Source organism: Roseateles sp. L2-2, from assembly GCF_050613215.1.
GTDB lineage: Bacteria > Pseudomonadota > Gammaproteobacteria > Burkholderiales > Burkholderiaceae_C > Roseateles > Roseateles noduli.
Genome location: NZ_CP192509.1, coordinates 4278194 through 4392054, shown reverse-complemented (window position 1 = coordinate 4392054; position 113861 = coordinate 4278194). Strand labels below are relative to the sequence as shown.

Here is a 113861-nt window from a genome sequence, read left to right as displayed (position 1 = left end):
ACCTCTGCGAATTCCGTGCCAGCGCGCGCAGCGCCGTCAGCGGCTGGTTGACTTCATGCGACAAGCCCGCCGACATCTGCCCCAGTACCGCCAGTTTGCTGGTCTGCAGCAGCTCGCCTTCGGCCTGCCGACGCTGCGCGATCTGGTCGAGCAGTTCCTCGTTGGTCTGGCGGAGTTCCGCCGTGCGTTCGTCGACGATCAGCTCCAGCTGCGCATGCGCGTTCTGCAGTTCCGTCTTCGCGTGGAAGAGCTGCCGCAGCGCGCGCCGCCGCGACGCGAGGTAGAGCAGCAGCATCCCGATCGCCGCGCCGAAGGCCGCGCCGCTCCACGCGGCCAGCCGTGCCTGTCGTCGCACTTCCGACAGGTCCGACAGGGCGAGCAGGCGCACGCCCAGCGGCAGCAGCTGCCGCTCCTGCGCGAGCAGCGTCGTGCTGGCCGGCGCCGGTGCGCGCACCAGCAGGCTGTTGTAGGCCTCCAGCGCGCCGGGCAGGCCCAGGTCCGGCCCGATCCGCGGGTAGCGCGCGCTGGCCTGCAGCCGGTCGCGTTCCGACGCGTCGGCGCGGTTGAGCACCGCGTAGCGCCAGTCCTCCACCGAACTCATGATCACCACGCCCTGGTCGTCCGAGACCAGGATGCGCTCCCCCTGCGAGCGCAGCCCGAGGTCCACCCAGGTCGACTCCAGCGGCGCCAGGTTGAGCTTCACGACGATCACGCCCTGCAGCTGCTGGTTGCGCCGCAGCGGGTGCAGCAGGAAGAAGTTGGTCGAGCCGCTCAGCCCCGCCTGCCCGGCGTCGGAGGCGAAGAAGTGGTGGCGGTCCTGCTCGATCGCCTGCTGCAGCCGCAGCGGCGGCGTCAGCGGCTCGCTCGAGGCCAGCACGCGGCCTTCCGGATCGGCCACGAAGATCTGCGTCGTCCCCGCCCGCACGTTGACCCGCGCCAGCAGCAGGCTCGCCGCCTTGCGCTGGGCCTCGTCGTCGGGATGCTCGATCAGCCGCGTCACCTCGCCGTCGATGGCCAGCAGGCTGGGCAGGTAGGCGTGGCGGCCCAGTTCGGTCTGCAGGTTGGACGCGTAAAGCTCCAGCCGCTCCGTCGCCAGCGCACTCAACTGGTCCAGACTCGCCCGTTCGCTGAAGCGGTGGCCCAGCAGCAGGCCCAGCAGCATCAGCACGCCGGTCAGGTACAGGTAGAAGGTCGGCCGGCCGAGGAAATACGCCAGCCGCTGGCGGGCCGATGTCGGGGCGAAGGAGGAGGAAGCGACCGAGGGCATGGGGGACGAAAAATCGACGTCCAGTGTGCCCAACTTGGCGCACGCCTTGCACCCGGCGCGACGGCTTTTTTGTGACTGGCGAGGAATCGCCCGGCTGGCTAGGCGGTTTGTGCGGATTTCCGCACCTTGTTGCGTCGCCGAGACTGGGAACACAACGTCGACTGGCGCGCACCGATGTCGCCTTGTCGGTGAATACCCTTGAAACGCGGCGCTTGGCACGGGGGTTGCACCCCGAAGCGCCGTCACGCGGTGCGAGCCGCGTCCAACTACATGCTGGGGCCTTATGGAGATACTTTTTCAGCAGATCATCAACGGCCTGGTGCTGGGGAGCATGTATGCCCTCGTCGCACTGGGTTACACGATGGTCTACGGCATCATCAACCTCATCAACTTCGCGCACGGCGACGTGCTGATGGTGGGGGCGCTCGTGAGCTGGACCGTGGTCACGGCGCTCGCGTCGCTGGGCCTGCCCGGCTGGGTGCTGATGCTGGCCGCGCTGGTGTGCGCCATCCTGGTCTGCACGCTGCTGAACTACACGATCGAGAAGATCGCCTACCGGCCGCTGCGCAGCGCGCCCAGACTGGCGCCGCTGATCACCGCCATGGGCATGTCGCTGCTGCTGCAGACGCTGGCCATGATCATCTGGAAGCCGAACCCCAAGCCCTTCCCGCAGCTGCTGCCGGCTGATCCCATCCACCTCGGCGGCGCCGTGATCACGGTGACGCAGATCGTGATCCTGGTGACCACCGTCGTGATCCTGGGCGGCCTGCTGTTCCTGGTGAACCACACCAAGATGGGCCGCGCGATGCGCGCCACCGCGGAGAACCCGCGCGTGGCCTCGCTGATGGGCGTGAAGCCCGATGCGGTGATCTCGCTGACCTTCATCATCGGCGCCGCGCTGGCCGCGGTGGCCGGCCTGATGTGGGCCGCCAACTACGGCACCGCGCAGCACACCATGGGCGTGCTGCCGGGCCTGAAGGCCTTCACCGCCGCGGTGGTGGGCGGCATCGGCAACCTGGCCGGCGCGATGGTCGGCGGGGTGCTGCTGGGGCTGATCGAAGCCATCGGCGCCGGCTACCTCGGCGACTGGACCGGCGGCGTGCTGGGCAGCCATTACTCCGACATCTTCGCCTTCATCGCGCTGATCCTGGTGCTGACCCTGCGGCCTTCCGGCCTGCTGGGCGAACGCGTCGCCGACCGCGCCTGAGGAGCCGTCCATGTTCCAGACCAAATCCTCCAAGCTGATCACCTTCCTGATCGCCGGCGTGCTGCTGCTGGTGCTGCCGCTGTTCACGCAGCAGTTCGGCAACGGCCCGGTCCGCATCATCGACCTGGCCCTGCTGTACGTGCTGCTGGCCCTGGGCCTGAACATCGTGGTGGGCTACGCCGGCCTGCTCGACCTGGGCTACGTCGCGTTCTACGCGGTGGGCGCCTATCTCTTCGCGATGCTCAACAGTCCGCACCTGTCGGAGAACTTCGAGCACATCGCCGCGGCCTTCCCCAACGGGCTGCACCTGCCGCTGCTGCTGGCGATCGCGCTGGCGGCGCTGCTGGCAGGCCTGTTCGGCGTGCTGCTGGGCGCCCCGACGCTCAAGCTGCGCGGCGACTACCTGGCCATCGTGACGCTGGGCTTCGGCGAGATCATCCGGGTGTTCCTGAACAACATGGAATATCCGCTGAACATCACCAACGGCCCGCGCGGCATCGGCCAGATCGACGGCGTGCACTTCCTGGGCTTCGAGTTCAGCCAGAACCACGACATCCTGGGCTTCACCATCAACTCGGTGTCGATGTACTACTACCTGTTCCTGGCGCTGGTGGTGGGCTCGGTGCTGGTCTGCTACCGGCTGGAGAACTCCCGCATCGGCCGCGCCTGGATGGCCATCCGCGAGGACGAGATCGCCGCCAAGGCCATGGGCATCAACACCCGCAACATGAAGCTGCTGGCCTTCGGCATGGGCGCGACCTTCGGCGGCGTGGCGGGTTCGATGTTCGGCGCGTTCCAGGGCTTCGTCTCGCCGGAATCGTTCAGCCTGCAGGAGTCGATCATGATCGTCGCCATGGTGGTGCTGGGCGGCATCGGCCACATCCCGGGCGTGATCCTGGGCGCGCTGCTGCTGGCCGCGCTGCCGGAAGTGCTGCGCTACGTCGCCGGCCCGCTGCAGCAGATGACCGACGGCCGCCTGGACGCGTCCATCCTGCGTCAGCTGCTGGTGGCGCTCGCCATGATCGTGATCATGCTGATGCGTCCGCGCGGCCTGTGGCCCTCGCCCGAGCACGGCAAGTCCCGGCCCCTGCCGCCCGGAGCGCAGCCGCCTGCCAATGCCGGCAACGCCATCAATGCCTGAGCCGGGCCAGGAGCAAGAACCAATGACTGAAACCGTACTGAAAGTGGCCGGCGCCTCCAAGCGCTTCGGCGGTCTGCAGGCGCTGTCGGATGTGGGCATCGAGATCAAGAAGGGCCAGGTCTACGGCCTGATCGGCCCCAACGGCGCCGGCAAGACGACCTTCTTCAACGTGATCACCGGGCTGTACGTGCCCGACGGCGGCACCTTCGAGCTGGGCGGCCAGGCCTACAAGCCGCAGGCGGTGCACCAGGTCGCCAAGACCGGCATCGCGCGGACCTTCCAGAACATCCGGCTGTTCGCCGACATGACCGCGCTGGAGAACGTGATGGTCGGGCGCCATGTGCGCACGCACTCGGGCCTGATCGGCGCGGTGCTGCGCACGCCCGGCTTCAAGAAGGAAGAGGCCGAGATCACCGCTCGTGCCCGCGAGCTGCTGGACTACGTCGGCATCGGCCGGCACGCCGACTTCAAGGCGCGCACGCTGTCCTACGGCGACCAGCGCCGCCTGGAGATCGCCCGCGCCCTGGCCACCGATCCCAAGCTGATCGCGCTGGACGAGCCCGCCGCGGGCATGAACGCGACCGAGAAGGTCGTGCTGCGCGAGCTGATCGACCGCATCCGCAACGACGGCCGCACCATCCTGCTGATCGAGCACGACGTGAAGCTGGTGATGGGCCTGTGCGACCACGTGTCGGTGCTGGACTACGGCAAGCTCATCGCCTCCGGCACGCCGGCGGAAGTGCAGCGCAACCCGAAGGTGATCGAGGCCTACCTCGGCGCCCACGCGGCTGAAGCCGTCCACGCGGCCCCCTGATCCCGACCCATGGAAATCGAAAAGATGGCAGACAACATCCTCCTCCAGGTCGAGGGCCTCAAGGTCGCGTACGGCGGGATCCAGGCGGTCAAGGGCGTGGACTTCGACGTGCGCCAGGGCGAGCTCGTCTCGCTGATCGGCGCCAACGGCGCGGGCAAGACCACCACGCTCAAGGCGATCACCGGGCTGCAGCCGCTGGGCGTCGGCGACGTGAAGTTCATGGGCCGCTCCATCAAGGGCCAGGGCGCCTGGGACCTGGCCAAGCAGGGCCTGGTGATGGTCCCGGAAGGTCGCGGCACGTTCACGCGCATGACGATCACCGAGAACCTGCAGATGGGCGCGTTCATCCGCAAGGACAAGGAGATCGAGGCCGACATCGAGAAGGTCTTCGGCCTGTTCCCGCGGCTCAAGGAGCGTCGCAACCAGCTGGCCGGCACGATGTCCGGCGGCGAGCAGCAGATGCTGGCCATGGGCCGCGCGCTGATGGCCAAACCCAAGCTGCTGCTGCTGGACGAGCCGTCGATGGGCCTGTCGCCGATCATGGTCGACAAGATCTTCGAGGTCGTGAACGACATCCACCAGCAGGGCGTGACCGTGCTGCTGGTCGAGCAGAACGCCAGCCGCGCGCTGGAACTGGCCAACCGCGGCTACGTGATGGAGTCGGGCGCGATCACCATGCAGGGCGACGGCAGGACGCTGCTGAACGACCCGAAGGTGCGCGCGGCCTACCTCGGCGAATAAGCCGGGCGACCAGCCACGTGCATGACGACGAGGGGCCCGCGAGGGCCCCTTGTGCCTTTCAGGGCGCTACAGGGGCGCTACAGGGGCGCTACACAGATGCTACGGGGCGTTCAGGGCTCTCCGGGACGGTCCCGGGGCACCATCGCCAGGTAGTCGTCGATCCGGCCGCCGTCCAGCGGCTTGACCATCACGCGCAGCTCGTTGATGCGCTGGCCCATCGCGAGTCCGTCGCGGCGGCGGACCTCGGTGAAGCCCTGGCGTTCCCAGAAGCGCTCCGCGCGCGGGTTGCCGACGACCACGCCCAGGCGCACCCACAGCGCGCCGTTGCGCTGCATCCAGCCTTCCAGCTCCGCGTAGATCTCGCGCGCGGCGGTGGAGCCGTGCAGCGAGGTCGCCACGATGAACAGGCCGACCAGCCAGACCCGGGGCGCCATCAGGTCCGAGACCAGCGAGGCCATCGCGACCAGTTCGCCGGAGTCGTCGACGTAGCCCAGCAACCGTTTGGCGGTGAAGCTCCAGCCCTCGGGGGGCAGGTCGCGGATCTCTTCGCGGGCTTCGTCGGGGCGGGGCGGGGCGCCGGTCACCTGCTCGAAGTACAGCGGATTGCGTTCGTAGAACCGTTGGAGCAGGTCCTCATCGCTGGCCTGGAGTTCGAACACACGGACATGAGGCAGCGACAAGGAGGGCGGGGGGGGCATCGGCATCGGCGGGGTCCACGCGCCGGCGCGTCGAGGCGCCGGCCATCGGAAAGATCACCGAGCGTACCAAACGGAGCAGGTAGCGGTACCCCGCGTCTGACTTCCCCCGAAGGTGGGGGGCGGGTCTTGCGCCGCGGTCGCCCGACCCCCTGTCAACGGGAGTGACGGGGGTGGGGCGACCGCGTTTCAGGAGGCTACCGAAGTAGCCGGAGGTGTCACTGGCGGATGAAGGCCAGCAGGTCCGCGTTGACTCGGTCCTTGTGGGTATCGGTCAGGCCGTGCGGCGCGCCCGCGTAGACCTTCAGCACCGAGCCCTTGATCAGCTTGGCCGAGGCGCGACCCGCGGCGTCGATCGGCACGATCTGGTCGTCGTCGCCGTGGATGATCAGCGTGGGCTTGTCGAACTTCTTCAGGTCTTCGGTGAAGTCGGTTTCGGAGAACGCCTTGATCGAGTCGTAGGTGTTCTTGTGGCCGCCTTGCATGCCCTGGAACCACCAGTTGTCGATCAGGCCCTGCGAGACCTTCGCGCCCGGACGGTTGAAGCCGTAGAACGGACCGGCGGGGATGTCCTTGTAGAGCTGCGAACGGTTGTCGAGCTGCGCCTTGCGGATGCCGTCGAAGACCGCGATGGGCAGGCCGCCGGGGTTCTTGTCGGACTTGACCATGATGGGCGGGACGGCGGAGATCAGCACCGCCTTGGCCACGCGCGAGGTGCCGTGGCGGCCGATGTAGCGGGCGACTTCGCCGCCGCCGGTGGAGAAGCCGACCAGCACGGCGTTCTTCAGGTTCAGCGTCTCGATGACCGTGGCCAGGTCGTCGGCGTAGTGGTCCATGTCGTTGCCGTCCCACGGCTGGCTGGAGCGGCCGTGACCGCGGCGGTCATGGGCGATGACGCGGTAGCCCTGGTCGGCCAGGAAGATCATCTGCGATTCCCAGCTGTCGGAGTTCAGCGGCCAGCCGTGGCTGAAGACGATGGGCTGGCCGTTCTTCGGACCCCAGTCCTTGTAGTACAGCTGCACGCCGTCCTTGGTCGTGATGTAGGAGCCCGAGGGTTGCGCGCTGACGATGGGCGCCGGCGCGGGCTTGGCATCGGCGGCGAAGGCCGGGGTGGCGACTGCGCCGGCGACGGCGACGGCCAGCGTCGAGAGGACCAGCAGTTGACGACGCGATTGACGGGCGAGGGTGGCGATGGCGTTCATGGTGGGCTCCTTCGGGTGGTGGGTGAAAGCGGGTTGCAGAAAGCGGATCGGAGAAAGCGGGCTTGGTGGTGGGTGAGCGGATGTCGTGGATTCGAATTGCTTGCTAATTGTTTGTGTGCGAAGTATTTGGGGCAAAGAAAGGGAAAGTCATGCGAATTCGTCGATGGGGTGCTCAGCCGGCCTTGCGGGCCATGCGTTCGCGCAGCACGAGCAGGCGATCGCGGAGTTCGATCAGTTCGGACAGGTCCGAGTCCGACGCGTCCACGATGCACTGCGGCAGATGCGTGGAGCGCTTGCGCAGCGCGCGGCCGGTGGTGGTCAGCGTGATCAGCACCTGGCGTTCGTCCTGCGGCGAGCGGTCCCGGCTGACCAGGCCCGCGGTTTCCAGGCGCTTGAGCAGCGGGGTCACGGTGGGGGAGTCGAGGAACACGCGTTCCGCGATCTCGCCGACCGTCAGGCCGTCGCGTTCCCAGAGCACCAGCATCACGAGGTACTGGGGGTAGGTCAGCTCCAGGTCCTTCAGCAGTTCGCGGTAGACCTTGTTCAGCCCCAGCATCGTCGAGTAGATCGCGAAGCAGAGCTGTTGATCGATCTCCAGCGGCGGGCAGACGGCGTTGGCGCTGGCGTCGGTGCCGGTCGCCTTCTGCTGCTTGGGGGTGGTGGTGCGTGCCATGGGGTGAACTTTAATTAGTGTGCGAATGAATTGCAAGCGAAATTGTTGGCCAGGACGGCGGGAGGGACTTGGCCGCGGCGCCGGATGCCGGCGTTGAGTGAGTGCTAGATCGCGCGCGGACGCTCTTGCCGATCCGGTAACGGTCCATTGCCCATGCGCGGCGTTCCGTCGGAAAGGACGGGTGGCAATACTGGCCGTCCCGTTTGTCTTCCCGTGAGTCTCCAGATTGAAGAACGTCCACCCGTACGGCGACAGCCCGCTGTTCCAACCCCTCGTCCTCGGCGATCTGCGGTTGCAAAACCGGATCGTCATGTCCCCGATGTCTCGCAACCGGGCTCGCGCCGACGACCTGCCCACCGCGCTGATGGCGACCTACTACGCGCAGCGCGCGAGCGCCGGATTGATCATCTCCGAATCGGCGCAGGTGTCGCCGCAGGGGAAGGGCTACAGGAACTCGCCCGGCATCTACGCCGCCGACCAGGTGGCGGCCTGGAAGACCGTGGTGGACGGCGTGCACGCCGCCGGCGGCGTCATGTTCCTGCAGCTGTGGCATGCGGGTCGGAGCTCGCATCCGGATCTGCAGCCGGACGGCGGTATGCCGGTCGGACCGTCAGCGATACGACCGGCGGTGGAGGTCTTCACCGACGCCGGATTGAAGGCCGCGCCGACGCCGCGGGCCCTTGAACTGAGGGAGATCCCCGTCGTCATCGAGCAATACCGGCAGGCCGCGCGCAACGCATTGGCCGCAGGTTTCGACGGCGTCGAGATCCATGCCGGCAACGGCTTCCTGCTGGACCAGTTCCTGCGGGACGGCGCCAACCGGCGCCAGGACGCCTACGGCGGGAGCATCGCGAACCGGACGCGGCTGCTGCTGGAGATCGTCTCGGCGGTGGGCACGATCTGGCCCTCGCACCGTGTCGGCGTCCGGGTCTCGCCGGCGGCGACCTACGGAGATATTGTCGACAGCGATCCGGGCGCGCTCTACGGCCACCTGGTGCGTGAACTCAACCGCTTCCAGCTGGCCTATCTGCACATCACCGAGGGCGAACTGCTGTCGACCCGCGAGTCGCCCGGCATGGACTTCAGCGCACTGCGCGAGGCGTTCGACGGTGTCGTGATCTCCAACAACTGCTACGGGTTCCAGGATGCGGAGGAGGTCGTCCGATCGGGCGCCGTCGGGATGGTGTCCTTCGGTCGTCCGTACATCGCCAATCCCGATCTGGTCGAGCGCTTCCGTCGCGGGGCTGCGCTCAGCGATTTCGATCCATCCACCTTGCATGACGGCGGCGCCCGAGGCTACACGGACTACCCGCCGATCGATCAACCGCACACCGTTTCCCCGCAAATCGACATGGCCGACAACGGCTGAAGAGGCATCACGATGACGAACACGACACACGCATCTCTCCTGGTTTCGCTCTTCGACTACAAGGTCTGGGCCAACGCGGAAATGGGCAAGGCCTTGCGCAAGGTCAACGACGGAGCCGCCGATGGGCAATGGCTGGGCGCGATCCGGACGATGAATCACATGCTGGTCGTCGACCGCATCTTTGCCGCGCATCTGACGGGCGAGGCCCACGGCTATGCGGCGGCCAACACGACGGACACGCCGGCGCTGGAAGCGCTGCTGGCTGCCGTCAAGGAAACGGACGCCTGGTACGTCCGGTACGTCGCCGGCCTGCAGCCGGAGCAGCTGTCGGAAGCCATCCATTTCACGTTCACCGATGGTCAGGCCGGGCGGATGACGCGCGAGGAGATGCTCCTGCACGTCATCACGCATGCGACCTACCACCGCGGCGCCATCGGTCGCATGCTGGTGGAAGCGGGTGGCGGCTCCCCGCCGGACACGCTGACGCGCTTCCTGCATATCGCGGAGCCGGAGCGGCGCGTGCTGCCGTCGGCGTGAGCTCAGTCGTCGCGCAGGTGCGCGATGGCGAGGTCGATGAAGGCGCGGACCTTGTTGGACGCGCGTCGACCCTGCAGGTGCAGCGCATGCACCGGCATGCGCGGCGGTGAGAAGGTCTCCAGCACCTCCACGAGGCTGCCGGCGGCCAACTGCTCGCGCACGACTTCGTCCAGCACCCGCGTCAGTCCGAAGCCCGCAACAGCCGCCTGGATGGCGTGTTCCGTGCTGCTGGTGGCCAGACGCGGCTGGACGGGCGCGGCGATCGGCTCCGCACCATCGGTGAACTTCCATTCGCTGCCTGATTCGACGCTCAACGCGGCGATCAGGCAGTGGTCGATGAGTTCATCCGGATGACGCGGCACGCCCGCCCGGGCGAGGTAGTCCGGCGCGGCGCAGACGACGCGCCGGACCGTGGTCAGCGGGACGGCGTGGTACGAGGAATCGGGCAGCTCGCCGATGCGGATCGCGACGTCGATGCCCTCGCTGATCAGATTCACCGGGCGGTCCACGTAGCGGCATTCGATCTCGGTCTCCGGATTGCGTTCGAGGTAGGCGCGCACGACCGGTCCCAGGCGCATGCGCCCGAAGAGGGAGGAGGCCGTGATCACCAGCTTGCCGCGCACCGCGCCGTGCGAGCCGGTGGCCGACTGCTCGATGTCGCGCAACTCGTTGAGGACGCGCTGGCAGTCGAGCGCGTAGCGTTCGCCCACCTCGGTGACCTGCACGACGCGCGTCGTGCGCACCAGCAGGCGCACCTGCAGCGCGGCTTCGAGTTCGCTGACGGCGCGCGTCGCGACGGGGGCCGAGACCCCCATCCGGCGCGCGGCCGCGGCGAAGCCCTTCTCCTGCACGACGGCCACGAACATGGCCATGGCGTTGAGCTTGTCCATGTGCTTGCAGGCGCGACCGGCGCGCCGATTACTTGGCGGGCAGGTAGTCGAAGCCGCCCTTGGACGTGACGAAGAAGAGGCACTCCGTCTGCGAAATGCACTTCGTGACGTGGCGCTCGCCGCCCTTCTGGTACCAGTAGGACCCGGCCGGCAGCGGACGCTCCGGCGCACCGGCGGTGGGCTCGTTGACGACGACGCCCGCGATCACGACGCCGTAGTAGGAGTCCGTGTGCGTGTGCACGCCGCTGGCCGTGCCGCCGGCCATGCGGATGTAGTTGCTGTGGGCGCCGCCGGCCGGGTCGCCCCAGCCGTTGGCGATCGTCAGGCCTTCCTTGTTCTGATAGAACTTCAGCTCGGTGACGGGGACGACTTTGGTGGCGTCGGCATAGGGGTCCGGAGACGGTCCGGCCGCGATGGCGAGGGTGGAGACGGTAGCGAGGATCACCGTGGACATCGTGATCCGTTGAAGATGTTTGACCAGGGACATGATGGTTGCTTTCAAGTGGCAGGGGCGGCACCGGGAGGTGCGGTTCTCCAGCGTTGGAGCCCTGTCGAAATGGTCGACCATCAACACCGCCGTCACAATCGCGGCGGCGGGTAAGGCACTTTTACCGAAGCCGAAACAATAGAGATCGAGAGGGGAGCCGGTGATGAACGACGGGGATGGGACACCACGCGAGGAGGCGGGCACTGGGTCAGGCGCGACCGTCCGCAAACCGAAGGGGAGGGCGCGCGCTGTCTACGTGCCCGTGCTCGCGGGAGCGATCTATGGATTGCTGATGCGTCTGGCGTTCGGCGGTCTGTCGTTCGTGTCGCCGTGGCTGAATTTCTCGTCGGACACCGCCTTCGTGATGAGCACCGGCTTCGTGCTGATGACGCCGGTGGTGCTGGGCGCGATCACCGTGTACGTGATGCGGGCCGCGCCTGGCCGTCGGGGTCCGACCTGGATGGAGGCGGCCTTCGTGCCGTGGGGCGCGGCGGCGCTGATGATGGTCGGCGCCCTCCTGACGCTGCTGGAAGGCGGCATCTGCGTCGTGCTCCTGTCGCCGGTGTTCCTCGTCCTGGCGTCGGTCGGCGGCCTGCTGATGAACCTGGTCCTGAAGACGACGCGGGTGGGCAGACTGCAGGCCGGCGCGCTGGCGACGCTGCCGCTGCTGTTCACCGTGGTGGAAGGGCCGTTGACCGTCGAGCAGTGGCAGCGCATCGATCGTTCCGTGGTGGTCGAAGCGGCCCCGGCGCGCGTGTGGTCGGAGATCGTCGCGGCGCGGGACATCCGACGCGAGGAATTCCCGCGCACCTGGATCCACCTCATCGGGGTGCCGCGACCCGTCGAGGGCGTCAACCATGCGACGCCGCAAGGCGAGGTCCGCGAATCGCGCTGGGAGCGCGGCGTCCATTTCCTCGGCCGGGTCACGGAGCGCGTCGAAGGGCGGAGGATCGCCTGGCGCTACGAGTTCTCGCCGGATTCCTTCCCGCTCGGCACGATGGACGACCACGTCGTCATCGGCGGACGCTACTTCGATCTCGGCGAAACGCGGTTCACGCTGACGCCCGTCGATGCGACGCACACGCGTCTGGACATCGAGGCCCACTACCGCGTCACATCGAGCATCAACGTCTATGCCGTGCCGGTCGCCGATTTCCTGGGGCACGACTTCGTCGACGGACTGTTGACGCTGTACAAGCGTCGGAGCGAGACCTGACCCCGGCGGAGATATCGCAAGGCCGGTGAGTCGCACCGACAGCTTCCAGACAGCTAACCCGCCCCGGGATCGCGGAAGATCCGCCGCGTTTCGTAGCGGGGAGTGAGGGAATGACTCGAAGGAACGGCATGTGGCGCTTCGCCGCGGGCGTGTTGGGTGTTGTCGCGAGCGCCGGCGCGTTCGCGATGGACTGCACGAAGGCGGCGACGCCGGTGGAGCGACTGGTGTGCGCGTCGCCGCGGCTGCAGGCTCTGGACCTGCGGCTCAACGACGCGTTCCGCGTGGCGGCCGTGGTGGCGACCGATGCGACTGCCCTGCGCGACGAGCAGCGGCGCTGGCTCGCCACGCGCGACGCCTGTGGCGACGAGGTCTGCGTGGCCGCGGCCTACGGCGAGCGCGTCGCGGTGCTGGCCGGGCGCGTCCCGGTGCGCGACGTCTGGTTGCGGACCATGCCCGCGCAGTTCCGCGACGGCTGGCAGTTCTACGGGCTGGGGCCGGAGGCCTCACCCTTTGCGCCGGGCGAGCCGGTCTGGGTGGTCAACCCGGCCACGGTGCGTGATGGCTCGCCGCGCGCGCTGAGCCGGCAGTTTTTCGACATCGCCACGGACGGACAGAATCGCAAGCCCTTCCAGGCCAAGGCCGGGACGAAGGTCCGGGTCTACGGCTTCTACCGGGGTCAGGTGATGACGGGGCAGGTGGTCGCCAACGAGGGGCAGCGATTGACAGTCTCGGTGGCTGGCTCGCGCTGGACCTTGGCGCGCACGCCGAAGAGCCTGACCGCGACGACCCGCGTCCACTACCCGACGATCGATGGGCGTGCCACCTACGACGACGCGTTCGGAAAATCGTTCTCCGGTGACTCTTGCCAAACCTTCGATCATGTTACCGAGGTGAGGATCCCGGATCGGGCAGCGACGCCGCCGGCCTGGATCGCCTCCCTGGATGAGCGCGTTCACCCGGACGTCGAGAGCCTCTGCCGGGATCCTGACCTCCGGTTCAAGTACGACGACTACTTCGGGCCGGACTCCGGCTTCTCCTGGGGCGACGACGGCGCGCAGGTCTTGTCCGATGGGAGCGCCTTGCTCATGAGTTCGTCCGGTGAGCAGGTCCATGTGTTGCGCATCCGGGCCGACGGCAGCGTGCCTCAGAGCGAGTCGTCGCGCATCAAGATCGTGCCCTGGGAACGGCTTGATCGGCTCCGGGCAGCGGCGCTCAAAGGCTGTCGGGTCAAGGAGGAGGCGCAAGACCGTCCCGACGACTTCTCCTTCACGAAGTGCCTGGTCGAGGCCGTCGAGAAAGGACTTTGAGTTGAACGACCGATCACCGCTCCGGCGTCACGACGATCATTCGGGCTTCTTCGTGCAGAAGAACTCCCACACCGACTTCGGCTTGCCGTAGCGGCTCAGCGAGCGCTTGTCGAGGTGCTCGATGTCGAAGCACGCGGCGAGCACGTCCTCGATCTTTTCGCGGGTGAAGAACTGCTTGGCGACGCCGTCGACGACTGTCAGTGTCCATGAGGACGCGTCGTCCGGCGCGCCGTAATGCCAGTCGTCTTCGGCGTTGACGCAGCCGATCAGCCGGCCGCCCGGCCCGAGCACGCGGGCGATCTCGCACAGCGCACGCTGCGTGTCGTCGTGGTCGAAGTAATGCAGCGAGAGCTGCGCGACAGCCAGGTCGAATTCGCCGTCGGCCAGCATGGGCATCGCGCGGACGTCGGCCAGCACATGCCTGGCCGCCGGCGACTGCCGCCGGCACCTCGCCAGCGCCTCGGCGGAGATGTCGATGCCGGTGACGTCGACGCCCAGCTCCAGGAGCGCAGCAGTCTCCCAGCCGTCGCCGCAGCCGATGTCCAACGCGCGGCGCACGCCGGGCAGGCGATGCTGCCAGCCGCTCAGCCAGGCCTCATCCTGGCTCAAGGGCTGGGCGGCGTAGCGGCGGTCCCAGACGTCCGAGGCGGCCTCGGACGCTTCGTTCGGCTCATCGGATGCAGGCAGATCTGGGGGCAGGGCATTCATGCAGAGCAGCCTACCTCGCCCCCGATCTTCCCGCCGTGCGTCGCCCCACCTTCGCCCGATACAGGCGACAGGACGACGCACGGTTTCCCGCCAAGCGAAGGTCAGAACTCCTTCGTCAGGCTCACGTAGACCGTACGGCGCTGACCGTACTGCGGCGCGCCGACGCCGATGCCCGAGCCGTCACGCAGCTGGTAGCCCTTGTCGAAGAGGTTGAGCACCGACAGGCGCGCCTCCACCGGACCGCCGCCGCCGAGGTCGAACTTCTTGCTCACGTCCGCGTTGACGCTGGTGTACGAGGGCAGGTGCGTGGTGTTGGCGAAGCCGTTGCGCAGGCCGCTGCCGAACAGCGCGCTCGCGCCGACCGCGTAGCCGTCGTCCAGCCGCACGTTGACGCCGGCCGAGGCGCTCAGCTTCTGCTCGTGGTCCAGGTGCACCCAGTGGTTGGCGATGAAGTCGAGCTCGTCCTGCTCGAAGTTGAACTGGCCCGTCTCGACCTGCTGCGCGCGGGCGTGCGTGGTGCCGAGGTTGGCGTACGCGGACCAGGTCTTCTCCTTGTAGCTCGCCGACAGGTCGACGCCGTAGATGCGACCCTTGGCGTAGTTGAAGGCCGAATAGATCAGCGCGTTGCCGAACTGGCCCTCGTCCTGCAGATGCTGCACCGCGCGGTAGTAGCCGTCGATGCCCAGCGTCAGCTTGGGCGTGACCTGCCAGGCGGCACCGGCGTCGTAGTAGTTGGAGCGCTCGGAGCGCACCGCCGTGTCCGCGTCCGTCGGCAGTGCGTTGGTCGTGCCGGCGAAGGCCGCCACCGAGGTGGTGTCGATCTTCTCGGTCGGCGGCGGCGTGAAGTAGCGCGCGTAGCCCGCATGCAGGCGCACCGTCGGCGCCGCGTCCCAGACCAGACCGATGCGCGGGCTCAGCTGGTGTTCCTTCGTGACGGTGTCGACCTCGTCGTAACGCGCGCCGTAGTTCAGCGTCAGCGTGCGGTCCAGCTTCCATTCGTCCTGCAGGTAGGCGCCCCACAGGTGGCCGCTCAGGCGGCCGCCGTCGGCGATGTTGACGGGCACGCCGCTGGTCTGGTTGCCGTCGTCGTCGGCCGGGAACACCAGCGCGTTGTTGATCGTGCTGGCGTGCTCGCGCTGCGCGAAGAGACCGGTGCGGAGGGTGTGTGCGCTGTCCAGGCGGTAGCTGGCATCGGCCTGCACGCCGTTGGCCTCGTTGCGGCGCAGGATGTTGGCCGCGACGCCCAGGTACTGCAGGTCGCCGGTGGTGTCCGGCGAGTAGTGGACGTCGGTGTAGCGGTGGAACAGCGAGACCTGGTAGTCGATGTCCTTGCCGATCACGCTCTGGTAGCTGACGACGGCGAAGCGGTTGCGCTCGCGCTGGTGCGCGTCCAGCGTGCTGGAGTCCTTGTCGGGCGTGCCGTCGAGGGTGAAGGCGGTCGACTGCCCCGGCGAGTTCGGGATCTGGAAGCGGTTGTCGGTGACGCCGGCCATCGCGGTGATGCGGCTGTCGTCGTCGAGCAGGTAGGACACCAGCCCGAAGCCCTTGCCCTGGTGCGTGCGGTCGTGCAGCGCGTCGCGCGAGGCGGTCGGGTTCTCGATGCCCAGGTCGTTGCCGAGGAAGGAACCGCTGAACTCGTAGCTCAGCCGACCCTGCGTGCCGTGCACCGACAGGTCGAGCTCGCGCGAGCGCTGCGTGCCCAGCGTGATGCCGGCGCTGCCGGCGAAGGGCTTGTCATCGTCGCCCACGCCTTTGGTGGTGATGTCCACGATGCCGGCGGTCCGGTAGCCGTATTGCGCGGGAAGCGCGCCGGTCAGCAGGCTGATGCTGTCGGCGAAGCGCGTCTCCAGCGTCTGGCCGAAGCCGCTGATGGCCTCCGGGATGACGACGCCGTTGATGCGGTACTGCAGGTTGGCGTGGTCGCCGCGCACGTGCAGGCCGCCGTAGGAGTCCTGCACGACGCCCGGCGTCTGCAGCAGCACCTGGTTCAGCGGGGTGTCGTCGCCTTGCGGCAGACGGGCGATGTCGTTCTTGTCGAACTTGTAGATCGTGCTGCCGGTGTCGGGCGACAAGCCGTTGCGCGCCGCGTCGAGGCGGCTGCGCGCGCCCTGGACCTGGACGGTGGGCAGCGCGGCGCCGCCGGCGGCGGTCGGGGCTTCAACGGTGCTGGTCGCAGCAGGTGCCGACGAGGCGGCCGTGTCATCGGCGCGCGCCGGCAGCGCGAGCAGCAGCGGATAGGCGAGCGACAGGGACAGCGCGAGCACGCGCAGGGGAGGGTGGGTCATGGTGGATCTCTGGCAATCTGAATTCGGTCGAGCGCGGGCCGGCCGATGAGGCCGGGTGGTCGTTGCCCGGCCGCCGGAAGCTTCAGGAACTGGGGCGTTCGAAGCGTTCAGGCGCGGCCGGTCGGCGCTGCGGTGAGGAGGTCGGGTTCAGATCGCCAGGGGCGGGCCGCGGCTGCGCGGCGGCGGCGCGGGCAGCGAGCGCGTGACGCGCTCGATGACGGCCGCCTGGACGTGGACGGCTTCGGCCAGCGCGAGTACCGGCGCCTCGGCACGGGCCGAGGCGGCGAGGTCGTCGAAGGCCAGGCAGACCTCGCAGAGCTGATCGGCGGACAGGTCGTCCGGATCGGCGTGGGCGACGTCGTCGCGCCCGGCCTGCACCGAGGCGGTCGCCGTGGCGGTCGCAGGCCCATGCCCCCGCGCACCGGTCAGATGACCGATGCCATGCCACACCGCGCCCTGCTGCGATAGCAGCATGAACAGCGGGAGCAGCAAGTGCAGGAGGTGCTTGCGCATGGCGCGGGATTATGAAGGTCGGAAAGCTCCGGGCCGAACGTCAGGCTGTCGCGAAGCTGTCGTGAGGCTGAGGGCGGGCCGCCACTCAAGCGCGGATTCCCGCCACTCGCCGCAAGCGGCCGGAAAGCGGGGCGATGGCTGGCCACACTGGCTGCTCGTCGTCCGACCCTGGAGCGTTCCCATGAAGATCCCCGTCGCCGCCTGGTTCCGCGAGAACCGCAGCTTCCTCCTGTTTCTCGCCGGTTTCCTGTTCTTCCGCACCGCGATCGCGGACTGGAATCCGGTCCCCAGCGGCTCGATGCGGCCGACCATCCTCGAAGGCGACGTCGTCTTCGTCGAGCGCGTCGCCTACGACTGGAAGCTGCCGCTGACCGACATCTCGCTGCGCCGCGTCGGCGAGCCGCAGCGGGGCGACGTCGTCACCTTCGGCTCGCCGCGCGACGGCACGCGGCTGATCAAGCGCATCGTCGCGGTGCCCGGCGACACCGTCGAGCTGCGCGCCGACCGGCTGATCCTCAACGGCCAGCCGGCGGACTACGCGCCGGTGGAGGAGGTCGCCGAGGCGCTCGCGCCCGGCGTCGAGGTGCGCGGCGTGCGCGCGGTCGAGCAGTGGGGCGGTCAGCGCCGCATCGTGCAGTTCCTGCCCGAGGTGCGCGCGCGGCGCGATTTCGGCCCGATCGTCGTGCCGGCCGACCAGTTCTTCATGATGGGCGACAACCGGGACAACAGCGAGGACTCGCGCTTCATCGGCCTGGTGCCGCGGCGGCTGATCATCGGACAGGCGCATCGCGTGCTGGTCTCGGCCGATATCACCGCGCGCTGGGCGCCGCGCTGGGACCGCTTCGCGGCGCCGCTGCGCTGACCAGGCACGGATCGCATTGACCCGTCGCGCGCAAGGTCTCTCGGGCGCCGCAGAGAATGGTCCGTCAATCCTGCCTTCACAACATCCAGACGGAACTTTCATGACGGACCTGTCCAGCTTCCCCATCACGAAGAAGTGGCCCGCGCAGCATCCCGAGCGCCTGCAGCTGTACTCGCTGCCGACGCCCAACGGCGTGAAGGTGTCGATCGCGCTTGAGGAACTGGGTCTGGCCTACGAGCCGCACCTGGTCAGCTTCCAGACCGACGACCAGCTCACGCCCGAGTTCCTGTCGCTGAACCCGAACAACAAGATCCCCGCGATCATCGATCCGGACGGCCCCGGCGGCCAGCCGCTGCCGCTGTTCGAGTCGGGCGCGATCCTGGTCTACCTTGCGGAGAAGACCAGCAAGCTGATCCCGCAAGACCCGGCACGTCGCTACGAGACGCTGCAGTGGGTGATGTTCCAGATGGGCGGCATCGGGCCGATGTTCGGCCAGGTCGGGTTCTTCCACAAGTTCGCCGGGAAGGACTTCGAGGACAAGCGTCCTCGCGATCGTTATCTCAACGAGTCCAAGCGGTTGCTGGGCGTGCTCGAACAGCGCCTGACCGGCCGCGGCTGGATCATGGGCGATGAATACACGATCGCTGATATCGCGATCTGGCCGTGGGTCAACAACCTGGTCGGGTTCTACGGCGCGGGCGATCTGGTCGGCTTCAGCGAGTTCAAGAATGTGCAGCGCGTGCTGGAAGCGTTCCTGGCGCGCGATGCGGTCAAGCGCGGATTGAATATTCCGGCGCGTCCGGCGGCCTGACCAACAGGGCCGCGGTACTTCCACCGCTGCTGGCCCTCACCCCCGCCCTCTCCCGCAAGCGGGAGAGGGAGTCCGACCGGTTCTGCTCGGAGCACCGGCGCGTCGTTCCACCTCTCCCGCGTGCGGGAGACGAAGCCACACGGAGTCCGCGTTATACCGACTCCCTCTCCCGCACTGCGGGAGAGGGCAGGGGTGAGGGCCAGCGGCCTCGCTCAGTAATGCGGTGGCAGCTCGTCGCGCAGCCCGCCGGTGCCATCACCGCGGCCTTCGGGCACCTGCCGGCGCAGCTGCATGACCTCGCGCACCAGCGCGTCGATCTGCTCCTGCTGCTTCGCGACCTGCGCGTTCAGATGATCGACGAGGTCCTCGGCGAAGCTGGCCTTGATCTCCAACTCCGTGACGCGGGCCTCGAGGACGCGAACCTCCTCGACAGGGCCACCGTTGCCCGCGACCTCGCTCATTGCGCCGCCTTCGCCGCCGGCTGCGACATCAGCTCCGAGATCACCGACACCGGCGCGTTCCCGTAGCTCAGGAACTGCTCGTTGAAGTCTTTCAGCTTGAAGTCCTTGCCCAGCGCCTGCTTGCGCTGCTCGCGCAGTTCCATGATGTCGCTGTAGCCGCTGAAGTAGCTCGTCAGCTGCACCGAGGTCAGCTGCACCCGACGCCACTTCTCGCGTGCCTCGCGCTCGGTCTGGAAGGCTTGTCGCTGCAGCAGGTCCAGCGCCTGCGCCTCGGTCATCCCCAGCACGTGCACGTTGTAGTCCAGGATCGTGTTGGTGACGCTGCGCAGGTTCCACTTGCCCCACATCAGCCACATCTCCGGCGCGTTCCCGCCGTAGCCCGACTCCAGCATCATCCGCTCGCCGTAGACCGCCCAGCCCTCGACCATTGCGCCGTTGCCGAACAGCGTCTTCACCAGCGACGGCGACTTGTTCGCGTGCACCAGCTGCGTGTAGTGGCCCGGCACCGCCTCGTGGATGTTGAGGATCTGCAGGATCCAGCGGTTGTACTCGCGCAGCGAGCTCTCCGCCTGCTCCGGGGTCAGGTCGTCCAGCGGCGTGACGTTGTAGTACGTGCGGTCCTGCGGCCGGTACGGGCCAGGCGCCTCGATGCCGGCGCCGGCCACGCCGCGCTGGTAGACCGGCGTCTCGCGCACGATCAGCGGCTTGCTCGCGTCCTGCGTCAGCAGGTCGTGGTCGGTGATCCAGCGCTCCAGCTGCGGGATCTGCGCGCGGATCTCCTTGACGAAGTCCTCGCGCTTCACATGCTGCTCGCTCAGCTTGCCGATCACCGCGCCGATGCGGGCGAAGCGGTCCTCCGGCTTGGGCGCGTCGCCCATGGTCTGCGTCCACAGCTGGTCGGAGATCTGCGCCATCTGCGTCAGCAGCGCCTCGCGCGCCTTCAGCGCGCGCTGGTACATCTGCTCGGCCGAATGCACCGACTGGATGTCGTAGCCGAACTTCTGCTCGTACAGCGCCTTGCCCAGCCGGAAGCTGCGCGCCTTGCCGCTGGCCTTGCCGTCGGCCAGGAGCTTCGTGAGATGCGCGCGGTAGCCCTCGACGGCCGCCTTCGCGCCCGCGATCCGATCGGCGAGCTGCTTGCGCTCGGCCGCGGTCAGCGACGCCGCGTCCGGACCCTGCGCGGCTTTGGCCACTTCGTCCAGCACGCTCAGCACGCCCGGCGCCTGGTCGATCGCCAGCTGCGTGTGCTCCAGCGTCGGCTGCCTCAGCAGCGCCGCGCCGGCGCGGTAGTACGCCGGCACCAGCGCCAGCCGCGCCGAGATCGTTTTCAGCCGCACGGGCAGCGGCGCGTAGTCCGTCGCGAGGATGTAGTCGATCGGGCCGGCGATGTTGAGGAAGGACGGATTCCACTCGTACTCGCGCAGCTCGGTCAGCTGGAAACGGTCGCTGCGCAGCTTGTTGAGCAGTTGGCCGAGGTCGGTCCGCGAGGCCGCGCTCAGCGTCTTCGCATCCACGGCCTCGAAGCGCTTGAGCCAGTCGTTCGCGAAAGTCAGCGAGCGGGCGCGCATCGCGCGGTCCGGCGCCGGCAGCTCCGCGGCGAATTCATAGCGGCCCGCACCGATGGCGGCATCCGGGTCCAGGCGCCAGAGCGCCTCGATGTAGTCGTTGGCCAGGCGCTGGAAGCGGGTGTCGGCGTCGACGTTCTGGTCGGGATCGAGCTTGATGACGCCGCGCGTCGGCTTGGGGGTATCGCTGGCGGGGGCGGCGAAGGCCGTGCCGGCGGACAGCGCGCCGACGGTGGTCAGCGCGGCCACGGCCAGCGCCGACAGGGTGAGGTGGGTGAGGCGGGTGGGGCGATTCGTCATGGGGCGCGAGCATAACTTTGGCGGCCCCGCCGCGACACCCGTGCCGAAAGCAAAGAAGGTGTCGAGGCAATGAAAAGGGCGCCGGTCGATGCGAACGGCGCCCTGGTGTGTCGATGCCGTTTCCGGCGTCAGGTCGAGGTCACGTCAGCAACCACCGGCTGACATGGAAGGTCAGCCAGGACGCCACGTAAGCGAGCACGAACAGGTAGGTCAACATGACCGCCGGGATCTTATAGCCGCCGGTCTCGCGCTTGACGGCCGCGATCGTCGACAGGCACTGCGGCGCGAACACGAACCACGCCAGCAGCGAGAACGCCGTCGGCAGGCCCCAGGTCGAGGCGATCAGCGGCGTCAGCGCCTGCGCGGCCTCGTCGCCGGTGGCCGACAGCGAGTACACCGTGCCCAGCGCGCTGACCGCGATCTCGCGCGCGGCCATGCCCGGCACCAGCGCCAGGCTGATCTGCCAGTTGAAGCCGATCGGCTCGAAGATCGTCGCCAGCCCGCGGCCCAGGTAGCCCGCGAAGCTGTACTCGATCGCCGGGCCGGTCGCGCCTTCGGGCGCGCCGGGGAAGGTCGACAGCACCCACAGCAGCAGCGTCAGCGCCAGGATGATCCCGCCCACGCGCTTGATGAAGATCTCCGCGCGCTGCAGCAGCCCGATCGCGACGTTGCGCGCATGCGGCCAGTGGTAGCTGGGCAGCTCCATCATCAGCGGACGCACCTGGCGGCCCGCGTTCGTGAAGCGCTTCAAGACCCAGGCCACCGCCATCGCCGCGATGATCCCGGCGAAGTACAGGACGAACAGCACCAGCCCCTGCAGCTCGATCCCGCCCCACAGCTCGCGCTGCGGGATGAAGGCGCCGATCAGCAACGCATACACCGGCAGCCGCGCCGAGCAGGTCATCAGCGGCGCGATCAGGATGGTGACGAGGCGGTCGCGCGGGCTCGCGATCGAGCGCGTCGCCATGATCCCCGGGATCGCGCAGGCGAAGCTCGACAGCAGCGGGATGAAGCTGCGACCCGACAGGCCCACCGAGCCCATCAGCCGGTCCAGCAGGAAGGCCGCGCGCGGCAGGTAGCCGGACTCCTCCAGCAGCAGGATGAAGAAGAACAGGATCAGGATCTGCGGCAGGAACACCAGCACCCCGCCCACGCCTGCGATCAGGCCGTCCACGACCAGGCTGCGCAGATGGCCCTCGGGCAGCAGCGCGCCGGCCTGCTCGCCCAGCCAGCCCGTGCCGGCCTCGATCCAGCCCATCGGCGCCTCGGCCCACGCGAACACCGCCTGGAACAGGAAGAACAGCAGCACCGCCAGGAGGATCGGTCCCAGCACCGGATGCAGCACGAAGCGGTCGACCTTGTCGCTGGGCAGGGCGCCCTGCAGCGTGTCGAGGCCGAGCTCCTTCAGGATGTGGCCGATGCGCGCGGTGTCCTCGCCTTCGGCGGCGATGGCCTCGGTGCGCCAGCGATCCGGCTCGTCCAGCAGCGCGCGCAGGTCGTCGATGCCTTCGCCGTCGGTGGCCACCGTGCGGATCACCGGCACGCCCAGCAGCGTGCTCAGCTTCTGCGTGTCGACGTTGATGCCGCGACGCTGCGCCAGGTCGGCCATGTTCAGCGCCACGACGCAGGGCAGGCCCTGACGCTGCACCGACAGGAACAGCCGCAGGTTGCGGCGCAGGTTGGTCGCGTCCAGCACGCACACGATCAGGTCGGGGCGCTTCTCGCCCTGCGCGCGTCCGGCCAGCACGTCCACGGTCACGCGCTCGTCCGGCGAGCGCGGATACAGCGAATACGTCCCCGGCAGGTCCAGCACGCGCAGCAGCTTGCCCGCGGCGGTCTTGAGGCGGCCTTCCTTGCGCTCGACGGTCACGCCGGCGTAGTTGGCGACCTTCTGGCGGCTGCCGGTCAGGCGGTTGAACAGGGCGGTCTTTCCGCAGTTCGGATTGCCGACCAGCGCCAGCAGCGGCCCGGCGGGATGGATGTGGACGACGGACTCACGCATGGGCGGCTCCCGTCAGGCCGGAGCCGTCGAGCTCCACGCATTCGGCTTCTGCGCGACGCAGTGCGAAGGTCGACTGCCCGATGCGCACCACCAGCGGATCGGCGCCGGGCATGGCGCGGGCGAGCACGGCGACGTGTTCGCCCGCGACGAAGCCGAGTTCCTCCAGCATCTGTTTCCATTCCGGCGCATGCGCCGGTGCCTGCAGCGCCTTGACGCGGTGCGCCTGACCGATGACGGCCTGCGCGAGGGTGGGGACGGGAAGAACGGCGCTCATGTCGTAGGGATCTCGGGAGGAGCCTGCGGGCTTGCGAAGCGAAAGATTCTAAATGATAGTGATTCTCAACTTCCTCCGCAGAACCGAGGTGACGGTTCGGTGAACCCGAGTGCGGACTGCAATTCGCCCAACGAGGAAGTCCCTCGAAAGGGGGCGACGTCAGCGAGTGGGTGTGGGGCCGGAGTGATGCTGGGGGTTCGCGGACGCGATGCCCCCTGCGTCGCGGAGAGCCCGCGCTTGGCAGAACGGAGTGGGGCGGTCCAGGCACGGGACCTGCTAGTCGATAGCGGCATTCGCCACCCCGCGCAACCGCCCGGACTAGTGAGCCGCCTCCTGTTCTGACGACCTCGCAAACGTTTAGCGTTTACCTTGACGTGGCTTACACTCGCGCCTTCTTAGAATGCTCGGCTGCTCCTCACCCTTCGCATCGAGACTGCAAATGATGAAGTCCTTCCTGTCGTTCTCCCCCCTCGCGGCTGGTCTGGCCCTGGCCCTGACGGCTGGCGCGGCCGCTGCGCAGACCACCCCGGCGGTGATCTTCGACATGGGCGGCAAGTTCGACAAGTCGTTCAACGAGGCCGCGTACCGCGGCGTCGAGCAGTGGAAGAAGGACACGGGCGGCAAGTATCTCGAGTTTGAGATCAGCAACGAGACCCAGCGCGTGCAGGCGATCCGCCGCATGGCCGAGCGCGGCGCGAGCCCCATCATCTCGGTGGGCTTCGCCCAGGCCTCGGCGCTGAACCAGGTGGCCAAGGACTTCCCCAAGACCAAGTTCGTCATCATCGACGAGAAGGTTAACCAGCCCAACGTGCAGTCGGTGCTGTTCAAGGAGCAGGAAGGCAGCTTCCTCGTCGGCGCGCTGGCCGCGCTGACCAGCAAGACCGGCAAGGTCGGCTTCGTGGGCGGCATGGACATTCCGCTGATCCGCAAGTTCGAATGCGGCTATGAGCAGGGCGCCAAGGCGGCCAATCCGAAGGCGGAAGTCTTCAAGAACATGACCGGCACGACCGCCTCGGCCTGGAACGATCCGACCCGCGGCGGCGAGCTGGCCAAGGCCCAGTTCGCCAAGGGCGTGGACGTGGTCTTCGCCGCGGCCGGCGGCACCGGCGTGGGCGTCTACCAGGCGGCCAAGGACGCCGGCAAGCTGGCCATCGGCGTCGACAGCAACCAGAACCACCTGCAGCCCGGCACCATGCTGAGCTCCATGGTCAAGCGCGTGGACGTCGCCGTCTACAACGTGCTCAAGGAATGGAAGCCCGGCATCAGCGTGCTGGGCCTGAAGGAAGGCGGCGTCGAGTACGCCGTCGACGCGAACAACGCCAAGCTGATCGCTCCCGCGATCAAGACGAAGCTGGATGCGTACAAGGCCGACATCATCGCCGGCAAGATCAAGGTCGCGGACTACATGGCGGACAACGCCTGCAAGAACTGACCCCTCGCGAGCGAGCGTTCCTGACATGACACAGTCCCCACGCGGCGCCGCCGCGCCCGCGGTCCGTCTGTGCGAGATCTCCAAGCGCTTCGGCGCGGTGCAGGCCAACCGGTCGGTGAGCCTGGCCGTCGAGCGCGGCACGGTGCACGGCCTGGTCGGCGAGAACGGCGCCGGCAAGAGCACGCTGATGGCCATCCTCTACGGCTACTACCACGCCGACGAGGGCCACATCGAGGTCGACGGCCAGCGCGTGACCATCGCCAACTCGCAGCAGGCCATCGCGCTGGGCATCGGCATGGTGCACCAGCACTTCATGCTGGTGGACACGCTGTCCGCGCTGGACAACGTGATGCTGGGCGCGGAGCCGGCCTTCTTCCTCTCCCGCGCGAAGCGCCAGGTGCGTCAGGAGCTGGAGGCGCTGATGCGCGACACCGGCCTGACGGTGCGCCTGGACGCGACCGTCGCCGACCTGCCGGTCGGGGAGATGCAGCGCCTGGAGATCCTGAAGGCGCTGTACCGCGGCGCGAAGATCCTGATCCTGGACGAGCCGACCGCGGTGCTGACGCCGCAGGAGACCGACCAGCTGTTCGAGGTCCTGCGCCGCCTGCGCGAGCGCGGCACCACCATCCTGCTGATCACGCACAAGCTGCGCGAGGTGATGGCCTTGTGCGACGCCGTGACCGTGATGCGCGCGGGCGCCGTGATCAAGACCTGCGCGATCGGCGAGACCAGTCCCGAGGACCTGGCCGAGAGCATGGTCGGCCGCAAGGTCAACCTGGGCCGCGACGACGCCGCCGTGAAGTCGTCGTCCGACGCGCCGGTGCTGAAGGCCGAAGGCCTGACCGTCGCCGGCGACAGCGGCTCCGGCGTGCACCTGCTGAGCAACGCGACGCTCGCGCTGCGTCCGGGCGAGATTGTCGGCGTGGCCGGCGTCTCCGGCAACGGCCAGAGCGAGCTGCTGGAAGTGCTGGCCGGCATGCGCGCGCCGGACGCCGGCACGCTGCACGTCGCGGGTCGCGACTTCCGTCCGACCTCATGGATGGATCCGCGCACGGCGCGTGAGCTCAAGCTCGCGCACGTCCCGGAGGACCGCCACGCGCTCGGCATGGTGCTGGACTTCCCCGCGTGGGAGACGGCCGCGCTCGGTTATCACGAGCAGGACGCCTACCGCGCCGGCCCGATGGGCCTGGGCATGAACCAGCGCCACCTGCGCGCGCAGACCGCGGAGATGATGGAGCGCTTCGACGTCCGTCCGCGCAACGCGGAGCTGGGCTCGTCCAAGTTCTCCGGCGGCAACCAGCAGAAGCTGATCCTGGCGCGCGAGATCGGCCAGAGCCCCGCGGTGCTGCTGGTCGGCCAGCCCACGCGCGGCGTCGACATCGGCGCCATCGAATTCATCCACAACCAGCTGCGCCGCCTGCGCGACGCCGGCTGCGCCATCCTGGTCGTGTCCAGCGAGCTCGACGAGATCCTGGCGCTGGCCGATCGCGTCATCGTCATGAACGCCGGCCGCATCACCGGGGAACTCGCCATCGACGAGTGCTCCGAGAAGAACCTGGGCCTGCTGATGTCAGCCTCCCCGAATCACGAGAAGACCGCCGCCGCGGCGACCACCCCATGAGCAGCCAAGCCCTGCAGATGCCGCGCTGGATGGACCTGGTCCTCCTGCCGCTGTGGAACCTGCTGATCGCGCTGGCGGTGGCCGGCGGCGTGGTGCTGCTGATCGGCGCCAGCCCGATGCAGGCGCTGACGGTGCTGCTCGAAGGCGCGCTCGGCAGCGCGCGCGGCCTCGGCTACACGCTCTACTACACGACCACCTTCATCTTCACCGGACTCGCGGTCGCGGTCGCCTTCCACGGCGGCCTCTTCAACATCGGCGGGGAAGGGCAGGCGACGCTGGGCGGCATCGGCGTCGGGCTGGTCTCGCTGTGGCTGGGTTCCAAGCTGCCCGGCTTCGTGATGATCCCGCTGGCGATCGTCGCGGCCGCCGTCTTCGGCATGGTCTGGGCCGCGGTGCCCGGCTACCTGCAGGCCTGGCGCGGCAGTCACGTGGTCATCACGACCATCATGTTCAACTTCCTCGCGGCCAGCCTCAACGGCTACCTGCTCGTGAACTGGCTGCGTCCCAACGGCTCGATGTCGGTCGAGAGCGACGCCTTCGCCGACTCGGCGCGCATGCCGGCGGTCCATGAGCTGCTGGCGAAGTTCGGCGTCGAATGGCCGTCCTCGCCGCTGAACCTGTCCATCCTGCTGGCCGTCGCGGCCTGCGTCTTCGTCTGGTGGTTCCTGTGGAAGAGCCGCGCCGGCTACGTGCTGCGCGCGGTCGGCTCCAACCCGGGCGCCGCCCACTACGCCGGCATCAAGCCGCGCTGGCAGGTGCTGGCCGCCATGGGCCTGTCGGGCGCGCTGGCCGGCCTGGTCGGCGTCAACGAGATCGCCGGCGTGCAGGGCAAGCTGACGCTGGACTTCGTCGCCGGCGCCGGTTTCACCGGCATCGCCGTGGCGCTGATGGGCCGCAACCATCCGGTCGGCATCGTGCTGGCCTCGCTGCTGTTCGGCACGCTCTACCAGGGCGGCGTCGAGGTCTCCTTCGAGGTCCCCGGCTTCAGCCGCGAGATGGTCGTGACCGTGCAGGGTCTGATCGTGCTGTTCGCCGGCGCGATGGCGATGGTCAGCGCGCCCCTGTTCGCGAAACTCTACGGCGCGTTCGCGCGCAAGCAGCGCGCGGCGCAGGGGAAGTCCCATGGATGAGGTCCTGATCGGCTCCGTGCTGGCGTCGACGCTGCGCGTCACCACGCCGCTGCTGTTCGCCGCGCTCGCGGGCCTGCTGTCGGAGCGCTCCGGCGTGGTCGACATCGGCCTGGAAGGCAAGATGCTCTCCGCCGCCTTCGCCGCGGCGGCGGTGGCCAGCGTGTCGCACTCGACCACGCTGGGCCTGCTGGCCGCGATCGGCGTGGCCATCGCGATGTCCATGATCCACGGCTTCGCGACGGTCACGCACCGCGGCGACCAGGTCGTCTCCGGCGTCGCGCTGAACATGGTGGCCGCCGGCCTGACGGTGGTGCTGGGCATCGCCTGGTTCGCGCAGGGCGGCCAGACGCCGCCCATCGCCGCCGAGCAGCGCATCACCGGCCTGCTGCCGCAGTGGGCCGAACCCACGCCCGGCAGCTGGATGGCCTCGGTCATCGGCCACGGCCTGCTGAGCCACAACGCGCTGGTCTACCTGGCTTTCCTGCTGGTCGTCGTGGTGTGGTTCTTCCTGGAGCGCACGCGCCCCGGCCTGCGCCTGCGCGCGGTCGGCGAGAACCCGGCGATGGTCGACGCCGCCGGCGTGTCGGTGCCGCGGCTGCGCTACACCGCGCTGGCGCTCAACGGCATCCTGTGCGGCCTGGGCGGCGCCTACCTGACGCTGGCGCAGAACGCTTCCTTCTCTCCCAACATGACCGCCGGCCGCGGCTTCATCGCGCTGGCCGCGATGATCTTCGGCAAGTGGAAGCCGGTGCCCACGCTGTGCGCCTGCCTGCTGTTCGGCTTCCTGGACGCCGTCGCGATCCGCCTGCAGGGCGTGTCGCTGCCGGGCATCGGCGAGGTGCCGGTGCAGCTCATCCAGGCGCTGCCCTACATCCTGACGGTGGTGCTGCTGGCGGGCTTCATCGGCCAGGCGATCGCGCCCAAGGCGCTGAGCAAGCCCTACGTGAAGGAGCGCTGAGCATGAGCACCGGTTCCTCCCAGGCCCAAGCCCTGATCGCGTCGATACCGCTGCCTGTCGATGTCATCGATCGCCTGCTGAAGGCGGCGCTCGACGCCCGCCAGCATTCGCATGCGCCGTATTCGAAGTACTTCGTCGGCGCCGCGGTGCTCGACGAGCACGGCCGCATCCACGCCGGCTGCAACATCGAGAACGCCGCCTACCCGCAAGGCTGGTGCGCGGAGACCAACGCCCTCGGCCACATGATCATGGGCGGCGGACGCGTGGCGCGCGCGGTGATGGTCGCCGGCGCGGGCTCGGAAATCATCACCCCCTGCGGCGGCTGCCGCCAGAAGCTGCGCGAGTTCGCGCGGCCTGAAGACCTGATCGTGATCGCGGGCGACGCCTCCGGCGTGCGCGCGCACTGGACCCTGGAGCAACTGCTGCCCGCCAGCTTCGGTCCGGATCACCTGAAACCCTGAACGTCGACATCCGCGTCGACACCCCCATCGACATTGACGTGGCCGCCGTGGCCGCGACAGGAGAACCAACATGTCCATCCCTCTGCAAGGCGCCGAGCTCGACGCCGCCATCACCGCCAGCATCGCCACGCTGAAGTCGACCTTCGGCGAGCAGGGTCCTGAAGTGGCCGTGGTGCTCGGTTCCGGCTGGTCCGGCGCCGTCGACCAGCTGCAGGACGTGCAGCATCTGCCGTACGCGCAGCTGCCCGCCTTCCCGCAGCCGAAGGTCGAAGGCCACGTGGCCGAGATCGCCGTGGGCCGTGTCGGCCAGCAACGCGTGGCGATGCTGCGCGGCCGTGCCCACACCTACGAGAGCGGCGACTGCACCGGCATGGCCGGCGCGATCCGCAGCCTGAAGGCCTGGGGCGTGAAGGTGCTGGTGCTGACGAACGCGTCGGGCAGCCTGCGCTCGCACCAGCCGCCGGGCAGCCTGATGCTGATCTCGGACCACATCAACGCGCCGCAGCGCTCGCCGCTGACGGGCCTGCCGGGCAGCGACCGCTTCTGCGACATGAGCGTCGCCTACGACGCCGAGCTGCGCCAGCAGGGCTTCAAGATCGCCCGCGAGCACAACATGGTGCTGACCGAAGGCGTGTACGTGTGGGCCGTCGGTCCGCACTTCGAGACGCCGGCGGAGATCCGCATGTTCGCGGCCTGGGGCGCGGACGCGGTCGGCATGAGCACCGTGCCGGAGACCATCCTGGCGCGCCATGCGGGCCTGCGCGTGGCCGGTCTGGCGCTGATCACCAACATGGCCGCGGGCATGTCCGACGAGGCGCTGACGCACGCGCTGACGCTGCAGCAGGCCAAGGTCTCGGGCGACCGCGCCGCCGCCTACCTGGGCCAGTACTTGGCCTCGCTGGCGACGCTGGAATCGCTGAAGGCCTGATCGTCGGCCGGTGCAAGATCGGGGCCATGCCCCCCGGTCGGCCGGTTGCCCGATGGATCGATCGCCGGAACCGGCGGGCTGTTGTGCGGACTGACCGTTCGGTCGTCCATGGATGAGCAGTAGGGAGTAGTCGATGAAGTCGGAGATGATGAAGTCGGAGATGAGTCTGGAACAAGCGGCGCGTCTGGCGCTGCAATGCCTGGACCTGACGAGCCTGAACGACGGCGACACCGCCGCCGACATCGAGGCGCTGTGCCAGCGCGCGATCGGCGCGCCGGAGCGGGGCCATGTGGCCGCCGTGTGCGTGTGGCCGAAGTTCGTCGCGCAGGCGCGCGCCGCGCTGCCCAAGGACATCCGCGTCGCCGCGGTGGCCAACTTCCCCGACGGCAGCCTGGATCTGCCGCGCGTGCTGGCCGAGATCGAGGTGATCGCGCAGGCCGGCGCGCAGGAGGTGGACGTCGTGCTGCCGTACCGCGCGCTGATGGCGGGCCAGTCGACGGAAGTCGGCGAGTTCCTGTCCGAAGTCCGGCACGCGACGCGGCCGCTGACGCTGAAGGTGATCATCGAATCGGGCGAACTCGGCTCGACCGCGCGCATCGCCGAGGCCACGCGCCAGGCGCTGATGGCGGGGGCGGACTTCGTCAAGACGAGCACGGGCAAGACCAAGGTGTCGGCGACGCCGGAAGCCGCCGCGACCATGCTGCGCGAGATCGCCGTCAGCGGCCTGGGCAACGCGGGCTTCAAGGCCTCGGGCGGCATCCGCTCGGTGGTCGACGCGCGCGCCTACCTGCAGCTGGCGACCGAGGCGCTGGGCGCCGCCGCGCTGACGCCGCAACGCCTGCGCTTCGGCGCGAGCGGGTTGCTGGGCGACATCGAGGCGGTGCTGGCCGGACAGGACAGCGCGGCCGTCAGCGCCGCGTACTGAAGCAGTGAAGCAGCGCTGAAGACGTACTGATTCAGCGCTCGACGAGCGCTCGACAAGCGCAAGCCGCGACGACCCGCCTTGATGGACGAGGGGCGGGCGCATAACGACAACATACCGAAGGGACGCGGCCATCATGCTGGCTCAGGAAATCATTCGCACCAAGCGCGAGGGGCACGCATTGGACGAGGCCCAGATCGGGCACTTCGTGCGCGGGCTGGTGGACGGCAGCTGGAGCGAGGGCCAGGTCGCGGCGCTCGGCATGGCGGTGTTCCTGCGGGGCATGGGGCGCGACGAGGCGGTGGCGCTGACGCGCGCCATGATGAACAGCGGCCGCGTGCTGAGCTGGCCGGACATGCCGGGCCCGGTGCTGGACAAGCATTCGAGCGGCGGCGTCGGCGACAAGCTGAGTCTCATGATCGCGCCGCTGGTGGCGGCCTGCGGCGGCTACGTGCCGATGATCGCGGGACGCGGGCTCGGACACACCGGCGGGACCGTCGACAAGCTCGAAGCGATCCCCGGCTACACGACGACCCCGGCGCCGGCGGACTTCGACCGCATCGTGCGCACGCTGGGCTGCGCCATCATCGGCCAGACCAGCGATCTGGCGCCGGCGGACAAGCGCTTCTACGCGGTGCGCGACATCACCGCGACGGTGGAGAGCGTGCCGCTGATCACCGCGAGCATCCTGTCCAAGAAGCTCGCCGCCGGGCTGCAGGGCCTGGCGATGGACATCAAGTGCGGCAACGGCGCGTTCGCGGCCACGCCGGCATTCGGACGCGAGCTCGCGCAGAGCATCGTGGACGTGGCCGGCGGCGCGGGCCTGCGCACGCGGGCGCTGATCACCGACATGAACCAGGTGCTGGGCCAGGAGGTCGGCAACGCGCTGGAAGTGCGCGGCGCCATCGACTACCTGACCGGCCGCCAGCCGCGCGAGGCCCGCACCCATGAACTCACGCTGGCGCTGTGCGCCGAGATGCTGGTGCTGGGCGGGATCGCGCCCGACACCGCGTCGGCGCGGGTGAAGCTGCAGGCCGCGCTGGACAGCGGCGCGGCGGCGGAACGTTTCGCGATGATGGTCGCCGCGCTCGGCGGGCCCGCGGACCTGCTGGAAAAGCCCGAGGCGCACCTGGCCGCCGCGCCGGTCGTCCGTCCGATCCCGGCGCCGCGCGCAGGCCGCCTCGTCGGCATGAACACGCGCGACCTCGGACTCGTCATCGTCGAGCTCGGCGGCGGCCGCCGCCTGCCTGGCGACGCACTCGACATGCGCGTCGGCCTGGACCGCTTCGCGCAGCTCGGCGAGGTCGTGGCCGCCGGCGATCCGATCGCGTTCGTCCATGCCGCCGATGAAGCCTCGGCCGACCGCGCCATCGCGCAGGTGCTCGCCGCCATCACCATCGGCGACACCCCGTCCTGGACGCCGACACCGCTCGTCATGGCCGAACTCGGTTGATTCTTCTCATCGACCACCTCGGTCGTGGACTCCCTCTCCCGCACTGCGGGAGAGGGTAGGGGTGAGGGCCAGCGGCCGCCGAACACTCGCCACCGCCACACGTCCTGCCGAGACCCCGGCCCTCACCCCCGCCCTCTCCCGCGGTGCGGGAGAGGGAGTTCCACCGAGCGCGGTCGGTAGAATCCTCGCCCTCGATTCCTGATTCCCGACATGTCCGATTCCATCGACTCCAACGACTCGCCCGACCTGCCCGATCCGGTAGCGGGCGAGGGCGCCAACCATCCGAAGGCCCGCATCCGCAGCTTCGTCGTGCGCGCCGGTCGCATGGGCACCGGACAGATCAAGGCGCTCGCGGAGCTCGGACCGACCTTCGTGCTGCCGTTCAAGCCCGAGGCGATGGACTACGCGGCGACCTTCGGGCGCCAGGCGCCCGTCGTCTTCGAGATCGGCTTCGGCATGGGCGGTCCGACCGCCCAGATCGCCCAGACGCTGCCGGACGTCGATTTCATCGGCTGCGAAGTGCACGAGCCCGGCGTCGGCGCGCTGCTCAAGCTGATCGGCGAGCAGGACATCCCCAACATCCGCATCTTCCAGCACGACGCCGTCGAGGTCCTGGACGCGATGATCCCCAAGGGCTCGTTGGCCGGCGTGCACATCTACTTCCCCGATCCCTGGCACAAGAAGCGCCACAACAAGCGCCGGCTGGTGCAGCCGCCGTTCGTGGCCAAGCTGGTGCAACACCTGGCGCCGGGCGGCTACCTGCACCTGGCCACCGATTGGGAACCCTATGCCCAGCAGATGCTCGAAGTGCTGGCCGCTGATCCGGATCTGACCAACACCTCGACGCGCGCCGACGGCTACGCCGACAAGCCCGAGTACCGCCCGCTCACCAAGTTCGAGCACCGCGGCCTGAAACTCGGCCACGGCGTCTGGGACCTGGTGTTCAAGCGCAAGGCCTGACCCGCTCCGCCGCCAACCCGCCGCCGACCCGTGTCCCGGGTTCGCGGTTCCTTGCGTCGTGTTCCGCCCGACTGGGCGCGAACCCGCGTGACAAAGGTCAGGCACGGTCGGACCTGCAAGGCCTTTCAGGGATCGCCAAAAGGTCGCGCTGGTAGAGTTCCTTCCTATGTCCGAATCCAATTCCCTCGCCGGTCGCCACGTCCTCCTGGGCCTGTCCGGCGGCATCGCCTGCTACAAGATCGCCGAGCTGACGCGGCTGTTCGTGAAGGCCGGCGCCACGGTGCAGGTCATCATGACGGAGGCCGCGGAGGCCTTCATCACGCCGGTGACGATGCAGGCGCTGTCCAACCGGCCGGTCTTCACCAGCCAGTGGGATGCGCGCCCCGACAACAACATGGCGCACATCAACCTGACGCGCGAGGCCGATGTGATGGTGGTCGCGCCCGCCAGCGCGGACTTCATCGCCAAGCTGGCGCAAGGCCGCGCGGACGATCTGCTGTCGTTGACCGCTCTGGCCCGTCCGGCGCACAAGTGCGCGCTGCTGCTGGCCCCTGCGATGAACCGCGAGATGTGGGCGCATCCGGCCACGCAGCGCAACCTGGCGCAGGTGCAGGCGGACGGCGCGCTGGTGATGGGCGTCGGTTCCGGCGACCAGGCCTGCGGCGAGGTCGGCGACGGCCGCATGCTGGAGCCGATGCAGCTGCTGGAGCACGTGGTCTCGCATTTCCAGCCCAAGGTGCTGGCCGGACGCAAGCTGCTGATCACGGCCGGACCGACCTACGAGGCGATCGATCCGGTGCGCGGCATCACGAACCGCTCCAGCGGCAAGATGGGTTTCGCCGTCGCGCGCGCGGCCGCCGAGGCGGGTGCCGAGGTGACTTTGGTGGCCGGTCCGGTGCACCTGCCGACGCCGTTGGGCGTGACGCGCATCGACGTGCAGAGCGCGCGCGAGATGCTGGACGCGGTGCTGCCGCGCGCGGCGACGCACCAGGTGTTCGTGGCGACGGCGGCGGTGGCGGACTGGCGGCCGGCGCAGACGGCCGAGCACAAGATCAAGAAGAACGCCAAGGCCGGTGAGGCGATCGCGCCCGCGCTGGATCTGGCGGAGAACCCCGACATCCTGGCGACGGTCGCCGCGTTGCCGCATCCGCCGCTGTGCGTGGGCTTCGCGGCGGAGAGCCAGGACCTGATCAAGCATGCGCGCGAGAAGCGCCAGCGCAAGAACGTGCCGCTGATCGTGGCCAACATCGGCCCGGCGGCCTTCGGGCAGGAAGACAACGCGCTGACGCTGGTCGACGCCCGCGGCGAGCGCGAGCTGTCGCGCGCCGACAAGCTGACGCTGGCGCGCGAGCTGGTGCGCGAGATCGCGCAGCGGCTGACGACCTACGGCGTCTGAGCCCGAGGTCGATCTTCAGACCTTCCGATTTCCGATTCGACTGTTTCTTCGACTGATTCCATGACCACCATCGATCTGAAGGTGCTCGACCGCCGCATGGCCGAGCAGCTCCCCGCCTACGCGACGTCCGGCAGCGCCGGCCTGGACCTGCGCGCCTGCCTGGACGAGGCGATCACGCTGTCGCCCGGCGACACGGTGCTGGTGCCCACGGGCCTGGCGATCCACATCGGCGACGCGGGCCTGGCCGCCATGATCCTGCCGCGCTCGGGCCTGGGTCACAAGCACGGCGTGGTGCTGGGCAACCTGGTCGGCCTGATCGACTCGGACTACCAGGGTCAGCTGATGGTCAGCGTCTGGAACCGCGGCAAGGACGTGTTCACGATCCAGCCGATGGAGCGCATCGCGCAGATGGTGATCGTGCCGGTGGTGCAGCCGACCTTCCGCGTCGTCGACGATTTCGACGCCTCTTCGCGCGGCGAGGGCGGGTTCGGTTCGACCGGCAAGGCCTGATGTCCGGGTGCCGATCTGCTGGTGAACCGACGCGCTCGACTTGAGGGTGTCGCACTGTTGATCGGCTAGCCCGCGGCCGTGGTTCCGCGCGGATCCGCCAGTGTCAAACGGGCGCCGGCTGCGCAGACTGCTCGACTTTCGTTGCTCGAAAGGCGAAGCAGATGACGATATCGGACGCGGACGACAGGGCCGGACGCCGACCGACAGGGCGCGTGGCGACACGGGTCTGGCGACTCTCGGAGCTGGTGCGGCTGCTGGGCGGCAGCCTGCGCGGCAAGGACCGCGACGTGCGCGGCATCGCGGCACTTGAGGGGGCGGCGGCGGAGGAACTGTCATTCCTGGTGTCGCCCAAGCACCTGCCGGAACTCGCGACCTGCCGGTCCGCCGCCTTGATCGTGCCGCCGGCGTGCGCCGACGATGCGGCTGCACCGGGGCGCAGCCTGATCCTGACGCCGGATCCCTATCTCTACTTTGCGCGGGCGGCCTCGCTGATGTATCCGTCGGCACCGGCGCGCGGCGGCGTGGATCCGCGTGCGGTGATCGGGATCGACGGCGTGATCGCCGCCTCGACGGAGGTCCGCGCGCTGGCTTGCATCGGCGACCGCGTGACGATCGGCGAGCGCTGCGTGATCCATGCCGGCGTGGTGATCGGCGATGACGTCCACATCGGGGACGATTCGGTGCTGCATCCGCGCGTCGTGGTGCACGACGGCTGCGTGATCGGTCGGCGGGTGACGATCTACAGCGGCGCCGTGATCGGCGCGGACGGCTTCGGCATGGCCTGGAACGGGGGCGAAGGCAAGGACGCCGGCCACTGGTGCCGCATCCCGCAACGCGGGGGTGTGCTCATCGGCGACGATGCCGAGATCGGCGCGAACACGGCGATCGATCGCGGCACGCTCACGGACACGGTGATCGGGCGCGACGTGCGCATCGACAACCTGGTGCAGATCGCGCACAACGTGCGCATCGGCGATCACACGGCGATCGCAGGCTGCACGGGCATCGCGGGCAGCACGCGGATAGGCGCGCGCTGCCTGATCGGCGGCGCGGCGATGGTGGTCGGGCACATCTCGATCGCGGACGGCACGACGATAGGCGGCGGCACGCGGGTCTCCAAGAGCGTGCGCGAGCCGGGGCACTACACGTCCTACTTCCCGTTCTCCACCTTCGACGACTGGCGATCGAACGCCGCCCACCTGCGGCAGCTCGACAGGATCGTCGGCAGGGTCAAGGACGTGGAGGCGGCCGTGAAGGCCTTGGGGGAGTCGCAAGCGCCGCCGTCGGACGTCTGACGGACGCTTGTCTGCCGCCTTGATGCGGGGGGCGGGCGAAGCGCTGGTTTCGAGCGCTTCGCCGACCGGTCAGTCCCCGTGCCCGTGACCTTCCTCGACGCCCGCGGCTGCCGCATCCACCGGCGCGCTCGCATTCACCCCGTCGAAGAAGAACGGCTTGCGCGGCTTCTTCGCCGGCCAGACCTCGTTCATCGACGGGATGTCGAAGACGCGGCCACCCTGCATGACCTGGCTGATCCTGTCGCTCTGGCGGATGTCCTTGAGCACGTCGCCGTCGAGGATCACCAGGTCGGCGAGCTTGCCCGCTTCCAATGAGCCGATGTCCTTGTCCAGACCGAGGTAGCGCGCCGGGTTGAGCGTCGCGGTGCGGATGGCCTCCAGCGAGGTCATCCCGCCCATGCCCATCATCCACAGCTCCCAATGCGCCCCCAGGCCCTCGCGCTGGCCGTGCGCGCCGATGTTCACCGACACGCCCGCGCGTTGCAGCTCGGTCGCGGTCTTGGCGACCTGGATGACGTTGAAGTCCTCCTCCGGCGCCGTCTCGCGGCGCACGCTGCGCGGCTCCAGCACGGCCTTGGGCACGAACTTGCTGAGGATCGGGTGGCGCCACACCTCCGTGCGCGCGTACCAGTAGTGCTCGCCGTCCAGGCCGCCGTAGGCGACGTTCAGCGTCGGCGTGTAGCCGACCTGCGTCTGCGGCCACAGCTGCTTGACGTCGTCGTAGACCTTGGCGACCGGCAGCGCGTGCTCCACGCCGGTGTGGCCGTCGACCACCATCGACATGTTGAGCTGGAACAGCGAGCCGCCTTCCGGCACGACCATCATCCCGGTCTCGCGCGCCGCTTCGAGCACCTGCTGACGCTGGTCGCGACGCGGCTGGTTGTAGCTCTTCACGCTGATCGCGCCGGCCGACTTCAGCCGTTTCAGATGCGTCTGCGCGTCCTCGAGGCTGTTGATGACCGCGGAGAAATCGGCCTTCGCGCCGTACAGCACCGTGCCGGTCGAGAAGATGCGCGGCCCGACCACCCGGCCCGTGCGCTGCATCTCCGACTGCGTGTAGATGTCGCTGGTGCGGTTGGACGGGTCGTGCAGCGTCGTCAGGCCGAAGGCCAGCGAGGCGTAGTTGATCCAGCTCTGCTGCGGGACGATCTCGCTCTCGGCCATGGTGCCGTGCCAGTGCGCGTCGATCAGGCCCGGGATGATCGTCTTGCCGGCCGCCTGGATGGTTTCCGTGCCCGCGGGGATCGCCACCGACGCGCGCGGCCCGATCGCCGCGATGCGGTCGCCGTCGACCAGGATCGCGCCGTCCTCAATGACTTCATCGGGCTTGCTCGCGTTCATCGTCACGATGCGCGCGCCGACGATCGCGATGCGGCCCTTGGGCTTGTCGGCGGTCAGCGTCAGCTTGATGGGCGCGCCGCGCTCCGCCGGCTTGAAGCCCGGCTGCAGCGCCTGCGCCAGCGGCACGGTGAACAGCTCGTTGCCCAGCGCGTAGTGCAGCGCATACGGCTGCGACTTGCCGTCGCCCGACCACTGCAGGTCGTCGCCCGCATTGACGTCGAGCTTCTTCACCGGCATCGCCTCGGCCTTCGGGCCGACGGTCTGCAGCTTGCCGGCGGGAGCGAGCGGCGTGACGTAGGTGTGGAAGCGTTCGGTGAAGCCCAGCCACTGGCCGTCCGGCGACACGGTGAAGCGGGTCGCGAATTCGCTCTTGGCGACGGCGAACTCGCTGCGCTCGACGAGGTTCAGCCGGACCAGTTGGTGATTCGAATCGACCTCGCCCGTCGTCTGCTTGCGCGTGACGAAGAGGGTGTCGTTGTCGGCGCCGAACTGGGGCGTCTCGCCGTCCTTGGTGACGCGGCGCGGCTGGCCCTTGCCGTCGACCGCGGCGACGTAGACGCCGGGTTCCAGGCTGTTCCAGGGCGACGTCAGGAAGCCGCCCTTGGCCTTCTGGTACGCGACGGTTTTGCCGTCCGGCGAGAACGCCGGCGACAGGTACTTGCCCGGCTCGGGCGTGACGACGGTGTCGCGGCCGCCGGCGAGGTCGAGCACGCGCACGCGGCCCTGGTCGGCGTCGTTCCAGCTCACGTAGACGAGCTGCTTGCCGTCGCGCGAGAAGGCCGGGAAGTATTCGAAGCGTTCCGTCTGCGACGTGAGGCGGCGGGCTTCGCCGACCGGCTGGCCGTCGCGCAGCTCGCTCGCATAGAGGTAGCCGGCGGAGGAGAACACCACGCGCTTGCCGTCCGGCGAGACCTTCACCCAGCGCAGCATCTTGGACTCGAAGGTGGCGGGCGCGACCTCATGCGCGAAGCGCAGCGCGGGCGTGATCTGGCGCTCGTCCTTCACGTGGAAGGGGATCTCGGCGGCGCTGGACTTGAAGGGATCGATGCGCCACAGCTTGCCCTGCGCCCACGCGACCACCTGCTTGGAATCGGGCATCCACGCGATGCCGGGGTACACGCCGTGGACGGACCAGGACTCCTGCAGGTCGCGTTCCATGCCGGTCCAGGCGGGGAACTCGCGGCCGGTCTTCAGGTCCTTGAGGAAGAGGGTGGTGCGGCTGCCCGACGCGTCGCGCAGACGGCGGATGAAGGCGAGGTACTTGCCGTCGGGGGAGGGCGTCGGGCGGATCGCGCCGCCGGGGCCGGTGACGAAGGGCTCGTTGGTGCCGTCGGTCAGGTCCTGGCGGTAGATGCGGAAGATCTCGCCGGTGCTGTCCTTGTTGTATTCGAACTGGCGGCCCGGCGTGCTGTCCTGCGAGTAGTAGAGGAATTTGCCGTCGGGCGAGAGCGCGGGTTCGCCGAGGTCCTTCTGCCAGTTCGGCTTCTCGTTGAGCTGCTGGCCCTTGCCGCCGTCGACGTGATAGAGCCAGATCTCGCCGCTGCCCAGCGAGCGGGTGCCGGTGAAGTGCTTGCGGGCGGCGATGTACTTGCCGCTCGGATGCCAGACGGGGTTGTTGAGCAGGCGGAAGTCTTCGGTCGAGATCGCGCGGGCGTTGGAGCCGTCGGCGTTCATGACCCAGATGTTGTCGCCGCCGCCGGCGTCGGAGACGAAGGCGATCTGTTTGCCGTCGGGCGAGAAGCGGGGCTGCATCTCCCAGGCGATCGAATGCGTGAGCGCCTTGGCTTCGCCGCCACCGACGGGCATCACGTAGAGGTCGCCGAGCAGGTCGAAGACGATCTGCTTGCCGTCGGGGCTGACGTCGACGGACATCCAGGTGCCGGTGCGCACGTCCAGCTGGGCGATCTTCTTCTCGCCGGGGGGCTGGTTGACGTTCCACTTCGCGGCGGGGGCCGAGGCGGCCGCAGCGGGCGAGGGCGTCGCCGCAGGGGCTTCAGGCGCGTCAGCGGCGAAGGCGGCGGCCTGCAGCGCGAGGCCGAAAGCGATCACGCCCGCGCGGGCGGGCGTGACAGTGAAGCCGTTGAAACCGGTCGTCAGCGCGGACTGCTTCGTGAGCATCTTGTTCGTCATGGGGCACCCTGGGATGAAGAGTGCCGGCAGCATAGAGGCCGCCTACGCGCAAACCCGACCGGGTTTGCGAGGGCATGACGAATGGCAGTGCGCTGAGCGCGCCGACGGGCTTCCCGTGCGGCGTCATCCATTCGTTCGTCGTCATCCACCCGTTTGAGAAAGCGCCCTACGATGCGCCGCTTCGTCCCCTGCCATTGAATCGATGCGATTGAGAAGGTCCTCCCTGGCAGCGCGCTCCGCTGCACTGCTCGGCGTGTTGCTCGCCGCCGCCATGGGGCTGGCGTCCGCGTCTGCCTCCCGCCAGCCGCTGCCGACGGAGGAACCGACGGCACCTGGGACCGGTGCATTCCTCGATCCGGAGGGTCATTGGGTGGCGGAGGTGTCCAGTCGCGCCATGGCCGTCTGGATCACGGACGTTTCCGGAGCGGACCGCTGGAGCAGCGAAGTCCATCTGCCCGGAGGAGGTCGGATCCTCTGGTCGTTCTGGGCGGCGCAGCGCCGTGCGCTGATCGTGGTTGCGCAGGATCAGTCCACCCCGCGGGTGTTCTCGGTGGATCCGGCAACGTCTCAGGCGACTGAACTGACCCGGGGCGGCGATCGCCTCGTGATGAGCCTCGCCAGCCCGGTGAACGGGTACAGATTTTCGCGCTTCCGAATCCGGCGGGAGGGGCAGGCCCTGGATCTGACGCCTGAGGGCGAGTTCGTTCCTGTCGCGGACGCGCAGGACCTCTGCTCAGGCGGCGCTTGCGGTGGGAACTCGCTCCGGTTCATCCAACGCGGACAAGAGCAGCGCTACGGATCCGGTCCTCCGGGCGTCGAGAACCTGTTGGTCGTCAATGCCGCGGACAGGAGGCAGGGTACGGCACTGATGTCGGTCGCGTCAGAAGGGCGGGCGTTCTTCCTCTCCTCGGTCGAACGGGATCGGCTCGGGCTCCTCAGCGTCTCGCTGGCGACGGGCAAGACGGAGACGCTCGCTGAAGGGGAGTCCGACATCCTGTCCGTCGTCCTCCACTCGACGACGCTCATGCCGGAGTTCGTGGAATTCGACGACCGTTCCCGCGTTGTGAAGGCGCTCTCCGACGAAGGCCGACGGCACCTCGCGGCACTCCGCCGACTGGGGCATTCGGAACCGAGGATCGTGGACCGCGCGCCTGGCGACCGATACTGGCTGGTGGCCTTTCCGGACGCGCCCTACACGGCGCGGCTGATGATCTATGACGCGTCGCAACAGCGCCTGCGCGCGATCCGGCCGGTCGGGACTCGCTATCGGGGCAGCGTGACCTGGACGACGTCTCGCGACGTGGTCCGCTCGGTGGGCGGCATCGAGGTGCCTTTCCTGGTCTTCACGCCGCTGTCCTGCGGGGATCGGACATGTCCGCTGGTGGTGCGATTGCACGGCGGCCCCGCCGTGAGGGATTCGGGCGAGGTCTCCCCGGAGGATCAGACCCTGCTGGGGGCAGGTTTTGCGCTCCTGCACATCAACTACCGCGGCTCGCGCGGATTCGGCAAGCAGTATGAATTGCTGGATCGGAAGCAATGGTTCGGAGCCATCGAAGAGGATGTGGCCAGGAGCCTCGAGAAGGCCCTGCGGCTGCCCGGCCTGGATGGCGACCGCGTCGCCTTCACCGGGACGAGCTTCAGCGCGTTCCTGGCGCTGAATCTGCTCGGCAAGGCGCATTCGGCGAGATGCGCCGTGGTGGACTCCGGCTTCTATGACCTTCCCGAGTTCGTGCGGACGTCGATCGCCAAGACGCAGGGGAACACCGACCTGATCGAGCGTGCGGGAGATCCCCGGATCGACGCCGAGCGGCAGGCGATGGAGGCGGCCTCGCCGATCGGACGGAGCCTTGCCTTCGCAAAGACGCCAATCCTCCTGTTTCACGGCGCGAAGGACACGACGGTCGACGTCTCTCAGGCACGCGCGTTCGCCGCGCGCCTCCAGGCGCACGCCAACCCGCTCACGTATGTGGAGCTCGCGGACGAAGGCCACGGGCTGACGGGCGCACGGCAGGTGGTGATCGACAAGACGACGACGTTCCTGGCGGCGTGTCTGCGTCCGGCGCAGGGCCTCAGTTCATCTCGTCCGAGGAGATCGAGCGAGGCTCCGGATTCGCCTCGGTGACCGCCTGGAGCAGCGTCCTGAGCCTCGGAGGCCTCAGAGCTTGACGGTGGTGACGCGTCCGGCCATCACCGGGGCGCCGTGCTTCTGGTCGGGCGCCGCGTTGCGGATCACCTCGTACTGGCCCACGCGAAGATTCTTGAACTCGAATCGCCCGGCGGCATCGCAGACCGCCCCACGGACGGAGCCGTCGGCGTCGCTGATCAAGACGATCTGTTCACCGGGCGCGGCGTTGCCCTGCACGGTGCCTGTCTGATCAGCGGCCAGAGCGGACAGGCCCGTGGCGGTAAGCGCCGCGGCGATGACGGCGGGACGGAGGATCTTCAAGAGTTTCATGGCGAGGCAATGCTTGGTCGAATATGACGCCGGCCATCGAGCGGTGAGGCGGCGCGAGGATTGATGTCCAGCGTAGCAGTCCCGCCGAAGCGGATCTGATCGTCATGCTGTCATGCCCAGCGGCCGGTGTGCCCGAAGATTCAGATGATTGGTCGATACTGACTTCTCTGTCGTGTCCCTCGGCCTTCCTTTGTCGACCATGTCCACGAGTCCCAAGAACCGCCGATCAAGTGCAGTCCTGCCGCCGGGCATCGTCCCGCACCCCCGCTATGGCTCGCTCCCCATCGCCTCCATGGTGACGATCCCGGAGGCGGAGATTCGATTGGGCTTCTGGGGCCTCGGGAACGCGGTCATCTTTGCTGAGACGGTGCTCGTTGCGGACACAAGCAAGCAGAACTACGCAATCTTCCCGCGTCGCTTCTACGTGGACATCCTGCGGGATTGCCGGGAATGCGGGCGACCGTTCCTGTTCTTCGCGCAGGAGCAAAGGCACTGGTTCGAGGAACTGCAGTTTTATGTCGATGCGGATTGCGTCCATTGCGTCGAGTGCCGCGCTCGGAAGCATGACGCCAAGGCGCAGCTTGCTCGTTTCTCAGCAGCGATGAAGGCGCCGAATTTGAGTCGGAAAGATCTGATGACCTTGATCGACGACGCTGCGGATCTCCTGCAAGCCGGCGTCGTCTCGAATCTATCGAAGCTGGGTGCGCTCAAGAATCGAGCGCTTCGGGAATGCGCAGAGTACCCCGGCACTTCGCGTCTCGCGCAAGCGCTCGGCGAGGCGCTTCGTGACTGATGGGCTTGTTGAAGAGCGCGGGCCTTGCGCAAGCAGTTCAATTGGTGGGAAGGCGTCTCACCAATTGGCCGAGGACCTCAATTCATCTCATCCGATGAGATCAAGCGAAGCCCGGGCGTCGCCTCGATGACCGCCTGGAGCAGCGCCGCGGCGATGCTGCTGGCCGGATTGATGCGGAAGCGCTTCGGCAGGACCGGCGTCAGGACGCGGATCAGCGCCATCGCCGCATGCTCGGCGCGCCTGGTTTCATTCCGCTCGCCGCCGATGAGACTGGGCCTGCAGATCGTCAGGGATCGGAACCCGATGACCTGGATGTCCCGTTCCACTTCGCCCTTGGTCTTCGTATAGAAGAACCGGGAGTCTGCCGACGCGCCCACCGCGGACACGAGGGCGAAGGCCTCGACGCCCGCAGCGTGCGCGGCTCGCCCGAACGCGACGGGGAGCTCGTGATCGACATGCCGGAACGCCTCTTTCGATCCGGCCTTGGCCTGCGTCGTCCCCAGGGCGCAGATCACCGCTTGAGGCTCGTACGACGCCAGCATCGGAACGAAGTCATCGAGCTGCGGACAGACGGGGTTCACGAGCTTTGCGGTCGGCGGCAGCGGCTTGCGAGTCGGCGCGATCACCTCGGAAATCGCCTCATCAGCCAGCGCGAGCTTCAGCGCGTGGCCGCCCACCAGACCGGAAGCTCCTAGCAGAAGCAATTTCATCGTCGAATCTCCTCGAACCTGTCGAAGCGATCCGGGGATGTCTTCAGGCCTGCGCCTTCTGCCACCGTTCGATCTCTTCGCGATGGCGCTGAATGTACGCTTGAAGCTTTGCGAAGCGCCTGCGCGTCTGCCAATCGAATATCCGCACGACGATGGGCTCCAGCAGCCATTGGATCCACGTGGGTCCGACCTCGAAGGTGTAGCTGTAGATCAGGCACGAGCGGTCCATGCTGTCGCGGCGGTGCTGGATGGAGGCGGCCCAGCGCCTGAACGGGAAGGATTGCCCCACCATCGTGGCCGCCGCGACGTTCGGCCGGTCGAAGGACACGAAGGTCGTCGTCATCGACAGCGGACGCAGCAGGCCGCGGCCCTGGTTCTCCGTGACGGCGCCGGCGAACGGGCAGGGCGCATCGCCCTGCACCCGCGTGTGACGGACCAGCGAGTCCCACTTCAAACGCCAATGGTGGAAGTGGAAGGCGTCGAAGACGACGTCCGCCGGGGCCGACATGTCGAACTCAAACCGCCGATGCGCCATCGAGCACCTCCTCCGCTGGAACGTCGGTCACCATACCCCAACGCTCGAACTCCGGTTGAAACTCGTCCAGGCTCAGCAAGCCCATGCAGGCATGAGCGCCCGGGGTCAGGTCTTCACCACGCGCCAACCGTCTCGTCAGGAGGATCGCGGCCATGCAGGGGATCTCCGGCCCGTGGTCGTCGTCGGCGGCGATGTGCCATTCCCTTTGAATCTGCCGACCCATCGAGTCCTCGCCTTCCACCCGCACGACCATACCGCCTAGCGCGGAGCCGAGGAAGTCGAACATCGGCGCCGTCGCCTGCATCAGCGCGGCCAGTCGAGAGGGCTGCTTCAGCAGCCCGAAGCGCCGGAGCGCGGCCAGCCATCCCATCGCCCGTTGCGTGACGCCGACCTCGAGTGCTGCCCGGAACATGACCCGATTCGCCACGCCGTAGCGCGAGGGGAACAGCTCCAGATCCGGGATGTCGCACAGGGCGCCGAGGCGCGGCCGCAGGCGGGCGAACTGGACGGGCGTGGGATTCGCCCATCCGAGGCGCGACATCCAGCGCCCTTCGTCCCAGACCTGGACGCGGCCGCCGCAATAGCTCAGCACGGCGGCAAGCGTTGCTTCTCCGCGCGGTGCGGTCTGGGCCGGCGCGATGCAGATGTCGATGTTGCGGATGCTTCGCCACTGGTGCGTGAGCCGCTGCACCACGGCGGAGGACAAGGCCGGCACGGTGCTCGCGCCGGAGATGCCGACCCGCCCCGAGGCGCGGAACGCCTCATCCAGCGCCGATGGGAAGTCGCAGACGAAGCGACGTCCGTCGGCGAGATCGATGTAGTGCGCGCCGGCTCGCGCGGCCGCCTGCGCGACGTCGTAGGACTGATCCTGGAAAGGACCGGCCGTGTGGATCAGCAGCTCGACGCCCAGGCGGCGGAGCTCATCGGAGAACGCGGGCGACGCCAGGTCGATCGCGATCCCTTCCGCGCGTGAGCCGAGCGCCTCGGCCAAGGCGCGCGCCCGGGCCGCATTCCGCCCGCCGATCATCAACGCGATCGACGGATCCCCCGCCAGCGCGCGGCAGATGCGCGCGCCGAAGTTCCCGTAGCCCCCCAGTACCAGCGTCTTCAATTCGAGGTCTTCTTCGATCCGATGGAAGCGCGGAGTCTACGGGGATGCTCGGCCTGCGCCCGATGTCGGCAGGCATCGGGCTTCTCAACGGCTCAAATAAAAGTCCGTCGGAATGAGTTCCACGGCCCAGCCGCCCGCTTCGCCGATCTGAGCGGCCGGATGCATCGCGGCGATGCGCTGCGCCTCCTCGGGGCTGTCCGCCTCGATGATGAACAGTCCGCCGACGACCTCCTTCGTCTCCGTGTAGGGCCCGTCAGTGATCTGCGTCTTGCCGCCGCGGGGTCGGAGCGTCTTCCACTTGTCGAGGTCGCCCAGCGACGCGGACACCAGCACCTTGCCGGTCGCGCGCATCTTCTCGTCCAGCGCCGGGCACTGGCTCACCAGCGCCTTGACGTCGTCGGGCGACATCTCGTCGAACTTCTCCGGCGTGAAGTAGGCGAGTCCGAGGTATTTCATCGAGGTTCCTTTCAGAGGGTTGATACCGTGACGACGAACGAGGCAACCGAAAATCGACAGCGGCCCGGGGCCGCATCGGCATTCAGGTACGCTTCGCCCCGATCATGATGCGCATCTCCCCTGTCAAAGTCATCGCCGGCCTCGCCGCCGTCATCCTGGCCATCGCCGGACTGTTCTTCGCTTCCGAAGCGCGTCAGGGCGTGGTCAACATGTTCTCCTCCATCCGCCTGAGCTCGCCGGCGAAGCACCCGCAGGCGGCCCGGCCCGCCGACACCGGGGCCGTCGCCTCCGGCGTGCGCGTCATTCCCATCGGCGTGTCTCCCCAGTCCCGTCCGGCCCCGGCCAGCGCGGCGCGGTCGGACGGCCGCTGATGCGCCTTCCCCGTCGCTTCGACGGCGCCTTGATGAGTCCGCCCGACCCGCTCGTTGCGGGCGGTGCCGGCGGCGTGGGCGGCGTTGACCGTACGGTCGATGCCGCGTTGCTTGAGACGATCCGGGAATGGTGCGAAGGCGGCGCCAATCCGTCGCTGACCGAGCCGCTGCGTGTAGCCGGCATCGCGCCGAATCCCGCGCTGGACCGGGTCGCCTGCGAGCTCGACGGTAGTCACGATCTGGCGCGCCTGAGTCGTTGGCGCGGCCTGTGGTGGCGCTTGCAGATCCTGTGGCGCGAGTGCCTGACGAATCGCGCCGCTCAGCCCGACGCCCCCTGGGACTGCGGTTGGTGGAGAGAGGGATCCCTCGGACCTGCCGAAGCTTTCCGACCGCGCCGCCCCACGCTGTTGATGGTGCGCGCGCCGGATCCCGTGGTTGCCGCGGCGCTGCTGTCCGCGCTGCGCGCCAACAGCGCGGCCTACGCGCAGCCGGTGCGCGTGCTGGTCGTGTCGACCGCAGCGGTGGCTGGCATCATCCGTCTCTGATCGAGTTTCGACGAGGTGCGCCATGCCCCACGATCCCGGCTTCCTGTCCGGCACCGAGAACCTCTCGATGCCCGCCGCCACGGTCATCCCGGTGCTGCACTACCCGGACGTGCCCGCCGCCGTGGCGTGGCTGGTCCGGGTCTTCGGTTTCACTGAACGCCTGCGCATCGGCGACCACCGGGTGCAGATGACCATCGGCAACGGCGCGATCGTCGTGGCTCACGGCGACGCGCCCGTCGACCCCGAGTTCTCCCTCATGGTCCGCGTCGCGAGCGCGGATCAGCACGCCTCACGGGCGACGGCCGAAGGGGCGGAGCTGCATTCGCAGCCGCAGTCATTCCCGTATGGCGAGCGCCAGTACACCGCCTCGGACCTGGCGGGCTACGTCTGGACGTTCTCCCAATCCGAGCGCGACGTCGATCCAGGCACCTGGGGCGGAGAGCTCCTCACCGGGAGGCCTGACAAGGCCTGACCCCTGTCTTGTCAGACGTGGTCTGACGCCGTCAGGCGCGACTGAAACGGCCCGGCGTCATCCGGCCGACAGACGCCACGGATCCTGCCGCTCCGCCGCGTCCTGCTGCCGGAATGCCTTCGGCGAGAGACCGACCGTGCGCTTGAAGACCTTCGAGAACCCGAACGCGTCCTTGTAGCCGACGGCCGCGGCCACCGCCTCCAGGCTGTGCCGCGTCTGCGCCAGCAGCTGCATGGCGCGCTGCATGCGCACCACGCGCAGATGATTCAGCGGCGTGTCGCCCATCGCCTCGCGGAAACGTTCCGCCAGTGCCGTGCGCGACAGGCCGACCCGCTTCGCCAATTCCTCCAGCGTCCACGGATGCGACGGATCGCCGTGCATCAGCGCCACCGCGCGACCCACCGTCGGGTCCTGCACCGCCAGGCTCCAGCCCACGCTGGTCGCCGCGCGCCGCGAGATCAACTGCCGCAGCGCATAGGTGAACAGCAGGTCCAGCAGCCCGTGCGTGATGATCTCGGCGCCGGGTTCGGCCTCGCGCAGTTCCTCGACCAGCAGCCCGCCTGCCAGCGCCAGCGGCCCGAGCCGCGGCATGTCCGCCGCGCGCAGCACCGCCCAGACCGGCAGCTCCGCGAAGAACGGATGCAGCGGCGTGTGCCAGAACTGGTACGCGCCGCTGAGGACGACAGCGTCCGTCTCCGCCGGCGCCACGGACGCGCCCGAGCCTCCTGAAACGCCTGAAGCCCCAACGGCGCTGAACGCGTCGAGCGCCACCGTCCGTTGCATGTCGATGTCCTCGACGCGCTGGCCGTCGAGCGCGGGGCGCAGGCTCAGCACATGCGGATGACCGCGCGACATCACGGCGATGTCCCCGCCGCTCAGGCGCAGCGGTTCGTCCAGCTCAGGCGCATGCAGCACCACGTGGCCGCGCAGCACCACGTGCAGTCCGATGCTGCGGTCGCAGGGGAAGCGCAAGGCGCAGTCCGCCGACAACGCGCTCAGGTCCAGCAGGCGGCGCGACAGCCCCGTGTCGCGCAGGACGGCGCTCAGAAGGTCGATGCTCATGGGTGGGAATCATGGAACGCGAAGACATGAATTATGGATCTTTGTCCATTCCGGATACGGCATCCGGTTTCTAGCATGGATGCCTCTTCATTCATTCCGGAGTCCTGAACATGATCGTCATCACCGGCGCCAACGGCCAACTGGGCCGCCTCGTCATCGACCGACTGCTGTCCCAGGGTGTCGCGCCCGGGCGCATCGTCGCCGCCGTGCGCACGCCTGCGAAGGCTGCCGACCTCGCCGCACGCGGCGTCGTCGTCCGTGAGGGCGACTACACGCGTCCCGACACGCTGGCCCAGGCCCTCGCGGGCGCCGAACGCGTTTTGCTGATCTCCTCGAACGATCTGGGGGACCGCGTCCCGCAGCATCGCGCCGTCATCGACGCGGCGAAGGCCGCCGGCGCGGACCAGCTCGTCTACACCAGCGTGCTGCATGCCGACCGTTCGCCGCTGGGCCTGGCCGGCGAGCACCGCGAGACGGAGGCGCTGATCAAGTCCTCCGGCCTGACGCACGTGCTGCTGCGCAACGGCTGGTACGTCGAGAACTACCTGGCCGCGCTGCCGATGGCGCTCCAGCATGGCGCCTTCCTCGGCTCGGCGAGGGAAGGGCGCATCTCGTGGGCCGCTCGCGCGGACTACGCGGATGCGGCGGCGGCGGTGCTCACTCGACCGATCGCCGGCAACGAGACCTTCGAGCTGGCCGGCGACCGCGGCCACACGCTGACGGAACTGGCCGAGGAAGTCGCCCGCCAGAGCGGCCAAGCCGTGGCGTACAAGGACCTGCCGCGCACGGACTACCAGCGCGTGCTGCTGGACGCGGGCCTGCCGGCGCCCTTGGCGGAGCTGCTGGCGGATTCGGACGAGCAGGCCGCCGAGGGCGCGTTGCAGGATGACGGCGGTGCGCTGTCGCGTCTGATCGACCGACCGACGGCGCCATTGGCCGCGTCGGTCGGCGAAGCATTGAGCGCCCATCAGGCCTGAGGTCGCAGGGGAGCAGCCGGCTGGCGGGCGCCCGGCGCTACACCAGCAACCCAGCCATCTCCTGCGCCATGCGCTCGAAGGTGCACCGCCAGGTGTCCAGCAAGGCCTGGGCCCGCAGCTTCTCGCTGCCGGGGAGGCGGGCGATGTTGTTGCCGGTCAGATTGCCGTCGTTGTCGAACCATACCGACAGGTTGAAGCCCGTGTCGTGGATCGGAAGGCTGATGTGCTTCTGGGCCAGGTCGGAGACGAGACCCTCGCCGTTGCCGGTGGGAGTGAAGGTGAAGTGAAGGCTGTCGGACAGCCGGTAGTACGTGTAGACGTCACTGCTCGTCGGGCTTTCCGAGATGTATTGGCCATTGCCGTCGTCGCCGGAATTGCTCAGCGTGTAGCTCTCTGGCATGTCTTTGCATTGAGTCATGGATCCTCCTGAAGGGGGCTGTGTGGGGCAGGCTGACATCCGCATCGGGAGCGCGTTCACCGCCCCCGATGCGGCGCGAGATCAACTCACGGAGATCAGGTTGTCCAGGTTGAGCACCGCGGCGCGCGAGGTGAGCGAGCCGCCGAAAGTCACTTCCTGCGCGTTGGTCACGTCCGCGATGTCCATGACGTCGCCGGGTTCGAAGTTGCCGAACAGCACCCAGTAATTGGGGTGCGGCGTGAACACGGCGGTCATGTTGGGAGCCGCCTGGATGGCAAAGGTCCCGGCGCCCGACATGCCGACACCCACCGAGGTGCGATGCGGCACCACGTTGTTCAGTTGACGGATGGTCAGGCTGCCCAGCGCGCCGTTGTCGTCCGGCGCCTGAAAGTGCGTCGCGCCGTACTCGTCCATCGTCAACTGCACCAGGTTCCGACCGTTCGGATCCGCCGCGATGGATTCAGACGCCTTGAACTTGACGCCCGGCTGCAGGATGCCGGTTTCCGACCACACGAAGTTGTAGTCGACCGTCCATTCGAAGGTCACGGTCGTACCGCTGTGACAGGGCTTCGCGAGCCAGGCCAGCGAGAAGACGTTGCCCGGAACGGTCATGGGCGGCGGCTTCTGGAAGACCGCGAAGCTGCCGGACAGGTCGGACTTGTTGCTGCAACTGAGAGAGTACTGTGTCATGGTGACCTCATGGTGAGAGGCATGGCCTCGATGAACCTTCGTCCTGAGACGAAGGGGATGGAAATGACCGGCGATCCGTCCTCGAGACCGTTCTCGAGATGGCGGACGCAGGCCACGTGGACGTGCCGGCGACCTGCCGACACGGATCCGGGAAACGCCCTTCGAAGGGTTCGACCGGCATCGCCCTGATTCCCTTTCAATCGATGGCTCGACCTTAGATTTCAGTGTTGGCCCCGGCCATGGACCCCGGTCCCGAAGACTTGGACGGGCGTCCCGGCCGATGGTTCGAAGGGGTCAGACCAGGTCGCGCACCCAATGCGCCAGGGACGCCGGATCGGTCGACGCGTCCGACGGGCCGGCGCGTTCCTTCGAATGCGCGCGCGCCGCCCGCGGCGAGAGGCCGAAGGCCTGGTGGAACGCGCGACTGAAATACGCCTCGTCCGAGAACCCGACGGCGTAGGCGATCTCGCCGATCCGTCGATGCGCCGACAGGGGGTCGCAGATCTGGGCATACCCGTGTCGCAGGCGCCGCTGCCGGATGTAATTTCCGACGCCGCCGAATCGGGAGAACTGGCGATAGAGCTGGGTGCGCGAGATTCCGAGGTCGCGTTCGAGGTCTGCGGGACCCAGTTCTGGTCGCTGCAGATGGCGTTCGATGTAATGCCGCGCGCGCCGGGACGGCGCCGGCACAGGCGCGCCATGCGGTGTCTCCCTGGGCGCTCGACGCCCCAGGCCGAAGCAGGTCAGCACCATGTCGCGCGTGATGCCCGACAGTGCGGCGGCCTCGTTGTCCCCGAGGCCACGGGCCAGCTCCCCGAGCGCGATCAGGTGGCTGGCCAGCACGATCGCCGCGGGCGTGGCGCGGGGCAGGTGTTGCCCGTGCTCGAAGCCCGAGAACCGATCGTGAAGCTCGAGTTCCGTCCGGGGGAAGATCAGGCTGATGGCCTCGACGCGCCGGCAGCCCACGACCGTGTCCCGTGAGAGGTCGCAGAGCGCCATGTCCATGGCGCGCAGCCGAATGGGCCCGGCCTCCAGACCGAAGCACATGCCGCCACGAAGGATCAGGTGGACGACGAGATGGTCGAGGTCATCCTGCAGGGCCCGGGTCCGGGTCCGCGCGAAGCGACCCGCGTCGATGTAGGTCTGGCACAGCAGGAACTTCCCGAAGTGGAAGGCCGTGACGTGACACGCCGCATCGCCTTGGCGCGGCGCCTTGGCCGGTTCGGCGTCGAACAGCGCGCCCAGCACTTCCGCGGCAAAGGCGGCCAAGCCCGGCTCGCCCGCGGGGCCGCGGTGATGGACGAATCGCATGGGCGACCGGAACGGGAAGGCCCGCTCCGCGATGCACGCGTGTCACGCGTCGATCGCAAGCGCGGGACGCCGTCGACGATCAGGTCGTCATGGGCCGTCGATGCGACCTGCCGGAACGGGGGCGCATGAGATCGCCGCGCGGTATCGCCTTGCCCTGTCGGCAGTCGATCTGCGGCTCGGAAGACTTGAATGCGGACACCATTTGCTCCCTCGGCCCGTCCACATGCCCATCGACGCATCGTCGCGGTACGCATGCCAGGAATGCGACCGCCCGTGCTGGTTCTTGAGGCATGCCCCCCCCCGGGCAAGTTTCTGGCGAACGCCGATCGCCAGCTTTGGCGCGAAGGTAACCCAGATGCCGGGCGACATTCAAGCAGACAAGCTGTCGAAAGCCCGATCTGATTCATTCAGTCGGCGCCAGTCATTCGGAGACGGAAGCGCCATGCAGCTTCTGGCGATTCTGTCGATTTGATTTCGTCAGAATCGCCGTAGAGTGACGTTGAATGAGCGCGCTGGCATGCGGTGCGACAGAAACGGAAAGGGAAAAGAGAACGGGCCGCAGTGGCGGCCCGTCGAATGGCGGAGTCGGCGTCAGACGATCACTTGGCCCGCGCCGTCATGATCGCGTCGGCGACGTTCTTCGGCGCCTCCGAGTAGTGCTTGAACTCCATCGTGTAGGTCGCGCGGCCCTGCGTGGCCGAGCGCAGCGAGGTGGAGTACCCGAACATCTCCGACAGCGGCACTTCCGCCTTGATGATCTTGCCGCCGCCGACCATGTCGTCCATGCCCTGCACCATGCCGCGGCGGCTGGACAGGTCGCCCATTACCGTGCCGGCGTAGTCCTCGGGCGTCTCGACCTCGACCGCCATCATCGGCTCCAGGATCACCGGGCTGGCGCGCCGGCAGGCTTCCTTGAAGCCCAGCGACGCGGCCATCTTGAACGCGTTCTCGTTGGAGTCCACGTCGTGGTACGAGCCGAAGGTCAGCGTGACCTTCACGTCCACCACCGGATACCCCGCCAGCACGCCGTTGGGCAGGCTGTCGATCACGCCCTTCTCGACCGCCGGGATGAACTCGCGCGGCACCACGCCGCCCTTGATCGCGTCGACGAACTCGAAGCCCTTGCCCGGCTCCTGCGGTGCCAGCGAGAACACCACGTGCCCGTACTGGCCCTTGCCGCCGGACTGGCGCACGAACTTGCCTTCCACGTCCGTCACCGCCTTGCGCACCGTCTCGCGGTACGCCACCTGTGGCTTGCCGACGTTGGCCTCGACGCTGAACTCGCGCTTCATCCGGTCCACGATGATTTCCAGGTGGAGCTCGCCCATGCCGGAAATGATGGTCTGGCCCGACTCCTCGTCCGTGCGCACGCGGAAGGACGGATCCTCCGCCGCCAGACGCCCGAGCGCGATGCCCATCTTCTCCTGGTCCGCCTTCGTCTTGGGCTCCACCGCCTGCGAGATCACCGGCTCCGGGAAGATCATCCGCTCCAGCGTGATGATGGCCTCGGGATCGCACAGCGTCTCGCCCGTCGTGACGTCCTTCAGGCCCACGCAGGCGGCGATGTCGCCGGCCAGGATCTCCTTGATCTCCTCGCGCTGGTTGGCGTGCATCTGCAGGATCCGGCCGATGCGCTCCTTCTTGCCGCGCGTCGGGTTGTAGACCGAGTCGCCCGACTTCAGGATGCCCGAGTACACCCGCACGAAGGTCAGCTGGCCCACATACGGATCGGTCATCAGCTTGAAGGCGAGGGCGCTGAACTTCGCGTCGTCCGCGGCCGCGCGCGTCGTGTCCTGCTCGTCGTCGTCGGTGCCGTGCACCGGCGGGATGTCCACCGGCGAGGGCATGAAGTCGATCACCGCGTCCAGCATGCGCTGCACGCCCTTGTTCTTGAACGCCGTGCCGCACAGCATCGGCTGGATCTCGCCGGCGATCGTGCGCTTGCGGATCGCGCGCTTGATCTCCGCCTCGTCCAGCTCGCCGGTCTCGAGGTACTTGTTCATCAGTTCCTCGTCGGCCTCGGCCGCGGCCTCGACCATCTTCTCGCGCCACTCGTCGGCCTGCGCCTTGAGCTCCGGCGGGATCTCCTGGTAATCGAAGGTCATGCCCTGCGTGGCGTCGTGCCACAGGATGGCCTTCATCTTCAGCAGGTCGATCACGCCCTTGAAGTTCTCCTCCGCGCCGATCGGCAGCACCACCGGCACCGGGTTGGCCTTGAGCCGGTCCACCATCATCTGGCGCACGCGGTAGAAGTCCGCGCCCACGCGGTCCATCTTGTTCACGAAGGCCAGACGCGGCACCTTGTACTTGTTGGCCTGGCGCCAGACGGTCTCCGACTGCGGCTGCACGCCGCCGACCGAGTCGTACACCATCACCGCGCCGTCCAGCACGCGCATGGAGCGCTCCACCTCGATGGTGAAGTCCACGTGCCCCGGGGTGTCGATGATGTTGATGCGGTGCTCCGGGTAGGACCGGTCCATGCCCTTCCAGAAGCAGGTCGTCGCCGCGGAGGTGATCGTGATCCCGCGCTCCTGCTCCTGCGCCATCCAGTCCATCGTCGCCGCGCCGTCGTGCACTTCACCGATCTTGTGATTGACCCCGGTGTAGAACAGGATGCGCTCCGTCGTCGTCGTCTTGCCGGCGTCGATGTGCGCCGAGATGCCGATGTTGCGGTAGAGCTCGATGGGGGTCTTGCGGGACATGGTGGTCTCCAGTGGCCGATGAACGACCCGCGGGCGCCAGCTTCACTGGAGGCCCCCGCCGGGTCCGAGAACCGACCAATGTAGCGACAAGCCATGACCCCCGCCATCCGCCCTTCGGAAGAGCCCGGCGACGCCGGGGCCGGAACACATTTCGACACCCCCCGTGAATAAGGGACACAAGATCGGGCGAATGCTGGAATTTCCGGGCGATTACATCGTGGGACGTCGATACATTCGGACACTCGAATAATGTTCCAGGGAGTTGGTGTGAAGTTGCAAGTTCTTGCCCGCGTATTGCCCGCTGTCATCGGGTTGTCCGCATTCGCAGTCGGCGCGCAAGGCGCCGTGGCCGCGCCCAACCACGTCGACGTCGGCATGACCTGTACCGTGGCGGACGGCTGGTGGTCGCTGGACCGGGAGCGTCCGGAACAGCCGGAACCGGTGAAGGTCGTGGCGGTGAAGCCGCTGACCACCGGCGCCCCCGGCGTGTGGGTGCAGCCGCAGCGCGGCAAGCTGACCGATCAGCAACTGCATCTGGCGCTGGAGCGCCTGTCCGACTGCCGCTGACGGGCGATGGAGGAGGCGGCCGGACGGGGTAAACCCGGCCCGGGCGGCTGCGCTGGCTAGAATGGCGGGCTCACCGTCGCGGCGCGCGCGGCGCAAACCCCTCGGGACCCCATGGCCAGCACCACCTCCTCCAAGCATCTGATTCACTTCGAGGGGGGCAATGCCCTCTCGTCCTTCCGGGCCGCGGCGCTGCTGGCGCGTCTGCAGGCCGTCAGCGACCGCATCGCGGCGGTGCATGCGCGCCACGTCCACTGGGTCTGGACCGATGCGGCCATCGACGATGAAGGCCGGGGCAAGCTGGCCGCGCTGCTGGACTACGGCGACGCCTACGAAGGCCCGTCCGACGGCGCGTTGATCGTCGTCGCCCCGCGCCTGGGCACGCTCAGCCCCTGGGCCTCCAAGGCCACCGACATCGCCCACAACTGCGGCCTGGCGATCCACCGTGTCGAGCGCGTCACCGAATTCCGCCTGACGCTGAAGTCGGGCCTGCTCAGCAGCCTGACCGCCAGCCTGAGCGGCGGCGCGAAAACGCTGACCGACGCCGAGATCCTCGCCTGCGCCGATCTGCTGCACGACCGCATGACCGAGAGCGTGCTGCTGTCGCGCGAGGCCGGCGCCCACCTGTTCGACGAGAAGCAGGCCCAGCCCCTGGCCCACGTGGACGTGCTGGCCCGCGGCCGCGCCGCGCTGGACGAGGCCAACGGCGCCTGGGGCCTGGCCCTGTCCGACGACGAGATCGACTACCTGGTCGCCGCCTTCACCAAGCTGGGTCGCGACCCCAGCGACGTCGAGCTGATGATGTTCGCGCAGGCCAACAGCGAGCACTGCCGCCACAAGATCTTCAACGCCCAGTTCACCATCGACGGTGAAGCGCAGCCGCTGTCGCTGTTCGGCATGATCCGCAACACCGAGAAGCTGCACCCGCAGCACACGGTGATCGCCTACGCCGACAACGCGGCGGTGATGGAAGGCCACGTGATCGAGCGCTGGATGGCCGCCGGCGACCGCCGCGCGCCGAAGTACGAGGCCCGCGCCGAGACCGCCCACGTGCTGATGAAGGTCGAGACGCACAACCACCCGACGGCCATCTCCCCGCATCCGGGCGCCTCCACCGGCGCCGGCGGCGAGATCCGCGACGAGGGCGCCACCGGCCGCGGCGCCAAGCCCAAGGCGGGCCTGACCGGCTTCTCGGTCTCCAACCTGCACCTGCCGGGTCTGTCGGAGCCCTGGGAAAGGAATCCGGTCGGCAAGCCTGCGCACATCGCCAGCGCGCTGCAGATCATGACCGAGGGCCCGCTGGGCGGCGCCGCGTTCAACAACGAGTTCGGCCGGCCCGCGCTGGGCGGCTACTTCCGCGTCTTCGAGCAGGACGTGGACGGCATCCGCCGCGGCTATCACAAGCCCATCATGATCGCCGGCGGCCTGGGCGCCATCCGCGCGGACCTGACCAAGAAGATCGCCTTCCCGGCCGGCTCGCTGCTGATCCAGCTGGGCGGCCCCGGCATGCGCATCGGCATGGGCGGCAGCGCGGCGAGCTCGATGGCTGCGGGCACCAACACGGCCGACCTGGACTTCGATTCGGTCCAGCGCGGCAACCCCGAGATCCAGCGCCGCGCGCAGGAAGTCCTCAACCATTGCTGGGGCCTGGCCGAGCGCAACCCCATCCTGGCCGTGCACGACGTCGGCGCCGGCGGCATCTCCAACGCCTTCCCGGAACTGGTGAACGACGCCGGCCGGGGCGCGATCTTCGACCTGCGCAAGGTGCCGCTGGAAGAGAGCGGCCTGGCGCCCAAGGAGATCTGGTGCAACGAGAGCCAGGAGCGTTACGTCCTGGTGATCGCGCCGGAGAGCCTGGAACTCTTCACCGCGATGGCCGAGCGCGAGCGCTGCCCGTTCTCGGTCGTCGGCGTGACGACGGAACAGCGCGAGCTGGTGCTGGAAGACGGCGCCGACGGCGAGCGCGCCATCGACATGCCGATGGACGTGCTGCTGGGCAAGCCGCCCAAGATGCACCGCGACGTGACGCGCGTGGCCCGATCGGGCGGCGCGCTGACGCTGGACGGCGTGGACCTCGCGACGGCGGCGCGCACCGTGCTGCGCCACCCGACGGTGGCCAGCAAGCGCTTCCTGGTCACCATCGGCGACCGCACCGTCGGCGGCCTGAACCACCGCGACCAGATGGTCGGCCCGTGGCAACTGCCGGTGGCCGACGTCGCCGTCACCCTGTCCGACTTCCAGGGCTTCACCGGCGAGGCGATGAGCATGGGCGAGCGCACGCCGCTGGCCGCCGTCGACGCGCCGGCCTCCGGCCGCATGGCCGTGGCCGAGGCCATCACCAACCTGCTGGCCGCGCCGATCGAGCTGTCGCGCGTCAAGCTGTCGGCCAACTGGATGGCCGCCTGCGGCGAACCCGGCGAGGACGCCGCGCTGTACGACACCGTCAAGGCCGTCGGCATGGACCTGTGCCCGGCGCTGGGCATCTCCATCCCGGTGGGCAAGGATTCGCTGTCGATGCGCACGCGCTGGAGCGATGACGGCACGACGAAGCAGGTCACCGCCCCGGTCTCGCTGATCATCACCGCCTTCGCGTCGCTGGCCGACGTGCGGGGCACGCTGACGCCGCAGTTGCGGGACGGCGACACGACGCTGGTCCTGGTCGACCTCGGCCAGGGCCGCATGCGCATGGGCGGCTCCATCCTGGCGCAGACGCTGAACCAGTTCGGCCCCGAGGTCCCCGACCTCGACGATCCCGCGCTGCTGAAGGCGCTGGTCGCCGCGGTCAACGACCTGCGCGGCCAAGGCAAGCTGCTGGCGTACCACGACCGCAGCGACGGCGGCCTGTTCGCCGCGGCGCTGGAGATGGCCTTCGCCGGCCAGCGCGGCGTGAGCCTGAACGTCGACATGCTGGTCACCGAGGGCGACGGCATCAGCGACAGCCGCGCCGAGGTGGGCGACTCCAAGAACTGGGCCTCGCAGGTCAGCGGCCGTCGCGACGAGCTGACGCTCAAGGCGCTGTTCAACGAGGAACTGGGCGTCGTGCTGCAGGTCGCCACCGGCGACCGCGACGCGGTGCTGCAGACGCTGCGCGCGCACGGCCTGTCGAAGATCTCGCACGTCGTCGGCAAGACCAACGAGGCGAAGCAGGCGGAAGTCTGGCGCGACGCGAAGAAGGTCTTCGCCGCGCCGCTGAACGAGCTGCAGCAGGAGTGGGATCAGGTGTCGTGGCGCATCGCCCGCGACCGCGACAACCCCGCCTGCGCCGACCAGGAACACGCGCTGTCCGCGACGCCGGGCAAGGGCCTGCACTGGTCGCCGAGCTTCGACGTCAAGGACGACGTCGCCGCGTCGCTGATCGCCGGCGGCGTCCGCCCCAAGGTCGCGATCCTGCGCGAGCAGGGCGTCAACTCGCATGTCGAGATGGCCTACGCGATGGCGCAGGCCGGCTTCGACGCCTACGACGTGCACATGAGCGACCTGCAGGCCGGCGCGGTCGATCTGAAGGACTTCAAGGGCTTCGTCGCCTGCGGCGGCTTCAGCTACGGCGACACGCTGGGCGCGGGCGAGGGCTGGGCGCGGTCCATCCTCTTCAACCCGGTGCTGAAGGCGGCCTTCGAGGCCTTCTTCGCGCGTCCCGACAGCTTCGCGCTGGGCGTGTGCAACGGCTGCCAGATGCTGGCGGCGCTGTCGCCGATGATCCCGGGCGCGCAGGACTGGCCGAAGTTCGTGCGCAACCGCAGCGAGCAGTTCGAGGCCCGCCTGGCGCAGGTCGAGATCGTCGACTCGCCGAGCATCTTCTTCACCGGCATGGCCGGCAGCCGCCTGCCCATCGCGGTCGCGCACGGCGAGGGCTTCGCGGACTTCTCGCAGCGCGGCGACGCCGACCGGGTGCTGCGCGCGATGCGCTATGTCGACGGCGACGGCCAGCCGACCGAGCAGTACCCGCTCAACCCCAACGGCAGCCCGCAGGGCCTGACCGCGGTCACCACGGCCGACGGCCGCTTCACCGCGCTGATGCCGCATCCGGAGCGCGTGTTCCGCAACATCCAGATGAGCTGGACCGGCGGCGACGCCGGCGAGTTCAGCCCCTGGATGCGGATGTTCCGCAATGCGCGGAAGTGGGTGGGGTGAGATCGAACGCTGGCTCAGAGGCCGGGCAGGCGTCCATGCATGCCACCGCCGACCACGGCATCGGGGCGCGAATCACCCGGTAGCGTCCAGATGCCGGGGTAGTCAAACGGTGTGCTGTTCTGCCTCATCGCGTGACCGGCCATCGGACGACACACCATCACCTGGACTGACGTACCGGTGTAGTACAGCGCCAGATTGCCACCGTATCGGGCGGGGTCGCTCCCCGTCGTGTTGCAGGCTGATCCGGGCTGCTTGGTCGTCGGCAGCCGGATGCCGCCAAGGTACGAGTTGGTTTGACGGCTGCCGAAGTCCCCGTAACCGCCCTGGACCACCAGCCGGCCGTGATCCAGCGTGAGATCGCTGTGATGCAGGAAAACGTTGGACGGCGGCTGTGGGGGCAACGAGGGATCCGGCGCGGAGCCGACGGTCAAGCTCTTATGGAGACGCACGTTTCCTTCCATGACGGCCTCGCCGCGCACGCCCAGCTTTTCCACATTGACGAGGTCCTGGCGATTGAAGTCCCACCGTCCGGAGGGGCGCGCCGAACCATCGCGGCACATGAATTCCCCTTTGGGGTCGCAGTCCCGACCCTGACCTTGACCCTGACCCTGACCCTGACCCTGACCTTGGGCGCTGACCAGTTTGGCGTCCAGATGCACCAGCTGCATCGATGCCAGCACGCCCGGCGTGCCCGTTCCCGGATCGAGTCCCGGGAGCGGGTTGAGCACGTCGAGCCCGGCCCGGCCTCTGAGTTTTTTCGCCGCCTGCGGCGACTCGTGCGGCAGTGAAACGAGGCCTCCGGGCCCCAGCGCCTGCATCGCCGCCTTCAGTTGCGCCGATGAGCTGAAAGGCCGCGCGTCATGCGGGAAGAACGGCTGGGTGTTGTACAGCATGACCTCCAGTGCCGGCACGGCGCCTGCTGCGAGGGACGGCGCGGACGCGTTGCCGCAGTTGCTGCAGCGGATCGAGATGGCCCAGCGCGCCTCTGCCGACTTGCCGGTGCGGCCATCGATGAGATCCTTGCCGTGAGGGAACGGCAGACGGTCGTCGAAGTGGACGTAGCCGAGGTCTTTCAGTTCCTGGATCGTCGGCTGGAACGCATTGACGGCCACTCGTGTGCCCGCACTGTTCGTCAGCGCGCACTTGTCGGACACCGGCGTCGCGGTCGCGGGCGAACGGGTCAGCAGAATCTGTTCGCAAGACGCGTTATTCCGGATCTTCCAGAGCTTGTCGCTGTGATCCCGGGCAAAACTTTGCGCCCCTTCGCCCAGGGCGGCGAGTGTCAGGCCCGCCTGGCGCCCGCTGTCGACGGACTGCTCGAACTGTCTGAACTGCAATGCGGCGAGTGAGGTTATGCCGAGCAGCACCACTGAGATCGACGCTTCGAGCAGGCCGAAGCCTGCCTGCCGCCGCGGCGAGGCGGTGGCGCAATGAGGAACGCGGACGGACATGCAGTCGAGACTCCGGAGACGTGAAGGAGGACATCCTCCCAAAGCATGTCGTCCGAGCCAATCCGAGAACTTGACTGGCCTTGCGCCTGGCCTGACCTGAGTGCGTCATGCGCTGCCGCATCGCCATCACCGCGATGCGCCGGAAGCGTGCCGACGTCAGCCGGCGTCCGACCCCGCGGCGATCCCCGCCAGCAGTTCGTACGAGCGCCGCCGTGCGGCCGCATCGTGCACGGCGCAGGCGACGATGAACTCGTCGGCGCCGGTGCGCTCGGCGGTCTCGCGCAGGCCCTCGCGCACGGTGCGCGGCGAGCCGACGATGGATTCGGACAGCATGCGCTCCACCCCCAGCTTCTCGCCGGCGGTCCACAGCACGTCCATGCTGTCGATCGGCCGGGGCAGCAGACCGCGCTGGCCGCGCTGCATGCCCAGGAAACGCTGCTGGATCGAGGTGAACAGGCGCTGCGCCTGCGCGTCGGTATCGGCCACGACGACGTTCAGCCCGACCGCCGCGTACGGCTGCGGGTGACGCGCGCTGGGGCGGTACTGGGCGCGGTACATCTCCAGCGCCTGCATCAGCATGGCCGGTGCGAAATGCGAGGCGAACGCGAACGGCAGGCCCAGGTAGGCCGCCAGCTGCGCGCCGTACAGGCTCGATCCCAGCAGCCAGACCGGCACCTCGGTGCCCTGGCCGGGCACGGCGCGCACGACCTGACCCTCCTGCTCGGGAGCGAGGTAGCTGATCAGCTCCAGCACGTCCTCGGGGAAGCGGTCCTCGTGCGCCGTCGCCAGGTGGCGGCGCAGCGCGCGCATCGTCGGACCGTCGGTGCCCGGCGCGCGACCCAGTCCCAGGTCGATGCGGCCGGGGAACAGCGTGGCCAGCGTGCCGAACTGCTCGGCGATCGTCAGCGGGGCGTGGTTGGGCAGCATGATCCCGCCGGACCCGACCCGGATCGTCGAGGTCGCGCCGGCGATCTGGCCGATCAGCACCGCCGTCGCCGACGAGGCGACGCCGTCCATGTTGTGGTGTTCGGCCACCCAGTAGCGGGTGTAGCCCAGCCGTTCGGCGTGCTGCGCCAGCGCGACGCTGTCATGGAGCGCCTGCGCGGCGGAACCGCCTTCGACGATGAAGGCGAGGTCGAGGATCGAAAGTCGGGGTTGCATGGGCGCGGAGTCTAGGGGCGACGTCCGGACCGGGGTCCCGGGAGGGTTAATCCCCTCAATCGCTGGTGAGCGGGGCCTGGACCTGCCGGGTCTTGCCGCCGTTCCAGACGGTCAGCGTGACCTTGTCGCCGACCTGGCGCTCCTCGAGTTCGCCCAGCAGGTCATCCAGGTCGGCCACCGGCTTGCCGTTGACGGCGGTGATGACGTCGCCGCCCACGACGCGGCCGTCGCGTCCGCGCAGGAAGGGCTGCAGCCCCGCGCGCTGGGCGCCACCGCCGGCCTGCAGGCCGATCAGCACCACGCCCTTGGGCAGGCGCAGGACCTGGCGCAGCTGTTCGCTGCCGGCGGTCAGCCCGAGCGCCGGGCGGATCACGCGGCCGTGCTGGATCAGCTGCGGCACGACGCGGTTCACCTCGTCGGCCGGGATCGCGAAGCCGATGCCGTTGCTGCCGCCGCTGGGGCTGAAGATCGACGTGTTGACGCCGATCAGCCGGCCCGCCGAGTCCAGCAGCGGACCGCCCGAGTTGCCGGGATTGATCGCCGCGTCGGTCTGGATCGCGCCGCGGATCGTGCGCTGGGTCATCGACTCGATCTCGCGGTTCAGCGCGGACACGATGCCGCGCGTGAGCGTCTGGTCCAGCCCGAACGGGTTGCCGATCGCATACACCGTCTGCCCGACCAGCAGGTCGCGGCTGCTGCCCATGGGGACGGGGGCGAGCTTCTCGCGCGGCGCGGCGATGCGCAGCACGGCCAGGTCGCGGTCCGGGTCGACGCCGACGAGTTTCGCGTCGTACGCGCTCTGGTCCGACAGCGTCACCTTGGCCGCCGACGCGCCGCGGATCACGTGGTAGTTGGTGACGATGTGGCCCTGGTCGTCCCACAGGAAGCCGCTGCCGGTGCCGCTGGGCACCTCGGTCACGTTGCGCGAGAAGAAGTCGCGCTGCTGCGCCAGCGTGGTGATGTGCACCACCGACGGCGACAGCTTGCGGAACACCGCGATGTTGTTCTGCTCCTGGGCATCCAGCGGCCCGCGCGGCGTGACCGGCCGCGGCTGGGGCCAGGTGTTGCCCGACAGGACGAGCAGGCCGATCAAGACGATGCAGAGAAGCCGCAGATGCATGACAAGAACGGAAGCGGAGGACACAAGTCGATTATGAGAGCTGGACAACCCCGGCTGACGCGCCCAAAGCGGGGCTGCCTCAGTCGGGGTTGCCCCCTGCCCACCGCGCGATCTCGGCTTCGAGGTGGGCGGCGCGTTCGCGCAGCAGGTCCGCGGTGGCCTTGAGCTGCAGGTGCGTGCGCACGCGCGCGAGCAGGATGGGCGGGCTGATCGGCTTGGTGATGTAGTCCACCGCGCCCACCGACAGGCCGTGGCTCTCGTCCGCGGGATCCGAGCGCGCGGTGAGGAAGAGCACCGGGATGTCGCGCGTGGCCGCGTCCGCCTTGAGCCAGCGGCAGAGTTCGTAGCCGTCCATGTTGGGCATCAGCACGTCCAGCAGGATGAGGTCGGGCCGCGGCGCCTCGGCCGCGATGCGCAGCGCGCGGTCGCCGGTGGTCGCCACCTTGACGCGGTGCCGCTCCTTGAGCAGCTCGTAGAGCTGCGACAGGACCTCGGGCGAATCGTCCACGATCAGGATCGTCGGACGCGGGTCTCCGTTCGAGATGCTCATGGTGAGGGTTCCTCCATCGATCGGACGCCGGGCGAGGGCGGTTCGCCGCCCCTGGCCGCATCGTCGTCCAGGCCGCGGCGCGCGACGTCGAAGTCGAATCGCGCGGCGGCCTCCAGGACCTCGCGCAGTGCGGCTGCGCGCCGTTCGTCGAGGCCGTGGCCGCCCCGTCCGATCTCTTCCTTGAGCCGCTCGGCGGTGTCCACCGCCGCGCCGTCGTGTTCGGTCAACTGCCGGCGCAACTGGATCAGGCGTTCCTCGAGCCCCGGGATGCCCGCCGGCCGCGACGCGTCGTGCAGCGGACCCGGCATCGCCGGCGCGCTGCCGTCCGAGAGCGTCTGCCCCAGCGCATGCAACAGCCGGTCCAGCGCGACGCGCACGGCCTGCGCCAGCTCCCGGCGCTGCGCCGCCGGCGTCGCGCCGTGGTCGCCCGTGCGGCAGGCGCTCTCCAATGCGGCGGCGGCCTGGCTCAGGGGCAGCGCGCCTATCGTGGCGGACGAGCCCCGCAGCGAGTGGGCGATCTGCTCCAGCGCGTGCGCATCGTCCGACGCGGCCGCCTGGTCCAGCCGCGCGCCGGTGTCCTGCTGGGAATGCAGGAAGATCCTGAGCAGGCGCAGGTACAGCCCGGCGTTGTTGGCGGCGGTGGCCAGGCCGGCGCGCGACTCGAGGCCGTCGACCACGGGCAGCGCCGGCGAGGTCGCCGGTCGCGCCCGGGCGGGCGCGGCGCCGGCGGGCACGGCCGCACCCTCCACCGGGTGGACCCAGCGCGACAGCACCTCGAACAAGGTGTCGACATTGAGCGGCTTGGCGATGTGGTCGTTCATGCCGGTGGCCAGGATGCGCGCGCGGTCGGCGCCGGTGGCGTTGGCTGTGAGCGCGATGACGGGCAGGTCGTGCCAGCGCGGGTCCTGGCGCAGGCTGCGCGTGGCGTCGTAGCCGTCCATCACCGGCATCTGGCAATCCATCAGCACGCCGTCGAAACCGTCGGGCGCCTGCTGCAGCAGTTCCAGCGCGATCGCGCCGTTGCCGGCGATGGTCACGACGATGCCGGCCTTCGTCAGCAGCTCCTCGGCCAGCTCCTGGTTGACCTGGTTGTCCTCCACCACCAGCAGCCGCGCGCCCGCCAGCGCCTGCATCGCGGTCCTGGTCGCGGCGCGCCGCGCGCCGGGGTCGGCGCCGGCATGGGCCGACGCCGACCCGCCCAGCGCGCCGCGCAGCGTGAGCGCCGTCACCGGCTTGGCCAGCACCGGCAGCGGCTGGCCGCCGGGCAGCTCCGCCATCGCCTCGTACAGCCCGTCGTCGTTGCCGAAGGCGGTCACCATGACGATGCGCGGCATCGGCGACGCCTCCTCGGACAGGCGGCGCGCCGCGGTCAGGCCGTCCATCTCGGGCATCTGCCAGTCCATCAGCACCCAGTCGAACGCGCGGTGCTCCCGGGCCGCGGCCTGCACCGCCCGCAGCGCCCGGGCGCCGTTCGAGGCCTGTTCGACCTGCAGGCCCAGGCCCTGGCAGAGCGCGGCCAGCACCTCGCGGGCGACGCGGTTGTCGTCGACGATCAGCACCCGGCCGCGCAGCCGCGCCCGGCCGCGCCCATGGGCCCCGTCGAGGTCCTGGTCGTCATCGCCGTCCGGGACCACGCCCAGTCGCGCCGTGAAGTGCAGCGTCAGGCCGGACCCGGGCATGGAGTCCACGCGCAAGGTGCCGCCCATCATCTCCACCAGCATCCGGCACACGGCCAGCGCCAGGTCGCCGCGGTCGGGCGTGTCCGCATCGGCCTGCGCGGAGCGCCGTCCCAGGCGCGCCAGCTCCTGCGGCGACAGCGCGGGGCCGCTGTCGCGGATGCTGAAGCGCAGCAGGATCGTCTCTTCCGGTCCCGGTCCCGGTCCCGATCCCGACGGCGCTGGTGACGGCGGAAGGTCCTCCGTCACCGCCGACACGGCCACGACGACCTCGTCCTGCTCGCTGCGGCGCGCGGCGTGCTTGCCGACGTGGGCCAGCACCTGGCCGAGCCGGAAGGGATCGCCGACCAGCGTGCGCGGCAGCCCGGCCGGGACGCTCAGCAGCAGCTCCACGCCTTTCTCCTCCAGTCCCAGGCCCACCACCTGCACCAGGTGCGCGAGCACCTCGTCGAGCTCGAACGGGATGTGCTCCAGGGCGAGCCGGCCGGCCTCGATGCGGCTGAAGTCCAGGATGTCGTCGATCACGCCGAGCAGGGTCTCCGCGGCGCGGCAGGTCTTGTCCACGTAGTTGCGCTGGCGCGCGTCGAGCTCGGTCTGCAGCGCCAGCTCGGACATGCCGATGATCGCGTTCATCGGGGTGCGCAGCTCGTGGCTCATGTTGGCGAAGAAGTCGCCCTTGGCGCGCGTGGTGGCCTCGGCGGATTCGCGCGCGACGCGGATCTCGTGCTCGGCGGCCAGGCGGTCGGTCTGGTCCATCAGCCAGATCAGCATGCCCGAGCGGCCGAAGTCCACCGGCAGGAAAGCCGCCACGCAGGCGTGCTGCGCGCCACGGGGGTCGAGGACCTGCAGCTCGACGTCGCTGCCGGTGCCGTTGCTCGCCAGCAGGGCCGCGGCGCGCGCGCGGCTGGCCTCGTCCGCGTAGACGTCGGGCCAGGGGCGGCCGATCTCGACGTCGACCAGGCGACGCAGGGCCGGATTGGCGATGCTCACCACGCCGTCGGAGATCAGCCCGATGCCGGTGGGCGTGAGCTCGATCATCGCCATGAAGCGCTCGCCCTGGCGCAGCAGGGCCGTCTCCTGCGCGTGCCGCGCGGCGCGCAGCGCGAGGCTGCGCAGCAGCACGGCGAGCGCGGCGAAGCACAGCAGCGCGGCCGCCAGGCCGATGGCCGCCTCGGCCGGCCGGCTGAGCGCGTTCGAGAGGTCGGCCACGACGATCATCCGCCACGGACCGACCGTGTCGCGCCAGCCCAGGTCGCGCGACACCAGCGCGTGCGGGCGTCCGTCGATCGTCGCGTCGGCGGCGTCGGGATCGAAGGGCAGGATCGGCGTGCGGCCCGGATCGTCGAACTGGTGGCCGTAGCGCAGGCCCTGGGCGAGCCGCCGGCTGCGCTCGGGCGAGGCGGGCCCCGCCAGCGACAGCGACCACTCGGGCCGCGTGGACACCATCACCACGCCTTCGGGGGACAGGATGAACGAGGTCATGTCCGCGCGGGCGGTCAGGAAACGGTCAAGCGAAGGTCCGTAGAACTGCGTCGCGACCAGGCCGATGACGGCGCCGCGCGCCTCGATGTCCCGGTACACCGGCGCGCTCAGGAAGATCGCCCGGCGCGAGGTCGACTGGCTGACGGCCATGGTGACGGAGGTCCGGCCCGCCATGGCTTCGCGGAAGTACTCGCGGTGGCTGACGTCCTGTCCCATGGGCGAGCGCTGCAGGCCGCGGTTCCATTCCCCGACGATCACGCCGTTGCGATTGGCCACGAAGGTGACATCCGCGCCGAGCTGGTCGTTCATCGACGCCAGCGCATCGGCGGCCGGCCGCATGCGCAGCGCGACCTGGAGGTCGGTCTGCAGGGCCGCGGACTTGATGTCCGGGTCCAGGCGTCCCGCCAGCCGCAGCGCGCCCGTCGCCTTGCTCTCCTGCGTGAGGCCGTGGAACAGCAGGACCTCCCGGTCGATGGCGGTCGCCATGCGTGCGCGGAAGCGCTGGTCGAGCAGCACCCGGCTCTCCTCGGCGACCAGGGCGCCGACCAGCAGCGACAGCACGCCCGCGACGATCCAGGCGGTCGCCGCATGGCGTGTCAGCAAGGTGGCCACGCGGATCATGCCGGGGGCCCTCCGACCGACGCGCCGGCGTCCCAGCTCAGCAGCGCCAGCGCCTCCTCGAAGCGGAACCCCGAGGCCGCCGCGGCAACGCGGCGCAGCAGTTGGCACCGGGCGGGCGGCGGCGGCCGACGATCCAGCGCCTGCGCCAGCGCGTGGCCGAGCTCGACAGCGACCGCGTCGCTGTCCTGCAGCGACTGCGTCAGGCGCGCGAGCAGTTCGTCCAGGGCATCGCCCCCCTCGGCAACGCCGGTCCCTGCGGCCGCGGGTTCGGCCGACCCGCCGCACGAGAAGCGCGCCAGCGCCTCGAAGAGCCGGTTCACGCTCAGCGGCTTGCTCAGGCAGCCGTTCATGCCGGCGGCCAGGATGCGTTCGCGCGCCTCCAGCGTCGCGCTGGCGGTCAGCGCGAGGATGGGCAGGTCCCGCCAGCGCGGATCCTGGCGCACCCGCCGCGCCGTCTCGTAGCCGTCCATCACCGGCATCTGGCAGTCCATCAGCACCGCGTCGATGCCGGCCTCCTCGCGCGCCAGCAGGTCGAGCGCGGTCGCGCCGTCCGGCACGGTCGTCACGTCCAGCCCGGCGGCGCGCAGCAGTTCGGCGCTGAGTTCCCGGCTGATGGGGTCGTCGTCGACCACCAGCAGCCGCGTGCCGGTGAGCCGCGCCATCGCGGCGCGCGTGGTGCCGCCGTGCTGGGGCGCGGCGAGCGTGGGGACCAGCGCCTGACCCGTCGCCTCGCCGATCGCCGACAGCAGCGTGGAGGCCGTGACGGGCTTGCTCAGCAGCCGCGGCCGGTGGCGCGGATCCGCCTCGGCCAGCGCGGCGGCGAGCGTGGGATCGCGCCCGAAGGCCGTGACCAGCAGGATCGCCGGCGGCGACGCGAGCCGGCCGGCCGCGATCAGCCGCGTCGCCTCCAGCCCGTTCAGGATGGGCATCTGCCAGTCCATCAGCACCAGGTCGTAGGGGCGCTTCTCGGCTTCGCCCTCCAGCACGCACTGCGCCGCGTTGGCGCCGTTGACGGCCGTGTCCACGCGCATGCCGAAGCCCGCGCACAGCGCGCCCAGGATCTCCCGGGCCGCGCGGTTGTCGTCGGCCACCAGCACGCGCAGCCGCGACAGGTCGGCCACCGCCGCGGAGACCGGTTGGGCCGCCGCGCGGGCGCCCTGGCGCAGGCCCAGCCGCACGGTGAAGGAGAAGGTCGATCCCTCGCCGGGGCGCGACGTCACCTGGATGCGGCCGCCCATCATCTCGACCAGCTGGCGGCTGACCGCCAGGCCCAGGCCGCTGCCGCCGTACTGGCGCGTCGTCGAGGTGTCGGCCTGGTTGAAGCTGTGGAACAGCCGCGAGATCGTCTCCGGCGTCATGCCGATGCCCGAATCGGTGACGCTGAACCGCAGGGTGACCGCGTCCTGGTCGCGATCCCCGCCATCCCCGCCATCCCCGCCGCCCTCGTCATGCCCGTCATGCCCGTCATGCCCGTCATGCCACGGCCGACCCTCCGCCGGCACGCATTCGACGGCCACGATGACCTCGCCGTTCTGCGTGAACTTCACGGCGTTGGCGCCCAGGTTGATCAGCACCTGCCCGAGCCGCATGGGGTCGCCGATCAGCGCGTTGGGGACGTCGGCGGGGCGGTGGATCAGCAGTTCCACGCCCTTGTCCTCGGCGCGCAGGCCGATCAGGTCGATGAGGCGCTCCAGCACCTGGTCGAGCTGGAAGGGCACGCGATCGAGTTCGATGCGGCCGGACTCGATGCTGCTGAAGTCCAGGATGTCGTCGATCAGGTCCAGCAGGCTGAGCGCCGCGCCGTTCACCTTCTCGATGTAGTTGCGCTGGCGCGCGTCCAGGCCGGTCTGCAGCGCCAGGTCGGACATGCCGACGATCACGTTCATCGGCGAGCGGATCTCGTGGCTCATCCCGGCCAGGAAGCTGGACTTGGCGCGGGCCGCGTCGTTGGCCGCCTCCATGGCCAGTCGCGCCTCGCGCGCGGCGTCCTGGCGCCGGGTGATGTCGACCAGCCACAGCACCACGGCCGGCTTGTCGCCTTCGTAGTCGATGGGCAGCGACGACAGCACATAGGCGCGCGTCTCGCCGCGCGCGCCGATCAGGGCGACCTCGACGTCGTTGGTGCGGCGGCGCTCGCGCAGCACCGCGTCGACCAGCACGCGGCTGGCGTCGTCGGCGTAGCGGTGCGGCCAGGACTCGTACAGCGCGGTGCCCAGCTGCTCGGCCAGCACCGGGTTCACGAACTCGAGCCGGTCGTTGACGATCACGCAGAAACCGACCGGCGAGGTGCGCATGATGGTGCGGAACTGGTCGCCGCGCGCCGCGATCTCGGCGGCGTTGCGCACGCGGTGCCGGCGGTGGACGGCCATCACCCGCATCAGCGCGTAGCCGCCCAGCAGCACCGCCGCGGTCAGCGCCGCCACCCCCAGCTGATGGCGCGCGCCCATCGCGCCGGACAGGTCCTCCAGCAGCACCAGGCGCCAGGCGCCGTCGGGATCGTTCCAGTCGATGCGCGCCGCGGCCGCGGCCAGGCGCCGGCCGTCGACCTCGACCACCGTGCCGTCGACGGGACCGGGGGACAGCGTCGCCTGGATCGCCTTCATCTCCTTCATTTCCCATTCCGGCCGGCTGGCCGCGAACACCACTCCGCGCGGGGAGACCAGCAGCGCATCCCCGCGCGCGCGGGCGGCGAAGAAGCGGTCCAGCAACGCCGCGGGCTTGCGCATCGCCATCGCGCCGATGACGGCGCCGGTCGACTCGCGGTTGCTGAAGACCGGCGCGCTGAAGATCACGGCGCGCTGCCGCCGGGCCGGATCGGGACCGTCCAGCCCCACGTGGATCGACGATCGGCCCTTCAAGGCCTGCTGGACATAGGGCCGCGCGGACAGGTCGCGGCCGAGGGCGCGGGGCGCGTCGGGCGCCTCCCACTCCGCCACCACGACGCCGTCGCGGTTGAGCACGAACACGCCGTCGCCGCCCATGGTCGCGGCGATCGCCCCCAGGTGGGCCTCGCCGGGGCGCACCAGCTTCGCCCGTTCCGGGTCGGTCTCCAGCGTCATGGTCTTGGCCAGCGGATCGATCAGGCCGCTGAGTTCGATGGCGCCCATGTCGTTGCCCGTCAGCGTGCGCTGCACCAGCGAGACGGCCTCCCGGTCGGTGGCCGCCTGCAGCGCGCGGTGCAGGTCGGTCTCGAAGTACCAGCGCTGCGCGGCGCTCAGCGCGCCGCCCGCGGCCGCCGCGAGGACGACGGCGATCGTCCACGCGACGGCCGGCCGGTCGCGCCGCCCCGGGCTGTCCGGATCCGGCGTGGTCGGCATCAGCGGCTCCGGTGGACGTCGATCGGCGTGAGATCCGGCGGGCTGACCGTTTCCATCCAGGCGCGCTTGCGCGCGAGCGCGGCGTCGTCGTCGGCGAAGCGCCGGGCGATCGCCTGGAACTCGGGCTGGATGCGCTGGAAGGCCTCGACGACGTCGGGATCGAAGTGCGAGCCCGCGCCCTGGACGATGATGGCCGCGGCCTGCTCGTGCGACATGCCGTCCTTGTAGACGCGGCGGCTGATCAGCGCGTCGTAGACGTCGGCCAACGCCATCAGCCGCGCCGACAGCGGGATGTCCTCGCCGCGCAGGCCCTGCGGGTAGCCGGAGCCGTCCCACTTCTCCTGGTGGCAGTAGGCGATGTCCTTGGCGGTGGACAGGAAGGCCACCGGCGTGCCCAGCACCGATTCGGCCTGCTCGATGGCGTCGCGTCCCAGCGCCGGATGGGACTTCATGATCTCGAACTCGTCCGGCGTGAATTTCCCCGGCTTGAGCAGGATGCGGTCCGGGATGCCGATCTTGCCGATGTCGTGCAGCGGCGCCGACTTGAACAGCGTGGCGATCACGCCGGGCCGGCGCAGCTCGGCGCAGCGCGGGTGCTCGCGCAGCGCCTCGGCCAGCGCGCGCACGTAGTGCTGCGTGCGGCGGATGTGGTTGCCGGTGTCGCTGTCGCGGGTCTCCGCCAGCGAGGCCATCGCCTGGATGGTGACGTCCTGGATGGCGGCCAGTTCCTCGCTGCGTCGGGCCACCTCGGCTTCGAGGTAGGCCGCCTTGTCGCGCAGGAAATCGGCGCTGGCCTTGAGCCGCAGGTGGGTGCGCACGCGCGCCATCACGATGGGCGGGCTGATCGGTTTGGTGATGTAGTCGACCGCGCCCAGCGACAGCCCGCGGGTCTCGTCGGCCACGTCGGACTTCGCGGTCAGGAAGATCACCGGCACGTCGGCGGTGGCCGGGTCGGCCTTCAGGCGCCGGCAGACGTCGTGGCCGTCCAGCCCGGGCATCATGACGTCCAGCAGGATCAGGTCGGGCCGGGGCGCGACGCCCGCGATCGCCAGGGCCTTCTCGCCGTGGTTGGCGATCTTGACGCGGTAGCGGTCGCGCAGCAGCTCGCTCATCAGCATCAGGTTGTCTGGCGTGTCGTCGACGACCAGCACGGTCGCGCCGTCGGTGGGATCGGGGCCGTCGAGGGCGCCGGGCATCGCGGCCGCCGGCGCGGCAGGGAAGGGGATGGAGGGATCGCTCATGCGGAGCTCCCGGAGGAAGTGGGATCGTGGTCGGTCTCGGTCGCGCTTTCTTTCTCTTTCCCTGTGGAACTCTCGGCCGCTCTGCCGTTCGCCCTGTCGGTCGCACTGGCTGTCGCACTGGCTGTCGCCGCGGCCATGGCACGCGCGTCGTCGCGCAGCCAGTCCAGCGCGCCGTCGAAGTCGAATCGCGCCGCCGAATCCGCCGCTCGGCGCAGCATGCGCGCGCGGGCGGTCGGCAGCGGCAGACGGTCGAGCATCGCCGTCAGCGCCTGCGCGGCGTCCGTCGCCGCGGAGTCGCTGTCGCGCAGCAGCGCCGTCAGACTCGCCAGCAGCGCGTCCAGGCGCTCGCGCGAGGCGTCGTCCAGCGTGGAGGCCATCGACGGCAGGGCGGGCGCCTGCGGCGGCATCGCGGACGACGGGCGCGACGCCGGCATCAAGGCTTCCTGCGCCAGGTGCCGGCCCAGCGACACCATCAAGGTCGCCAGCAAGGACTGCGCGCGGATCAGCAGCGGCTCGCGCTCGGCGGCCGACGCGCGTTGCGCGCAGGCCTGTTCGAGCGCTCCAGCGGCGGCCGACAGCGGCCGCGCCCCCAGCGTGCCGGCGGCGCCGCGCAGCGAGTGCGCGAGCCGCGTCATCGCGACGGCGTCGCCGGCCGCCGCGGCGTCGGCGAAATCGGCGGCGAAGCCCGTCTGCGTGTCGTGGAAGGTGCGCAGCAGCTTGCGGTAGAGCGGCAGGTGGCCGCCCGCGGTCGCGAGCCCCGCTTGCACGTCCAGGCCGGCGATCTGAGGCAGACCGTGATGAGCACCCTGATGAGAGCCGGTCGTGAGCGCCGGGACGGGGGCGCCGGCCTCGCCGGACCCGGCACGGCCGTTGCGTCCGTCGCTTCCATCGCTGCCACCGCTGCCACCGCGATCATCGGGCCCACTGCGGGTGTCCACGCGGGCGCCCGATCCCGACCGCGTGTCCATCGCCACGTCCGAGGCCGGCATGGCCGGGTGCACCCAGCGCGCGAGGATCTCGAACAGGTGGTCGACGTTGAGCGGCTTGGCGATGTGGTCGTTCATGCCGGCCTCGAGAACGCGCTCGCGGTCGCCGCTCATCGCGTTGGCCGTCATCGCGACGACGGGCAGGGTCGCCCAGCGCGGCACGGCGCGCAGCGCGCGCGTGGCGCCGTAGCCGTCCAGCACCGGCATCTGGCAGTCCATCAGCACGCCGTCGAAGCCGTCGGGCGAGGCCTCCAGCAGGTCCAGCGCGATGCGGCCGTTGGCCGCGATCGTCACGTGGACGCCGGCGTCCTCCAGCAGCGCGGTGACGAGTTCCTGGTTCAGCTCGTTGTCCTCGGCCACCAGCAGCCGGGCGCCGGCGACCTGGCGCATCGCCTCGCGCGCGGAGTCGCGCCGGCGCTGCGCCGCCGGGGCGGGGAGGTCGACGTGGCCGAGCGCCTCGCCGATGGCGCCCAGCATCGACGATGCCGTCACCGGCTTGGTCAGCAGCACCGGACGTTGCGCCTGTCCCGCGGAGTGAGCGGCGGCGGCCAGCGCCGCGGTCAGCGAGTCGTCGCGGCCGAAAGAGGTCACCAGCACCACGGCCGGCGGTGGGCGCAGCCGGCCGTCGCCGAGCTGGCGCGTCGCCTCCAGCCCGTCGAGCACCGGCATCTGCCAGTCCATCAGCACCAGCGCGTAGGGGCGGCCGTCGGCCTGGGCGCGCTCGGCGTCGCGCACCGCCTCGGCGCCGTCGGCGGCGGTCGAGACGTCCAGCCCGAAGCTCGCGCCCAGCGTGGACAGGATCTCGCGCGCGGCGCGGTTGTCGTCGACGACCAGCGTGCGCAGCTGCGACAGCTCGTGCGCCATCAGCGCGCGGCGCGCCGGCAGGTCCGAGCCCTCGGACTGCAGCACGAAGCGGGCGGTGAAGTGGAAGGTCGAGCCCACGCCGGGCGTGGACTCCAGCCAGATCCGCCCGCCCATCATCTCCACCAGCTGCTTGCAGATCGCCAGCCCCAGGCCGCTGCCGCCGTACTTGCGGGTGGTGGAGCTGTCGGCCTGGCTGAAGCTCTGGAACAGCCGCGCCTGCTGCTCGGGCGTCATGCCGATGCCGCTGTCGCGGATCTGGAAGTGGAGCTCGACCTCGGGGGCGCAGGTCCCGCCCGCCGGATCGGCCGCCGACGATGTGGCGGCGGCGATGGCCGCCTGCGCGGCCTGCGCGGGCGTCAGCGTCACCGCCTCGATGCCGACGATGATCTCGCCGTGATCGGTGAACTTGGCGGCGTTGTTGCCCAGGTTCACCAGGACCTGGCCCAGGCGCAGCGGATCGCCGATCAGCGCGGTGGGCAGGTCCGGCGGCACGTTGAGCAGCAGCTCCAGGCCCTTGTCCTCGACGCGGAAGCCGATCAGGTTGACCAGGTGCTCGAGCACGTCTTCCATCCGGAAGGGCACGCATTCCAGGCTGAGCTTGCCGGCCTCGATGCGGCTGAAGTCCAGGATGTCGTCGATCACGCCGAGCAGGTTCTCGGCCGAGCGGTGCACCTTCTCGATGTAGTTGCGCTGGCGCGCGTCCAGCCCGGTCTGCAGCGCGAGGTGGGACATGCCGATGATGGCGTTCATCGGGGTGCGGATCTCGTGGCTCATGTTGGCCAGGAAATCCGACTTGGCGCGGGTCGCGCCCTCGGCGTCCTCCTTGGCCCGCTGCAGGGCGTCCTGGGCGCGCTCGCGCTCGGCCAGCAGCGCCTGCAGCTGGCCGTGCTGGGCCTGCAGTTCGAGCTCCTTGCGGTCGCGCGCCGCGCCGTGGGCCAGGCTGCGCAGGGTGGCGGCCAGCAGTCCGAAGGCCAGCAGGGCCACCAGCGCCGCGATGCCCACCCGCGTGCCCATCGGCTCCAGCGCGTCCAGGTCGCCCAGCAGCACCACGCGCCAGGGGCCGGTCGGATCGTTCCAGGCCACGTCGGCGCGGGCGACGGCGTGGCGCACGCCGTCGATCTCGACGTCGGCGTCCTTCAGCGCGAAGGGCAGGCTGTGCGAGCGCGACGGGTCCTCGAAGAGCTTGCCGAACTGCCCGCCGGCGGTGATCGCCTGCGCGCGCCGCGGCGTGGCGGCGCCGTCCAGGCTCATGCGCCAGTCGGCGCGGCTCGCGGCCAGCACCACGCCCGACGGCGAGACCAGCAGCGCGCCGGCGTAGCTGCGGGTGTCGAGGAAGTGGTCGAGCGCGTCGGCGTAGAGGCGGGCGGCCACCACGCCGATGATCTCGCCCTCCTGGCCGGGGCGGCGGTAGATGGGCGCGGCCAGCCAGTAGGCGCGCTGGCCGGTGCTGATGCTGATGCCGGCGAAGACGTTGGGCTGGCCGCGCATCGCCTGGCGGAAGTACTGGCGGAAGCCCACGTCCAGGCCGATCGGCGGCGAGCCCTCGTCGTCCCAGCCGGCGACGATGCGGCCCTGCGCGTTGACGACGAAGGCCAGCTGCGCGCCGACGCTGCTGCCGAGCACTTCCAGCGTGTCGGCGGAGGGGCGCGTGCGGCGCGCCTGGTCGACGTCGGTGAGCGTGGCGGTGAGCTTGAGCGCGGGGTTGAGCTGGCCGGCCAGGACCACCGCGCCCATGCCCTTGCCGGTGAGGGTGAGGCCCTGCAGCGCCAGCGCCTCGCGCTGGGCGGCGTTGCCGAGGGTGCGCTGGAATTCGTGCTCGAGCGAACGGCGGTGCAGCTCGCTCGCGGCGATGCCCAGCGACAGCGCCGCCGCCGCGGCCAGCGGCCACGCGACCCGGCGATGCGCCAGGAGCCAGTCGGACACACGACCCATCCTTCTCCCCCCCAGGAACACCCGGCGTGCGTGCGCCGGGCGATGGTGGATGAACGCAGGGTCAGTGTAGGGGCGGCGGCGCGGGGCGCAAGCCCCGCGGATACGCCCGGGTCAAGGGGGAGGAGAACCCCGCGGGGCCGGCAGGTCCGGTGCACGCATGGCGCGCGCCGGACGAGGGCTCGTCCTACACGGGCGGAGGCCGGTCGTGGCTAGCATCGGTCGCCATGGACATCGAGAACGGTCGAGGGGTGGAAGCGGGCACGCGGCGTATCGACGGGCCGCCGGGCGACCTCGTCGTCGCGAGGCCGGAAGGCCTCTACTGCCCGCCCGGCGACTTCTACATCGACCCGTGGCGTCCGGTCGACCGCGCCGTCATCACGCACGGTCACAGCGACCACGCGCGCCGCGGGAACGGGCATTACCTCGCGCATCACGACAGCGCCGCGATCCTGCGGCGCCGGCTCGGCGACGACATCACGCTGCAGACGCTGGCCTACGGCGAGGCCGTCGTGCATCACGGCGTGCGCGTGTCGCTGCACCCGGCCGGGCACGTGCTGGGGTCGGCGCAGGTGCGGCTCGAACATGGCGGACGCGTCTGGGTCGCCTCGGGCGACTACAAGCTGGAGGCCGACGGCACCAACGCGCCCTTCGAGCCGGTGCGCTGCGACACCTTCATCACCGAATCGACCTTCGGGCTGCCGATCTACCGCTGGCCGTCGCAGGCGGCGCTGTTCGCCGGGATCGACGCCTGGTGGCGCCGCAACGCGGAGGCGGGGCGCCCGTCGGTGCTCTACGCCTATGCGCTGGGCAAGGCGCAGCGGCTGCTGCACGGCGTGGACGCGTCCATCGGGCCCATCGTGGCGCACGGCGCCGTCGAGCCGCTGAACGCCGTCTACCGCGCGGCCGGCGTGCGACTGCCGACGACGCTGGCGGTCGGCGATCCGTCGCTGGACAAGGCCGCGCTGTCGCGCGCGCTCGTCATTGCGCCGCCGTCGGCCGCCGGTTCGCCGTGGCTGAGGCGCTTCGGCCCGGATCTCTCCGACGCCTTCGCCAGCGGCTGGATGCAGCTGCGCGGCACGCGGCGGCGGCGCGGCGTGGACCGCGGCTTCGTCGTGTCCGACCACGCGGACTGGCCGGGGCTGATGGCGGCCATCCGCGGCACCGGCGCCGAACGCGTCTTCGTCACGCACGGTAGCGTGGCGACGATGGTGCGCTGGCTGGGCGAGCAGGGCCTGCAGGCGCAGGGCTTCGTGACCGAGTACGGCGCGGAGGAAGCGGAAGGCGCCACGGAGGCTGCAACCGGCGCCGAAACGGACGCCGCAACGGACGCCGCAACGGACGGTGGAACAGGCGAAGGAACGGACGAAGGAACGGACGCGACCGACGGGGACGCGCCGGCATGAAGGCCTTCGCCGACCTCTTCCGCGAGCTCGACGCGTCCACGTCCAGCCTGGCCAAGCAGTCTGCGCTGCGGTCCTATCTGAGACAGGCGCCGCCGGAGGACGCGGCGTGGGCCGTGTATTTCCTGGCCGGCGGCAAGCCGCGGCAGCTCGTGCCCGCGAAGCTGCTGCGCGAGCAGGCGCGCCTCGCGGCCGGTCTGCCGGAGTGGCTCTTCGACGAGAGCTACGAGGCCGTGGGTGATCTGGCCGAGACGATTTCGCTGCTGCTGCCGGAACCGTCGGAGACGGTCGAGCGGTCGCTGGCCGAGTGGATGACGGGTCATCTGCTGCCGCTGCGCGGCCAGTCGCCGGAGGCGCTCGCGGTGATCCTGCAGAGCCAGTGGGCCGCGCTGGCGGTGGAGCAGCGTTTCGTCCATCTCAAGCTGATCACGGGCGCGTTCCGCGTCGGCGTGTCCAAGCTGCAGGTGACGCAGGCGCTGGCGGCCGTCGGCGGGCTGGACGCGAAGCTCGTCGCGCAGCGGCTGATGGGCTACACGCACATCGGCGCGACGCCGACGGCGGCCGACTACGAGGCGCTCATCGCGCCGGCGGACGTGGGCGGTGCGGACGGCGCAGGCCGCGGCCTGCAGCCGTATCCCTTCTTCCTGGCACATCCGTTCAACCTGGACGCCGCGCAGTTCGACGCCGCGATCGGACCGGCGTCGGACTGGCTGGTCGAATGGAAATGGGACGGCATCCGCGCGCAACTCGTGAAGCGCGGCGGCGAGGCGGCGATCTGGTCGCGCGGCGAGGAGCTCGTGACGGAGCGCTTTCCGGAGCTGCGCGCCATGGGCGAGGCGCTGCCCGACGGCACCGTGCTGGACGGCGAGATCCTGGTCTGGCGCGACGGCCGACCGATGCCGTTCGCGGAGCTGCAGAAGCGCATCGGCCGCAAGACGCTGAGCGCGAAGCTGCTCGGCGAACTGCCGGTGGCCCTGTGCGTCTACGACCTGCTGGAGGAGGCCGGCGAGGACCTGCGCGACCGGCCGCAGCAGGAACGCCGCGAGCGGCTGGAGCGTCTTGTGGCGATGCACCCGCTGGCGGGGCTGGAGCTCAGTCCGTTGATCGAGGGCGCGGACTGGGCCGACCTCGCGCGGCAGCGCGAGCAGGCACGCGGGCTCGGCGTCGAGGGAATGATGCTCAAGCGCCGCGACGCGCGCTACGGCGTCGGGCGGACCAAGGACGTCGGCGCCTGGTGGAAGTGGAAGATCGATCCGCTGTCGGTCGACGCGGTGCTGATCTACGCTCAGCGCGGTCACGGGCGGCGGGCGAGCCTCTACACCGACTACACCTTCGCCGTCTGGGACGGGCCGCCCGACGACCCGGCGCGGCAGCTGGTGCCGTTCGCGAAGGCGTACTCGGGACTCACCGACGCCGAGATCCGGGAGGTCGACGCGGTGATCCGCAAGACCACCACCGAGACCTTCGGGCCCGTGCGCAGCGTCACGCCGACGATGGTGTTCGAACTCGGCTTCGAAGGCATCGCGCGCAGCGGCCGCCACAAGAGCGGCATCGCGGTCCGGTTCCCGCGCATGCTGCGCCGGCGCGAGGACAAGCCGGTCGGGGAGGCCGACACCTTGCAGACGTTGCAGGCCTTGCTGCCAGGGGAGGGCGCGTGAGCGACGACAGCGATGATGTCGACGGGGTGGGCAGGCACGACCGCCGGCCCTCACCCCTGCCCTCTCCCGCAAGCGGGAGAGGGAGTCGAAGCGACGAGGCGGTCGCAGGGGGCGCTGCGACTGGGGGGATCGCTGCGGTCGACGCGTGGCTCGATGAGAAGGGATGGACCCCGTTTCCGTTCCAGCGGCGCGTCTGGGAAGCGATCGCGCGCGGCCGCAACGGACTGCTGCATTCGAGCACCGGCAGCGGCAAGACGCTGGCGGTGTGGCTGGGGGCGCTCGCGGCGCTCCGGGATGGGGTCGGCGCCGAGGCGCGCGTTCATGGCGGCAAGGCCGTCGCGCCGCCGCTGACGGTGCTCTGGATCACGCCGATGCGCGCGTTGGCTGCCGACACGCTGCGCGCGCTGGAGGCGCCGATGGCGGCGCTGTGTCCCGGGTGGACCGCCGCGCTGCGCAGCGGAGACACGACCTCGGCGCAGCGCGCCGCGCAGGACCGGCGTCTGCCGACGGTGCTCGTGACGACCCCGGAGAGCCTGTCGCTGCTGCTGTCGCGGGCGGATGCGCGCGATCAGCTCGGGCAGGTGCGGCTGGTCGTCGTCGACGAATGGCATGAGTTGATGGGGAACAAGCGCGGCGCGCAGACGCAGTTGGCGCTGGCGCGGCTGCGGCGGTTCGCTTCCGCTTACTCCCTCTCCCGCTTGCGGGAGAGGGCAGGGGTGAGGGCCAGCGGCCGCGGCAGTACGCTGATGACCTGGGGCTTGTCGGCCACGCTGGGCAATCTCGACGAGGCCCTGCGGACCTTGCAAGGCACCGCGACCACCGACGCCGACGCGGTGATCGTTCAAGGCGAGACCGACAAGACCCTGGTCATCGACACGCTGCTGCCCGAGACCGCCGAGCGTTTCGCCTGGGCGGGCCACATGGGCCTGCGCATGCTGCCGCAGGTGGTCGAGGCGATCGAGTCCAGCGAGAGCTGCCTGGTCTTCACCAACATGCGCTCGCAGGCCGAGCGCTGGTATCGCGCGCTGCTGGAGGCGCGTCCCGACTGGGCCGGCGTGCTGGCGCTGCACCACGGCTCGCTGGACCGCGAGGTGCGCGAGTGGGTCGAGCTCGGCCTGAAGGAAGGCCGCGTGAAAGCCGCGGTCTGCACGTCCAGCCTGGACCTGGGCGTGGACTTCCTGCCGGTGGACCGCGTGCTGCAGATCGGCTCGGCCAAGGGCGTTGCGCGGCTGGTGCAGCGCGCGGGCCGCTCCGGCCACGCGCCGGGACGCCCGTCGCGGATCACGCTGGTGCCCACGCACAGCCTGGAGCTGGTCGAAGCCGCCGCCGCGCGCGAGGCCGTCCGCGCCGGCCGCATCGAGGCCCGGCACAGCCCGCGCGCGCCGCTGGACGTGCTGGTCCAGCACCTGGTCACCGTGGCGCTGGGCGGCGGCTTCCGGCCGGACGAGCTGCTCGCCGAGGTGCGCAGCACCGTCGCCTATGAAGAGCTGAGTATGGAGAACTGGCAGTGGTGCCTGGACTTCGTCCGCCAGGGTGGCCCGTCGCTGACGGCGTATCCGGACTACCACCGCGTCGTGCCCGACGAGGACGGCGTCTGGCGCGTGCCCGACGCGCGTCTGGCCCGCCGCCACCGCGTCAACATCGGCACCATCGTCAGCGACGCGTCGATCAGCGTGCAGTACCTGAGCGGCGGAAAACTCGGCAGCGTCGAAGAAGGCTTCATCGCGCGCCTGAAACCCGGCGACGCGTTCATGTTCAGCGGCCGGCTGCTGGAGCTGGTGCGCGTCGAGCAGATGACGGCGCTGGTGCGGCGCGCGACGGCCGGACGCGCCGCCTTGCCGCGCTGGAACGGCGGCCGCATGCCGCTGTCGAGCACGCTCGCCGACGCCGTGTTGCGCGAGCTGGCCGACGCCGACGCGGGCCGCTTCGACTCCCCCGAAATGCAATGCGTGCGGCCGCTGATCGACATCCAGCGGCGCTGGTCCGGCGTGCCGGGCCCCGACGTGCTGGTGGCGGAGACGCTGAAATCGCGCGAAGGCTGGCATCTCTTCCTCTATCCCTTCGCCGGACGGCAGGTGCATCTGGGCCTGGCCGGGCTGATCGCGTGGCGCGCGGCGCAGCCGGAGACCGGCACCTTCTCGATCGCGCTGAACGACTACGGCATCGAGCTGCTCAGCGCCAAGGCGATCGACTGGGCGGAGCGTCTGCCCGCGTTGCTGACGCTGCCGCCGATGGAGGACCTGCTGCGCGAGGTGCTCGCCAGCCTGAACGCGACGGAGCTCGCACGGCGGCGCTTCCGCGAGATCGCGCGCATCGCCGGCCTGATCTTCCAGAGCCACCCCGGCGAGCGTCGCAGCAACCGGCAGCTGCAGGCCTCGGCGACCTTGTTCTTCGAGGTGTTCCAGCAGCATGATCCGGACAACCGGCTGCTGGCGCAGGCGCAGCAGGAGCTGCTCACGCAGGAACTCGACGTGCGCCACCTCGCCTCGGCGCTGGACCGCATGGGCCGGCAGACCCTGCAGGTCCACGCGCTGAAGAAGCCGACGCCGCTGGCGTTTCCGTTGATGGTGGAGCGCTTCCGCGAGAAGCTCAGCAACGAGTCGCTCGGCGACCGCATCGCGCGGATGGTGTCGGAACTGGAGCGCAGCGCCGGCGGCGACGCGGTCGGCACCGCGCGCGAGCCGGCGGAGCGGGCGTTGGCGGTGTTCGCGAAGAAGGACTCGCCGCAGTTCGCGATTCAAGCGGACGAGGCCGTGGCGTCGGTGCGGGATTCGCTCGCGCTGGAGACGCGCGGCGAGGCGCCCGCCAGGCGGCGCGAGGCCGGTGGGCGGAGAAGGCGATGATCTGATGACGAGGCGCGCGGGGACGATGAGGAAGAGGCGATGACGGCGACGACCACGTACGGCGATCAGCCGCCCGGCGCGCTCGCGATGACGCTCGCCGGCGAGCGCGTCTGGCTGCTGCCCGAGCGCGCGCTGTGGTGGCCTGCGACGCGCACGCTCTTCGTCGCCGACGTGCACCTGGGCAAGGCGGCGAGCTTCCGCGCGCTGGGTCAGCCCGTGCCGTCGGGCACGACACGCGACAACCTCGACCGCCTGAGTGCCTTGATCGACGAGCGGTGTGCGGAGCGGCTCGTCGTGCTCGGCGACTTCCTGCATGCGGCTGCGGCGCAGCAGCCGCTGGTGCTGGATCCCGCGCATGTCTGGCGCGAGCGGCACGCGGACGTCGCCTGCCTGCTGATCCGCGGCAACCACGACAGCCGCGCGGGCGATCCGCCGCCGTCGCTGCGCTTCGAGATCGTCGACGAGCCTCATGCGATGGGCCCGTTCGCGGCTTGCCACCATCCGCGCCGCATCGCCGATGCCTACGTGCTGGCGGGGCATCTGCATCCGGCGACGACCTTGCACGGCCGCGCGCACGAGCGTCACCGGCTGCCGTGTTTCGCCGAATCCGAGGGGTTGATGATCCTGCCCGCTTTCGGTGCGTTCACGGGCACGACGCAGGCGGGTTTGCCGGAGGCATCTCGCTGTCACGCCGTGGGAGGCGGAGCGGTCTGGCTGCAGGAGGTTTCGCCTTTGACGCGGCGCCGATTTGGGATGCGCCGCTAGGCGCAAACCGGAGCCATAGCCCAGCTATGGCGAGGATTTGCAACGACGCGGGGCGCCCAAAGCGGCGCCGCGTCAGAGGTGAAACCCGCCGACGTCGGTGTGGAAGTCGCCGATCTCGGTCCATTCGTTCAGATCGGCCGGTACCGCGAAGCGCGCGGACAGCGCCTTGGCGGCTTCCTCGGCCGACGCAAAGGAATCCCCCCACGGCATGCTGTCGTGTTTCACGCGCCAGCGCCGCGAGAGTCGCGGCTTGATGGTGAACGTGCCGTCCAGGCTCTGGAACACGTATGAGACGGTATCGAGATCCATGCTGAGCTCCGGGTCGTCTCCGGAAACGTTGACCCTAGCGCATCGAGCGGCAACTGTCATGCCCGAGTCGCGGATGGGAGGGACGGTCGGCATCCGCCCAACCTTGCCCCGGGAACGCGCCCGGCGGCACGTCGCTTGCCGCCTAGCCCCTCAATGACTCATCCCTGGCGATTCTTCAGGGCGGGCGGCGCGGATCAAGCGCGCATGAGCTCCGCCGACGACCTCCTCCACCTGCGCGACCTCGACCAGAAACGCTGGGTCGCGCTGGCCTGTCCGACCCGAGGCCTGGAATTCGATGAACGCACCCTCGACCTGATCGATCTCGACCGCGACGGCCGCATCCGCGCGCCCGAACTGATCGCCGCCTGCGAGTGGGCCGGTGCACGATTGAAGGACTGGCAGCCGCTGCTGCGCGGCGAAGCGCGGCTGTCGCCCGACTCGCTGGCCGACACGGACGAAGGCCGCGCGCTGGCGGAGGAACTTCAGCGCACGCTGGCGCTGACGGGACACGCGGGGCAGTCCGACATCGGTCTGGACGAGATCCGCGAGCGCCAGTCCCACCTCGCCGCCGAGCGGCACAACGGCGACGGCATCGTGCCGGTGGCCTCGATCGAGGACGCCGCGGATCGCGTGCTCGCGCAGCGCATCGGCGAGGCCATGGGCACCGTCGCCGACGCGGGCGGCCAGCCCGGCATCGACGAGACCCGGATCAAGGCCTTCTTCGAACAGGCGTCCGCGCTGCTGGCCTGGCACCGCGAGGGCGAGGCCGAAGCCGGCTGCGCGGGACGCCGCGCCGCAGCGATGGCGGTGCAGGCGGTGCACGACAAGGTCGAGGACTTCTTCGCGCGCTGCCGGCTCGCGAGCTACGACGCGTCCGCCGCGGCGACGCTCAACGCGACCGATCCCGAGCAGCTGAAGGCGCATGCGACCGGACTGCTGTCGCTGGAAGCCGGCGTGCTCAGGCAGATGCCCATCGCGCCGGTCTCGCCGGGCGCGGCGCTGCCCTTGGACGATCGCGCCAATCCCGCCTGGCGCGGGGCGCTCGCCGCCTTGCGCGCGCAGGCCTTGACGTCGGACTTCGGCGACAGCCTCGACGAACGCGACTGGCTGGCCTTGAAGGACGAGGTGCGCGCCTGCCGGGAGTGGCTGAGGCGCCAGCCGTCCGGTCCGGTCGCCGCGATCGGCGTGGACGTCGTGGCCGCGCTGGCCGCGACGCAACCGGGCGGACAGCTCGACGAGGTGCGCGCGCGCCTGTTGAAGCAGGTGGAGGACGACCGCGCCGCCGCGCCGCGTCATGCCGCGCTCAACGACCTCGAGAAGCTGCTGCTGCTCCAGCGCGGCCTGCTGCGCCTGGCGCGCAACTTCGTGTCCTTCGAGGATTTCTACGAGGGCCGCGGCGCGGTGTTCCAGGCTGGCACGCTGTTCGTCGACGGCCGCGCGTGCGAGCTGACCGTCGACGTCGCCGATCCCGCGCGGCACGCGCCGGTCGCGGGTCTGGCGAAGGCTTACCTCGCCTACTGCGAGTGCGTGCGCCTCAACCAGAAGCGCACCATCGTCGCGGTGGTCAGCGCGGGCGATGTCGACTTCCTCTTCGTCGGACGCAACGGGCTCTTCTACGATCGCGACGGCCACGACTGGGACGCGCGCATCGTGAAGGTGATCGAGAACCCGATCAGCGTCGGCCAGGCCTTCCTCTCGCCGTACAAGAAACTGGTGCGGCTGGTGGAGGACCAGGTCGCCAAACGCGCCGCGGCGAGCGACTCGACGCAGCAAGGGCGCATGGGTCAGCTCGCGGGGCGCATCGCGACGGCGGATCAGCCGGGCACGGCGTCCGCCGTCGCGCCAGCGGCGACAGCCGGCGCGGTGGGCGCCGTCGGCGCTACAGGAACGCCGGGCACGCCGGGCACGACGGGCGTCGGCCTGCCGGGACTCGGCGTTCCCGGGCGGCGCGTGGACGTCGGCACCGTCGCGGCGATCGGCGTCGCGCTCGGCAGCATCAGCACGGTCATCGTCGGCGTGTTCGGGCGCTTCGTGGACCTCGGCTGGTGGATCCCGCTGGCGGTGCTGGGCATCGTGCTGTCGATCTCCGGACCGAGCATGCTGATCGCCTGGCTCAAGCTGCGTCAGCGCAGCCTCGGCCCCATCCTGGACGCCAGCGGCTGGGCCATCAACAACCGGATGAAGCTGAGCACCAAACTCGGTACCGCGTTGACGAAACGCCCGCGCCCGGTGCCGCATGCGGTCAAGCTGAGCGCTCCCGGTCACCGTCCTCTTGCGGGCGGTCCCGCGGGGCATCCGCCTTCCGGTCCTCGTCCCGCCGGGGATGCGGCCGGGTGAACAGGGGCAGCACCGCCAGGATCAACAGCGCCAGCAGCATGCTGAAGACGGCCGTGGCCTCGCGGCCCAGGCCGCAGGCGATGCCGATGGCGGCGGTCATCCAGATGCTGGCGGCGGTGGTCAGGCCGTGGACCTGTTCCTCGTCCTTGAGCTTGAGGATGGCGCCCGCGCCCAGGAAACCGATGCCGGCGATGACGCCCTGCAGCACGCGGCTCATGTCGGCCAGCGCCATGCCGCCCTGCTGCGGCACCAGCACGAAGAGCGCCGCCCCCAGCGACACCAGCATGTGGGTGCGGATGCCCGCGGCCTTGCCGTGGTGCTCGCGTTCGTAGCCGAGGATGCCGCCCAGCACCGCCGCCAGCAGCAGGCGCACGGCGATGCGCGTGATCTGCGCGACGTCGGGGACGTCGGAGAACTCGGCGCGCACGGTGGCGACGACTTCGTCCGTCCAACTGCTCATGTCGACTCCTTCTCGCTCGGCTTCGCGACCGGGCCGGTGCGCGCGCCGTCGGCCAGCTTCGCTTCGATCGTCGTTTCAGTGGTCGCTTCAATCCTGGTTTCAAGCGCCTTCTCAAGCGCCGCCTCCCGCGCGGCTTCCGCCTCCGCCTCCACCGCGTCGAAATCGTAGCCCTCGGCGGGATGCAGCTGCCACGCGCCGCCGCCGGTCAGGCGCAGCACGTGCGTGTGGTGCTGCAGCACCGCGTGGCGGTGGGCGATGCTCACCAGCGTGACGCCGTCGCGGCACAGGCGCTCGTAGAGTCGACGCTCGTTGCAGCCGTCCAGCGCGCTGGTGGCCTCGTCGAGGATGACCATCTTCGGCGTGCGCACCAGCACCCGCGCGAAGGCCAGCCGCTGCTGCTCGCCCATGGACAGCAGCTTCTCCCAGTCGTGCGAGGCGTCCAGCCCGCCGACGCGCTCGGCGAGCTCGGGCAGGCAGACCTCGTCGAGGATGGCGCGCAGCGCGTCGTCGTCGAGCTCGGTGCTCGTGTCCGGATAGATCATCTGGCTGCGCAGCGTGCCGGGCTGCAGGTAGGGGCGCTGCGGCAGGAAGAACACGTCTTCCAGCGGCGGATGCTCGATGGTGCCTTCGCCGCTGCGCCACAGGCCGGCGATCGCGCGCAGCAGCGAGCTCTTGCCGCAGCCGCTCACGCCGGTGATCAGCAGGCTCTCGCCGGGCTGGAGCGCGACGTCGAGCTTCTCCACCAGCAGGCGGTCGAACTGCGGCGTGTAGAGCGTGAGCTCGCGCAGCGCGAGCTGGTCGGCGTGTTTCGTCGCGATCTTCTCGCGCGCGCGTTCGTCGCGGGGCTTGCGCTTGTGCATGACCTCGGAGAGCGCGTGCAGCCGGTCGATGCCGGCGACGAAGCGGCTCAGGCTCTCGAAGTTGTCGACGATCAGCGAGACCGCCGTCAGCACCGCGGCGAAGGCGCCCGCGGCCTGCACGGCGGCGCCGACCTCCAGATCGCCCGAGAGCACGCGTTCGGCCAGGATCACCGCCGGCACGACCAGCGTCAGCTGGCTGAAGCCGCGCTGGAACAGGTTGAGCGCGCGCTGCTTGCGGATCAGCTTCCAGTAGTTCTGGTAGACGGACTCGAAGCGGCCTTCGATGTGGGCGCGCTCCTGCGGCTCGCCGCGGTAGAAGGCGATGGATTCGGCGTTCTCGCGCAGCCGCATGAGCCCGAAGCGGAAGTCGGCCTCGCGGCGCAGCTGCCAGAAGTTCAGCTGGATCAGCGGCGAGCCGAAGACGTAGAGCGCGAGGAAGGTGCCCACGGTCGCGTAGACGACGAGGAAGGCCACCAGCAGCTTGGAAAGCGACCACAGCACGGCGCAGAAGGCCACCAGCTGCATCGCCGAGCCCAGCATCAGCAGCATGAAGTGGGTGGAGCGGCCGGTGAAGGTGTTGATGTCCTCGGAGATGCGCTGGTCGGGGTTGTCGATGTCGGCGGCGCCGCCGGTGGTGCCGGCGCCGATCTCGTAGTACTTGCGGCCGTCGAGGTAGCCGTCGAGGAACCTGCCGGTGAGCCAGCGCCGCCAGTGGTTGGAGAAGGCGTCGCGCATGTAGTAGTAGAAGGCGTACACCGGCACCGCGAAGCCCAGCACGATGAGGCTGTCGCGCACGGCGAGCCAGAAGCGCGAGTGGTTGCGCTCGGCGAGCGCGGAGGTCATTTCGCCGGTCTTGTCGTTGAGCAGGACGGCGAGCTGCGTCTCGCACAGCATCAGCACGATCATGAGCAGCAGCAGCCCCCAGGCGGCCTTGCGCTGGTCGCCGAGCCAGTAGGGCCTGGCGATCTGCATGAACTGGCGCCAGGCGGCCGCGGACAGGCGGGGAGGGCGGCGTCGCCGGGCCTTCTTGGGCGCGGCGGGAGGCGCGGACGGCGGCAGGTCCGTCGCAGGAGAGGAGGAGTGAACCATGAGGGCTGGACCCAGTCTGCCGATATGGCTAGACAGTAGCTCCGGTGGCTCATGGGGCGGGTAGGACGCGGCCTACTGCGGGTGACGGAGGGAGGCGCGAACGAGGCTCCCTCCGGGGCGCTCTCATTCCCTTCGGAACTTCTCGAAGCTTGCCTCCATCTTCGCTTCGAGCTTCTCCACTTTCGCATTGAGCTTCGCTTCGAGCTTCTCGATCTTTGCATCGAGCTTCTCGAGTATTGCAGAGTGATCATCGAGCCGGTACACGACGAGGGCGAAGTTGAATTGCTGCTGCGGTTGCGGCGATTGCTGCGGCAGCAAGGTGACGTTGGTGGTCTGTGCGGTATCGGGATGCATGCGTCGACTCCTGGACTTTTTCAGGTGAGAGACGTGTTGAAACGAGCGGCTCAGGCGGCGTCACGGCATGAGCTTCGACACCGCGTACGCGAGGCTGCCGGCGGCGGCGGACGAGCTGAGCGCGGCGCGGGCGCACCACTTGAGCAGCCGGAGGTCCGAGGCCTGGCCGCTCATCTTGATGCGATCGTCGACGGTGGCGACCGCGGACGCCATCAGCTCCTTCACGTCGATCTTCGTGCGGGCCAGCATCGCGTCGAAGTCTTCGCGCGACTTCTCGCGCATCTTCTGAAGCTCGTCTTTGAAATCGGCACGGGCTTTGCTGAGGTCGGCCCTGAACTCCTCTCGGGATGCATTGAGATCGGCCTTGAATTCAGCGCGACAGCTGGCGAACTCCTTGGCGGACTCCAAGCGTTGATCGGCGAGTTCCTTCTTGAAGATCTCCTGATTCTTCTTGAAGTCCTCCTGATCTTTCCGGATGAGGGCGAAGCCTTCATGCATCTCCTGGCGGAGCTTGTGAGTCTCGGCGGAGAGCAGGTCGAGCCGATACATCACATGATGGAGATCGGGCTGGGCGTTCGGAACCTGCGTGACGTTCGTGATCTGAGGGGACTGAGGGTGCATGCGGCTACTCCTGGACATGCGGTGAGAGGAGCCGCAGATGCTAGGAGTGATCGGCCACAAGAGGCGTGGCGCGAATGCCGAATCTGATGGTTGTTTGACCAGCCTCAAAGAACCTGCTCGCGTCCCCCGCGAGGGGGATTACAGGCGCAATTTGGGGGGTCAGGCCGCGGCGATCTTCGCCAGCGACTTGCGGATCGCGGCCGCGTCGCGCAGTCGCTGCGCGGAGCCGTCGGCGTCCAGCAGGATGACCGTGATGGTCTGGCCGCCGCTCTTCATCCGCATCGCCAGGCAGCGCCCGGCTTCTTCGGTGTAGCCGGTCTTGGACAGGCGGATGTCCCAGCCCTTGGCGCCCACCAGGTGGTTGGTGTTGCGCAGCTCGCGCGGGCGGCCGTTGACCTCGACCGCGCTGGACTTGTCGCTGCTGATGCGTGCGATCACGGGGTACTTCGCCGCGGCGGCGGCGATGCGGGCGACCTCGGCGGCCGTCGAGGTGTTGTTGGGCGAGAGTCCCGTCGGGTCGGCCAGCGCCGTGTGCGACAGGCCCAGCGCGCGGATCTTGGCGACCACCGCCGCCTCGTAGGCGGGCATGCCGCCGGGGAAGTGGCGGGCCAGCGCCGACGCGGCCCGGTTCTCGGACGAGATCAGCGCCAGTTCCAGCGCGGCTTCCCGGCTCATCGTGGCGCCGACGCGCACGCGCGACTTGCTGTGCTTGAGGCGGTCGACGTCGGCGTCGTCGATCTTGATCTCCTCGTTCATGTCCTGCTTCGCGTCCAGCACCACCATCGCCGTCATCAGCTTGGTCAGCGAGGCGATGGGCACGACGGTGTCCGGTTCCTTGGACATCAGCACGCGTCCGCTGTCGTCGACCACCAGCATGTGGCGGGCGTTGACGGGGAGCTTCATCAGCGGCTCGTCGGACGGCGTCGGGGCGACGACCGTGTCCGGCGACTTGGCGATCAGGGGCGAGGATGCCGTCGGCGCCGGTGCGGAGGCGCCGGTCGGCGCGGGCGTCAGGACGCCGTTGGGACTGATCGCGGCCGTCGTGGGGGCGGTCGTCGGGACGACGACCTCGGGATCGTCGCTGGCGGCTTCCACGATCAGGCAGCCGCAGGTGAGGATCAGCGCCGGCAGCGCGAGCTTCCAGTTGGTGTGGGCGAGGGTGCGGAGAACGGTGTCGCGGATCGTCACGGCGGTCGGGCTGGGCTGGCGGGCTGGGTCCGGGAGGTGGTCCGGGAACTTGTCCGGAGATCATCCGGAAAGCGCGGGGTCAGGGTTTGACCGTCGCGAAGTTTAAGTTCTTCGCGGCGGAACGCCATCCGGGCTTGCCGTAACGTGCGTTACGCGCGTGCCGAAGGCATCGACATGAAGCGCGCGACGAACGTCCGCTTGAATCGACGGAGACTGGCTCGCCAGCCGGAATTCGATCGTGACGGGGGATCCAGTCGCCCCGATGGGGGAACTCAGTCCCAGGCCTTGCGCAGCTTCGCCGCGACGTCCATCGCCGGCTTCACCAGCTCCGGCAGCGGCGCCTGCGTCTGGTTGGCGGGGCCCACCTTCTCGAAGTGGCGCACCACCTTGCCGGGCAGGAAACGCGACACGCTCGCGTAGAGGTGCCGGTCGCCGTGGCGCGTCTGCTGCGTCACGTAGAAGCGCTGCGGCACCATCACCGCCAGGTGGTCCTTCGCCCGCGTCATCGCGACGTAGAGCAGCCGGCGCTCCTCCTCGATCTGCGCCTGCGCGCCGGTGCTCAGGTCCGACGGCATGCAGCCGTCCACGCAGTTCAGCAGGTACACCGCATTCCACTCCTGCCCCTTGGCTGAATGGATGGTCGACAGGATCAGGTAGTCCTCGTCCTTCAGCGGCACGCCCGACTCGTCGCTGCTCGCGTCGGGCGGATCCAGCGTCAGCTCGGTCAGGAAGCGCTCCCGCGACCCGTAGCCCTGCGCGATGCGCGTGATCTGCTCCAGGTCGGCGAGCCGCACCGGCGCGTCGTCGTACAGCCGCTCCAGATGCGGCGCGTACCACTGCACCGCTTCTTCGAGATCCAGCGGCCAACTGGCCCCCGAGATCAGCTGCAGCATGAGATCGCGCAAGGCCGTCCACGAGGCTGCCGCGGCACGCGGCGGCTCGAAGTCGCGCAGCGCCTGTCCGGGATCGGCGGCGGGCGACATGGCCTCGAGCAGCCGTCTCGCGCTTGCCGGTCCGAAGCCCGGCAGCAACTGCGCCACGCGGAAACCCGCCAGCCGACCGCGCGGGTTCTCCGCCCAGCGCAGCACGCTCAGCACGTCCTTCACATGGGTGCTCTCAAGGAATTTCAAACCGCCGAACTTGACGAACGGGATGTTGCGCCGCGTCAGCTCCAGCTCCAGCGGCGCCGCGTGGCTGGAGGTCCGGAACAGCACCGCCTGGCGCGTCAGCTTCAGACCCTGCTCGCGGCGTTCCAGCACCTTGTCCGCCACCCATTGCGCCTGCCGCGCCTCGTCGTCCACCGTCACCAGGTGCGGCAGCTCGCTGGACGCCTTGTCGGTCCACAGGCGCTTGTCGTGGCGTTCGCGCGCCATCGCGATCACGGCGTTGGAGGCGTCCAGGATGGGCTGCGTCGAGCGGTAGTTGCGCTCCAGCGCGACGACGCGCGCGGGTGGGTCGAACTGAGCCGGGAACTCCAGGATGTTCCTCACCTCCGCCGCGCGGAACGAGTAGATCGCCTGCGCATCGTCCCCCACCACCGTCAGCCGGTCGCCGCGCGGCTTGAGCCGCTTCAGGATCGTCGCCTGCAGCCGGTTGGTGTCCTGGTACTCGTCCACCAGCACGTGCTGGAAACGCTCGCCGAGCTCCGCCGCCAGCGCGTCGTCGCCCATCAGCTCCGACCAGTAGAGCAGCAGGTCGTCGTAGTCCAGCAGCTGCTGGTGCTGCTTCTCCTCGACGTAGGCCTTGAACAGGCGCTTGAGTTCGTCATGGACCGCGAAGCACCACGGGAAGTGCTCCTGCAGCACCTGGTCCAGCCGCGCCTCGCTGTTGACCACGCGCGAATAGATGTTGAGGCAGGTGCCCTTCAGCGGAAAGCGCTCGGTGGTCTCGGCCAGGCCGAGCGCCTGGCGCTGCAGGCCCATCAGGTCCTCGGCGTCGGCGCGGTCGAGGATGGTGAAGTTGGGCGCCAGGCCGATGCGATGGGCGTACTCGCGCAGCAGCCGCGCGCCCACGCTATGGAAGGTGCCGGCCCACGGGAAGCGTGGAGGAGCCTGCGTCGAGGCCAGGCCCAGCGCGCGATGCAGCACACGACCCGCGCGGCGTTCCATCTCGCCGGCGGCGCGGCGGGAGAAGGTCAGCAGCAGCAGGCGCTGGGGGTCGGCGCCGGACTGGATCAGGCGCGCCACGCGCGACGCCAGGGTCTTGGTCTTGCCGGAGCCGGCGCCAGCGATCACCAGCAACGGCCCGTGGCCCGATGTGCCTTCGTCCAGGCCGTGCTCGACGGCAGAGCGCTGCTCAGGATTCAGTTCGGCGAAGACATCGGTGGACATGGCGCTGGATCATAAGCTGTATGCAAACCCAGTCATTCCCCGCGTTCGCGGTAGGCGGAATGCGCCTTGCCCATGATGGGGCATGCTCCAGATCCTCGTCATCCTCAGCGCGCTGGCCATGCCTCTCGTGGCCTGGGCGTCGCAGCGCGGCGTCTTCGGCCCGGACAACGGCGCCATTTCCGACCGTTTCCCGACCTTGCTCGTCGCCGACGGCTACGCCTTCTCGATCTGGGGGGTGATCTTCCTGCTCGACCTGGTCTTCGCCGTGTGGCTGCTGCGCGGCCAGCCGGTGCCGGACCGGGAGGGTCACCGCGATTCCCACCGCTGCCACTGGCTGGTCGTCATCGGCTTCGGGCTGACCGCCAGCTGGATGATCGTGTTCTCCCAGCAGTGGTTCGGGCTGGCGCTGGCCGTCATCTGGGCGGCGCTGGCGAGCCTGCTGTGGGCGCTGATGCTCGTGGCACGAGCAATGCCTCGCGGCGCGCAGTCGTGGGTCGCCGTTTTCCCGTTGGCGCTGCATGCGGGCTGGTTGTCGCTGGCCGCGTTCCTGGACACCGCCCAGACCGTCGTCGCGGCGCAGGTGCTGCCGACGCAGGACCAGTTGCCCTGGACGCTGGTCCTGTGGGCGCTGGCCGCCTTGCTGCTGCTGGTCGCGAATGCGCGCCTGCACGCGCCGGGCACCGGCCCGGCGGCGCTCGGCTATGCCGGCGCCGCGGTCTGGGGCCTGATCGGCGTGTATGTGAAGCAGACCGCCTCGCCGATGTCAGGGTCCGACGGCTCCGCCTGGATCGCGCTGGCGCTGGCCGTGGTGCTCGTGGCGCAGACGATCTGGCTGCGGGTGAGGCCTCCCGGCCCCGCCCGCGGCATCACGCCAGACGGCGCTCGTCCTTCGCGTCGAACAGGTGGGCCGACTCCGCCCCCCATTGCAGGCGAACCGCGTCACCGACATTGAGGTGGGGATTGCCCGAGACGCGCGCCGTCATCGGGCCGCTGGGCGTGTCCACCAGCAGGTAGGTCTCGGGACCGGTGGGCTCGCTCATCTTCAGCACGCCGGGCATGCTGCCCGCGCCGCCGTCGGTGGTCTCGGCCAGCCGGATGTGTTCCGGACGCACGCCGTAGAGCACGCCGCCCGCCGCGTCGATCGAGGCCTGCTGCGCCGCGTTCACCGGCAGGGTCACGCCTTGCGCCGCCAGCGCGCCGCCGCCGTTGCGTTCCGCCTTGACGAAGTTCATCGTCGGCGAGCCGATGAACTCGGCCACGAAGCGGTTGGCCGGCCGCGTGTAGATCTCTTCCGGCGTGCCGAACTGCTGCACCAGACCGTCGCGCATCACCGCGATGCGGTCGCCCAGCGTCATCGCCTCGACCTGGTCGTGGGTGACGTAGACCGTCGTGGTCTTGGTGCGCTGATGCAGCAGCTTGATCTCGGCGCGCATCTCGATGCGCAGCTTCGCGTCCAGGTTGGACAGCGGCTCGTCGAACAGGAACAGCTTGGGATCGCGCGCCAGCGCGCGCCCCATCGCCACGCGCTGACGCTGGCCGCCCGACAGCTGGCCCGGCTTGCGGTCCAGCAGGTGGTCGATCTGCAGCATCTTCGCGACGCGCTGCACCGTGGTGTCGCGCTGCGCCTTCGGCACCTTGCGCATCTCCAGCCCGAAGGCGATGTTCTGCGCGACGTTCATGTTCGGATAGAGCGCGTAGCTCTGGAACACCATCGCGATGTCGCGGTCCTTGCTCGGCAGGTAGGTGACGTCCCGGTCGCCGATGTGGATGCTGCCCGAAGTCGGGTGCTCCAGGCCGGCGATCATCGCCAGCAGCGTCGACTTGCCGCAGCCCGACGGGCCGACCAGGATCAGGAACTCGCCGGCGTCGATCGACAGGTCGATGCCCTTGAGGATGTCGGCCGATCCGTAGCTCTTGCGGACTTGAGAAATGGCGAGCGCGCCCATGCTTGACTCCTCTTAACCCTTGACGGCGCCGGCGGTCAGCCCGCGCACGAAATACTTGCCCGCGACCACGTAGACCACGAGCGTCGGCAGTGCGGCGATCAGCGCCGCGGCCATGTCCACGTTGTATTCCTTGACCGAACTGGACGTGTTGGCCAGGTTGTTCAGCCCGACCGTGATCGGCTTGCTGTCGGCCCCGGAGAACACCACCCCGTACAGGAAGTCGTTCCAGATCGAGGTGAACTGCCAGATCAGCGTCACGACCAGGATGGGCGTGGACAGCGGCACCACGATGCGCCAGAAGATCTGGAAGAAGGAGGCGCCGTCCAGCGTCGCGGCCTTGATCAGTTCGTCGGGCAGGCCGGCGTAGTAGTTGCGGAAGAACAGCGTGGTGGACGGCATGCCGGCCAGGATGTGGACCAGGATCAGGCCCCACACCGAGCTGGCGATGCCCAGCGTGCCCAGCACCTGGCTCATCGGCAGCAGCACGACCTGCATCGGCATGAACACGCCGAAGAGCAGCAACCCGAACAGCAGTTCGCTGCCGCGGAAGCGCCACTTGGTCAGCACGTAGCCGTTGATCGCGCCCAGCGCGGTGGAGATCAGCACCGCCGGCACCACCATCAGCACCGAGTTCATGAAGAAGGGCTTCAATCCGCCGCAGTCGGTGCCGGTGCAGGCGCTGGTCCAGGCCTTGGACCAGGCCGCCAGCGACGGCGCCATCGGCACCGACAGCAGCGTGCCGTTGCGCACCTCGTCCATGCTCTTGAGCGAGGTGCTGACCATCACGTACAGCGGCAGCAGGAAGAAGAAGGCGAAGACCAGCAGCACGGCCCACAGCAGCAGGCGCTGCACGGTGAGGCTGCGGGATCCCCCCGAGGAGGGAGGACCGGAAGGGGAGGTGAGGGTACTCATGTCGCGGCGCTCGCGGTTACTGCTTCGAGCGGAGCTCGGAATAGAGGTAGGGAACGACGATGGCGGCGATCGTGGCCAGCATCACCGTGGCGCTGGCCGCGCCCAGGCCGATCTGGCCGCGCGAGAACGCCATCGTGTACATGAAGGTCGCCGGCAGGTCGGTGGCGTAGCCGGGGCCGCCCGCGGTCAGCGCCATCACGAGGTCGAAGCTCTTGATGGCGATGTGCGCCACGACCATCAGCGTCGAGAAGAACACCGGCCGCAGCGTCGGGATGATGATGCGCCAGTAGATCCGCGGCAGCGAGGCGCCGTCGACCTGCGCGGCCTTGATGATCGAATCGTCGATGCCGCGCAGTCCCGCCAGGAACAGCGCCATCACGAAGCCCGCGGACTGCCACACGCCGGCGATGACCACGCAGTAGATCGCCATGTCCGGATCGACCAGCCAGCCGAAGCTGAAGTTCTCGAAGCCCCACTGCTGCATCAGGTGCTCGATGCCCAGACCCGGGTTGAGGATCCACTTCCACGCCGTGCCCGTCACGATGAAGGACAGCGCCATCGGGTACAGGTACACCGTGCGCAGCACGCCTTCGCCGCGGATCTTCTGGTCCAGCAGGATGGCCAGCAGCAGGCCCACGGCCATCGCGCCGCCGATGAACAGCCCGCCGAAGATGCCGAGGTTGGTCAGCGCCAGCCACCAGCGCTCGTTGTCGAACAGCGCGCGGTACTGGTCCAGGCCGACGAACTCGTAGTTCGGCAGCAGCCGCGACGCGGACAGCGACAGGTAGCCGTTCCACGCCATCAGGCCGTAGATGAACAGGAAGGAGACGAGGAAGGTCGGCGCGACCACCAGCTTGGGAAGCCAGGGACTGCGGGGGGCTCGGGAAGCGGACATGCGGAGGAGCGGACCTGAGGAACGCGCCGCGGACGGCGCGTCGGGACAACGGAGCGGGGGCGGTCCGGCCGGTGCGGCGGAGCCGCCCCCTCGGGGTCGGCGTCGCCCGCGCCGCCGACCAGGTCGACGACACGGGCGACGCCGGTGACGCTTACTTCGTCTTGGCGGCCGACGCCAGTTTCGTCTGCGCCTCCTTGGCCGTCATCTTGTCGCTGTTCCAGAACTGGCTCACGACGTCCTTCATCGCGCCTTCGGCCGCGGCGGGGACCGCCATGCCGTGGGCGATGGAGGGCACCAGGGTGCCGGTCTTGGCGTCGGCGGCGAAGTCCGCGGCGGACTGCTTGGCGCAGTCGTCGAACTTGTCCATCTTCATGCCGGTGCGCACCGGGATCGAGCCCTTGTTCAGGTTGAACAGTTCCTGGAAGTCCGGCGACATGATCGCGGTGGCCAGGTCCTGCTGGGCCTTCTCGTTGGCGGCGTTCTTCAGCTTGAACAGCGCGAAGGAGTCGATGTTGAAGGTGAAAGCCTTCTGCGTGCCCGGGGCGGCGACGCACAGCACGTCCTTGCCCGGCGTCTTGCCCGCGGCGACCCACTCGCCCTTGGCCCAGTCGCCCATGATCTGCATGCCGGCCTCGCCCTTGATCACCATCGCGGTGGCCAGGTTCCAGTCGCGGCCCGACGCGTTCTTGTCGGTGTAGTCCTTGATGCGCTTGAAGGTCGTCAGCACCTTCTCCATCTGCGGGCCGGTCAGCGTGGCCGGGTCCAGCTGCACCAGCGCCTTCTTGTAGAAGTCGGTGCCGCCCACGCCCAGGGCGACCGCCTCGAAGGTGGTGAAGTCCTGCCAGTTCTGGCCGCCGTGCGCCACGGGGATCAGGCCGGCCTTCTTCAGCGCCTCGGCGGTGACGAAGAACTCGTCCCAGGTCGTGGGCAGCTTGGCGTTCGCCTTCTTCAGCGCTTCAGGATTGACCCACAGCCAGTTCACGCGGTGCACGTTGACCGGCGCGGCGATGTAGTGGCCCTGGTACTTCATGATGTTGGCGACCACGGGCGGGATCACCTCGTCCCACTTGCCGGCCTTGGCGACGGCGTCGACGTTGGTCAGCACGCCTTCGGCGGCCCATTCCTGCAGGGACGGGCCCTTGATCTGCGCGGCGGCCGGGGCGTTGCCCGAGACCACGCGCGACTTCAGCACCGTCATGGCGGAGTCGCCGCCGCCGCCGGCGACCGCGAAGTCCTTCCAGGTGTGGCCCTGCTTCTGCAGCGTGGCCTTCAGCGCGGTGGCGGCCTTGGCCTCGCCGCCGCTGGTCCACCAGTGCAGGACCTCGACCTCGCCGGCCTGGGCCGCGCCGGCGGCCATCAGCGCGCACAGCGCGGCGGCCTGGGACAGTTGCTTGAGCTTCATCATTCGGTTGTCTCCATCTCTGCGGGAAAAGGGTCGGGACTTGCGTCGACCGTCGTCTGCGATGTTGTCATGGGATGTCGGATGAGGCGGGGCGACCGGCGCTCCCGGACCTCTTCCGACCGGGTTCAGGCGTCAGAACCAGACTTCGACCTGGGCACCGAAGCTGGTGCCCGAGGTTTCGCCGGCGTAGCCGTCCACGCCGGTGATGTTGCCCGCGGCCTTGTTCCACTTGGCGTGGGTGACGTAGAGGCGGAACTCGGGTCGGTCCATCAGCGCCGGGCCGGTGGACAGCGTGGGGGCGAAGGTCACCTTGGTCAGGCGGGCGCGCTGGCCGCCGTCGGGCTTGTACTGCGACACGCCGGCTTCGCCCAGCAGCTTGAAGTTGCGGGTCACGCCGTAGGACAGGCGACCGCCGACGGAGGTGGACACCGTGGCCTTGCCGGCGTTGTCCTTCTCGTTGGCCCACAGCAGCATGCCCATGCCGCCCCACGCGCCCTGCTGGAAGTTCACCGATTCGACGACGCGGAACTTCTTGGCCGCGGAGGTGTCGGTCTGGTTGCCGAAGTTGGAGTTCAGGCCGGTGGAGCCCTGGGCGTACTGCACCCACAGCACGTTGTTGAAGTCGGAGCCGAACAGCTTGGCCTGGACGTGCTTGGCGGTCAGGCCCCAGCCGTTGGTGCCGCCGGCGAACTGCGACTTGGTGGCGGTGCCGAAGAAGGCCAGCGTGCCGTCGGTGTTGGAGTTGATGTCCACGTACTCGACGTTGCCGCGGTGGGCCGGACGCTGGTTGTTGTCCTTGTCGTTGGTGTAGTACGCGACGCCGAGCTTGCCCGGGCCGACGTTGAGGCCCTTGAAGCCGGCGCCGATGCCGGCCATCTCGGTGAAGTAGGTGTCGACGATGTGGACGTCGCCGCGACGGCCGCGTTCCTTGCCGGCCCAGACGGTGGCCTCGGGGGCGAAGTCGAAGCCCTTGGCCTCGGCGTACATCTGCGCCAGGCGCAGCTGCTTGGTGTCGTCGGCGTCCGAATGCGGGTTGTAGTAGTCCGTCATCAGCACGACCTTGTAGTCGATGCCGTCCTTCTTGAAGCCCTGGGCGAGCTGGAACTCGCCGTAGATGTCGCACTCGTTGCCGAGGCGGTACTTCATGCCGGCCGTGCCGCCCTGCAGGGCGTAGCAGGCGCGGCTGGCGCCGCCCTTGGTGGTGCCGCCGGGGCCGGCGCGGAAGTAGCCGGTGTAGTCCAGGGCGTGGGCGGAGCCGGCGGCCATCAGCAGGCCGGCGGCGGTCGCGAGCGACGAGAGCGTGGTGGTGCGCAGACGCGAGGTACGGGTCATGTTCAGTCTCCGGTTGTCTCCGATCGACGGTGCTCCGGGCGTGCCGCCGTTAATCGGACGTTTATCTTTCTTGCATGCGGGCTGAACTTTAATAATTCATTAATGAAACTATATTGGTGCTTACCACTAGCGTTCTGGTGCATGAAGGGAGCCGCTTCCGGGCGCAGGGCGTGTCATCGGAACGGTCTTGGTGCGTCAGGACGGGCGCCCTGCGCGCAGGTTCGAGGGAGCAGGCGCGGTGGCTGGGCCTGCGAAGACGGTCGTGCGAGGACGGACGCGGGGAGGGCTCAGGCGGCCAGGGGCAGGCTCATGGACACGCGCAGCCCGCGCGGCCGGGCCGCGGAGAGCGCGATGCGACCGCCGTGGCGCTCGACGATCTCCTTGACGATCGCCAGGCCGAGGCCGCAGCCGTTGCCCTCGTGGGTGGCGCGGAAGAAGCGCTCGAAGACCTGCTCCCGCAGGTCTTCAGGGATGCCGGGGCCGTTGTCGGTGACGACGAGTTCGGCCCGGTCGGTGCCGCCTTCCGTGTGCAGCTGCACCTGCACGGTCACGCGGGCGCCGCGGCCTGCGTAGCGCAGGGCGTTGTCGACCAGGTTGACCAGCGCCTCGCGCAGCAGCAGCGGGATGCCGGTGATCTCGACGGGGCTGTCCTCCTGTTCATCGGCGAGGCCGGGCGCGCGGGGTTCGCCGGGTTCGGTGATGGGCTCCTCGAGCTGCGACGCGGACGCGCAGTCCGGATCGCAGTCGGGGCCGTCATAACCCAGATCCACGTTCTGCTGGAGCGCGCGCGGCACCAGCTCCGCGGTGACCTCGCGGGCCAGTCGGCCGAGGTCGAAGCGCACCGGCGTCTGGCGCGTCAGCGACTCCGGCTCGGTGCGCGCGAGCGCCAGCAACTGGTTGACCAGGTGGGCGCTGCGCGTGGCGCTCTCGTGCACGCGGGCCAGCCGCATCGTGAGGGGCCCGGGCGGCGCTTCGGCCAGCGCGAGTTCGCTCTGGCTCTTCAGGCCCGCCAGCGGCGTGCGGAGCTGGTGTGCGGCGTCGCTGATGAAGCGGCGCTGGCCCTGCACGTTGTGCCGCACGGCTTCGAGCAGGTCGTTGATCGCCTGCGCGAGCGAGCGCAGTTCCTGCGGCGCGGCGTCGAGCTCGATGGGGCGCAGGTCGTTGGGCTTGCGGCCTTCGACCAGGCGTCGCAGCCGCGCGATCGGCGCCAGGCCCGCGCCGACGCCGGCCCACACGATCATGCTCATCAGCACGATGAGCAGGGACAGCGGCAGCATCGTGTCGATCAGCAGCCGGCGCGCGAGCAGCTCGCGGTTGGCGCTGGAGCGCGCGACCTGCACCAGCATGGTCTGCTGGGCCTTGGGGTTCTCCCCGAACTGCAGGTAGAGCGCGGCGACGCGCACCGGCGAGGCGGTGCGCGCCTCCTCGGCGTCGATCTCGCCGTCGTAGAACTGCGCCTGGCCCAGCGGCGGGCTGGCGGGCTGCGCGGGCGGACTGGGCAGGTTGCGGTTGCCGAGGATGAACTTGCCCGGCGGCGAACTGACCGTGTAGAGCAGCTTGTCGCTGGGGTCGGCCTCGAGCACGTCCTGCGCGGCGCGCGGGAAGTCGATCAGCAGGCCGTTGCCCATGGGCTTGACCTGGCGCGCGAGCGAGCGCGTGGCCTGCAGCAGCGTGGCGTCGACGGCTTCGTTGGCATATCTCCCCGCGAGGCGGTAGCTGAAGACCGCGCCCGCGAGCCACAGCACGATCTGCGGCAGCAGCAGCCAGAGCAGCAGTTGCCGCTTGAGGGAAAACCGGGCGGGGGCCATCGGCGGGCGCGCGCTCAGGCGCGTTCCAGCTCCAGCAGGTAGCCCAGCCCGCGCACGGTGCGGATGGCCACCTGCGAGCCTTCGAGCTTGCGGCGCAGGCGGTGGATGTAGACCTCGACGGCGTTGGTGGCGGCGCCGCCGTCGGCGCTGCCGGCCGCGCCGGCGCCGGCCCCGTGGCGGTCGCCCGACCAGGCCTGGTTGATCTGCTCCTTCGTGATCACGCGACCCTGGTGCGTCAGCAGCAGGTCGAGCAGGTCGAACTCGCGCGGGCTGAGCTCCAGCATCTCGCCGCGCACCTGCGCGCTGCGGGTCTCGCGCTGCATGCTGAGCTGACCCAGCTCGGTGCTCGCCTTCAAGGCGCGGCTGCGACGGAGCAGGGCGCGCAGCCGGGCCTCCAGCTCGGGGAAGTCGAAAGGCTTGGTGAGGTAGTCGTCCGCGCCGGCGTTGAGCCCGGCGACGCGGTCCTCCAGGCTGTCCAGCGCCGTCAGGATCAGCACCGGCAAGGAGGCATCGGTCTGGCGCAGCTGTCTCAGCACCTCGATGCCGCCCACCATCGGCAAGCCGAGATCCAGCACCACCACGTCGAATTGCTGCTTGGCGAGCAGGTACTGGGCCACCGCACCGTTGGGCGCATGCTCCACGGAGAAGCCGCTGGCACGCATCTGTTCGCACAGGGCGTCAGCCAGGATCGCGTCGTCTTCGGCGAGCAGCAGGTTCATGAATGGAAGATTAACAGCCCGGCCGCGCGCACTGGCTTGGGGCAAGCCCGGGTCAACTTCAGGGCGTCACTCCAGCACGGGAGGCCCCGATGTAGGGCAACGCCTGACACGCGGTGACGACGATGCCCTCTCGCGCGGGGCCCGGGGGCTTCGGAATACTGCGCCCCATGAATGCCAGCGACCTCAAACAGACGCTCTGGCGCGTCGTCTACACCAAGAACGCGAACCTGCAGAGCAGCGGCGACGCGGCCGGGCCGTGGCATCCCGACAAGCGCCACATCGAGCAATGCGCGCATCGCATGCGGACGCTGCTCGCGCAGGAAGTCGGCATCCAGAGCAACGCGCAGGCCGCCAAGAACGCCTGCACCTGGCTGAGCACCGGCTGAGCGCCGGTTGAGCGCGGGCTGAGCGCCGGTTGAGCGCCGGTTGAGCGCATAAGCACAGACGAATTTCTCGCTTCGGTCCGCGCGGGCGGACAGGAACACTCGGCGTCATCGCGCATAGCCGCCTCCGAGTTCCTCCCCGCCGATGACCGCTCCCGTGCTGCAGCGTCTTGACGACGCTTCCCCGACTTCTCCCGACGCTACGCCTGTCGGCCGTGCCGGCCCCGTCGGCGATGCCGGTGATGTCGGTCCGGCGGCGTCCTCGTTGGCCGAGCTGCTGGGGTCAGGCGTTGACCGCCTCGTCGAGCAACTCGCCGCCACGGCCGTGCAGCGCGACCGCGAGGGCGGCCACGCCGCCGAGCAGCGCGAACTGATCCGCGCCAGCGGCCTGCTCGCGCTGACGATTCCCGAGGCGCACGGCGGCCTGGGCGGCGGCCTCCCCGAGTTCTTCCAGGTCGTGCGCCGCGTGGCGCGCGTCGACAGCGCGCTGGCCCACGTGCTGGCCTTCCACCATCTGCAGCTGTTCGGCGTGTCGTTGTATGGCGGCCCCGCGGCGACGGCGCACGGCGCGCGCCATCTGCGTGAGACGGCCGAGCAGCGCCTGTTCTGGGGCAATGCGCTCAATCCCGCCGACACGCGGCTGACCGCCGTCCGTGATGAACGCGAGGGCGCCGGCTGGCGCCTGGACGGCGTGAAGAGCTTCTGCTCCGGCGCACTGGGCTCGGACCGGCTGACGGTGTCGGCGACGACGGGCGACGGCGGTTTCCTGATCGGCATCGTGCCGACGCGGCGCGAGGGCGTGCACGTCGAGCAGGACTGGGACGCCTTCGGCCAGCGCCAGACGGACAGCGGCACGGTGCGCTTCGACGCGGTGCGGCTGGACGACGACGAGCTGCTGCAGGTGCCGGGCCAGAGCCCGACGCCGCGCGCGACGCTGCGCTCGCAGATCGCTCAGCTGATCATGACCCACCTGTACCTCGGCATCGGCGAGGGCGCCTTCGACGAGGCGCGCCGCTACACGGCCACGCGCGGCCGGGCCTGGTCGGCCTCGGGCGTGGCGCGCGCGGTCGACGACCCGCTGGTGCAGCACCGCTACGGCGACCTGTGGCTGAAGGTGAGGGCGGCGCAGGCCGTCGCCGCCGATGCGGTCGACCTGCTGCGGCGCGCGCTGGCGCTTGGCGACGCGCTGACCGCACAGGAGCGCGGCGAGGTCGCGCTCGCGGGCGCCGAGGCCAAGGTGCTCGCCCACCGCGCCGGCGTGGAGGTCTCGAGCCAGTTGTTCGAGCTGACCGGCGCGCGCAGCACGTCGGCCGAGTTCGGCCTGGACCGCTTCTGGCGCAACGCGCGGGTGCACACGCTGCACGACCCGGTCGACTACAAGCTGCGCGACCTGGGCCGCTTCTTCCTCGACGGCCGGATCCCCGATCCGACGGCGTATTCCTGATCGAGGAGGTGCCATGAGCGACCCGAAGAACGATCCGAACGACGACCGGAAGCGTCATCCAGAGCGCATCGGGAGGAGCGATCAGAAGAGCGATCCGCTGATCCGCCTCGACGGCGTGTCGAAGTCCTTCGCGCTGCCCGACGGGCGGCGTTTCGACGCCGTGCGCGACGTGAGCCTGTCCGTGCGTCCCGGCGAGATCCGCGGCCTCATCGGCAAGAGCGGCGCGGGCAAGTCCACGCTGCTGCGGCTGATCAACCTGCTGGAGCGCCCCGACGCGGGCCGGGTGCATGTGGCCGGCCGCGAACTGACTGCGCTGAAGCCGGCGGAACTCCGCCGCGAACGGCAGCGGCTGGGGATGATCTTCCAGCAGTTCAACCTGCTGCAGAACGCGACCGCGGCGGAGAACGTCGCCTTCCCGCTGCAGCTGCATGCGGGGCGCTCGCGCCGCGAGATCGCCGACCGCGTCGCCGAATGCCTGGCGCTGGTCGGACTGACCGACAAGGCCGACCAGTACCCGGCGCAGCTCAGCGGCGGACAGAAGCAGCGCGTCGCGATCGCGCGGGCGCTGGCGCCGCAGCCCGACGTGCTGCTGTGTGACGAACCGACGTCCGCACTCGACGCCGAGACCACGCGCGAGCTGCTCGCCACGCTGGCCGACATCAACGCGCGGCTGGGCGTCACCCTCGTGATCGTCACGCATGAGCTCGAAGTCGTGCAGGCGCTGTGCCGCCGCGCCGCGGTGATCGCGGACGGCCGGCTGGTCGAGCAGTTCGACGTCGTCGATGCGACGCGGGTGGCGACCTCGCCGCTGGGTCTGGCGCTGGCGCGCCTGCAGCGCCAGGCCGCGAACCTCGCCGCGCTGGACGCCTCGGCGCTGGCGACGTCCGAGGTCATCGCGTCCATCGGACGCCGGGAGGTCCGCCATGCTTGAGAACCTCGTCGCGCTGCTGCCCGAGATCTGGATCGCGCTCGGCCAGACCGGCCTGATGCTCGCCATCGGCCTGGGCGCCGCGGTGCTGTTCGGCGGTCCGCTGGGCGTGCTGCTGTTCCTGCTGAGCCCGGGCCAGTCGCTGTCGGGCTACCGCGGCGCCGGGCTGCTGCACCGTCTGGTCAACGCGGTGGTGAACACCGTGCGCAGCTTCCCCTTCATCATCCTGCTGGTCGCGCTGGTGCCGATCACGCGCGTGATCGCGGGCACCTCGATCGGCCCGCTGGCCGCGGCGGTGCCGCTGTCCTTCGCGGCGATCCCGTACTTCGCGCGCCTGGTCGAGCAGTGCCTGCGCGAGGTGCCGCGCGGCGTCATCGAGGCCGCGCACGCGATGGGCGCCTCCGAGACGCAGATCGTGCTGCGCGTGCTGGTGCGCGAGGCGCGCGCCGGCCTGGTGGGCGCGCTGACGGTGCTGGCGATCAGCTTCCTGTCGTACTCGGCGGTGGCCGGCGTGGTCGGCGGCGGCGGCATCGGCGACCTCGCGATCCGCTACGGCTACTACCGCTTCCAGACCGACGTCATGGTGCTGACGGTCGCGATCCTCGTCGTGCTGGTGCAGCTGATCCAGTTCACCGGGCAACGCGTGGCGCGGAGGCTCGACAAGCGCTGAGCGCCGCGCGCACCTTTCCTCCCGTCCGCCTGTTGTTCATTTCCGCCCGTTGTTCTCCTCTTCCTCCCGGACCTCCAAGGACTCCCCGATGACATTCGCCCGCCGCACGCTGCTGGCCCTCGCGCTCACCGCTTCCGCCTCTGCCGCCGTCCTCTTCGCGCCCGTCGTCCAGGCGCAGGACAGGAAGGAGATCACCATCGGCGCGACTGCCGGCTCCAACATCGAGGTGCTGCGCCAGGGCATCAAGCCGCTGCTGGAGAAGCGCGGCTACACGGTCAAGCTGGTCGAGTTCAACGACTACGTGCAGCCCAACATCGCGTTGGCGCAGGGCGCGCTGGACGCCAACTTCTTCCAGCACATCACCTACCTGAACCGCTTCCGCGAGGATCGCAAGCTGGACATCGTGGACGTGGTGCAAGGGCCGATGGCGCCGTTCGGCATCTATTCGAAGAAGCGCAAGAGCCTGGCCGACGTGAAGCCGGGCGACCGCATCACGCTGGCCAACGATCCGGCCAATCTGGCGCACGGCCTGGCGCTGCTGGCCGACCAGAAGCTGCTGACGCTCAAGCCCGGCGCCGATCCGATCCGCGTGACGGAGAAGGACATCGCCGCCAACCCGCTCAACCTGAAGCTGCAGCCGATCGAGGCCGCGCAGATCCCGCGCACGCTGGACGACGCGGAGTACGCGATCGTCAACGGCAACTTCGCGATCTCCAGCGGGCTGAAGCTGACCGACGCGCTGCTGCTGGAGAAGACGCCCGACCACTACATGCTGGTGCTGGCGGTGAAGGGCAAGGACAAGCAGGCGCCGTGGACCCTGGCGCTGGCGGACGCCTTCCGCGCGCCGGAGTTCAAGGCGGTGCTGGTGCAGAAGTTCCCCGGCTACGCACGGCCGGCGTTCCTGCAATGAGCGGCAACGAGCTGCGGCCCGATGCTGGGCGCGCCGTGGGCGCGGTGGACAAGCCGATCCGTTTCAACGCCTTCGCGATGAACACGGTCGGTCACCAGTCGCCCGGGCTGTGGACGCACCCGCGCGACGAGTCGCATCGCTACACCGAGCCCGAGTACTGGATCGAGCTGGCGCGGCTGCTGGAACGCGGCGGCTTCGACAGCGTGTTCCTGGCCGACGTGCTGGGCGTCTACGACGTGCACGGCGGATCGCCCGACGCTGCGCTGCGCCATGCGGTGCAGGTGCCGCTCAACGATCCGCTGGCGCTGGTGCCGCTGATGGCGTCGGTGACGAAACACCTCGGCTTCGGCGTGACGGTCGCGCTGACCTACGAGCCGCCGTACAGCTTCGCGCGGCGCATCTCGACGCTGGACCATCTGACGAAGGGCCGCATCGGCTGGAATATCGTCACCGGCTACCTCGACAGCGCGGCGCGCAACCTTGGTCAGACGGGGCAGCGCGCGCACGACGAGCGTTACGACCTGGCCGACGAGTACCTGGACGTCGTCTACAAGCTGTGGGAACTCAGCTGGGAGGACGGCGCGGTCAAGCGCGACAAGGCGGGCCGCGTGTTCACCGACCCGGCCAAGGTCCATGCGATCAACCATCGCGGCGAGCACTACCGCGTGCCCGGCGTGCACCTGTGCGAGCCGTCGCCGCAGCGCACGCCGGTGCTGTTCCAGGCCGGCACGTCGAGCCGCGGCCGCGCCTTCGCCGGCCGGCATGCGGAGTGCGTCTTCGTCAGCGGTCCCAGCGCCTCCGTCGTGAAGGGCTACGTGAGCGGCCTGCGCGATGCGGTCGCCGAGTCGGGCCGTGCGCGCGACGACGTGCTGATCTACGGCCAGGCGCTGATCATCACGGCGCCCACGAGTGCCGAGGCCCACGCGAAGCATGAGGACCTGAAGTCCCACATCGACATCGAGGCCGCGCTGGCCTTGCTGTCGGGCTGGACGGGCGTCGACTTCAGCCGGTATCCGCTGGACGCGACCATCGACTACCTCGACACCCAGGCGGGGCGCACGGCGCTGGCCTCGTTCAGCAGCGCGGATCCGACGCGGCGCTGGACGGTGGGCGAAGCGGCCGCCTTCATCGGCCTGGGCGGGCGAGGGCCCGTCTTCGTCGGCGATCCGTCGGAGATCGCGGACCAGTTGATCGCGTGGCAGGACGCCACCGGCCTGGACGGCTTCAACCTCGCCTTCGCGCTGGCGCACGAGACCTTCCGCGACGTCGTCGATCTCGTGGTGCCCGAGCTGCGACGACGCGGTCGTTATCGACCCGAAGCGGGCGAGGGCGCCGATGTCGACGCCGAGCCGAAGACCCTGCGAGCGCGCCTGTTCGGCGAGGGCAATGGCCTCAAGCCGACGCACGCGGGACGTCGTGTCCGACTCGACGACCCGACTGCCGATGCCGCCGACGCTACGCCTCCTGCAGCAACCGCAGACGGTCGCGGCCCCACGCTCACTTCCCTGAACATTCCCCTGACGGAGCCCGTCGCATGACCCGCAAGACCGATTCGAAGAACAACAACCCGACACGTCGCGATGCGCTCGTCCTCGGCGCCGGCCTCGCGGCCGGGCTGGCCGCCGGCCCGCTGCGTGCGCAGGGCGCCGCGGCGCCGAAGGAGCTGAAGCTCGACTACGCCTACTACTCGCCGACCAGTCTGGTGCTGCGCCGTTTCGGCTGGCTGGAGGAGGACCTCGCCAAGGACGGCACGTCGGTGCGCTGGGTGCTGAGCCCCGGCAGCAATCGTGCGCTGGAGTACCTCAACGCCGGCAGCATCGACATCGGCTCCACCGCCGGGCTGGCCGCGTTGCTGGCGCGAGCGAACGGCAATCCGATCCGAGCGCCCTATATCTTCTCGCGCCCGGAGTGGACCGCGCTGGTCGTGCGTCCGGACTCCGGCATCCGATCGCTTGCGGACCTGAAGGGCAAGAAGATCGCGGCGACCAAGGGCACCGATCCCTATCTCTTCCTGCTGCGCGCGCTGCACACGGTGGGCCTGAAGCGCGGCGACATCGAGCACGTCGCGTTGCAGCACGCCGACGGACGCACGGCATTGGAGCAGGGCCGCGTCGACGCGTGGGCCGGGCTCGATCCGCTGATGGCGGCGAGCGAGCTCGACGCCGGATCGAAGCTGCTGTACCGCAACGTCGGGTTCAACACCTACGGGTTCCTGAACGTCCGCGAGGAGTTCCTGAACCGCAACCCGCAGACGGTGAAACGCGTGATCGCGGCCTACGAGCGGGCGCGTGCGTGGACGCTGGCGAATCCCTCGGACGCCGCCAAGATCCTGTCCGAGGAGGCCAAGGTCAGCCTGCCGGTGGCCCTGCTGCAGGTGAAGTTGCGCAGCGACTTCTCGCATCCGCAGCCCTCGGACGAGCACGTGAAGGCGCTGCAGGCCGCGGCGCCCATCCTGGCCGCGGAGCAGCTGGTGAAGCCCGGCGTCGACCTGAACCGCACGATCGCGGAACTGGTCGACACGCGCTTCGCCAACGGCCTGATCAAGGCCTGACCCCGCGATGCCATGAGCGAGACCAGAGCCGTGAGCGCCGATCCCGACCTCATCGCACGCGCCGTCTCGTCGCTCGGGCCGGTTCTGCCGGAGCAACCGGCGACGACGGATCGATCGACACCATCGAAGACCGCGTGGGAGTGGCCGACGTGGCTGCTCGGCGCGTTGCCCCCGGTGGTGGTGCTCGCGTTGGCGGAAGCCGCCGTGCGATTCGGATGGATCGCGCCGAATCTGCTGCCTGCGCCGAGCGACGTCGCCGCGGCGCTCGCGCAGATGCTGCGCGACGGCCAGCTGACGCAGCATGTCCTCGCGAGCACCTTGCGCGTGGCGGGAGGTTTCGCGTTGGGCGCCGTGCTGGCGGTGCTCCTCGGCGCGCTGGTCGGCCTGTCGGGCCTGGCGGCGGCCGTGCTCACGCCGAGCTTCCAGGCGCTGCGCGCGATTCCGTCGCTCGCGTGGGTGCCGCTGCTGCTGCTCTGGCTCGGCATCGACGAGGCCTCCAAGATCGCGCTGATCGCGATCGGCGCCTTCTTCCCCGTCTACATGGGCGTGTCCTCGGGCTTCCGCGACGTGGACCGCAAGCTGGTGGAGGTCGCGCGGCTGCGCGGGCTCGGCCGCGTGGCGCTGGCGCGCCGCGTGCTGCTGCCCGCCGCGCTGCCGGCGCTGCTCACGGGCCTGCGCAATGGACTGAGCCTGGCGTGGATGTTCATGGTCGCGGCGGAGCTGATCGCCGCGAGCCGCGGCCTGGGCTACCTGCTGACCGACGGCCGCGAGACCGGCCGCGCCGACCTGGTGATGGCGGCCATCGTGCTGCTGGCGCTGCTGGGCAAACTGACCGACAGCCTGATGGCCGCGGTCGAACAACGCGCGCTGCACTGGCGCGACAGCTTCGGAGGCCACGCATGAGCCTGTTGACCGTGTCCGTGCGCGCCAAGCGCTTCTCAGGGCGCAACGCCACCGCCAGCGTCGCCCATGCCGCCCCAGCCGATGGCGGCGGACCACCCCCCGTCCTGCAGGACGTCCACTTCGACCTGAAGGCGGGCGAGGTGCTCGGCCTGGTCGGTGCGAGCGGCTGCGGCAAGAGCACGCTGCTGCGCATCGCCGCCGGACTGGATCCCGACTTCGACGGCGAGGTGCGGCTGGCAGGTCGCGCGCGGCGAGGCCCGGACCGCGACATCGGCGTCGTGTTCCAGGAGCCGCGGCTGTTCCCGTGGCTCACGGTGGCGGAGAACGTCGGCTTCGACCTCGGCCAGGGCCGCGATGAAGCCTGGGTGGAGACGCTGCTGCGCGAGGTCGGCCTGAGCGAACTCGGCGAAGCGTTGCCGCGCCAGCTCTCCGGCGGGCAGGCGCAGCGCGCCGCGATCGCGCGGGCGCTCTACACGCGGCCGCGCGTGCTGCTGCTCGACGAGCCGTTCTCCGCGCTGGACGCCTTCACCCGCATGCGGCTGCAGGACCTCGTGCGCGAGGTCGCGGCAAGACATGGCACCAGCCTGATCCTCGTCACGCACGACGTGGAGGAGGCGGTGCTGCTGGCCGACCGCGTGCTGGTGCTGGGCGCGGCGCCGGGCCGCATCGTGCGGCGCATCGAGGTGCCGCTGGTGCATCCGCGCGGCCGCGGCAGCGCGGCCGTGGCCGACCTGCGCGGCGAGGTGCTGAGAGAGCTCGAACGCCTCTCCTGAGGCGACGCTTCTACGGCCGCGCCACGAGCGCCAGTCGCGCGCCGAAGCCGATGAGCATCGCGGCGAAGGTCCAGCGCTGCAGCGTTTCCGCGAAGGGTCGCCGCTGCATCCACTGGCGCATGGCGCCGCCCGCGAAGGCATAGAGGATGTCGAACGCGAGGCCGAGCGCCACCAGCACGATGCCCAGCAGCAGGAATTGCGCCCCGACGTGTCCGGCGCCGGCATCCACGAACTGCGGCAGCAGCACCGAGCAGAAGAGCAGCGCCTTGGGGTTAGTGATGTTGGTCAGGAGGCCTCGCCACATCGCGGCGCGATAGGCGCCGGACGAGGCGGCGCCCGTGTCGGAGTTCATGTCCGGCGCCAGGCTGGGCGCCCGCGCGATCTTGAGGCCGAGCCACACCAGGTAGACCACGCCGATGATCCGCACGACCTCGAAGGCCCAGGGCACCGCCTTGAGCAGCGCCGCCAGACCGACGGCGGCCAGGGTGACGTGGGCGGCGCGCGCGAGCCCCAGGCCGACTGCGGTCGCCAGTGCTTTGCGGCGGCCCTGCGTGCTCGCGGTCTGCAGCACCAGGACCATGTCCGGACCGGGGACCAGGTAGACGGCGACCAGCGCGCCGATGAAAACTCCGAGATTCGCCATGACCTGACCGTGAGCCGGTTCGCCGGGTAGTTGAGCAACGCCTGGCACTTTATCGAGGCTGGCTCCCGGATGCATTGCGAAGTGAGTCGTCGAGACCGCCTGGATTGGCATACTCTGCTCCGAAAGCAGTCATCGGATTCATTTCATGCCAATGTTGAAACTCGACAACCTCGACAGACGGATCCTCGCGGCGCTCCAGCGCGACGCCCGCCTGACCAACGTGCAACTGGCGGAGGAGGTCGGCCTCTCCCCGTCGCCCTGCCTGCGCCGCGTGCGCCTGCTGGAGGAAACCGGCGTCATCCGCGGCTATCACGCCAACCTGGACCGGGCCGGCGTCGGCCTGGGGCTGACGGTGTTCGTCGGCGTGCGGGTGGAGCGCCACCAGGACGTGACCTCGACGGCCTTCCGCGAAGCCGTCGCGGTGTTGCCGGAGGTGGTGTCCTGCCACCTCGTCTCGGGCGAATCGGACTTCCTGCTGCAGGTGGTGGTGACCGACCTGCCGGCCTATGAGCAGTTCCTGCTCGGCGTGCTGCTCAAGCTGCCCGGCGTCAGCGACATCCGCAGCAACTTCGCCATCGCCACGGTGAAGGCGCAGACGGAGATGCCGCTCGGGCATCTGCCGCAGGCGACGCAGTGACGATAAAAAACGCCCCGGACGTTGCCGTCCGAGGCGAATGGGTCGTGTGCCGAACGCACGACAACCCCTGGATCGTGATTCGCGCCGATGCGACACCGGCACGAGCCGGCGAAGCGTGGCGGGAACCGGCGCGAAAGCCGCGGGCGCGGCGCGCTTAGAAGCTGTACTGGGCGGACACCGCCAGGATGTCGCTGCCCACCTTGTAGGTGCCCTGCAGCGTGCTCGCCGACGGTGACGTCAGGTTGACGCTGGTGTCCTTGATGAACAGATGCGTGTAGCCCAGGCTGTAGGCCAGCTGCTTGCTGGCGCGCCAGGTCGCGCCCAGCGACAGCCACCGACGGCTGACGTCGGGCACGCGCACGTCGCGCACCGCATCGGTGACCGGCGTCTGGTCGTAAGCGAAGCCGCCGCGCAAGGTCCAGGCGTCGTTCATCCGGTACTCCGTGCCCACCGAGTAGAACGACGAATCCCGATAGCCGAATTCCAGCGTCTGGTTGGGCAGGTTGGACGCGAAGTCCAGCACCACCTTGTCGAACTTGTGCCACGCGGTGCGCGAGTAGTCCGCCATCACCGTCCATTGCGGGCTCAGCCGTTGGCTGATGCTGAGCGTCCATGACGAGGGCATCGTCAGCTCGGTGTCCACCGTGGTGTTCACGAAGGTGTTGGGCGCCGCCACCGACAGCACCGCGTTCGCCGCGGCGGGAATCGAGAAGCGCGCGTCCACGCCCTTGGCCTTGTGCCTGACCTCGGAGCGGTAGGCCAGGCCCACCGTCGTGCCGTCCACGGGGCGCAGCAATGCGCCCAGGGTGTAGCCGACCTCCGTGTTGTCGCCCTCGACGTCGAGCGTGCCGTCCGCGCTGGTGGGCAGGAAGCCCGGCACGCGCGAGGCCGCCAGCTGCGCGCCGAAGTCGACGGCGTTGCGCAGCTTGACGTCCAGTCGCTCCGCAAACACGGAAGCGCCCAGCGACAGGACGTCGCTGACCTGGTAGGCACCGGACACGCCGACGTCGATCACCTTCAGCGAGGTCTTCACGCCCTGGTAGCGACCCACCCAACCGTCGTCGTATTCGGTCTTGAAGCCGAAGGGCGCCGTCACGGAGAAGCCCAGACGGATCCGGTCCGTCACCGGCGCATGGAAGTACAGCGAGGGGACCACCGCGGTCTGTCCCGCGTCGCCGCCGTTCCCGCCCGACAAGGGGCGGCCCAGCGCGTCGCGGCCGGAGCCGTCGAACTTGGCCGAGTAGTTCACCACCGCGGCATCCGCCTGGATGAGGCGCCCGTCGAGCAGCGTCATCGCGGCGGGGTTGTTCGCGATCACGGAGGCATCGCCGCCCTCGCTGATCGACCCGGCGAAGGCGCGCCCCTGTCCGGCGGCGCTCTGCTCCTTGAGCTTGAAGGCCGCGGCATGGCCGAGGCTGGCGCAGGCAAGACCTGCCACCAGCGCGAGCACCGAGCGGGCATGGACCTCGATCAACTTCATTCGTCTGTCTCCTGTTCTTGGCCTTCAATGATTATGTTTGTCATCCAAAAAGTCAACGTTTAAATGATGATCGGCATCTATGTATAGTGCTCGTCTCGCACGCATCCACAGGCACGGCGACAGATGAAAGTCAGCAAGGCACAGGCGCAGGCCAACCGGGAGCACGTGGTCCGGACGGCGTCCAGCGTGTTCCGGGAGCGGGGATACGACGGCATCGGCGTCGTCGATCTGATGGCCGCGGCCGGCTTCACGCACGGGGGCTTCTACAAGCAGTTCCAGTCCAAGGCCGAGCTGATGGCGGAGTCGGCGGCCTGCGGCATCGCGCAGACCGCGGAGCAGACGGCGGGCATGACGGCGGTGGAGTTCGTCAGCTTCTATCTGTCGCGCGAGCATCGCGACTCGCCCGGGATGGGCTGCACGATGGCCGCGCTGGGCGGCGATGCGGCGCGTCAACCGGAGGCCGTGCGCAGCATGTTCGCCGACGGCGTCGAGCGTCTGCTCGCAGCGCTGAACCTGGAGGGCACCGTCCTGGAGCACGCGGACGCCGACGAGCGACGCACCCGGTGCCTGGGCATGTTCGCGCGTGCGATCGGCGCGATCGTCATGTCGCGCGCCTGCCCGGACGACTCGCCGCTGGCCGATGAAATCCTGACGACCTGCCGCGATGAGATCCTCGCGTCGCTGATCCCCGCGAAGGCGTCGTCGAGGCCCGCGCGCAAGCGATAGCCGCAAAGCGCCTAAGCATCGACGATCTCCTTCGTTCGGCGCGGGAGGGGCGGTTCGCAGAATGAGGCGGTTCCTGCTTCATTCCCCCCGCCATGACCGCCTCCGCCACTGCTTCGACGACCGACTTCCCCGGCTCGCCCGTCCTGCTGATCGCCGCCAGCCCCAGCGTGAAGTCGCGCTCCGGTGCCTTGCTCGGCGCCGCGGCGGAGCGGCTCCAGCATCACGGCCTGTCGACCCGCACGCTGCGGATCCGCGACCTGCCGGCGCAGCCGCTGCTGCACGCCGACTTCGAGAACGCCGAGATCCGCGCGGCCCTGGCCGCCGTCGCGCAGGCGCGCGTCGTCGTGCTCGCGACCCCCATCTACAAGGCCGCCTACAGCGGGCTGTTGAAGGTCTTCCTCGACCTGCTGCCGCAGGACGGCCTCGCCGGCAAGAGCGTCTGGACGCTGGCCACCGGCGGGAGCATGGCGCATCTGCTCGCGCTGGATTACGGCTTGCTGCCGGTGTTGTCGGCGCTGGGGGCGCGCTCGCATGTCGACGGCGTCTACGCCTGCGACGCGCAGATCGCCAAGGACGCTGCCGGTGAGTACCGCATCAACGACGACATCGCCCGCCGCCTGCTCGCCGGCGCGTCGCAGGTGCTGGACCGCGTGCCGGCGCCGCAGCCCGTCGAGCCGGTCTCGCGGCCCGCGCTGGTGCTCTGACCCTCTCCCGACCGACTTCTCACCTTTCAGGACCAACCACCATGACGCTCTTCCTCGACCGCCGCGGGGCCCTCGCCTTCGTCGCCGCGCTGACGGCCTCGCTCAGCCTGTTCTCCGGTGTCGCCAGCGCCCAGACGGCCGCCAAGCCCGCAGAAGTCCGCATCGGCTTCCAGAAGTACGGCACGCTCACCGTGCTGAAGGCCAAGGGCGATCTGGAGAAGCGCCTGAGCGCGCAGGGCATCGCCGTGAAGTGGACGGAGTTCCCCGCCGGCCCGCAGCTGCTGGAAGGCCTGAACGTCGGCTCCATCGACTT

96 protein-coding genes and 1 pseudogene (2 of these 97 running past the window's edge) are annotated in these 113861 nt (G+C 69.6%); 49 read left to right on the top strand and 48 right to left on the bottom strand.

Translation table 11 applies throughout. The features are described from left to right. Window positions 1–1267: the 5' portion of a sensor histidine kinase gene (locus ACQZ13_RS19605; protein WP_431047311.1), read on the bottom strand. Its footprint begins 629 nt before the window's first position; the window shows 1267 of its 1896 coding nt (coding positions 1–1267); it begins with the start codon at window positions 1265–1267; its stop codon lies off the left edge, out of view. A 283-nt stretch (window positions 1268–1550) separates the two neighbouring features. On the opposite strand from ACQZ13_RS19605, the gene ACQZ13_RS19600 reads away from it, so the two are divergent. From ACQZ13_RS19600 to ACQZ13_RS19585, 4 genes are read left to right on the top strand one after another with little or no spacing between them, the layout of a single operon-like run. Next, complete coding sequence (locus ACQZ13_RS19600) at window positions 1551–2474, top strand: branched-chain amino acid ABC transporter permease (protein ID WP_067270067.1); 924 nt, start codon at window positions 1551–1553, stop codon at window positions 2472–2474. 10 nt (window positions 2475–2484) lie between these two features. Then, window positions 2485–3615: an ABC transporter permease subunit gene (locus ACQZ13_RS19595; RefSeq protein WP_431047309.1), complete on the top strand. Its 1131-nt coding sequence runs from the start codon at window positions 2485–2487 to the stop codon at window positions 3613–3615. Between the two features lie 22 nt (window positions 3616–3637). Then, window positions 3638–4429: an ABC transporter ATP-binding protein gene (locus tag ACQZ13_RS19590; protein ID WP_088403809.1), complete on the top strand. Its 792-nt coding sequence runs from the start codon at window positions 3638–3640 to the stop codon at window positions 4427–4429. Window positions 4430–4453: 24 nt separating this feature from the next. Beyond that, on the top strand, window positions 4454–5170 hold the full coding sequence (locus tag ACQZ13_RS19585) for an ABC transporter ATP-binding protein (protein ID WP_088403963.1): 717 nt from the start codon (window positions 4454–4456) through the stop codon (window positions 5168–5170). 110 nt (window positions 5171–5280) lie between these two features. On the opposite strand, the gene ACQZ13_RS19580 is transcribed toward ACQZ13_RS19585, so the two are convergent. The 3 genes from ACQZ13_RS19580 to ACQZ13_RS19570 all read right to left on the bottom strand — a co-directional run bounded on the left by ACQZ13_RS19580 (window position 5281) and on the right by ACQZ13_RS19570 (window position 7740). Continuing rightward, window positions 5281–5874: a GNAT family N-acetyltransferase gene (locus ACQZ13_RS19580; RefSeq protein ID WP_431047306.1), complete on the bottom strand. Its 594-nt coding sequence runs from the start codon at window positions 5872–5874 to the stop codon at window positions 5281–5283. Between the two features lie 209 nt (window positions 5875–6083). After that, entirely contained in the window at window positions 6084–7067 is a 984-nt protein-coding gene (locus ACQZ13_RS19575; protein ID WP_431047304.1) for an alpha/beta fold hydrolase, read from the bottom strand. 172 nt (window positions 7068–7239) lie between these two features. Continuing rightward, window positions 7240–7740: a MarR family winged helix-turn-helix transcriptional regulator gene (locus tag ACQZ13_RS19570; RefSeq protein WP_431047302.1), complete on the bottom strand. Its 501-nt coding sequence runs from the start codon at window positions 7738–7740 to the stop codon at window positions 7240–7242. A gap of 226 nt (window positions 7741–7966) precedes the next feature. On the opposite strand from ACQZ13_RS19570, the gene ACQZ13_RS19565 reads away from it, so the two are divergent. Further along, on the top strand, window positions 7967–9109 hold the full coding sequence (locus tag ACQZ13_RS19565) for an alkene reductase (RefSeq protein ID WP_431047300.1): 1143 nt from the start codon (window positions 7967–7969) through the stop codon (window positions 9107–9109). A gap of 12 nt (window positions 9110–9121) precedes the next feature. Further along, window positions 9122–9646 (top strand): DinB family protein, encoded by a 525-nt coding sequence (locus ACQZ13_RS19560; protein ID WP_431047298.1) that lies wholly within the window; start codon window positions 9122–9124, stop codon window positions 9644–9646. Window positions 9647–9648: 2 nt separating this feature from the next. On the opposite strand, the gene ACQZ13_RS19555 is transcribed toward ACQZ13_RS19560, so the two are convergent. Both ACQZ13_RS19555 and ACQZ13_RS19550 read right to left on the bottom strand, forming a co-directional pair. Beyond that, the gene (locus ACQZ13_RS19555; RefSeq protein ID WP_431047296.1) at window positions 9649–10536 is read right to left on the bottom strand and encodes a LysR family transcriptional regulator; all 888 of its coding nucleotides are present in this window, start codon (window positions 10534–10536) and stop codon (window positions 9649–9651) included. Window positions 10537–10564: 28 nt separating this feature from the next. Next, entirely contained in the window at window positions 10565–11023 is a 459-nt protein-coding gene (locus tag ACQZ13_RS19550; RefSeq protein ID WP_431047294.1) for a DUF4437 domain-containing protein, read from the bottom strand. 292 nt (window positions 11024–11315) lie between these two features. Between ACQZ13_RS19550 and ACQZ13_RS19545 the strand changes: the two genes are divergently transcribed. Together ACQZ13_RS19545 and ACQZ13_RS19540 are read left to right on the top strand one after the other, a co-directional pair. Further along, a complete protein-coding gene (locus ACQZ13_RS19545) occupies window positions 11316–12239 on the top strand; it encodes an SRPBCC family protein (protein WP_431047292.1) in 924 nt (307 codons plus the stop codon). A gap of 128 nt (window positions 12240–12367) precedes the next feature. Then, window positions 12368–13546, top strand: coding sequence for a lysozyme inhibitor LprI family protein (locus tag ACQZ13_RS19540; protein ID WP_431047290.1), 1179 nt, complete (start codon window positions 12368–12370; stop codon window positions 13544–13546). Between the two features lie 36 nt (window positions 13547–13582). Here the strand turns inward: ACQZ13_RS19540 and ACQZ13_RS19535 are convergent, their stop codons facing one another. From ACQZ13_RS19535 to ACQZ13_RS19525, 3 genes are all read right to left on the bottom strand, one after another. Beyond that, window positions 13583–14254, bottom strand: coding sequence for a class I SAM-dependent methyltransferase (locus ACQZ13_RS19535; RefSeq protein WP_431047288.1), 672 nt, complete (start codon window positions 14252–14254; stop codon window positions 13583–13585). A gap of 101 nt (window positions 14255–14355) precedes the next feature. Then, window positions 14356–16539: a TonB-dependent receptor gene (locus tag ACQZ13_RS19530; protein ID WP_431047286.1), complete on the bottom strand. Its 2184-nt coding sequence runs from the start codon at window positions 16537–16539 to the stop codon at window positions 14356–14358. Between the two features lie 147 nt (window positions 16540–16686). Further along, the gene (locus ACQZ13_RS19525) at window positions 16687–17052 is read right to left on the bottom strand and encodes a DUF2946 family protein (RefSeq protein ID WP_431047284.1); all 366 of its coding nucleotides are present in this window, start codon (window positions 17050–17052) and stop codon (window positions 16687–16689) included. Window positions 17053–17233: 181 nt separating this feature from the next. Here ACQZ13_RS19525 and lepB point away from each other — a divergent pair, with 181 nt between their 5' ends. After that, window positions 17234–17914 (top strand): signal peptidase I, encoded by a 681-nt coding sequence (lepB, locus tag ACQZ13_RS19520; protein WP_431047282.1) that lies wholly within the window; start codon window positions 17234–17236, stop codon window positions 17912–17914. A gap of 100 nt (window positions 17915–18014) precedes the next feature. Beyond that, the gene (locus ACQZ13_RS19515; protein ID WP_431047280.1) at window positions 18015–18725 is read left to right on the top strand and encodes a glutathione S-transferase N-terminal domain-containing protein; all 711 of its coding nucleotides are present in this window, start codon (window positions 18015–18017) and stop codon (window positions 18723–18725) included. A 212-nt stretch (window positions 18726–18937) separates the two neighbouring features. On the opposite strand, the gene ACQZ13_RS19510 is transcribed toward ACQZ13_RS19515, so the two are convergent. The 4 genes from ACQZ13_RS19510 to ACQZ13_RS19495 all read right to left on the bottom strand — a co-directional run bounded on the left by ACQZ13_RS19510 (window position 18938) and on the right by ACQZ13_RS19495 (window position 23327). Then, complete coding sequence (locus tag ACQZ13_RS19510) at window positions 18938–19186, bottom strand: SlyX family protein (RefSeq protein WP_431047278.1); 249 nt, start codon at window positions 19184–19186, stop codon at window positions 18938–18940. Further along, window positions 19183–21051 (bottom strand): DUF885 domain-containing protein, encoded by a 1869-nt coding sequence (locus ACQZ13_RS19505; protein WP_431047276.1) that lies wholly within the window; start codon window positions 21049–21051, stop codon window positions 19183–19185. The genes ACQZ13_RS19510 and ACQZ13_RS19505 overlap by 4 nt, the downstream gene beginning before the upstream one ends. A gap of 139 nt (window positions 21052–21190) precedes the next feature. Beyond that, entirely contained in the window at window positions 21191–23053 is a 1863-nt protein-coding gene (gene feoB / locus ACQZ13_RS19500; protein ID WP_431047274.1) for a ferrous iron transporter B, read from the bottom strand. After that, a complete protein-coding gene (locus ACQZ13_RS19495) occupies window positions 23046–23327 on the bottom strand; it encodes a FeoA family protein (protein WP_431047272.1) in 282 nt (93 codons plus the stop codon). The genes feoB and ACQZ13_RS19495 overlap by 8 nt, the downstream gene beginning before the upstream one ends. 442 nt (window positions 23328–23769) lie before the next feature. On the opposite strand from ACQZ13_RS19495, the gene ACQZ13_RS19490 reads away from it, so the two are divergent. From ACQZ13_RS19490 to lpxD, 12 genes are all read left to right on the top strand, one after another. Then, on the top strand, window positions 23770–24759 hold the full coding sequence (locus ACQZ13_RS19490; protein WP_431053304.1) for a BMP family lipoprotein: 990 nt from the start codon (window positions 23770–23772) through the stop codon (window positions 24757–24759). A gap of 25 nt (window positions 24760–24784) precedes the next feature. Beyond that, on the top strand, window positions 24785–26380 hold the full coding sequence (locus ACQZ13_RS19485) for an ABC transporter ATP-binding protein (protein ID WP_431047270.1): 1596 nt from the start codon (window positions 24785–24787) through the stop codon (window positions 26378–26380). Further along, window positions 26377–27510: an ABC transporter permease gene (locus tag ACQZ13_RS19480; protein ID WP_431047268.1), complete on the top strand. Its 1134-nt coding sequence runs from the start codon at window positions 26377–26379 to the stop codon at window positions 27508–27510. The genes ACQZ13_RS19485 and ACQZ13_RS19480 overlap by 4 nt, the downstream gene beginning before the upstream one ends. Next, the gene (locus tag ACQZ13_RS19475) at window positions 27503–28468 is read left to right on the top strand and encodes an ABC transporter permease (RefSeq protein ID WP_088403825.1); all 966 of its coding nucleotides are present in this window, start codon (window positions 27503–27505) and stop codon (window positions 28466–28468) included. Before ACQZ13_RS19480 ends, ACQZ13_RS19475 begins: the two co-directional genes overlap by 8 nt. A 2-nt stretch (window positions 28469–28470) precedes the next feature. Next, entirely contained in the window at window positions 28471–28929 is a 459-nt protein-coding gene (cdd, locus tag ACQZ13_RS19470) for a cytidine deaminase (protein WP_431047265.1), read from the top strand. A 70-nt stretch (window positions 28930–28999) separates the two neighbouring features. Then, window positions 29000–29857, top strand: a complete 858-nt coding sequence (locus ACQZ13_RS19465; protein ID WP_431047263.1) for a purine-nucleoside phosphorylase — start codon at window positions 29000–29002, stop codon at window positions 29855–29857. Window positions 29858–30017: 160 nt separating this feature from the next. Further along, entirely contained in the window at window positions 30018–30782 is a 765-nt protein-coding gene (gene deoC, locus ACQZ13_RS19460) for a deoxyribose-phosphate aldolase (protein ID WP_431047261.1), read from the top strand. Between the two features lie 130 nt (window positions 30783–30912). Next, entirely contained in the window at window positions 30913–32232 is a 1320-nt protein-coding gene (gene deoA / locus ACQZ13_RS19455) for a thymidine phosphorylase (protein ID WP_431053302.1), read from the top strand. Window positions 32233–32442: 210 nt separating this feature from the next. After that, complete coding sequence (gene trmB, locus ACQZ13_RS19450; RefSeq protein WP_431047259.1) at window positions 32443–33192, top strand: tRNA (guanosine(46)-N7)-methyltransferase TrmB; 750 nt, start codon at window positions 32443–32445, stop codon at window positions 33190–33192. 166 nt (window positions 33193–33358) lie between these two features. Continuing rightward, window positions 33359–34588, top strand: coding sequence for a bifunctional phosphopantothenoylcysteine decarboxylase/phosphopantothenate--cysteine ligase CoaBC (gene coaBC, locus ACQZ13_RS19445; RefSeq protein ID WP_431047257.1), 1230 nt, complete (start codon window positions 33359–33361; stop codon window positions 34586–34588). Between the two features lie 60 nt (window positions 34589–34648). Beyond that, window positions 34649–35098: a dUTP diphosphatase gene (dut, locus tag ACQZ13_RS19440; RefSeq protein WP_431047255.1), complete on the top strand. Its 450-nt coding sequence runs from the start codon at window positions 34649–34651 to the stop codon at window positions 35096–35098. Between the two features lie 161 nt (window positions 35099–35259). Next, a complete protein-coding gene (gene lpxD, locus ACQZ13_RS19435) occupies window positions 35260–36393 on the top strand; it encodes a UDP-3-O-(3-hydroxymyristoyl)glucosamine N-acyltransferase (protein ID WP_431047253.1) in 1134 nt (377 codons plus the stop codon). A gap of 69 nt (window positions 36394–36462) precedes the next feature. Here the strand turns inward: lpxD and ACQZ13_RS19430 are convergent, their stop codons facing one another. Further along, the gene (locus ACQZ13_RS19430) at window positions 36463–39864 is read right to left on the bottom strand and encodes an amidohydrolase family protein (RefSeq protein WP_431047251.1); all 3402 of its coding nucleotides are present in this window, start codon (window positions 39862–39864) and stop codon (window positions 36463–36465) included. Window positions 39865–40258: 394 nt separating this feature from the next. On the opposite strand from ACQZ13_RS19430, the gene ACQZ13_RS19425 reads away from it, so the two are divergent. Next, window positions 40259–41986 carry an alpha/beta hydrolase family protein gene (locus ACQZ13_RS19425; RefSeq protein ID WP_431047249.1) on the top strand — a complete coding sequence of 576 codons (1728 nt, stop codon included), beginning with the start codon at window positions 40259–40261 and terminating at the stop codon, window positions 41984–41986. 33 nt (window positions 41987–42019) lie between these two features. Here the strand turns inward: ACQZ13_RS19425 and ACQZ13_RS19420 are convergent, their stop codons facing one another. Next, window positions 42020–42319 carry a carboxypeptidase-like regulatory domain-containing protein gene (locus tag ACQZ13_RS19420; protein WP_431047247.1) on the bottom strand — a complete coding sequence of 100 codons (300 nt, stop codon included), beginning with the start codon at window positions 42317–42319 and terminating at the stop codon, window positions 42020–42022. Window positions 42320–42467: 148 nt separating this feature from the next. Between ACQZ13_RS19420 and ACQZ13_RS19415 the strand changes: the two genes are divergently transcribed. Continuing rightward, entirely contained in the window at window positions 42468–43112 is a 645-nt protein-coding gene (locus tag ACQZ13_RS19415; protein WP_431047245.1) for a zinc-ribbon domain containing protein, read from the top strand. A gap of 77 nt (window positions 43113–43189) precedes the next feature. Here ACQZ13_RS19415 and ACQZ13_RS19410 read toward each other — a convergent pair whose 3' ends face one another. From ACQZ13_RS19410 to ACQZ13_RS19395, 4 genes are all read right to left on the bottom strand, one after another. Next, on the bottom strand, window positions 43190–43822 hold the full coding sequence (locus ACQZ13_RS19410) for an NAD-dependent dehydratase (protein ID WP_431047243.1): 633 nt from the start codon (window positions 43820–43822) through the stop codon (window positions 43190–43192). A gap of 43 nt (window positions 43823–43865) precedes the next feature. Further along, the gene (locus ACQZ13_RS19405; RefSeq protein ID WP_431047241.1) at window positions 43866–44330 is read right to left on the bottom strand and encodes an SRPBCC family protein; all 465 of its coding nucleotides are present in this window, start codon (window positions 44328–44330) and stop codon (window positions 43866–43868) included. A gap of 7 nt (window positions 44331–44337) precedes the next feature. Then, window positions 44338–45468 carry a saccharopine dehydrogenase family protein gene (locus ACQZ13_RS19400; protein WP_431047239.1) on the bottom strand — a complete coding sequence of 377 codons (1131 nt, stop codon included), beginning with the start codon at window positions 45466–45468 and terminating at the stop codon, window positions 44338–44340. A gap of 84 nt (window positions 45469–45552) precedes the next feature. Then, entirely contained in the window at window positions 45553–45924 is a 372-nt protein-coding gene (locus ACQZ13_RS19395; protein ID WP_431047237.1) for a YciI family protein, read from the bottom strand. A 107-nt stretch (window positions 45925–46031) separates the two neighbouring features. Between ACQZ13_RS19395 and ACQZ13_RS19390 the strand changes: the two genes are divergently transcribed. The 3 genes from ACQZ13_RS19390 to ACQZ13_RS19380 are packed head-to-tail and all read left to right on the top strand — an operon-like array spanning window position 46032 to window position 47312. Next, window positions 46032–46295, top strand: coding sequence for a hypothetical protein (locus ACQZ13_RS19390; RefSeq protein ID WP_431047235.1), 264 nt, complete (start codon window positions 46032–46034; stop codon window positions 46293–46295). Then, on the top strand, window positions 46295–46840 hold the full coding sequence (locus ACQZ13_RS19385) for a hypothetical protein (RefSeq protein ID WP_431047233.1): 546 nt from the start codon (window positions 46295–46297) through the stop codon (window positions 46838–46840). Before ACQZ13_RS19390 ends, ACQZ13_RS19385 begins: the two co-directional genes overlap by 1 nt. A gap of 22 nt (window positions 46841–46862) precedes the next feature. Continuing rightward, on the top strand, window positions 46863–47312 hold the full coding sequence (locus ACQZ13_RS19380; RefSeq protein ID WP_431047231.1) for a VOC family protein: 450 nt from the start codon (window positions 46863–46865) through the stop codon (window positions 47310–47312). Between the two features lie 57 nt (window positions 47313–47369). On the opposite strand, the gene ACQZ13_RS19375 is transcribed toward ACQZ13_RS19380, so the two are convergent. Continuing rightward, the gene (locus tag ACQZ13_RS19375; protein WP_431047229.1) at window positions 47370–48374 is read right to left on the bottom strand and encodes a cupin domain-containing protein; all 1005 of its coding nucleotides are present in this window, start codon (window positions 48372–48374) and stop codon (window positions 47370–47372) included. Between the two features lie 110 nt (window positions 48375–48484). Here ACQZ13_RS19375 and ACQZ13_RS19370 point away from each other — a divergent pair, with 110 nt between their 5' ends. Further along, on the top strand, window positions 48485–49351 hold the full coding sequence (locus ACQZ13_RS19370) for an SDR family oxidoreductase (protein WP_431047227.1): 867 nt from the start codon (window positions 48485–48487) through the stop codon (window positions 49349–49351). A 37-nt stretch (window positions 49352–49388) separates the two neighbouring features. On the opposite strand, the gene ACQZ13_RS19365 is transcribed toward ACQZ13_RS19370, so the two are convergent. The 4 genes from ACQZ13_RS19365 to fusA all read right to left on the bottom strand — a co-directional run bounded on the left by ACQZ13_RS19365 (window position 49389) and on the right by fusA (window position 54472). After that, a complete protein-coding gene (locus ACQZ13_RS19365; protein ID WP_431047225.1) occupies window positions 49389–49769 on the bottom strand; it encodes a hypothetical protein in 381 nt (126 codons plus the stop codon). A gap of 81 nt (window positions 49770–49850) precedes the next feature. Further along, the gene (locus tag ACQZ13_RS19360) at window positions 49851–50459 is read right to left on the bottom strand and encodes a hypothetical protein (RefSeq protein ID WP_431047223.1); all 609 of its coding nucleotides are present in this window, start codon (window positions 50457–50459) and stop codon (window positions 49851–49853) included. A gap of 294 nt (window positions 50460–50753) precedes the next feature. Next, window positions 50754–51707, bottom strand: a complete 954-nt coding sequence (locus ACQZ13_RS19355) for a helix-turn-helix domain-containing protein (RefSeq protein ID WP_431047221.1) — start codon at window positions 51705–51707, stop codon at window positions 50754–50756. A 662-nt stretch (window positions 51708–52369) separates the two neighbouring features. Continuing rightward, a complete protein-coding gene (fusA, locus tag ACQZ13_RS19350) occupies window positions 52370–54472 on the bottom strand; it encodes an elongation factor G (RefSeq protein WP_088408303.1) in 2103 nt (700 codons plus the stop codon). A 312-nt stretch (window positions 54473–54784) separates the two neighbouring features. On the opposite strand from fusA, the gene ACQZ13_RS19345 reads away from it, so the two are divergent. Beyond that, window positions 54785–55039 (top strand): hypothetical protein, encoded by a 255-nt coding sequence (locus ACQZ13_RS19345; protein WP_431047219.1) that lies wholly within the window; start codon window positions 54785–54787, stop codon window positions 55037–55039. A 111-nt stretch (window positions 55040–55150) separates the two neighbouring features. Beyond that, complete coding sequence (purL, locus tag ACQZ13_RS19340) at window positions 55151–59167, top strand: phosphoribosylformylglycinamidine synthase (protein WP_431047217.1); 4017 nt, start codon at window positions 55151–55153, stop codon at window positions 59165–59167. Between the two features lie 14 nt (window positions 59168–59181). Here the strand turns inward: purL and ACQZ13_RS19335 are convergent, their stop codons facing one another. The 8 genes and pseudogenes from ACQZ13_RS19335 to ACQZ13_RS19300 all read right to left on the bottom strand — a co-directional run bounded on the left by ACQZ13_RS19335 (window position 59182) and on the right by ACQZ13_RS19300 (window position 75559). After that, window positions 59182–60618: a type II secretion system protein gene (locus ACQZ13_RS19335; protein WP_431047215.1), complete on the bottom strand. Its 1437-nt coding sequence runs from the start codon at window positions 60616–60618 to the stop codon at window positions 59182–59184. 156 nt (window positions 60619–60774) lie between these two features. Continuing rightward, a complete protein-coding gene (locus tag ACQZ13_RS19330) occupies window positions 60775–61779 on the bottom strand; it encodes an LLM class flavin-dependent oxidoreductase (protein ID WP_431047213.1) in 1005 nt (334 codons plus the stop codon). A gap of 55 nt (window positions 61780–61834) precedes the next feature. Then, a complete protein-coding gene (locus ACQZ13_RS19325; RefSeq protein ID WP_431047211.1) occupies window positions 61835–62899 on the bottom strand; it encodes a S1C family serine protease in 1065 nt (354 codons plus the stop codon). Between the two features lie 106 nt (window positions 62900–63005). Beyond that, a pseudogene (locus ACQZ13_RS19320) lies at window positions 63006–63449 on the bottom strand (response regulator); the annotation flags it as partial. Next, window positions 63446–67228 carry a response regulator gene (locus tag ACQZ13_RS19315; protein ID WP_431047209.1) on the bottom strand — a complete coding sequence of 1261 codons (3783 nt, stop codon included), beginning with the start codon at window positions 67226–67228 and terminating at the stop codon, window positions 63446–63448. The pseudogene ACQZ13_RS19320 and the gene ACQZ13_RS19315, both read right to left, overlap by 4 nt. After that, the gene (locus ACQZ13_RS19310; protein WP_431047207.1) at window positions 67225–70545 is read right to left on the bottom strand and encodes a response regulator; all 3321 of its coding nucleotides are present in this window, start codon (window positions 70543–70545) and stop codon (window positions 67225–67227) included. Before ACQZ13_RS19310 ends, ACQZ13_RS19315 begins: the two co-directional genes overlap by 4 nt. After that, window positions 70545–71741 (bottom strand): response regulator, encoded by a 1197-nt coding sequence (locus ACQZ13_RS19305; protein ID WP_431053300.1) that lies wholly within the window; start codon window positions 71739–71741, stop codon window positions 70545–70547. The genes ACQZ13_RS19310 and ACQZ13_RS19305 overlap by 1 nt, the downstream gene beginning before the upstream one ends. A 41-nt stretch (window positions 71742–71782) precedes the next feature. Next, window positions 71783–75559 carry a response regulator gene (locus ACQZ13_RS19300; protein ID WP_431047205.1) on the bottom strand — a complete coding sequence of 1259 codons (3777 nt, stop codon included), beginning with the start codon at window positions 75557–75559 and terminating at the stop codon, window positions 71783–71785. Between the two features lie 233 nt (window positions 75560–75792). Between ACQZ13_RS19300 and ACQZ13_RS19295 the strand changes: the two genes are divergently transcribed. The 4 genes from ACQZ13_RS19295 (at window position 75793) to pdeM (ending at window position 82234) form a co-directional block, all read left to right on the top strand. Next, window positions 75793–76971: a ligase-associated DNA damage response exonuclease gene (locus tag ACQZ13_RS19295; protein ID WP_431047203.1), complete on the top strand. Its 1179-nt coding sequence runs from the start codon at window positions 75793–75795 to the stop codon at window positions 76969–76971. Beyond that, window positions 76968–78626: an ATP-dependent DNA ligase gene (locus ACQZ13_RS19290; RefSeq protein WP_431047201.1), complete on the top strand. Its 1659-nt coding sequence runs from the start codon at window positions 76968–76970 to the stop codon at window positions 78624–78626. The genes ACQZ13_RS19295 and ACQZ13_RS19290 overlap by 4 nt, the downstream gene beginning before the upstream one ends. 128 nt (window positions 78627–78754) lie before the next feature. Further along, on the top strand, window positions 78755–81469 hold the full coding sequence (locus ACQZ13_RS19285; protein ID WP_431053298.1) for a ligase-associated DNA damage response DEXH box helicase: 2715 nt from the start codon (window positions 78755–78757) through the stop codon (window positions 81467–81469). A gap of 39 nt (window positions 81470–81508) precedes the next feature. Then, window positions 81509–82234 carry a ligase-associated DNA damage response endonuclease PdeM gene (pdeM, locus tag ACQZ13_RS19280; protein ID WP_431047199.1) on the top strand — a complete coding sequence of 242 codons (726 nt, stop codon included), beginning with the start codon at window positions 81509–81511 and terminating at the stop codon, window positions 82232–82234. 72 nt (window positions 82235–82306) lie between these two features. Here the strand turns inward: pdeM and ACQZ13_RS19275 are convergent, their stop codons facing one another. Continuing rightward, a complete protein-coding gene (locus ACQZ13_RS19275) occupies window positions 82307–82543 on the bottom strand; it encodes a hypothetical protein (RefSeq protein ID WP_431047197.1) in 237 nt (78 codons plus the stop codon). A 204-nt stretch (window positions 82544–82747) separates the two neighbouring features. Between ACQZ13_RS19275 and ACQZ13_RS19270 the strand changes: the two genes are divergently transcribed. After that, a complete protein-coding gene (locus ACQZ13_RS19270) occupies window positions 82748–84880 on the top strand; it encodes a hypothetical protein (protein ID WP_431047195.1) in 2133 nt (710 codons plus the stop codon). On the opposite strand, the gene ACQZ13_RS19265 is transcribed toward ACQZ13_RS19270, so the two are convergent. The 6 genes from ACQZ13_RS19265 to ACQZ13_RS19240 form a co-directional block, all read right to left on the bottom strand. Further along, window positions 84786–85340, bottom strand: coding sequence for an MgtC/SapB family protein (locus ACQZ13_RS19265; protein ID WP_431047193.1), 555 nt, complete (start codon window positions 85338–85340; stop codon window positions 84786–84788). The genes ACQZ13_RS19270 and ACQZ13_RS19265 overlap by 95 nt on opposite strands. Beyond that, window positions 85337–87172 (bottom strand): ABC transporter ATP-binding protein/permease, encoded by a 1836-nt coding sequence (locus ACQZ13_RS19260; protein ID WP_431053296.1) that lies wholly within the window; start codon window positions 87170–87172, stop codon window positions 85337–85339. The genes ACQZ13_RS19265 and ACQZ13_RS19260 overlap by 4 nt, the downstream gene beginning before the upstream one ends. A gap of 240 nt (window positions 87173–87412) precedes the next feature. Beyond that, entirely contained in the window at window positions 87413–87643 is a 231-nt protein-coding gene (locus ACQZ13_RS19255; RefSeq protein ID WP_431047191.1) for a hypothetical protein, read from the bottom strand. 60 nt (window positions 87644–87703) lie between these two features. After that, window positions 87704–88192, bottom strand: coding sequence for a hypothetical protein (locus tag ACQZ13_RS19250; protein WP_431047189.1), 489 nt, complete (start codon window positions 88190–88192; stop codon window positions 87704–87706). Window positions 88193–88423: 231 nt separating this feature from the next. Further along, window positions 88424–89452 (bottom strand): serine hydrolase, encoded by a 1029-nt coding sequence (locus ACQZ13_RS19245; protein ID WP_431047187.1) that lies wholly within the window; start codon window positions 89450–89452, stop codon window positions 88424–88426. Window positions 89453–89724: 272 nt separating this feature from the next. Next, a complete protein-coding gene (locus ACQZ13_RS19240; RefSeq protein ID WP_431047185.1) occupies window positions 89725–91782 on the bottom strand; it encodes an ATP-dependent helicase in 2058 nt (685 codons plus the stop codon). Between the two features lie 82 nt (window positions 91783–91864). Between ACQZ13_RS19240 and ACQZ13_RS19235 the strand changes: the two genes are divergently transcribed. Then, window positions 91865–92734, top strand: a complete 870-nt coding sequence (locus ACQZ13_RS19235) for a hypothetical protein (protein WP_431047183.1) — start codon at window positions 91865–91867, stop codon at window positions 92732–92734. Here ACQZ13_RS19235 and ACQZ13_RS19230 read toward each other — a convergent pair. The 7 genes from ACQZ13_RS19230 to ACQZ13_RS19200 all read right to left on the bottom strand — a co-directional run bounded on the left by ACQZ13_RS19230 (window position 92649) and on the right by ACQZ13_RS19200 (window position 100796). Beyond that, a complete protein-coding gene (locus ACQZ13_RS19230) occupies window positions 92649–93728 on the bottom strand; it encodes an ABC transporter ATP-binding protein (protein ID WP_431047181.1) in 1080 nt (359 codons plus the stop codon). The two genes, ACQZ13_RS19235 and ACQZ13_RS19230, sit on opposite strands and share 86 nt — an antisense overlap. 12 nt (window positions 93729–93740) lie before the next feature. After that, window positions 93741–94640 carry a carbohydrate ABC transporter permease gene (locus tag ACQZ13_RS19225; protein ID WP_431047179.1) on the bottom strand — a complete coding sequence of 300 codons (900 nt, stop codon included), beginning with the start codon at window positions 94638–94640 and terminating at the stop codon, window positions 93741–93743. A gap of 16 nt (window positions 94641–94656) precedes the next feature. Then, the gene (locus tag ACQZ13_RS19220) at window positions 94657–95535 is read right to left on the bottom strand and encodes a carbohydrate ABC transporter permease (RefSeq protein WP_431047177.1); all 879 of its coding nucleotides are present in this window, start codon (window positions 95533–95535) and stop codon (window positions 94657–94659) included. Between the two features lie 151 nt (window positions 95536–95686). Further along, window positions 95687–96940 (bottom strand): ABC transporter substrate-binding protein, encoded by a 1254-nt coding sequence (locus ACQZ13_RS19215; RefSeq protein WP_431047175.1) that lies wholly within the window; start codon window positions 96938–96940, stop codon window positions 95687–95689. A gap of 129 nt (window positions 96941–97069) precedes the next feature. Then, a complete protein-coding gene (locus tag ACQZ13_RS19210) occupies window positions 97070–98269 on the bottom strand; it encodes a maltoporin (RefSeq protein WP_088408278.1) in 1200 nt (399 codons plus the stop codon). A 287-nt stretch (window positions 98270–98556) separates the two neighbouring features. Then, a complete protein-coding gene (locus tag ACQZ13_RS19205) occupies window positions 98557–100077 on the bottom strand; it encodes a sensor histidine kinase (protein ID WP_431047172.1) in 1521 nt (506 codons plus the stop codon). 14 nt (window positions 100078–100091) lie between these two features. After that, on the bottom strand, window positions 100092–100796 hold the full coding sequence (locus ACQZ13_RS19200) for a response regulator transcription factor (protein WP_431047170.1): 705 nt from the start codon (window positions 100794–100796) through the stop codon (window positions 100092–100094). A 167-nt stretch (window positions 100797–100963) separates the two neighbouring features. Between ACQZ13_RS19200 and ACQZ13_RS19195 the strand changes: the two genes are divergently transcribed. From ACQZ13_RS19195 to ACQZ13_RS19155, 9 genes are all read left to right on the top strand, one after another. After that, complete coding sequence (locus tag ACQZ13_RS19195) at window positions 100964–101182, top strand: hypothetical protein (protein ID WP_431047168.1); 219 nt, start codon at window positions 100964–100966, stop codon at window positions 101180–101182. A gap of 142 nt (window positions 101183–101324) precedes the next feature. Next, window positions 101325–102623, top strand: coding sequence for an acyl-CoA dehydrogenase family protein (locus ACQZ13_RS19190; RefSeq protein WP_431047166.1), 1299 nt, complete (start codon window positions 101325–101327; stop codon window positions 102621–102623). A 13-nt stretch (window positions 102624–102636) separates the two neighbouring features. Further along, window positions 102637–103554, top strand: a complete 918-nt coding sequence (locus ACQZ13_RS19185; protein ID WP_431047164.1) for a methionine ABC transporter ATP-binding protein — start codon at window positions 102637–102639, stop codon at window positions 103552–103554. Further along, window positions 103547–104221, top strand: coding sequence for a methionine ABC transporter permease (locus ACQZ13_RS19180; RefSeq protein ID WP_431047162.1), 675 nt, complete (start codon window positions 103547–103549; stop codon window positions 104219–104221). Before ACQZ13_RS19185 ends, ACQZ13_RS19180 begins: the two co-directional genes overlap by 8 nt. Window positions 104222–104309: 88 nt before the next feature. After that, window positions 104310–105131 carry a MetQ/NlpA family ABC transporter substrate-binding protein gene (locus ACQZ13_RS19175; RefSeq protein WP_431047160.1) on the top strand — a complete coding sequence of 274 codons (822 nt, stop codon included), beginning with the start codon at window positions 104310–104312 and terminating at the stop codon, window positions 105129–105131. Window positions 105132–105175: 44 nt separating this feature from the next. Beyond that, on the top strand, window positions 105176–106669 hold the full coding sequence (locus ACQZ13_RS19170) for an LLM class flavin-dependent oxidoreductase (RefSeq protein WP_431053294.1): 1494 nt from the start codon (window positions 105176–105178) through the stop codon (window positions 106667–106669). Continuing rightward, window positions 106666–107682 carry an aliphatic sulfonate ABC transporter substrate-binding protein gene (locus tag ACQZ13_RS19165; protein ID WP_431047158.1) on the top strand — a complete coding sequence of 339 codons (1017 nt, stop codon included), beginning with the start codon at window positions 106666–106668 and terminating at the stop codon, window positions 107680–107682. Before ACQZ13_RS19170 ends, ACQZ13_RS19165 begins: the two co-directional genes overlap by 4 nt. Before the next feature lie 12 nt (window positions 107683–107694). After that, window positions 107695–108585, top strand: coding sequence for an ABC transporter permease (locus ACQZ13_RS19160; protein WP_431047156.1), 891 nt, complete (start codon window positions 107695–107697; stop codon window positions 108583–108585). Further along, complete coding sequence (locus ACQZ13_RS19155; RefSeq protein ID WP_431047154.1) at window positions 108582–109358, top strand: ABC transporter ATP-binding protein; 777 nt, start codon at window positions 108582–108584, stop codon at window positions 109356–109358. Before ACQZ13_RS19160 ends, ACQZ13_RS19155 begins: the two co-directional genes overlap by 4 nt. Before the next feature lie 10 nt (window positions 109359–109368). On the opposite strand, the gene ACQZ13_RS19150 is transcribed toward ACQZ13_RS19155, so the two are convergent. Continuing rightward, a complete protein-coding gene (locus tag ACQZ13_RS19150; protein ID WP_431047152.1) occupies window positions 109369–110001 on the bottom strand; it encodes a LysE family translocator in 633 nt (210 codons plus the stop codon). A gap of 145 nt (window positions 110002–110146) precedes the next feature. Here ACQZ13_RS19150 and ACQZ13_RS19145 point away from each other — a divergent pair, with 145 nt between their 5' ends. Further along, window positions 110147–110638, top strand: a complete 492-nt coding sequence (locus tag ACQZ13_RS19145) for an Lrp/AsnC family transcriptional regulator (protein WP_431047150.1) — start codon at window positions 110147–110149, stop codon at window positions 110636–110638. Window positions 110639–110792: 154 nt separating this feature from the next. Here ACQZ13_RS19145 and ACQZ13_RS19140 read toward each other — a convergent pair whose 3' ends face one another. After that, window positions 110793–112118, bottom strand: coding sequence for an outer membrane protein transport protein (locus ACQZ13_RS19140; RefSeq protein WP_431047148.1), 1326 nt, complete (start codon window positions 112116–112118; stop codon window positions 110793–110795). 123 nt (window positions 112119–112241) lie between these two features. Between ACQZ13_RS19140 and ACQZ13_RS19135 the strand changes: the two genes are divergently transcribed. The 3 genes from ACQZ13_RS19135 to ACQZ13_RS19125 all read left to right on the top strand — a co-directional run. After that, window positions 112242–112844 carry a TetR/AcrR family transcriptional regulator gene (locus ACQZ13_RS19135; protein WP_431047146.1) on the top strand — a complete coding sequence of 201 codons (603 nt, stop codon included), beginning with the start codon at window positions 112242–112244 and terminating at the stop codon, window positions 112842–112844. Window positions 112845–112936: 92 nt separating this feature from the next. Then, window positions 112937–113548, top strand: a complete 612-nt coding sequence (ssuE, locus tag ACQZ13_RS19130; RefSeq protein ID WP_431047144.1) for an NADPH-dependent FMN reductase — start codon at window positions 112937–112939, stop codon at window positions 113546–113548. 41 nt (window positions 113549–113589) lie between these two features. Continuing rightward, window positions 113590–113861, top strand: the start of a protein-coding gene (locus tag ACQZ13_RS19125; protein ID WP_431047142.1) for a sulfonate ABC transporter substrate-binding protein. Its footprint extends 712 nt past the window's final position; the window shows 272 of its 984 coding nt (coding positions 1–272); its start codon is at window positions 113590–113592; its stop codon lies beyond the right edge, outside the window.

Coding starts and splice junctions, on each gene's coding strand:
- ACQZ13_RS19600 (WP_067270067.1), top strand. CDS start 1,551: ATGGAGATACTTTTTCAGCAGATCATCAACGGCCTGGTGCTGGGGAGC.
- ACQZ13_RS19595 (WP_431047309.1), top strand. CDS start 2,485: ATGTTCCAGACCAAATCCTCCAAGCTGATCACCTTCCTGATCGCCGGC.
- ACQZ13_RS19590 (WP_088403809.1), top strand. CDS start 3,638: ATGACTGAAACCGTACTGAAAGTGGCCGGCGCCTCCAAGCGCTTCGGC.
- ACQZ13_RS19585 (WP_088403963.1), top strand. CDS start 4,454: ATGGCAGACAACATCCTCCTCCAGGTCGAGGGCCTCAAGGTCGCGTAC.
- ACQZ13_RS19580 (WP_431047306.1), bottom strand. CDS start 5,874: ATGCCGATGCCCCCCCCGCCCTCCTTGTCGCTGCCTCATGTCCGTGTG.
- ACQZ13_RS19575 (WP_431047304.1), bottom strand. CDS start 7,067: ATGAACGCCATCGCCACCCTCGCCCGTCAATCGCGTCGTCAACTGCTG.
- ACQZ13_RS19570 (WP_431047302.1), bottom strand. CDS start 7,740: ATGGCACGCACCACCACCCCCAAGCAGCAGAAGGCGACCGGCACCGAC.
- ACQZ13_RS19560 (WP_431047298.1), top strand. CDS start 9,122: ATGACGAACACGACACACGCATCTCTCCTGGTTTCGCTCTTCGACTAC.
- ACQZ13_RS19555 (WP_431047296.1), bottom strand. CDS start 10,536: ATGGACAAGCTCAACGCCATGGCCATGTTCGTGGCCGTCGTGCAGGAG.
- ACQZ13_RS19550 (WP_431047294.1), bottom strand. CDS start 11,023: ATGTCCCTGGTCAAACATCTTCAACGGATCACGATGTCCACGGTGATC.
- ACQZ13_RS19545 (WP_431047292.1), top strand. CDS start 11,316: ATGCGTCTGGCGTTCGGCGGTCTGTCGTTCGTGTCGCCGTGGCTGAAT.
- ACQZ13_RS19540 (WP_431047290.1), top strand. CDS start 12,368: ATGTGGCGCTTCGCCGCGGGCGTGTTGGGTGTTGTCGCGAGCGCCGGC.
- ACQZ13_RS19535 (WP_431047288.1), bottom strand. CDS start 14,254: ATGAATGCCCTGCCCCCAGATCTGCCTGCATCCGATGAGCCGAACGAA.
- ACQZ13_RS19530 (WP_431047286.1), bottom strand. CDS start 16,539: ATGACCCACCCTCCCCTGCGCGTGCTCGCGCTGTCCCTGTCGCTCGCC.
- ACQZ13_RS19525 (WP_431047284.1), bottom strand. CDS start 17,052: ATGCGCAAGCACCTCCTGCACTTGCTGCTCCCGCTGTTCATGCTGCTA.
- lepB (WP_431047282.1), top strand. CDS start 17,234: ATGAAGATCCCCGTCGCCGCCTGGTTCCGCGAGAACCGCAGCTTCCTC.
- ACQZ13_RS19515 (WP_431047280.1), top strand. CDS start 18,015: ATGACGGACCTGTCCAGCTTCCCCATCACGAAGAAGTGGCCCGCGCAG.
- ACQZ13_RS19510 (WP_431047278.1), bottom strand. CDS start 19,186: ATGAGCGAGGTCGCGGGCAACGGTGGCCCTGTCGAGGAGGTTCGCGTC.
- ACQZ13_RS19505 (WP_431047276.1), bottom strand. CDS start 21,051: ATGACGAATCGCCCCACCCGCCTCACCCACCTCACCCTGTCGGCGCTG.
- feoB (WP_431047274.1), bottom strand. CDS start 23,053: ATGCGTGAGTCCGTCGTCCACATCCATCCCGCCGGGCCGCTGCTGGCG.
- ACQZ13_RS19495 (WP_431047272.1), bottom strand. CDS start 23,327: ATGAGCGCCGTTCTTCCCGTCCCCACCCTCGCGCAGGCCGTCATCGGT.
- ACQZ13_RS19490 (WP_431053304.1), top strand. CDS start 23,770: ATGAAGTCCTTCCTGTCGTTCTCCCCCCTCGCGGCTGGTCTGGCCCTG.
- ACQZ13_RS19485 (WP_431047270.1), top strand. CDS start 24,785: ATGACACAGTCCCCACGCGGCGCCGCCGCGCCCGCGGTCCGTCTGTGC.
- ACQZ13_RS19480 (WP_431047268.1), top strand. CDS start 26,377: ATGAGCAGCCAAGCCCTGCAGATGCCGCGCTGGATGGACCTGGTCCTC.
- ACQZ13_RS19475 (WP_088403825.1), top strand. CDS start 27,503: ATGGATGAGGTCCTGATCGGCTCCGTGCTGGCGTCGACGCTGCGCGTC.
- cdd (WP_431047265.1), top strand. CDS start 28,471: ATGAGCACCGGTTCCTCCCAGGCCCAAGCCCTGATCGCGTCGATACCG.
- ACQZ13_RS19465 (WP_431047263.1), top strand. CDS start 29,000: ATGTCCATCCCTCTGCAAGGCGCCGAGCTCGACGCCGCCATCACCGCC.
- deoC (WP_431047261.1), top strand. CDS start 30,018: ATGAGTCTGGAACAAGCGGCGCGTCTGGCGCTGCAATGCCTGGACCTG.
- trmB (WP_431047259.1), top strand. CDS start 32,443: ATGTCCGATTCCATCGACTCCAACGACTCGCCCGACCTGCCCGATCCG.
- coaBC (WP_431047257.1), top strand. CDS start 33,359: ATGTCCGAATCCAATTCCCTCGCCGGTCGCCACGTCCTCCTGGGCCTG.
- dut (WP_431047255.1), top strand. CDS start 34,649: ATGACCACCATCGATCTGAAGGTGCTCGACCGCCGCATGGCCGAGCAG.
- lpxD (WP_431047253.1), top strand. CDS start 35,260: ATGACGATATCGGACGCGGACGACAGGGCCGGACGCCGACCGACAGGG.
- ACQZ13_RS19430 (WP_431047251.1), bottom strand. CDS start 39,864: ATGACGAACAAGATGCTCACGAAGCAGTCCGCGCTGACGACCGGTTTC.
- ACQZ13_RS19425 (WP_431047249.1), top strand. CDS start 40,259: ATGGCCGTCTGGATCACGGACGTTTCCGGAGCGGACCGCTGGAGCAGC.
- ACQZ13_RS19420 (WP_431047247.1), bottom strand. CDS start 42,319: ATGAAACTCTTGAAGATCCTCCGTCCCGCCGTCATCGCCGCGGCGCTT.
- ACQZ13_RS19410 (WP_431047243.1), bottom strand. CDS start 43,822: ATGAAATTGCTTCTGCTAGGAGCTTCCGGTCTGGTGGGCGGCCACGCG.
- ACQZ13_RS19405 (WP_431047241.1), bottom strand. CDS start 44,330: ATGTCGGCCCCGGCGGACGTCGTCTTCGACGCCTTCCACTTCCACCAT.
- ACQZ13_RS19395 (WP_431047237.1), bottom strand. CDS start 45,924: ATGAAATACCTCGGACTCGCCTACTTCACGCCGGAGAAGTTCGACGAG.
- ACQZ13_RS19390 (WP_431047235.1), top strand. CDS start 46,032: ATGCGCATCTCCCCTGTCAAAGTCATCGCCGGCCTCGCCGCCGTCATC.
- ACQZ13_RS19385 (WP_431047233.1), top strand. CDS start 46,295: ATGCGCCTTCCCCGTCGCTTCGACGGCGCCTTGATGAGTCCGCCCGAC.
- ACQZ13_RS19380 (WP_431047231.1), top strand. CDS start 46,863: ATGCCCCACGATCCCGGCTTCCTGTCCGGCACCGAGAACCTCTCGATG.
- ACQZ13_RS19375 (WP_431047229.1), bottom strand. CDS start 48,374: ATGAGCATCGACCTTCTGAGCGCCGTCCTGCGCGACACGGGGCTGTCG.
- ACQZ13_RS19370 (WP_431047227.1), top strand. CDS start 48,485: ATGATCGTCATCACCGGCGCCAACGGCCAACTGGGCCGCCTCGTCATC.
- ACQZ13_RS19365 (WP_431047225.1), bottom strand. CDS start 49,769: ATGACTCAATGCAAAGACATGCCAGAGAGCTACACGCTGAGCAATTCC.
- ACQZ13_RS19360 (WP_431047223.1), bottom strand. CDS start 50,459: ATGACACAGTACTCTCTCAGTTGCAGCAACAAGTCCGACCTGTCCGGC.
- fusA (WP_088408303.1), bottom strand. CDS start 54,472: ATGTCCCGCAAGACCCCCATCGAGCTCTACCGCAACATCGGCATCTCG.
- purL (WP_431047217.1), top strand. CDS start 55,151: ATGGCCAGCACCACCTCCTCCAAGCATCTGATTCACTTCGAGGGGGGC.
- ACQZ13_RS19335 (WP_431047215.1), bottom strand. CDS start 60,618: ATGTCCGTCCGCGTTCCTCATTGCGCCACCGCCTCGCCGCGGCGGCAG.
- ACQZ13_RS19330 (WP_431047213.1), bottom strand. CDS start 61,779: ATGCAACCCCGACTTTCGATCCTCGACCTCGCCTTCATCGTCGAAGGC.
- ACQZ13_RS19325 (WP_431047211.1), bottom strand. CDS start 62,899: ATGCATCTGCGGCTTCTCTGCATCGTCTTGATCGGCCTGCTCGTCCTG.
- ACQZ13_RS19315 (WP_431047209.1), bottom strand. CDS start 67,228: ATGATCCGCGTGGCCACCTTGCTGACACGCCATGCGGCGACCGCCTGG.
- ACQZ13_RS19310 (WP_431047207.1), bottom strand. CDS start 70,545: ATGCCGACCACGCCGGATCCGGACAGCCCGGGGCGGCGCGACCGGCCG.
- ACQZ13_RS19305 (WP_431053300.1), bottom strand. CDS start 71,741: ATGCCCGGCGCCCTCGACGGCCCCGATCCCACCGACGGCGCGACCGTG.
- ACQZ13_RS19295 (WP_431047203.1), top strand. CDS start 75,793: ATGGACATCGAGAACGGTCGAGGGGTGGAAGCGGGCACGCGGCGTATC.
- ACQZ13_RS19290 (WP_431047201.1), top strand. CDS start 76,968: ATGAAGGCCTTCGCCGACCTCTTCCGCGAGCTCGACGCGTCCACGTCC.
- pdeM (WP_431047199.1), top strand. CDS start 81,509: ATGACGGCGACGACCACGTACGGCGATCAGCCGCCCGGCGCGCTCGCG.
- ACQZ13_RS19275 (WP_431047197.1), bottom strand. CDS start 82,543: ATGGATCTCGATACCGTCTCATACGTGTTCCAGAGCCTGGACGGCACG.
- ACQZ13_RS19270 (WP_431047195.1), top strand. CDS start 82,748: ATGAGCTCCGCCGACGACCTCCTCCACCTGCGCGACCTCGACCAGAAA.
- ACQZ13_RS19265 (WP_431047193.1), bottom strand. CDS start 85,340: ATGAGCAGTTGGACGGACGAAGTCGTCGCCACCGTGCGCGCCGAGTTC.
- ACQZ13_RS19260 (WP_431053296.1), bottom strand. CDS start 87,172: ATGCAGATCGCCAGGCCCTACTGGCTCGGCGACCAGCGCAAGGCCGCC.
- ACQZ13_RS19255 (WP_431047191.1), bottom strand. CDS start 87,643: ATGCATCCCGATACCGCACAGACCACCAACGTCACCTTGCTGCCGCAG.
- ACQZ13_RS19250 (WP_431047189.1), bottom strand. CDS start 88,192: ATGTATCGGCTCGACCTGCTCTCCGCCGAGACTCACAAGCTCCGCCAG.
- ACQZ13_RS19240 (WP_431047185.1), bottom strand. CDS start 91,782: ATGTCCACCGATGTCTTCGCCGAACTGAATCCTGAGCAGCGCTCTGCC.
- ACQZ13_RS19235 (WP_431047183.1), top strand. CDS start 91,865: ATGCTCCAGATCCTCGTCATCCTCAGCGCGCTGGCCATGCCTCTCGTG.
- ACQZ13_RS19230 (WP_431047181.1), bottom strand. CDS start 93,728: ATGGGCGCGCTCGCCATTTCTCAAGTCCGCAAGAGCTACGGATCGGCC.
- ACQZ13_RS19225 (WP_431047179.1), bottom strand. CDS start 94,640: ATGAGTACCCTCACCTCCCCTTCCGGTCCTCCCTCCTCGGGGGGATCC.
- ACQZ13_RS19220 (WP_431047177.1), bottom strand. CDS start 95,535: ATGTCCGCTTCCCGAGCCCCCCGCAGTCCCTGGCTTCCCAAGCTGGTG.
- ACQZ13_RS19215 (WP_431047175.1), bottom strand. CDS start 96,940: ATGATGAAGCTCAAGCAACTGTCCCAGGCCGCCGCGCTGTGCGCGCTG.
- ACQZ13_RS19210 (WP_088408278.1), bottom strand. CDS start 98,269: ATGACCCGTACCTCGCGTCTGCGCACCACCACGCTCTCGTCGCTCGCG.
- ACQZ13_RS19205 (WP_431047172.1), bottom strand. CDS start 100,077: ATGGCCCCCGCCCGGTTTTCCCTCAAGCGGCAACTGCTGCTCTGGCTG.
- ACQZ13_RS19200 (WP_431047170.1), bottom strand. CDS start 100,796: ATGAACCTGCTGCTCGCCGAAGACGACGCGATCCTGGCTGACGCCCTG.
- ACQZ13_RS19195 (WP_431047168.1), top strand. CDS start 100,964: ATGAATGCCAGCGACCTCAAACAGACGCTCTGGCGCGTCGTCTACACC.
- ACQZ13_RS19190 (WP_431047166.1), top strand. CDS start 101,325: ATGACCGCTCCCGTGCTGCAGCGTCTTGACGACGCTTCCCCGACTTCT.
- ACQZ13_RS19185 (WP_431047164.1), top strand. CDS start 102,637: ATGAGCGACCCGAAGAACGATCCGAACGACGACCGGAAGCGTCATCCA.
- ACQZ13_RS19180 (WP_431047162.1), top strand. CDS start 103,547: ATGCTTGAGAACCTCGTCGCGCTGCTGCCCGAGATCTGGATCGCGCTC.
- ACQZ13_RS19175 (WP_431047160.1), top strand. CDS start 104,310: ATGACATTCGCCCGCCGCACGCTGCTGGCCCTCGCGCTCACCGCTTCC.
- ACQZ13_RS19165 (WP_431047158.1), top strand. CDS start 106,666: ATGACCCGCAAGACCGATTCGAAGAACAACAACCCGACACGTCGCGAT.
- ACQZ13_RS19160 (WP_431047156.1), top strand. CDS start 107,695: ATGAGCGAGACCAGAGCCGTGAGCGCCGATCCCGACCTCATCGCACGC.
- ACQZ13_RS19155 (WP_431047154.1), top strand. CDS start 108,582: ATGAGCCTGTTGACCGTGTCCGTGCGCGCCAAGCGCTTCTCAGGGCGC.
- ACQZ13_RS19150 (WP_431047152.1), bottom strand. CDS start 110,001: ATGGCGAATCTCGGAGTTTTCATCGGCGCGCTGGTCGCCGTCTACCTG.
- ACQZ13_RS19145 (WP_431047150.1), top strand. CDS start 110,147: ATGCCAATGTTGAAACTCGACAACCTCGACAGACGGATCCTCGCGGCG.
- ACQZ13_RS19140 (WP_431047148.1), bottom strand. CDS start 112,118: ATGAAGTTGATCGAGGTCCATGCCCGCTCGGTGCTCGCGCTGGTGGCA.
- ACQZ13_RS19135 (WP_431047146.1), top strand. CDS start 112,242: ATGAAAGTCAGCAAGGCACAGGCGCAGGCCAACCGGGAGCACGTGGTC.
- ssuE (WP_431047144.1), top strand. CDS start 112,937: ATGACCGCCTCCGCCACTGCTTCGACGACCGACTTCCCCGGCTCGCCC.